Below are 115343 nucleotides of genomic sequence, written 5' to 3' on the forward strand. Positions count from 1 at the left end.
AATCTCTCTAAATCTCTTGTAGGAAATGGCGTTAAATCTTCATAAACCAAATTTACATTTCTGTATTCTGCTCCAATAACAAGGTAACTGCCTTCTTTAACTTTTATAGGTGCATTTATTAATGCCCTAAAACGCCTAAATGAATTGTCTGAATCTGATTGTGGAAAATAGGTATATTCAATTCTGGCTAAGTCTGAAGTTTGGGCTTCTGCTTGATGCATGCCAATACTTAATAAAGCGAATATTACTAAACAGATTCTAGTCATTTGCAAGGTTATTATTTGGGTTATTATTTGGTTGATTAAATATATGCACATCGCGTTGTGGGAACGGTATAGACACATTATTTAATCTAAATTTCTTATCTATATTAAAACGAAGTTCACTTTTAATTTTAGGATCTACAAAAGAATCGCTAACAAAAAAGTAAACGCCAAAAAGCAGAGCAGAGTCTGCAAAGTCTTCAAACAGAACAAAAGGTGCAGGTTTTTTTAGTATGCCACGTTGTTCTGCAGCACAATCTAAAAGAATCTGTTTCACTTTTTCTGTGTCACTTCCGTAAGCCACGCCAACTTTTACGGCTTCACGTGTGGTCTTATGGTTTTGTGTGTAGTTAAAGATCGTATCACTTATAAATTTATGATTTGGTATGATAATTACCTTATCATCTCTTGTTAAGGCTCTTGTGGTGCGTAATTTTATTTCTATTACACGTCCTACTCTACCTTCCATCTCTATGATATCTCCTACGTGTAAAGATTTATCTGTTATTATAAAAACACCACCAATAACATCTTGAAATAACTCTTGTAATGCTAAACCTAAACCAACAAATAATGCTGCAGATGCTGCTAACAATGCTGTAATTTGAACACCTGCTGAGTTTAGTGTTATGATAATTACGAACAGATAAATAACATACTTAAAGAAGCTAAATATGCTTATAAACTTGTTCTTATCTTCAATTTCCATTTTACGTGTGTAAAACTTTCTAAAGAATCTAAGTGCATATGTAGTGATAAGGAACACTAATATTACTAATAGCAACATCCCGACAGTAAGGTGTATTTCCTTATCGGTACCTGCATTCCAACGCGGGCCATAGTTTAAAAATTCTTTAATGGAGCCCCAACCAAGAATGTCTGTCTCTATAGCTTTTTCTACACCTTCTTCAGCTTTCTCTACAGATTCCTTGACCTTGTCTTGAACGTCTTGTAATAATATAATAAATGATATAAGTAACTTCATTAGTATTTAAGCCATTTATACAGTTCTTTAAATGTTGGTTTTTTACCGTATTTTAAAATTCCTACTTTATAAATTTTTGCTGCTAACCAAACCATACCCCAAATAGACAAAGCTAAAATTAACATGGATAAGGCTACTTCCCAAATAGGAACACCAAAAGGAATACGCATAAGCATTACAATTGGCGAAGTGAGTGGTATCATAGAAAATATAACGGAAACTGTACCGTGAGGGTTTTCGATTACTGAAAAGAAACCTACATATATTCCTAACATAAGTGGCAGTATTACTGGCAACATAAATTGTTGGGTATCTGTCTCACTATCTACAGCTGCTCCTATTGCCGCGTAAATTGAACTGTACAGAAAATAGCCTCCTGTAAAATATAAGAAAAAACATACAATAAGTGACAACAGTGGTAATTTAGAGAACGCTATTACAAAATCCTGCATAGTATTGGAGTTGGAAGCGGCTTCTAAAGCTTTTTGTTGTACTATGGTTCCTTCTGAAGTATCTATGCCTAAAATTGTAGTTACAACAGTTAATAAAATGCTTCCTAAAATAACCCAGATTGTAAACTGCGTTATACCAGCTAAGGAAGTACCTAATATCTTTCCTAACATAAGATGAATAGGTTTTACTGAAGAAATTATAATCTCAATAATCCTATTTACCTTTTCTTCGATAACACTACGCATTACCATGTTACCATAAATTATAATGAACATCATTAAGAGATATCCTGCAATACCGCCAAATACCATTTTAGTGATGTTATCTAACTTAGAGCTTTTTTCGCCCTGAAAGTTTTCTATGTCTAAATTAACAGATGCTCTTGCCTTATCTAACGCAGAAGACTCTACACCTTCAGACAACAACCTCATATTAGATAACTTTCTGGATAGCGTATTCTCTATATTAGATATAACAATAAAGCTTGGTGACTCTTTTGAAAAAAACTTGACTTCAGTTTCAAATGTGGGATTATTAATTTGTTTAGGTATTACTAACAATCCATAATAGTCATCTTTCATAGCTTGTTCTTTGGCAAGCTCTACACTTAACGTAGAAACATCTAAATAGTTAATGTCGTTAGTGTTTTCAAAATCTGAGTAAAATGTACGATTAGCATCATGTATGGCTACTACCTTAGTCTCATCATTATTTAACTTAGCGAGATAGGCAATTAGGACTATCATTCCCACAAAGATTAACGGACTTAAAAATGTCATAATGACAAACGTCTTATTTCTAACACGTGCCAAATATTCTCTTTTAATTATAAGTTTTAAGTTACGCATGATCTGTGACGCTTTCTATAAATATATCGTGAATAGAAGGTATTACTTCCTTAAAATGAACTACTTGACCTTTACTCATTAGGTATTGAAGTAAATTATTAGATGTATTATTTGTATCTACCTGTATTGTACATTTTAATATATTTTCTAAGCTCTTAAAATGTGCTGGAGAAATTGTGTATAATTCTTCTAATTCTTTTTGCAGCTCTGTAATGTTTGAGGTTTTAATACCAACCTCATATTGATTTGAGCGGTATGCCTTTTTAACTTCTGTAATTTCTCCATCGAGAAGTTTATTACCGTGATGTATTAATGCCACATAATCGCAAAGTTCTTCTACAGACTCCATTCTGTGAGTTGAAAATACTATTGTAGCACCATTGTCTCTTAGCTTTAAAATCTCATCTTTTATTAGATTAGCATTAACAGGATCAAAACCACTAAAGGGCTCATCAAAAATTAAAAACTTTGGTTCGTGTAATACCGTTACAATAAATTGAATTTTTTGAGCCATTCCTTTAGAGAGCTCTTCAATCTTTTTGTTCCACCAACTTTCTATTCCAAACTTTTCGAACCAATATGTTAGTCTTGTTCTAGCTTGCTGTTTGCTTAGTCCTTTTAGTTGCGCTAAATACAAAGCCTGCTCTCCAACTTTCATACTTTTATAAAGTCCACGTTCTTCTGGCAAGTAACCAATATGAGCAACGTGATGTTGTTGCAATGGCTCTCCGTCTAAAAGTATTTGTCCAGATGTTGGAACACTAATCTGGTTAATAATACGCAGCAATGTTGTCTTGCCTGCACCATTAGGGCCAAGAAGACCAAAAATACTGCCTTTGGGAATAGCCAATGATACCGAGTTTAATGCGGTAAAGTCACCGTAAGTTTTGGTAACGTTTTTAGCTTCCAGAATGTAGTCCATATGCTTCAAAAGTAAGGCTAAATGTACATTTTTTAAGGGTGTTTAAGAAGACTTTAATAATGATTTATTACACAGTGACTTCTATAAAAAACAAAACCCATCCTTAGTAAACCAAGGATGGGAAAAAAATTGCTATGAAAAAGAAAATACCACTAATAAGTTATTAGTGATATTCAAATATATGTAAAATATTGTTAAAGAACCTAAATTATGAAAACATATCTTTTACTTTCTCAAAAAACGACTTATCGCCACCTTCTGGATTTGGTATAAAGTTTTCATCATTCTGCATTCTTTCAAAAAACTCTTTCTGTTCTTTGTTTAATGTCTTAGGAGTCCACACATTTACGTGTACTAAAAGGTCTCCTTTTCCATAGTTATTAATACTAGGAATACCTTTTCCTCTCAATCTTAATATCTTACCACTTTGGGTACCTTCATCTATCTTAATTCTTACTTTACCCGTTACAGTGTCTATTTCTTTTGATGCTCCTAAAGCAGCTTCAGAGAAACTAATATAAAGGTCGTAGTGAAGATTATCTCCTTCACGTTGTAAGTTAGGATGCTCTTTTTCTTCAATAGCTACCAATAAGTCTCCTGCAATACCATTTCCTGGCGCTTCGTTACCTTTTCCAGTAACTTTAAGCTGCATTCCATCTACAACACCTGCTGGTATTTTAATACTTACAGTTTCCTCAACAGTTGTCATACCTTGAGTATCTGCTCCAGAGCCTTTAGACTCAACAATTTGTCCTGCCCCATTACAAACGTTACAAGTAGCTGCAGTTTGCATTCTACCCAAAATTGTATTGGTTACTCTTGTAACTTGTCCAGAACCATTACAGGTTGTACAGGTTTTAAACGTAGTACCTTCTGCTTGTTTCTTTCGTTTTACTTTTATTTTTTTCTCTACACCATTTGCAATTTCCTCAAGTGTAAGTTTTACTCTAATCCTAAGGTTGCTTCCTTTTACACGACGTTGTCCGCCGCCACCAAAGCCGCCTCCAAAACCAGAGAAACCGCCACCGCCGCCGCCAAATGCGCCGCCAAAGATATCACCAAATTGGCTAAAGATATCGTCCATATTCATACCGCCACCGCCAAAGCCGCCAGAACCATCGAAAGCTTGGTGACCATATTGATCGTAACGTGCTCTCTTTTGAGGATCTCTTAAAACTTCATAAGCTTCTGCAGCTTTTTTAAACATTGCCTCTGCCTCTTCATTACCAGGATTTTTATCTGGATGATATTTTATGGCCTTCTTACGGTATGCTTTTTTAATTTCTGCATCACTAGCACCTTTGCTAATTCCTAATATGTCGTAATAATCTTCTTTCATATCTGTGTTTTCTAAATCCTAAAGTGAGGTTTAGATTAAAATCTATGAGTCTACTTTTACATCCAGACTCTGTAAGATGTGACATCTTAATGCCAATATTACATTCCTGTTACCACCTTTGGGTAACGTATTATACGCTCTCCTAACTTGTAGCCTTTTTCAACCACATCAACAATCTTACCTTTAAGCTTGTCTTTTGGAGCAGGAATTTGTGTGATAGCTTCGTGAATTTCTGCATCAAAAGTATCACCTTCTTTTACTTTCATTTCAGTAAGACCTTTGCTTACTAAAGTATCTCTTAACTTATTATGAATAAGCTCTACTCCTTTAGATAGGTTTTTATCTTTTGCTTTGCTTATTTCAGAATGTGCACGATCAAAATCATCTAACACTGGAAGCATAGCACCCATCATTTCTTGGTTTGCTGTCTTATACAACTCCATACGCTCCCTACTTGTGCGCTTCTTAAAGTTTTCAAATTCAGCAAATAATCGTAAGAATTTATCTTTTTCCTTTTGTAAATCTTCTTTTAAAGTTTCAAGTTCAGAAACTTCGGTTGTTTCTTCTTCTGTCTCTCCTTTGTTTTCCTGTTCTTCAGAAACTTTATCTATAGCGTCGTCTAAGACTTCTTCTATATTATCTTTAACTGTAGATTCTTCTTTATTAGTGCTCATTTTCTAAATCAAATTTTATAACTGAATATAAGTTGGCAAAAGTACTGCCAATACTTCTAAAATGTCAAAATGTCATCGCAATAATTTAATAATAATTTAAGAGCATACATTTATATACTATGTAATTTTGCATCATATTAAATTATTTAAAAACTAAGATTATGAAACGATTTTTCTTGAATGCTGCACTTGCTCTTGCTCTTGTAGGTACTGCTGTAGCTTGTAAAGGTGATAAAAAAAATGAAACAGAAGCTGGTGAAGCTCAAACTGAAGTTGCTGCCTCTGAAGCTGCTGCTAAATACAAAGTAGATACTGCTGCTTCTTCTTTAATGTGGATGGGTTCTAAGCCAACAGGTAAACACAATGGTACAGTAGCTATAGAGTCTGGTGTATTAAACGTTGAAAACGGTGCAATACAGAGTGGTACTTTTATTATTGATATGACTACTATTGAATCTACAGATTTAGAAGGTGATATGAAGAATAATTTAGATGCGCACCTTAGAGGAACTGTTGAAGGTAAAGAAGGTGACTTCTTTAATGTTCAAAAATATCCTAATGCTGCATTTTCTGTAACAGGTGTAACTGAAAAAGATGGTAAGACTTACGTACAAGGTAACTTACAAATTAAAGAGAAAAAGAATAATATTGAATTTCCTGTAACTACAACTATGAATGGTGACACTATGACTTTAGAGTCTGAGCCATTTACAATAGATCGTACTAAATGGGATGTAAACTACGGATCTAAATCTGTATTTGACAACTTAGGAGACAAGTGGGTAAGTGACGATATGGAAATTACTGTAAAGCTAGTTGCTAATAAAGCATAAGTTTTAAGTAACAATTTATTAAAGCGAGGCAGAAATGTCTCGCTTTTTTTGTGTTTTAAATTAAAGAACCAGTGTAATTGCTCACAGTTTTAGGCTATTATAAGGGTGAAATTTAATAACCTAAACTTAAAATTTAAAGACTTTTTAAATTTATAACGTATTTATTTTAAAGTTTTTAAGTATAAATAGCTCTAACTAATTTTATTTTAAGTATTTTCGCACTTTATTAATTAATTATTTTATAATGCAAACAGGAACAGTAAAATTCTTCAATGACACTAAAGGATTTGGTTTTATCAAAGAAGAAGGAACAAACGAAGAGCACTTTGTACACGTTACAGGTTTAATCGACGAGATTAGAGAAGACGACAGAGTTGAATTCGAATTGAAACAAGGTAACAAAGGAATGAACGCCGTTAACGTAAGAGTTATCGACTAAGCATATATTTTTTATCAAAGTAAAAGCCCTATCATTTATTTGATAGGGCTTTTTTTATGTTTAAGATTTGTTGTTACTTTTCTATTAGTTGTTACCTAATATAATTGGCAAACCACCATCGCCACCACCTACAACTACAACTTTAGCATTTGGAGATTTAGATAATTGCAAGGTTGCTTCTATACCTTTTTCCTGTAAAATTTTATCTGTTAAAGATGCACTTAAAATACGGTTGGCTGCTGCTTTACCTTCTGCATCAATACGTTGGCGCTCTGCCTCTTTCTCAGCTTTAGTAAGCCTAAACTCATATTCTAAAGATTCCTGTTCTTGTCTTAATTTACGCTCAATGGCGTCTTTAATTGTAGGAGGCAAAGTAACATCTCTTACTAACACTTCATTTAATTGAATAAACTGGTCATTCACAAGATTTCTAGTTTCCTCAAAAATTTCTTGTTGTATAGCATCTCTCTTGCTAGAATATAATTGCTCTGGTGTATAACGTCCCACTACACTTCTTGCTGCAGATCTTATACTAGGCAACAACACGCGTTCTTTATAGTCACGGCCTTTTTGACGGTGAAGCTTTCCTAAATCGTCATATATTGGTTGAAACCAAGCAGATGCATCGATATTAATTTCTAGACCGTTGCTTGATAATACTTTCATCTTTTCAAATACTTCCTGCTGTCTTACTTCGTATACAATTACTTTGTTCCAAGGTGCAATTAAGTGAAAGCCTTCACCTAGTGGAGACTCTTCTGTTACTACACCGCCACCAAAAGTTTTATAAAGTACACCAGCTTCTCCAGATCCTATTGTGATTGCAGATTTTGCTAGAATTATGATGATAATGACTACTCCTATAATAATTGGTAATCCTATCTTAGGTAATTTGTCCATGTTTTGTTTTTATATTTAGTTATATTAATCCGTTATACTTTCTAATAAACCACTCCAAACTAAGAGTTAAGATTATGATGCCTAATAAATAGTACCAATCTATTAAAGGTTTAATTTGCTTTTGTTGTTTTTGTATGGGGTTATAAGTTTCATTTTCTAATAAATTAGTTATAAGCTGAGCTGAATTACCCATACTGAACAGCTCTTTATTAGTATTAGTCGCTATTTGTTGTAACGGTGTTACATTAGCACTTAAAAATTGCTGCTCTACATTAAATTCAATAATCTCAAAATTTCCAGATCTTGAGATTGACTCGCCTGCAACTGTTACCGAAAATTTGTAGGAATCTGGAGTAAGACTACTTAAGTCTACCTCATACCTATTATTTTTTAAAACCATAGGTATCTCTTGCCTTGTATTGTTACGCTCACCAATTACAACCATAGAGAGTTTAGCCCTCGCATCAAACTCGTAGTTCTTATCAAAATACTGAGCGGCTAAAACAATGTTATCTCCACCATTGTAAAAAGAGTTGTAATTTATATTTAACCTATTACGCCTTTCCTTAGATGCTAAATATTGTATTAATTTACCAACAAACTCATCAAAGGGTTCAAAAGATTGGTTATCTAAATAACTTTGAGCTCTCCATCTCCAAATACCTTCTCCAAATAAAACAGCGTGTCGTTGTGCTCCATCTTCAATGGTTGTTAGCAGTGAGCTTCCTGTTGGTAGTCCAGAAATTGTTTGCATTAATAGTGGCGTATGGGCTTTTTTAATAGACACTTCACCAAACTCATCTACTAATGGAGGAAAGTTTGAAAATCCTATATCGTCTACCTGAAATGTTGAAAAATTAGAATTGAATTCTGCTTGATAATCTTCAACTTGAGCACTTAATTCTCTAGTAAACAACTCACCATTATCGTTTAAAAATCTATAATCTGTACGTGTTCCTGTTATTGTAAACGTATTTATGCCTAACGTTTTTATAGTTTCATAATAAGGTTTAAAACTTACATTAGGTTGGTAAAGCAATACTGCTTGATAATCTTTTAAATTAATATCTGGCTCATCACTTTTTTTAATAGTAACGTTGCGTTGCTCATTGCTTACTATTGCTTTTTTTAGTGTCCCTAAATCTGGATGAATTATACTTGTTAAGATTAGAACATTAGTACGCTCATCAATAACTTCTATTCCAAAAGATTTTTTATTATTTACAGTGTTTTTTTCGGCATCTAAAGCTTGTAAACTTACAGTATAAGTCTTAACTCCTATTGAAGTTACCGGTAAGGTTACCTGAACAATTTCTGAAGTTTTCTCTTTAGAAAAAGATAATGGCTTACTATAGATTACTCGACCATTTTGAAACACATTTAATTTGGTTGATACTGCTGAATTTCCATTATAATTTGCAATAATTTCAACAGGAAATTTATTGTTTAAAAACGCATATCTATTAGCATTTAACTGAGAAATCTTTAAATCTTGATAGCTTGTGGTGTCTCCAACTATAACAGGATATACATCTTGCTTATATTTTTTAGCAGCGTATTGGTAAGCTTCTCCGTAAGTTTGATTACCATCTGTAATTATTACGGTTGGCGCAACCTTAGCCTTATAAATATCTTGAAGCTCTTTAAATGCTGAAGTAACATTAGTTTGGTTTTCTGAAAAGCTAAAAGTGTCTTGAGCTTTTAATGTATTACCAAACGTAAATATTGAAATGTTATATTTTTCTTGAATATTTTTATTCTCTCTAATTGAAGCTACAAATGCAGTAACCTCATCTGTAGACTTAAAATAGTTTATAGATTGACTATTATCTACAGCTAAAACAAGGTTGCTTTTTTCGAGTACGTAAGAAGTATTTGTAAATTTTGGGTTTATTAAAAGCAGTAATATCCCGAAAATAGAAACAAACCTTAATAACGCTAACATGAAAGACCGCTTAGTACGCTCTTTCTTAGATTTTAAATATTGAAAGACCGCTATTCCTAAAGCAGAAATAGCGGCTAAAAATATTAATAAGATTGTTTGACTTTCCATAGGTGAAATCACAAGAATCGTATTCTTTTTGAATCTTGATTTAGGTTAACATACCACCATCAACATTTAATACTTGTCCTGTAACATAACCACTCATATCACTTCCTAAGAAAACACAAACATTTGCGATATCTTCTGGAGAACCACCACGTTTTAATGGAATAGCATCTCTCCAACTTTGCACTGTTTTCTCATCTAGTTTACCTGTCATTTCAGTTTCTATGAAACCAGGTGCAATTACGTTTGTTCTAATATTTCTGCTTCCAAGCTCTAATGCCATAGATTTAGAAAAACCTATAATACCAGCTTTAGATGCTGCATAATTACTTTGTCCTGCATTACCTTTTACACCTACAACACTACTCATATTAATAATGCTTCCTTTACGTTGCTTAAGCATAGTACGTTGTACAGCTTTAGTCATATTAAAGACAGATTTTAAGTTAACATCTATAACTTTATCAAAATCTTCTTCTGTCATACGCATTAACAAATTGTCTTTAGTAATACCTGCGTTATTTATAAGAATATCTATACTTTCAAAATCTCTTGCCACATCAGAAACCAAGTCCTGACATTGTTGAAAGCTTGCTGCATTACTTTTATAAGCTTTAGCTTTAACCCCTAAAGCTGAAAGTTCTTTTTCCAATTCTTCTGCAGCTTCAGAAGACGAACTGTATGTAAATGCAACGTTAGCACCGTGTTTTGCAAAAACTTCGGCAATACCTTTACCTATACCTCTACTTGCACCCGTTATAATTGCGTTCTTACCTTCTAATAATTTCATAGTATTAAATCGTGTTTGGTTGTTCAATGGTTGTAAATATAACAAGTTAAATGTATCACGCATAAAAAAACCGCCACAATAGCTGTGACGGTTTATATTAACACTATTAATTAGCTATTACCACCAACCTCTCACATTATAGTTTATTGTTTGTGGTTGATTTTCAAAATAGGTTGTCAATACTTTTTGAGCTGTATCTAAAGACGCTTTTTCTACTTGAGCATCAAGTTTCTGCTGATTTAGAATATACTTCCATTCACGATCTGTAAGGTCTTTTACACGTTTTCCTATATCGTTAGACAGACGTACAGCATCTCTATAACAAGAAGCGTTAGGGTCTATACTAGAAAGTATAATTCCTGCTTTGTCTGCTCCATCTAAATTTTGATCTGTATTCCAAACATTACGTGCATTGTTTAGTTTTAGATTACACTCTGTATCTATCTTCTTTTGATAGTATTCTGGAATTAATGCAGATACTTTGCTATAACAATCTTTACTTACTTGTGGCACTGTGGTTAGGTTAAGTAAAGCCATATCAAAATTGTTTTGTGCAGCCTGGTTTTGAGCTTCAGCTACAATAAAATTACAATTAGTATTATAATACTCTAATATCTTAGGCTTTGCTGCTTCAATTACGCTTTTAAATTCTTTGTTTTCGGGACGTAATTGTTTAAATGCATTTATATATGCCTTTGTTTCATTAGAGCCTACTCCTTTAGCAGTAATAGATCCTGAAGAAAATTTAGTGCCAGAAACACCATCTCCTACAAATAATCCTATATCTAAAACAACTACAACTCTAGGTGGCGCCGTAGCCAACACATTTTTCTCTAGGACAGATACATTTGGTGTAATTATAAATCTTGCATTATTGGTAGAACCTCCTAAACCGTATTTATTAACGGCTCTCGCCAATTTACTTTGTAAGTTATTACGAGCAACTATTGGTAGATTTTCAATTTGGTTAGAGACATAAGAGGTAAGCTGTATTCTACCTAAATCGTCTGAAGTTCCAAAATCATTTTGAGCTTGTAACGGTAGTAGCGCCAATAAAAGGCCTACCACAACACTATATTTTATATATCTTTTCATGATGTATTATTATTTACTTCCCAAAAAGATAGTGGCTTCGCCTAATCCTCTTGTTGTTAATTTGTTTACAATATTATAAGGCGAATTTTTGAGCATATCACTTAGCCCTTTTGCAAATCGTCTTGTATCCATTGCGCGTTCTCTACCATTTCTAGTGTAATACAATGGAATTCTAACTTGGTCAAAAATCATCATATTCTCTGTAGCATCTGTTGTGGAGAATCTTCCCTTTACTGTATTATCTGCTATCCAATCTTCAATAATAAAACTTAACTCTTCATCTTCTGGACCAAAAGAGCTTTCAAGATCTTCATCCCAATCATCCCAACGTTTAATTCTAATTTTAATCTCGCGACCATTTTCAAATAAATCATCAAAATGATTTTGTAGAGAGTTAGTAAAATTATCCATGTGTGATAGTACAGATTCTTCCAAAAGTACAGGCAATTCTGCAGAGAATGATGGCGCTCCTGTTCCTGCTGCTGTTGCTATCTGTTTATTTGAATAAGCATCTAAGCCTTGCAAGTTAAAGGTTACAGAACGTTTTGGTCCTGTTTTGTTTAACGTCCAGGTTAGTTGCATAATAATATCTGCTTTTGCTACAGCTTTAAATCTATCAACAGGACTTTCTTCTACTTCGCCTCCAGATTTGGAAGACCTTAAGGCATCTTCTGCAGAATAACTATTTAGGGACTTAATTACAGACTCCATATTTTGAAGTGGAAAGCCACGATCTGCCATAAGACCATTAATTTTACTTATTACAAGTAAAAGGTCTGGATCATTTTGAAAAGCGGCTTTGTAATCTGGAATAGTCTCTACAGTACCTTGATTTTCAAAATTCATACTGTACCCATTTTGTATACACCAAGCATCACTTGGCACTACCATAAGAGTAGGTTTTTTTGCTTGCCCAATTGCTAGGGTACTTACAGCTAATAATAAAAGTGTTATAATTTTTCTCATAGTACTTAGTCTATTATGTTATCTCTAACAAGGTGGCTTTTAAGCATCGAAACATCTACTGTTAAGGTTAATGCATAGGCTACATTCTTATTAGTTCTTGGGTTAGGATTAAAAGTTCTATCTAATAATGGCTCTCTATGCATAGCCACAAATTTCTTGTAGGTACTTGTAAAGAAGCGATTAAAATACACCTCATTATTTTCTAATGTATTTGGCTTAACAATTAAGGGTCTGCTTCCGCATTCTTCCTTGCCATTTCTTATGCCTTTAAACATGATATCTTTTAAGGCATTTTTTTCAGCATTGGCTTCAGCTTCATTTCTATCTCTTCCTGTTCCCCAACTTTTTACTATGATATTACCATTGTTCTCATTGCCTAAACACTCTACAGAATAATTGTAATATCCTGAGCTCTTCTCTGGCGTTCTGCAACCAGTTAACACCACGAAGGTTGTTAAGGCTGCTATTATAAAGGTGAATTTTAGTTTCATGTGTTTATAGTTTTAAATTAAAATCCAGAAGAAAGTCCTCTTACAATTCCTGCATCTTCTAGCTCCTTTCTTAAGAGTGCCTTATTAACTGAAACTATCACTCCCATTTTGTATTCTTTTCTGCTAATCTTCACCCTATCGCCAGGGCCTATTGCACCATCTGTAGCAAGGTTTACAAACTTCATATACTTTCCACCTTCAGCAAAAAAGTCATTAAAGTAGGCCTGTTTTTCCTGTTCTACGTTAGAGTTTCTTGCTAATGCTGGTTGTGATACACAACCACGTTCTCCTTGAGGAACACCTTTAAAAATAACGCCGTGAACAGCATTTTTCTTTGCTTGCTCCATTGCTACTTGTGGTTTCTTAGAATAAGACCATACTTTTATAAGAGATGTACCGTCTTTTCCTGTTCCTACACAGTCTATCTCATAACGCCAGTTTTTGGTATCTTCATCTGCTCGCTTTTCAAAGCGTTTTTGAGCATTAACTGTTACGCCTGTTATTAAAAACAGTACAGTTACAAAGCATAGTTTTACTTGTTTAATCATAATTATAATAATTAGGGTTATTTAATTTGTCTTATAAGCATTCCTGGATAAAATTTGTTTTTTGCACCTTTAAATACTGTGTAACCAGATTTATTTGCAGTTTGGTCTTCTTCTGCCAAATAGCTGTTGTCCCAAATTTGCTTGTGGTCTACTTTTATTATTCCTACACGCTTGTATTCTGTTACGCCATCATCATTTATGGTTTGTTCTAAAACTTCAAACTTGTCGCCTTTTTCTAAACCTTCTTTTACGCCGATTGCAGCTGTAATAGGTTCTCCACTTAACAATGGAGTTTTAACTCTAAATTGTTCGTATTCTCGTTGAAGTTTTGAGATAGATTTATCTGCTGCGCGAATTGTTGCAATACCTATTAAGTCTTCATTTGTCTTAGAAGAAAATATAGAAGACTGTAAATTTCTACGCGCTACTTGAGTTCCTACAAACTCTAACTGAAACATGTCTGTATTATCAAATGCTTCTTTTTTAGACGGATCGTAATTACTTTCATCTATCCACATCTCATTATAAAAACGTGATGCTATTTCTTCGTCCCATTTAAGTTTGTACAGATAAGCTGTTGTTTTCACAAAATAGCCTTTACCCATAGTGGTTTGCGCAATATTTGCAACATCTGCAACGCTTGATACAACATCTAAACCTGCATAGCTAGAAACTGTACTTATAACATTTAACCAACGACCAGTCTTTTTAGCAGACTCTTGTTTATTAGAATACTTATAGTCGTAAACTACAATGAATGTGTTTTTTATAAGTTCTTCACCTGCATCTGCCAGTAAAGCACTTCCACGTTTGCTTTCTTGAGCAACCATAACATCTAACTCACTTGCGTCATAAGATCCGCGCTCTGCAACAAGATCCATATTAAACGTACCGTCTGCAGATCTGTTAAACCACTTTGCCACAAGTTCTTTTGCAATGTTATTTTGTGCCAAGAAATTATTAATGTTAAGTGTTTGATCTTCTCCTTCTGTCCCTGGAATTAGGTAAGGACCTACGTTATGATCATTAAATTTTTCTGACAATTCAATATCTCCAAAGGAATTTCTGATACGGCCATAATGTTCTCTATTTTTATCATTAATCATTAATGTATATAAAGAACTACGTCTATACTTTAAACCTGTTTCCTCTAAACTTCCTCTATTATCTTTTACTCTTGCATCTTCATCATAATTTTCATTAGACACTGCATTTGACACAGATTTATTTACACTTGTAAACCCGTTTTCAAGCTTCATCTTCTGTATTTCTTTATACATTGCATCACGCTTGTTTAAAGAAACTTCTGAAGTTGTTGCAATAGAAGCAATATCTGTAGCAGCTTCTTCTGTACTAGGTCCAGATGAAGCATCTGCAGCGTCTGGAGATTGCAATACAAAGCCATTTTTCTCAGCTATTATACTTGCTATTCCGGCAGCTTGATCTTCAATGTTTGCAGAGTCAGCATCACCAGACTCCTGCATTCTTTTAAATTTAATATACTTTTCTTCTCCAGATAAGGCTAACTTATCTATTTGCTGAAGATCTGATTCATACTCATCATTAAAACTTGCATTGGTTAAAGAAAATCCTGTCTTTAACTGATCGTTGCTCATTTTTAAAATATCCCACTTTAGATTAGCGTCTATACCTTCTGTCTTTTCTAGAGTATTAATTAATTCTGCTTGAGCTGCTTTATAAAAGTTTATAGTTTCTGTAGGTACTTCTTCTACCTTTACACTTGTGGTAGTAGCAGCAACCGAAGACGTTGGTGCACTACTAGTAGTATTTGCGCTTAACCCTACTATAGAGGTTATTCCTGAAAAAATTGAGTTTTTAGATTTAGATTTACTTTTAGGAGCCTTGCCTTTTCTAGCCCTTATAGCATTAATCTTTTCTTCCTGACTATAAATAGAAGTGATTGGCGCTGAAGACACCTGCATAAGACTTGAGTCTTCATCTTCAATTAATTGTCCTGGATATCTTAATGCTGCTGATACATACATCTGATATTTTTTAGATGCTTTAGATCTGTCCTTTAAGTTTGGAGTTAAGTAATCTAAATCTTTACCTAAATCTTTATGAAAATCTTTATTAGATTTAGCATCACTCCTTGCATCAAACAAAATTTGATCCTCTCCTGGATCTGCATATATATAATACTCTTCACCAGCAACTGCATCTAACTGCAATGTATAGGCGTCTTTAGATACTACTGCTGTTAAATTATGAACGCCTGGCGCTACAAATAGTTTAATAATATTTCTTCCAGCTGGAGCACCCAAATACTCATAATCATGAAAAATATCTACTGTAGATCCGCCACCATTTTTAATAATGTATATAACAGCTTCGTTAGTGATATTAGACTCTAAACCAACCGCTCCATTTGTGTGACCTAAGGTGTTTGAATACCCATTAGGTATTAATAAAGCAGAAAAAATAAATGTGAGTAAAAGGAAATATTTAACCATAACGCATAATTTTAGTTAGAAGGCGTTACAAACTTATTGTTAAACAAAACCAAAAAAAATACCCAAAATTGGGTATTTTTTCAATATCATTTAATCGTAATTAATACATTTTCAGAATATTACTCATTATTTTATTTTAGTTTTTTATAGGAGTTGGGACTTCATAATTAAAAAGATAATCTCTATCTAATTCTATAATTTCACCATACTTGGATAATGCTTCAAAATTGATTTCATTTTTATTGCCTATGACTAATATGTTATAGTTTTCACCTTTTATATTTTCTTCGAAGAAGTCACTTAGATCATCTAAGGTCATTTCCAAAACTGCATTATACATTTCCTGCCTGTTGTCTTTTGAAAGTCCTCTTTTTTTAATGCTTTCATAAGTCCAGAATATATCTGCTTTAGTAATTCTATTAGCTGCAATTTTTTTAAGCGTGGCTTCTTTTGCGGCTTGAAATTGATCTTTAGCTTCTGGCATATTAGACATTAAATCCATCATAGCCTCAACTGCTTCTGGCATTTTATTAGCTTGTGTGCCAATATATGCCATTACATAATTAGGTTCTCCTTTTTCTGACGCATTTTGATATGAGGAAAATGCTGAGTATGCCAATGCTTTACTTTCGCGAATATCCTGAAATACGATTGATGAAAGCCCACTACCAAAATAGGTGTTAAAAAGGTTTGTCGCTGCCATTTTCTTAGCATCAAATTCTTCGCCTTTTGCTATAAATACAATTTCAGTTTGAGTCATATCGTAATTTGTAAAGTAAACACGACCACCTGTATCTTTTTCATTATAATCTTTAGGATCTGGATACTCTTTTAAGGTATCAGCAATTTGTAATTGATTAGATATTGCAGAATTAGCAGTTTCAACATCATTACCGTAATAGAAAATACGATGCTTAAAGTCTTGCAGATCTTTAACTTTTTGTACTAAATCTAAAGGTTTAATGTTTTGTAATTCTTTTATAGAATAAATATCTCTTAGCCTGGAGTCTTCTCCGTATTTACCAAAATTCATTAATCCGTTAAAAAGGATATTACGTTTTTCCATTTTTTTATCCTCTCTATTTTTTGCAATACTTTCAACATATTTATCATATGCTTCCTGATTTGGTATTGCGTTATCCCATAGGTGTTGGATAAGCTCTAATCCTTTTTCTAAGTTTTCTCCTAAACCACTTAAACTTATATAAGTTTTATCATTTTGGGTATAAACACTATAATCTACACCTATTTTATAAAATTCCTTTTTTAGTTCCTTAGGCGTATACTTATCTGTTCCTAAAAAATCAAGATAACCAGCAGCTAACGATAATTCTTTATCGTGATCACTACCCATATCAAATATTATATTTAAGGTAAACAACTCATTATTCTCATTTAATACGAATTGTAAATCTAGACCGTTCGCCGTTTTTTGTGTTTTTATTGCTTTGCTATAGTCTACAAACTGTGGCTTTAACGTAGGAGAATCCATCGTATTAAAGTCTGTTAAGAACTGAGATTGCTTATTTCTATTTACTTGAATTGGTGTAATATTTGGATTCTCAACCTTTACAGTCGTGCTATCCTTACCTTGTTTTTTAAACGCAACTACATAATTGTTTTTGTAGTGTGCGTTTGCAAACTCTACTAATTCTTGTTTTGTAATTGATTTTAATTCATTTAAAAACTTAAGACGCTTTTCCCAATCTTGTTTACCTATAAATGCATCGAGGTATGCATATGCTGTAGCAGAGTTGTTTTCATATTGTTGTATTCTAGATTTTTTTAAATCGTTTACAACTGCATCAATTAACCATTCATCAAACTTGCCTTGCTTAACTTTTTCTAGTTCACCTAATAATAAAGACTTAACTTCATCTAAAGACTGTTCAGCTTTTGGTATACCATACAGGATATGCATACCATAGTCATTATCGAAATTTGTGAACGAAGATGCTCTTTGTACTTTTTGCTGTTGGTTTAAATCTAAATCTATTAATCCTGCAGCTGAATTTGCAAGTATATAATCTATTAATGTTACAATTTGTTCGTCTTTACTACCAACTCCTTTAGTCCTAAATGCTACATACACAGATTCGGTCGTTGGGCCATAAACAACTTTTTCAATAGGCTCACCTATTTCGGGTTGTTCTGGAAAAGTTGGGTGATTAACCTCTTTATATTTAAAAGTGCCAAATGCAGAATTTATTTTCTTAATAGTTTCCTCAAAATCTAAATCGCCAACCATTATTACTGCCATATTATTAGGTACATAATAGGTATCAAAATAATTATTAATAGCAACCATCGATGGGTTTTTAAGGTGCTCACTAGTACCTATTGTAGACTGTGTACCATAAGGATGATTAGGAAATAAACCTTCTAATACTGCTGCATAATGTTTACGCCCATCACTATCTTGACCTCTATTAAACTCTTCATAAACAGCCTCTAACTCTGTATGAAATAATCTTAAAACAAGTTGGCTAAACCTTTCGCTCTCTACCTTTAACCACTTGTCTATTTCGTTTGAAGGAATTTTACTAATATATACCGTTTCTTCTGTTGAAGTAAAAGCATTAGTATTTTCTGCACCTAAAGAGCTTATCATTTTATCATATTCATTTGCAATAGAATATTTTGAAGCTTCTTGAGACACACTATCTATATCTTTATAAATAGCTTGTTTAGTTATAGGATCTTTTTCATTTTTATGTTGCTCATAAAGTTCAGATATTTTTGAAATAAGTTGTTTCTCTTTCTGCCAGTTTTGAGTACCTATTTCATCTGTGCCTTTAAAAACCATATGCTCTAAATAATGAGCCAAACCTGTATTATCTTCTGGATCATATGTTGAGCCAGCTCTTACTGCAATTAAAGTTTGAATTTTAGGCTCATCTTCATTTTTACCTAAATAAACTTTTAGGCCATTATCTAAGGTATAAAGCCTTAATCCTGTAGGATCATTTGTTACAGACTCATAGCTAAACCCGTTGGCATCTTCTTTGGTTTGGGTAACAATATCTGTTGTATTCTCAAGATTGTTTTGCTTACATCCTAGTACAGATGTGATAACAATTAAGGTGACAAGTAATTTAATTGCATTCATAGATTTGGGGATCTTGTATAAAATTAACTTGGGTGTTTTAATAGTCTTCTAAAAATAGAAAAATCCGTTGACATACCTGCCAACGGATTGGAAACGTTATGACTAACGTTTTATCTTATAAGTAAGCTTTAGCCTAATACTTCTGCTACTTTTTTACCAATTTCTGCTGGAGAATCTACAACGTGTATTCCAGATTCTTTAAGAATTTTTTTCTTTGCCTGTGCAGTATCTTCACTACCACCTACAATTGCACCTGCGTGGCCCATAGTACGTCCTGCAGGAGCAGTTTCACCAGCAATAAAACCAACGATAGGTTTTTTACTACCGCTTTCCTTATACCATTTAGCAGCATCTGCCTCTAATTGACCACCTATTTCACCAATCATAACAACGCAGTCTGTTTCGTCATCATTAATTAGCATCTCAACAGCTTCTTTTGTAGTAGTTCCAATAATTGGATCTCCACCAATACCAATAGCTGTTGTAATACCTAGGTTTTGCTTTACAACTTGATCTGCAGCTTCATAAGTTAAAGTACCAGACTTAGATACAATACCTACATTACCTTTCTTAAATACAAATCCTGGCATAATACCAACTTTTGCTTCACCTGGTGTAATAACACCTGGACAGTTAGGTCCTATTAAACGTACATCCTTGTTTTCAATATAATTCTTTACAGTAATCATATCTTTTACAGGAATACCTTCTGTAATACAGATTATTACTTTAATTCCAGCTTCTGCAGCTTCCATTATAGCATCAGCAGCAAATGCTGGTGGTACAAATATGATAGATGTATCTGCCTTTGCTTCTTTTACAGCTTCATCAACTGTATTAAATACTGGCTTATCTAAATGTGTTTGGCCACCTTTTCCTGGTGTAACACCACCAACAACATTAGTACCATATTCAATCATTTGTCCGGCGTGAAATGTACCTTCACTACCTGTAAATCCTTGAACTATTATTTTTGAATCTTTATTTACTAGAACGCTCATTTATTGTTGTTTTGATTGTTTGGCAAAAGTACTTGTTTCGTTTCTAAGTATAAAAGTTATTCCACACTTTTTGGAAGAAACGACTTTAAATTTTCGTGAGTTTCATCTGCTGGTTGACTAATTTGATGTCCTTTATACAATTGACCATCTTTTACTTCGAAAATAGAAATAAAATGTGCTAATGGTGTTATATCGTCTGGATTCTCAATTGTCTTAACATGAAAACTATGCCTTAGTGTAACTGTACCATCTTCTTCCAACAAATGTGTAATATCACATCTTAAGAATTCAAAAGATTTAGACATCTCTAGTAGCATTTGAGTAAAGGTTTCTTTATTTAACTTAAAGTAACCAGAACTGCTGTTCCAATATAACTCAAAATCCTCATGTAGAGTCTTCTCTAAGATTGATGTATCCTTATAGAAATCTGATTCAAAAAAAGTTTTTACTACGTGTTTTGCATTCATAATTAAGATTTTATTTTATCTACAATGCTTGGCAACCTACTTAGTGTTACCATCTCTTTTACTTTAGTTCTAAAATCATCTGCAGGTGAACCTAAATAACGACCATTTTCCTTAAGTGATTTACCTACACCTGCTTGCGCCAGTACAGTTGCTTTTTTTCCTATGGTTATACCGCTAATAACTCCTACTTGCCCCCAAAGTGTAACTTCATCTTCTATAACAACACAGCCTGCTATGCCAGTCTGAGATGCTATTAAACATTTCTTTCCTATTACAGTATCGTGGCCAACGTGTACTTGATTATCTATTTTAGTGCCTTCACCAATTGTGGTATCTCCAGTTACGCCTTTATCTATAGTACAAAGAGCTCCTAAATCTACATTATCTTGTAGCACCACACGACCACCAGATTTTAGTTTATCAAATCCTTCTGGTCTATTCTTATAATAAAAAGCATCTGCTCCCAATATAGATCCAGAATGTATTGTACAGTTGTTTCCTATAACTGTATGATCATAAAGAACAACATTGCTGTGAATTACACAATTATTCCCTATCGCTACGTGGTTACCAACAAATGCACCAGGTTGTATAATTGTACCTTCTCCAATTTGCGCTGTTTCTGATATTTGTGAAACAGACTTCTTAAATGGTTTAAAATACTCTGTTAGTGTATTAAAATCTCTGAAAGGATCTTCTGAAATTAATAACGCTTTTCCTTCTGGACATTCTACTTCTTTATTAATTAAAATAATTGTAGCCGCAGAATTTAATGCTTTGTCATAATATTTTGGATGATCTACAAAAACTATATCACCTTTGGTAACAACATGAATTTCATTCATTCCCTCAACAGGAAATTTTGCATCACCAACAAATTTTGCATTTATAATTGTAGCAATTTGCTTTAGTGTATGTGTTTGAGGAAACTTCATATAAACTTACTTCTTAGTACCATATATTATTACTCTCGCAAATAAAACGTGAAGAAAAGGAATTTTTGAAAAAAAAACATCTAAACGATACCCAATTTTGTTTATCCAGTTATCGTAGTTCTTGTCACCAAAGATTTTTAATGATAAATATCCTGTAATTACTGAGAAAAAATCGAGAAATACGTGCTCGAATGTGAATTTCTCTTTAATAATCTTAAAGTCTTTATTTACTAACGCGTGCTCATCTGGTGTACGCTCCTTTTTATTAAAGTACCTGTATAGCTTATAAAAAGGATTCATATTTAACGGTTCTGTAAACAGGATTATACCATTTGGTTTAAGAACACGATAAATTTCTGAAATAGATCTCTTTACATCTAAATGATGTAAAATAGCTCCTCCATAAACAACATCAAACATTTCATCTTTAAAGGTTAATGTATTAGCATCCATTAAATGAAAGTTAATTTCAAATGGTATGTTTTTAGCATTACTAATTCCTTTTTCTAGTTCAACTTCAGATATATTAATACAATCTAAAGATTTAGGTGTGGCATTTCCTTTAATCCAAGAAACCCATGCATGCGAGCCTATTTCTAAAACATCCTTATCATTAAAGTGTTTTACTTTTTCTTGAAGGAATTTTGACTCTCTTTTATAAGAATAATGAAACGCATGACGACGTAACTTTTTAATTTTACGTCGATCTAATTTATTTTCATTCCAATACTCTGCTTCAGTTTTTGCAATATCATCTATAGAACGCGCTTTCATAAAGCTTAGTCTGTTACACGTTCTTTATAGTTACCTGTTTCTGTATCTATTTTAACTTTGTCTCCTTCGTTTATAAATAAAGGAACGTTTACTTCTGCACCTGTCTCAACAGTTGCTGGTTTAGTAGCATTAGTTGCTGTATTTCCTTTTACACCAGGTTCTGTATGCGCAATCTCTAACACAACATATGCAGGCATCTCAACAGATAACGGCATATTATCTTCTGTATTTATTTGAATAGATACAACCTCACCTTCTTTCATTAAACCTGGAGCATCCAATACAGATTCTACTAGTCTAATCTGAGTATAGTCTTCTTGGTTCATAAAATGATAGAATTCACCATCATTATATAAGAATTGAAATTTATGTGTTTCTACACGAATGTCTTCAATTTTATGACCAGCAGAAAAAGTGTTATCAAGAACTTTTCCAGTTGTAATGCTCTTTAATTTAGTTCTTACAAAAGCAGGCCCTTTTCCAGGCTTTACGTGTAAAAACTCTATAATTTTATAAATATCGTTATTGTAACGAATACATAATCCCTTACGAATATCTGAAGTTGATGCCATAATTAGTTATTGTGTTTAAATTAGTTTGAGAAGTAGCCTTTCATTACACCACGTTGAGAGCTTTTTACAAATTCTAAAATCTCATCTCTCTCCGAAGTAGCTTCCATTTCTGCTTCAATAATGGCTACAGCCTGTGAGTTGTTATAATTTTTTTGATAGAGAATTCTGTATATATTTTGAATCTCTCTAATTTTTTCTGTTGAAAATCCACGTCTTCTTAAACCTATTGAGTTTATACCAACATAGGATAATGGTTCTCTTCCTGCTTTTACATATGGTGGAACATCTTTTCTAACCAATGATCCTCCTGTAACAAATGCGTGGCTTCCTATTGTACAAAATTGCTGTACTGCAGACATACCTGCTAAAACAACATAGTCTCCAACATTTATATGTCCTGCAAGCGTACTGTTATTACTAAAAATACAGTTATCTCCAACAATGCAGTCATGTGCAATGTGGCAATATGCCATTATCCAGCAATTTTTACCAATTTCTGTACGCATTTTATCTGTCGTACCTCTATTTATTGTTACGCACTCTCTAATGGTTGTACCATCTCCAATGATAGTTGTTGTATCTTCATCATCAAACTTCTTGTCTTGTGGAATTGCAGAAATTACTGCACCTGGAAAAATATTACAATTTTTACCAATGCGCGCGCCTTCCATAATGGTGACATTAGATCCTATCCAAGTGCCTTCTCCAATTGTTACATTTCCATGTATGGTTGTAAAAGGCTCTATAACTACATTCTTAGCTATTTTAGCGCTTGGATGTACGTATGCTAGTGGTTGATTCATTACTTTACTTTTGAAATTTGTGCCATAAGTTCGGCTTCACAAGCTAATTTGCCGTTTGCATAGGCGTAACCTTGCATATGACAAATGCCTCGTCTTATAGGTGATATTAAATCACACTTAAAAACTAATGTATCTCCAGGTACGACCATTTGTTTAAACTTAACATTATCTATCTTCATGAAGTAGGTTAAGTAGTTTTCTGGATCTGGAACGGTACTCAATATTAATATGCCTCCGGTTTGTGCCATTGCCTCAACAATTAGTACACCTGGCATTACAGGTGAACCAGGAAAGTGACCTCTAAAAAAGTCTTCATTCATGGTTACATTTTTTGATCCTAATACATGTGTATCAGATAACTCAAAAATCTTATCTATTAATAAAAATGGTTGTCTGTGCGGTAACATTTTCATGATTTGCACAACATCCATCAATGGTTTTTGATTTAAATCTACCTGAGGAACTGCATTACGCTTTTCTATCTTGATAATTTTAGATAGTTTTTTAGCAAATTGGGTATTTACAAAATGTCCTGGTTTATTGGCAATAATTTTACCTTGTATTCTTGTACCTACCAACGCTAAATCTCCTATTACATCTAATAGTTTATGACGTGCTGCTTCATTAGGATAATGTAACGTTAGGTTATCTAATATACCATTAGGTTTAACAGAGATTGTTTCTTTATTAAATGCTTTCTTTAATTTTTCGACAGTATCTGAGCTTATTTCTTTATCTACATAAACAATTGCATTATTTAGATCACCACCTTTTATTAAGCCATGTTCTAAAAGCATTTCTAATTCATGAAGGAAACTAAATGTACGTGCGTCTGATATTTCATCTTTAAATTCTGAAATATTTTTTATTGAAGCATTTTGGGTTCCTAATATCTTAGTACCAAAATCTACCATTGTGGTAATTTGGTAATCGTCTGAAGGCATTAAAAGTATCTCGCTACCAGTTTCCTCATCGATATAAGAGATATTTTCTTTAACAACATAAACTTCTCTATTCTTTTCTTGTTCTTGTATTCCTGCTTTTTCTAAAGCTTCAACAAAGAATTTTGAAGACCCATCCATAATTGGAGGCTCAGATGCATTTAATTCAATTAAAACATTATCTATCTCTAAGCCTACACAAGCAGCAAGTACGTGTTCACTTGTCTGTATGCTAACGCCGTTTTTCTCAAGGTTAGTACCTCGTTGAGTGTTTACCACGTAATTGGCATCTGCCTCTATAACAGGTTCTCCTTCAAGATCAACACGTTTAAAAGCGTATCCAAAATTTTCGGGTGCCGGCTTAAAAGTTAATGTTACTTCTTTACCAGTGTGAAGACCTACTCCTTTAAGAGTAACTTCTTTAGCTATGGTCTGTTGCTTTTGAGCAATGGTTTCAGTCATTACTTTCCAGTTTTTTTTCTAGGTTATGTATTGATTTTACCGTTTGTGGTAAGTTTTTAAAATGCACATAGGACTTATTATAATCTCCATAATTTAATGCTGGAGAGCCTTGCAATGTTTCTTCATCTTTCACATTTCTACCAATACCAGATTGTGCTTGTATACGCACCTTATCTCCTATGGTTAAATGACCTGCAATACCAACTTGTCCTCCAATAAGACAATGCTTACCAATTTTAGTTGATCCTGCAACACCTGTTTGTGCTGCAATTGCAGTATGCGCTCCTATCTCTACGTTATGAGCTATTTGTATTTGATTATCTAGCTTTACACCTTTTCTAATTATAGTAGATCCGAGTGTAGCTCTATCAATAGTTGTACCTGCACCTACATCTACAAAATCTTCAATAATAACATTACCAGTTTGAGGTACTTTTTGATATTCTCCTTTTTCATTTGGTGTAAATCCAAACCCATCTGCTCCAACAATAGCTCCACTATGAATAACACAATGATCACCAATAATAGACTCTGAATAAATCTTTGCACCTGCAAAGATCATAGTGTTATCTCCAATCTTTACATTATCTCCAATATATACATTAGGATAAACTTTTACATTATCTCCTAAAACAACATTCTCACCTATATAGGTAAATGCTCCCAAGTAAATATTTTCACCATACTTAGCAGTTTCTGAGATAAAGTGAGGTTGCTCAATTCCTGTCTTGTTTAACTTTACTTGATTATAATATTCAAGTAATTTTGAAAAACTTTTATAAGCATCTTCAACCTTTATTAATGTGGCAGAAACAGTCTGTTCTGGCTCAAAGGTTGAGTTTACTATGCAAATTGAAGCATTTGTAGAGTATATATATGAATTGTATTTAGGGTTTGCCAAAAACGTCAACGACCCTTTTGTCCCTTCTTCTATCTTGGCTAATTTTGAAACTTCGACGTCGGGATTACCAACAATATCACCTTCTAAAATGCCTGCGATTTGAGCAGCTGTAAATTTCATCGATGCAAAAATAGCAATTTTAGGGTTATTAACGATTGTTAACAAACTTATGCTTTACTTAAGTTATGAACGGATTGTTATTTTAAAGCTATTTGGCTAACAATACTTGCAAAAACTCTGTTTTAATTACCCTTTAATTACTTATACTTTAATTTTAAAATGGAGTGAAAATGATAAACATTATAATTTAGCTCTTAAGGCCTTTACTTAGGATAACACCAAAAATATTTTTTCACCACTTTAGATAATGCCTTTAAATTTAGTTGATCACTAGCTTTTACAACATCTGTTATTTTTCCATTTTTATGAAGAATGTTTATAGGATTGGCTTTAATCTTATATGCCAAATTTTCTACACTACCACTAAACACAAAATAGCTAGCTTCGTGTGCAGAAATATCATAACGAGACATTAATAAGTTAATTTGCTTTTCAATTTTTTCTTTAGAAACTTCTCTTTTCTTTAGCTTAACTTTTAGCAGATCTCTATTAATAATCATTTTACAAAGCTCACTTAAGACAAAATCATCGTGGTGCATCCACTGTTTCATTGCAGAGATAACGTCATAATCATCTAATTCTGCAAAGGTGTTTAGGATATCGTCGTTAAATTTGTCTTCTGTTATTCTGTTTTCAAGAAAATATAAAAGCGGTTTATTACAATTTAAAATTTCGCCTTTGTCTGTTAGCTCCTTTGCTCGTTTTAGTACTCTTATCATTAACTGCTCGGCACCTAAACTTGTTTTATGTAAATATACCTGCCAATACATTAAGCGTCTTGCCACTAAAAATTTTTCAACAGAATAAATTCCCTTATGCTCGACCACTAGTTGATCATCTACAACATTAAGCATAGCAATTAGGCGTTCACTATTTATATTACCTTCAGAAACACCTGTATAAAAACTATCTCGCTTTAAATAGTCTAACCTATCCATGTCTAATTGACTTGAAATAAGCTGATGCATAAAGTGTCTGTCATAATGTCCCTTAAAAATTGAGATGGCCAACGTTAAACTTTGGTTAAAGTCGGCATTCATTTTTTCCATAAATAGCTCAGAAATTCGCTCGTGATTCACACCACTTACAATGCTATGTTCCATCGCATGAGAAAAAGGACCATGACCAATATCGTGTAATAAAATAGCTATCTGTAAGGCTTCCGCCTCTGCATCAGAAATTGCTACACCCTTAAAGCGCAAGACCCTAACAGCTTTTTGCATGAGATGCATACAACCAAGTGCATGATGAAAACGCGTATGATGCGCACCTGGATATACTAAAAATGAAACGCCCATTTGAGAAATGCGGCGTAATCTTTGAAAATATTTATGTTCTATAATATCAAAAAGACGCGCGTTAGGGATAGTAATAAATCCGTAAATTGGGTCGTTAAGTATTTTAAGTTTGTTACGTTGTGACAAGCTGGTCGTATTTAATAATACAAAACTAAACGAAAATATACTATGAACAATATAAATGTACTGTGGGTAGATGATGAAATTGATCTTCTTAAGCCACATATTCTTTTTTTAGAAAACAAAAACTATAGTGTTACTACATGCCAAAGTGGTACAGAAGCCCTTGAGGAGATTGATGGCAACCGTTTTGACATTGTATTCTTAGATGAGAATATGCCTGGACTAACAGGTCTTGAGACTTTATCTGGAATAAAAGAAAAACAAGCTAATTTACCGGTAATAATGATTACCAAGAGTGAAGAAGAGCATATCATGGAAGAAGCTATAGGCTCTAAAATAGCAGATTATTTAATTAAGCCTGTAAACCCAAACCAAATTTTATTAAGCTTAAAAAAGAATTTAGACCATTCTCGATTAGTTTCTGAAACCACGACTTCTCATTACCAACAAGAGTTTAGAAAAATAGCCATGGATATGTCTAGCATAAACTCCTATGAAGGTTGGGCAGAAATGTATCAAAAATTAATCTATTGGGAAATGGAGTTAGAGAATATTGAAGATACTGGAATGATAGGTATCCTAGAATCTCAAAAATCTGAAGCTAATACTCAATTTTGCAAATTTGTTGAAAAAAATTACCGCGACTGGTTTAATGGCGCAGATGATGCTCCAATAATGAGTCACACGTTATTAAGAGAACGTGTAATTCCTGAATTGGGCGAACAACCAACTCTTTTAGTAGTAATAGACAATTTACGCTATGACCAATGGCGCGCATTTGAACCTATATTAAACAACCATTATAAAAAGCAAAAAGAAGAACCATATTACTCCATATTACCAACAGCAACCCAATATGCTCGTAATGCAATTTTCTCAGGACTAATGCCAGCAGATATGGAAAAACTACATCCAGATCTTTGGTTAAACGATACAGATGATGGTGGTAAGAATATGCACGAGGCAGAATTTCTGAGAAGACAATTAAAAAGGCTTGGACAAAGTCATCTTAAAACAGATTATCATAAAATTACCAATGTAAAAGGAGGTAAAAAATTGGTGGAAAATTTTAAATCTCAGAAAGATAATGACTTAACAGTAGTTGTTTACAATTTTGTCGATATGTTGTCCCATAGTAAGACTGAAATGGAGGTTATAAAAGAATTAGCCTCTAATGATAAATCTTACAGAAGCTTAACAGAAAGCTGGTTTAAAAACTCACCATTATTAGAGATTATACAACAAGCTCAACAAATGGGCTTTAAGCTGATAGTAACTACAGATCACGGAACCATTAATGTTAATAACCCTTCTAAAGTTATTGGAGATAAAAACACAAGTCTTAATTTAAGATATAAAACAGGCAAAAGTCTTACATACCAAGACAAAGATGTACTTGCTGCAAAAAATCCTAAGGAAATACATTTACCTAGTATTAATATGAGCAGTAGCTTTATTTTTGCAAAAGGCGATTTGTTTTTTGCATATCCAAACAACTTTAACCATTATGTAAGTTATTATAGAAACACCTATCAACATGGTGGTGTTTCATTAGAGGAAATGGTAATTCCTTTTGCTGTCCTAGAGCCTAGGTAAACATTATATTAACTAATTTTAAAAAACACCTTAACCATAGATAAGTAATGTGATTAAGGTGTTTTTTCATATTCTAATAAGGTTTAAGAACTGTATCATTTTATATACCTTTAAAGATCTAATTGAAAAGACTTTACAATGTCTGAAATTATTACTACTGTACTATTTTTATTTGCTGTTATAGATCCGCTTGGATCAGTACCAGTTTACTTAGAGGCTACTAAGAAATTTGACAAAGCAAAAAAAACAAGAGTAGCTATTAGAGCAACACTTATAGCATTCTCTATCTTATTATTCTTTATAGTAATTGGGCAGCTTATTTTAGAAGGTATGGAAATATCTTTAGATGCATTTCAAATTTCAGGAGGTGTTATATTATTCCTTTTTGCATTAACAATGATTTTTGGAGACGGAAAACCATCCCAAGAAAAAAGTCATATAGATGATTATAAACACGTTGCAGTATTTCCGTTAGCTATACCTTCAATTGCTTCACCAGGTGCTATTATGGCTGTGGTTTTAATGACAAACAACAACCTCTATACTATTAAGGAACAAATCATTACAACTATTCTTGTTTTAGTTGTTATAGGCCTTACTTGCTTACTGCTACTTGCAGCCAATGTCGTACAAAAGCGTATAGGAGAATATGGAATCACTGTAATAAGTAAAGTTATGGGACTCATACTAGCATCTTATGCTGTACAAAGTATACTAACTGGGTTGCGAGATTTTTTCACCGTACTTAATTAATAACAATGAATACAAAGGGAAAATTTGATAGTTGGATAGACACACTTTCTAATGAAGATTTAAAGATTGTCACTCAAATTATTCAAGTTTCTAAAGACGATTTAAGCTCCGATTGGTGGCAACAGCTATATGTCTTACAATTAAACCAGATAAAGAACGGCTTACAACAACTTGAGAACGGTGCGCTAATGAATTCAAAAACCTATTGGACATATTTAGATGACTAAACACCCTATATTCTGGACAGAGCTAGCTGCTAAAGACTCCCTACGTATTTTAAACATGGTTAGGCATGAAGAAACCTTTGAATCTTATTTAGAGCTAAAAAAAACTTTAAAACATGCAGAATGTTTAATTTCGAGATTCCCAAAGCTTTTTCCTAAGTCCTCTAGCTATGGAAAATTACACACCCTAAAACTAAGAGCAGATTTACGATTAATTTACTTGGCAGATATAGAGGCTACAGTAATTATATCTATAATTAAAGAAAGCAAAGAGGAACATTAATCCTTAACCTCTTCATACTCTACATACTCACCTACAGTTTTAGAAGACTTTCTTTTATTTTTTGGCACTTTATCTAAAACAACTTCACCTTCTTTTTCCTGAGGTGCCTGTTGTTTATTCATTGAATTAAATTGGCTGAATTGCTCTTCAAACTTCTTCCCCATTTTCTTCATAGCATACTTCATTAACAATGGGCCAAGTAATCTAAAAAGAAACTTTAGGCCAAAGTAAACAAGAAGAATAATTAATATAACTTTTAAAAACTCCATAGTACAAATTTAATATACTCCAACGCCTTAATAAACGTTGTAATCTTAAATTAATGATAAATTCAATTATATTTGAATCAACCTAAATCAAAATCATGAGATCTACCCTACTAACTCTATTTATTTTTAGTGTTTGTATACCATATACCCACGCACAATTTACTGAAACTATTAATTCTAACAGACCAGGAAACTCTCAAGGTGCCTTTTCTGTAGGTACTAACATATTTCAAGCAGAACTAGGTGCTAAGATTGGAAAAGACGATCATAGCTTACTAAATTATGAATCTGATATTTTTGGCGTAGATGCCTTCCTTAGATATGGAGTGGTGAGAGAGCAACTAGAACTTAGCATAGCTGCAGATTTTCTTTCTGAAACTAGACAATTTACAACTGGAGGACAACAAGAAGTTAAACGAAGTAATTTTGACAGGATTACTATTGGTGGAAAATATTTACTTTATGATCCCTATAAAAGCGGTCCAGAAAAGCCTAATATTTATAGTTGGAAAGCAAACAATAGTTTTAAATGGAAAAGTTTGATTCCAGCAGTATCAGTTTATGCTGGAGCTAATTTAAATTTAAGTGAAGACAATCCTTTTGCTGTACCAGATGAAGGTAAAATAACTCCAAGAATTGAGTTGATAACCCAAAACAACTGGGCTGGCGGTTGGGTCTTTGTCATTAACTTTGTAGCAGACAAAGTAACTACAGATTTTCCAACTTACGCAGGTATCTTTACGCTCACACATTCATTTTCACCTAAAACAGCAGGCTTCTTAGAATACCAAGCTTTTAAAAATGATTTATATAGTGATAATATTATTCGAGGTGGAGGCGCATATCTAATTACTAAAGACTTGCAAATAGATCTTTCTGGTTTATTTAGTTTTAAGGATACACCTTCGCGTTGGCAGATTGGCCTAGGAGCATCTTACCGAATAAATAGCAGAACCGACAAAGATGACATGCTTTTAGAAAATAGTTCTGGAAAAAATAAAGATAAAGATCGAGGCAAGAAGTCTAAGCAAAAGCGAAAAGACACAGATTTTAATGACGGAAAATAATTGTAGCGTAAAAAAAAAGCTTCTCATTTAGAGAAGCTTTTTTTTTAAGTATCTATTAATTATTCTGAAGCCATAGCAGCGTCAGATAATCTTTTATATGTTCCGTTTTCTAATCGCTCTCTTATACTACTAAATGCATCTAATGTTTCATTTACATCTTGTAATGTATGTGAAGCAGTAGGAATTAATCTAAGTAAAATTAATCCTTTAGGTATTACAGGATAAACTACAATACTACAAAATACACCGTGATTTTCTCTAAGATCTTTTACCAAAGCCATAGCTTCTGGAATACTACCTTTTAAATATACTGGCGTTACACAACTTTGTGTTGTACCAATATCAAACCCACGTTCTTTTAAGCCGCCTTGTAAAGCATTTACGTTTTCCCAAAGCTTTTCCTTAAGCTCTGGCATAGTACGTAACATATCTAAACGTTTTAAAGCTCCTACTACTAATTGCATCTGCAAAGATTTTGCAAACATTTGAGATCGTAGGTTATACTTTAGGAATTGTATAATCTCTGCATCTGCAGCGATAAAAGCTCCTGTGCTTGCCATAGATTTTGCAAACGTGGCAAAATACACGTCTATATCATCTTGCACTCCTTGTTCTTCACCTGCACCAGCACCTGTTTTACCTAAGGTACCAAAACCGTGAGCATCATCAACAAATAAACGGAAATTATACTTTTTCTTAAGCTCTACAATTTCCTTAAGTTTACCTTGCTCTCCGCGCATTCCAAAAACACCTTCAGAAATTAGTAAAATTCCACCTCCAGTTTTTTCTGCAATACGTTCTGCACGTTTTAAGTTTTTTTCAATACTCTCTACGTCGTTATGTTTGTAAGTAAAGCGTTGTCCCATATGAAGGCGAACACCATCTATAATACACGCATGTGCATCTACATCATAAACAATAACATCATCTTTACCTACCAAAGCATCAATTGTAGATACCATACCTTGATATCCAAAATTTAAAAGGTAAGCTGCTTCTTTATTTACAAATTCTGCAAGCTCGTTTTGTAATTGCTCGTGTAAATCTGTGTGACCACTCATCATCCTTGCTCCCATAGGGTAAGCAGAACCATATGCTGCTGCAGCTTCTGCATCTGCTTTTCTTACTTCTGGTCTGTTAGCCAACCCTAAATAATCATTTACGCTCCAGGTAATTACTTCTTTACCTTGAAATTTCATTCTGTTAGAGATAGGACCTTCTAACTTTGGAAATATAAAATAACCTTCTGCTTGACTTGCCCATTTACCTAACGGACCTTTATCATCATAGATTTTTTGAAATAAATCTTTCATTCAATAGTTTTTAAACGAAGCGCAAAAGTACTGAATTTTAGATGTAAACCAATACACTTTGCAAATTCTTAAGTGGAGTATAAAATAAAACACCTGCAAATGCAGGTGTTTCTTAATTTGTTTATTATGAAAACTAAGGGTTAATCTATAATTATTCCCTCATTTTCATTATTTCCAGTATCGTCTGGCATATCTGCAACAGGGCAAAGTTCGCCACCATCTTTACTCTCTCCATTAACTACCATAAACAAACCGCTAACTAATCCTGGACCAATAGGATTGTCACAATTTGTATTAATTGTAGTGTTTAACAATCCGTTTATAGAGATTGAAATTTGATCACTTAATGTACCTTCACTATCTTCTCCTACAATAGTAAACCTAGAACCAGGAAATACAAATGAATTATAAGCTACCTCACCTTGCCCTTGAGTAACTTTTACAATTCCTGCCACTAAACCTTCATACTTTAACGTTAAAGATGTTGCCTTCTCATTACAAGATGTACAACCTTCTTCTACTACTTCCTCTTCTTCTGGAGAGCATAACAAACCGTTATTAGTACTTTCTCCACCTACAACTTGGTAATTACCATAAGTTGTACCTACCTCAACTGGCATTGTACAGTCTGTCTTTAAAGCACCTATATAACAACCATTTTGATAGAACTTTAATGTTCTATGAAGTATAGAGTTGCTGCCGATAGGATTTAGTGTAATTGTTTCATTTGGGTATACATAACCACAAAAATAAGTGCCACTATTGTAACTTCCTTTAATCACTAAATATTTCGCACTATTTCCCGTGTACTTAAATGAGATGTTTTTTAAACGACCATCACACTCACCACAGTCTTCATTATTGGTTGAATATGTGCTATTAATAACTAATTCTTCAGTGTTATACTCATCAATATTATCTGAAGTACAACTGTTTAACATGAATAATGCTAAAACAAAAACGACGTAATTGTAATTTTTAAACATGAATGTTTATTTATAGATTGATTAATTGTAGATTAATTGTAGATTAATTGTAGTTTTAAAAACTAGTCGATAATTATTGGATCTTCGTCTTCCTCTTCTTCCTCAGGCATAACATCAACCGGGCACAAAATGCCACCATTTCTGCTTTCTCCAGAGACTACAACGAAATCGCCACTTACTAATCCAGGACCAATTGGAATTGAGCAACTAGTGTGTATCATTGTGTTTAGAGTATTATTTTTATAGAAAAATAACTTAGGACTTAAAGTATTTTTCTTAGCAACTCCATAAACCGTAAATTCACCGTTTGGGAATACTAAGCTGTTTTTTACAACCTCTCCTTTTTGCTGAACCACTTTTACGACAACAGCCATATCTCCTGTATACTTAAGAGTTAGGATAGAGACTTTGCCATCGCAAGAATTACAATCTGAGTTATTTAAAATAGATTGGTTGTACCTGAAGTTTTCAGATAAAGCATCGATAGCTGAATTTTCATTATTATCAATACTAGAGTCAATTTCATTATCTACCGAGCAACTATTTAACATAAATAATGTTAAAACAAGCAGTAGATAGCTTGATTTTTTAAACATAAAAGTCTATTTATAAGATGATTAATTGTTAACGCAAAGTTAATCTTATATAAATAACTATTAAAGCATTTCATAACACATCGATGAAATACACAATTTAACGACATAATACTTTTTAACCTGTTAAGAGTATTATGATTTAGATATTTTATTATTATTAATTATATTTAAATGATAATTTAATATGTTTTTTCCTACAACTATGAGTTTAAGTGAAAATTCACACCCAAATCACTAAAAACCAATATGTTAAATATGTTTTGTGAGTTTTTTATAATAATTTTTTGAGAATAATTAAGTATATAGACAAAAACATTAAACTATAAGACTACAGTATCCAAAAACGCCAACAATCTTTAAATTAAGATTGTTGGCGTTTTACATTAAAACTATAATTTAGAAAAATTAAAACGTCAATTTTTCGAATAAAAACGTCAAACTTATATTTTTTGAGAATTTGGAATTGCTTTTAGGTTTTCCTGAAGTTCGAAACCTTGATCTTCCATCCATTGGTCGTTATAAATTTTGGCCATATAACGAGAGCCGTGATCTGGAAATAACACCACAACCTTGCTGTCTTTTGTAAATTGACCTTGTAAGGCGTATTGTTTTACTCCTTGCATAGCAGCTCCACTTGTGTAACCAACAAACAAACCTTCCTCTTTAGCAATAGTTCTTGCCATTTGAGCAGCAGACTCATCTGTAACCTTTACAAATTCATCAATAGCATCAAAATCTGTTGCAGTAGGAATTAAGTTTTTTCCTAAGCCTTCAATTTTATAGGAGTATATTTCATTTTCATCAAACTGTCTTGTCTCATGATATTTCTTCAATACACTTCCGTAGGCATCTATCCCTAAAATTTTAATTTCAGGATTCATTTCTTTCAAGTATCTAGCTGTTCCAGAAATGGTTCCGCCAGTACCACTGCATGCTACCAGATGTGTAATTTTACCTTCAGTTTGTTTCCAAATTTCTGGACCTGTACTATGGTAATGAGCATCTATATTTAATTCATTAAAATATTGATTAATATAAATGCTGCCAGGTGTTTCTAAGTGTATTCTCTTTGCTACCTCGTAATAGGATCTTGGATCATCTGCAGCCACATTTGCAGGACAAACGTGAACCTCTGCACCCATAGCTCTCAACATATCTATCTTATCTTTTGATGATTTGTCTGAGACTGCTAAAATGCACTTGTAACCTTTTACAGCACTTACCATTGCTATACTAAAGCCCGTATTACCCGAAGTAGTTTCAACAATAGTATCTCCAGGTTGCAATAACCCTTTTTCTTCAGCTTGAGATAATATAAAGTGAGCAACTCTATCTTTAGCAGAATGTCCTGGATTAAATGCTTCTACTTTAGCGTAGAAGGTCCCAGAAATATCTTCTGTCATTTTCTGCAACTGTATAAGTGGTGTGTCTCCTACCAATTGCAATATATTATCGTAAACCTGTAATTCCTTTTTCATAAATAAGGGTACTTATTGTTTCAGCTTGCAAAAATACTATTTTTATATAACTTACTCTGTAATTCCCTCTAAGTCTAATATAAATGCATAATCTTTAGCTATTTCCTTAAGAGCTTCAAAACGACCTGAAGCACCACCATGACCTGCTTCCATATTGGTGTCTAAATACAATACATTGGTATCTGTCTTTAAATCTCTAAGTTTTGCCACCCATTTAGCTGGTTCCCAGTATTGCACTTGACTATCGTGTAATCCTGTTGTAACTAACATATTTGGGTATTCCTGAGATTTCACCTGATCATAAGGTGAATATGACTTCATATACTCATAGTAATCTTTTTCATTAGGATTTCCCCATTCGTCATACTCGCCTGTTGTTANNGGTATTGAGTCGTCTAACATAGTGGTAACCACATCTACAAAAGGAACNGCAGCTACAATACCATTGTATTTCTCTGGAGCCATATTAGCAACTGCTCCCATTAACAATCCTCCTGCAGAACCACCCATAGCATACAAATGATCTGGAGAAGTATATTTCTGATCTATTAAATATGAGCTTGCATCAATGAAGTCTGTGAAGGTGTTTATTTTATTAAAGTATTTTCCGTCTTCATACCATTGACGNCCTAAATATTGACCNCCACGAATGTGCACNATTGCAAAAATAAAACCGCGATCNAGCAAACTTAATCGTGTTGTAGAGAATGTTGGNTCTATTGTATANCCATAAGAACCATATGCATATTGTAAAATAGGGTTTTTACCATCTCTTTTAATACCTTTCTTATATACTATAGATATTGGTATTTCTTTTCCATCTCTTGCTACTGCCCATAGCCGTTCTGACATGTAGTTTTCTTTTGCAAACTTACCACCAAGTACNGCTTGTTCCTTTTTTACTTCTTTCTCTTTGGTTCTCATATTAAAGTCTACCACAGAAGATGGTGTTGTGAGCGAAGTATAGCCGTATCTTAAAATCTCTGTTTCAAAATCTGGATTTGTACTTGCGCCTGCCGCATAGGTTTCGTTATCAAAAGGCAAGTAATAATCTTCTGTTTCATCCCAACGCATCACTCTAATTTGNGATAATCCTAGTTTACGNTCACTTACAACAAGGTAATCTTTAAAAATNTCTATGTCTTCTAAGAGAACATCTTCCCTATGTGGTAAAACATCTACCCAATTTTCTTGNGNAGTTTTACCTATAGGTGTTTTCATGAGTTTAAAATTCTCTGCTTTATCTTTATTAGTAACAATATAAAAGTTGTCTTTAAAATGAGATATACTATATTCTAAACCTCTTTCTCTTGGTGCAAATAATTTAAATTGACCGTCTGGTGTATTGGCATCTAAAATTCTAAATTCATCTGTAAGTGTTGCAGATGATCCTACAATAATATAGTCTTTAGATTTTGTTTTATACACATAGGCATTAAACGTATCATCATCTTCCTGAAATACGAGATTATCGTCTTCTGTTGGCTTACCTAATACATGTTTAAGTATTTGGTAAGAACGTAGTGTTTCTGGNTCTTTNTTTGTGTAAAATAATGTNTGGCTATCATTGGCCCAAACAGAACTGCCTGTAGTATTTGCTACTTTATCTTTTAAAATTTCTCCAGTACTTAAGTTTTTTACGTGAATAGTATATTGTCTTCTACTAACNGTATCTACACCATAAGATACCAACTCATTATTAGGACTAACGCTAAGTGCTGTTAATTTAAAGTAACTGTGGCCTTCTGCCATTNTATTACAATCGAATATAATNTCTTCTTGAGCATCTAATGTTTCTTTCTTNCGAGAATATATTGGGTAATCTTTACCNTTTTCAAAACGAGTTATATACCAATAGCCATTATATTTATAAGGTACAGAGCTATCATCTTCTTTAATCCTTGCCTTCATCTCATCAAACAAGTTAGACTGCAGCTCTTTGGTATGNGCAGTCATTTTCTCATAGTAATCATTCTCACGNTCAAGGTAATCTATCACCTCTTCATTTTCTCTGTCTTTAAGCCAGTAATAATTATCTATTCTAAGATCTCCGTGCTTTTCTAAATTTTCTGGAATTTTCTGAGCTATTGGAGGTTGAATTGTATTTTTCAAGGTATTGTCTTTAGGTTGTTTACAAGCGGATGCAAAAGTAAAGATAACTAGACTGAAAAGTAGGATTTGTTTCATCTTAAATAAGGTTTGAAACTCTAAAATAGTAAATTTGCCTATAACTTAAATTTACAATACTATGTTTGGAGATATGATGGGTATNATGTCTAAATTAAAAGAAGCCCAACAAAAGGTTGAAGACACAAAAAAACGTTTAGACACGGTTTTAATTAATGAACAATCTAGCGACAATTTATTAAAGGTTGAACTTACAGCAAATAGAACTNTAAAAAGCATTGAAATAGNCGATACTCTTTTAGAAGATAAAGAGCAATTAGAAGATTATCTTATTTTAACTTTAAATAAAGCTATAAAAAAAGCTACAGAAATTAATGAAGCAGAAATTGGTGCTGTTGCCAAAGAAGGTATGCCAAATATNCCTGGCTTAGATATGTTTAAATAATCTAAGAATTTTCATTTATAAATGCTCTGTAGTATCGTGGGTCTCCACTATAACCAGAAATATCCTTTAGCACCTTTCCTTTATGGTCTAGCAATAGCATTAATGGGAAGGTGTTTTCTTTATTATACTTTTTAATAAGAGCTTTATTTTTTTCCATTTGCGCTTCAGATATAATATCTAAACGGTAAGGTCTATCTACCATAAGCAGTACAAAATCATTTGTTTTATTTAAAAATTCTGCCGTCTCAAAATAATCTTCCTTTAATTTAATACAAGGTTTACACCAATCACTTCCTGTAAAATACATAAATANTGGCAGCTTTTTTTCCTTGGCTANTTTTTGAGCTTCATNGTAATCTGTTANCCANACANCATCTTGTTGCGCTTGTATTAAAGCTGAAGACAACATAAATACTAAAAGAAAGATTGATTTCATTATATAGAATTTGAAAATCTTATTACAAAAGATATGCCTAAATATAAAAAGGCGCTTTGAATACACAAAACGCCTTTAAGACTAATTTATTGGGGACTATTAGTTTTCTATAACTCTAAATTGTGTTCTTCTGTTTAACGTATGCTCACGTTCTGTACAAGAAACACCATCTGCACAACGATTACGAAGTTTAGACTCTCCGTAGCCGTTAGATGTTATCTTGCTTGAATTAATNCCTTTAGAAATTAAGTAGTTTGTAACAGCTTGAGCTCTTCTTTCAGATAATGCTTGGTTACTTGAAGCTGTACCTCTAGAATCTGTATGAGATGCAATCTCGACAGAAACACCTTGCTGCATTACTGGTAATAACTTAGCATCTATCTCTGCTTTAGCTGCATTAGTTAAAGAAGCACTACCTAAATTCCAAACTATATTAAGGTCTGTATATTCTAATAATTTACAATCTACTTCTGCCCAAGTCGTTAAACCACCTTTTTGCTTAAGCACCTCTTTAGTTACTGTCTTGTATTTAGCAGCTACCGTTTCCTCTGTTGTGCCAGCATCTTTCACTAAAACTGTTTTCGTGATAGTAGCATACTCTGCAGGAACTTCTTCTTCCACAACTCTCGCTGGCTCTGTAACTACACGCTTAGTATAACTACCAGCTTGCTCTGCTACAGGTGANGAACTTGTNGATGCATCATTANCTAAAGTACGAACAGCTACTGTTTGGTACTCTGCAGGATAACCTTTATAACACCAGTAACGACAATCTTCTGGATTGTTCGATTGGCATTCTGCAGGAGGAACATCACTCATTTCCCATTGTGCATAAGCAGGTTTAATCTCGATAGTTTCTGCACTATTACCGAAGGTCGCTGGATTTATACTTAAAACAGANCTACTTTGTTTTTTTACATAGGTAACTGTTTCTGTNCCATAAACTGCNGGTATAATTCGTAATTTTTTACTTGCCTCCTTTACTAAAACACGTTCTGTTTGTGTTTCATATTGTGCAGGAACAACTCTAAGTTTCTTATAAGCTGGCTCTACNTCTATCTGTACAGTTTGATTTTCATAAATGTCTGGTGTTGTACAACGCACATAACATTTACCTGGTTCTGGATTAGTTGGTAAATCTTGCGCAAAACCGAAACCAGCTACGGCAATTGCAAGGATAGAGAATATTAGTTTTTTCATATTTGATAAGGATTAGTTAAATATTATATCCTAAATTTATGAAAACACACAACTATTTGTTAAAGATTTATATGTTTTTANTATTAATTTCGACATAAGGCAATATAAATCGATAAACTACATTTATTATGTAAGAAATGAATTTTAATGTTGTATTAAATGACTAATTTTATAGTAAATAAAAAAATGCAATATGTTTGAATTAAAGAAAAAAGAAGACGNTAACACCTACCATTTTGTACTTAAAGCTAAAAATGGTCAAGTTATTTTAAGCAGTGAAGTTTACAATTCTAAAAGTGCTGCTAGTAATGGTATAGAGTCTGTAAANAAGAATAGCCNAGATGANACAAAATTTGAACGCAAGACTGCTAAAAATGGAAAATTCTATTTTAATCTAAAAGCTTCAAATGGTCAGATTATAGGTAGCAGCCAAATGTATGCTGGTGANGCAGGAATGGAAAACGGCATTTCTTCTGTTTCAGAGAATGCTCCAAACGCTAGTATTAAAGAGCTATAAATTATAAAAACCCGACTTAGCATCGGGTTTTTATTTATTTTTTAAAATCTTGTAGAGTTTTTATAAATGTTTGGTGTTGCTCTTCTGTATAATCTAAATGGGTTACAACACGCCACTTGCCTTCACCCATTGCACTTATAATTATACCTTTATCTGTTAAGTGGTTTAGGAAATTTTCTCCAGAAATTTTAGTGTCTAAATAAAAGATTACAATATTAGTTTCAACAGGCTCAACACTTTTTATATAACTAAGANNTAATAGNACATTTTCNATCTCCTTTGCTCTTTGGTGATCTTCTTCTANTCTTTCTATATGATTATCCAGCGCATAAAGTCCTGCAGCAGCAAGATACCCAACTTGCCTCATACCACCACCAAGAACTTTTCTAACACGCATTGCGTTTTCCATAATATCTTCATCTCCTATTAATACAGAACCAACAGGCGCACCTAACCCTTTAGATAAGCATACAGATATTGTTTGAAACAAGTTTCCATAATCAATAGCATTTTGTTTTTTATGCACCAACGCATTAAACAAACGAGCACCATCTAAGTGGTAACCTAAATTATGCGCTGTAGTTACTTTCTTTATAGCTTGTAATTCACTTAAATCATAACAAGCACCACCACCTTTATTTGTTGTATTTTCAATACATACCAAACTGCTTTTAGGGCTATGATAAAAATCTGGAGCATTAATGTTCTCCTCAACTTGCTTTGCTGTTATTTTGCCTCTATTACCATCTATTAATTTACAAGAAACACCACTGTTAAATGATACACCACCACCTTCGTAATTAAACACATGAGCCCATTTGTCACAAATTAATTGTTCTCCTGGCTGAGTGTGTAATTTAATTGCTGCCTGATTAGCCATACTACCACTAGGAAAAAATAATGCATTCTTCTTTCCAAACATATCAGCTAAGCGGGCTTCTAACTCATTTACCGCAGGATCTTCTTTATATACATCATCTCCAACTTTTGCGCTAAACATAGCTTGAAGCATCCCTTTAGTAGGTTTTGTAATCGTGTCACTTTTTAAATCTATCATCCTTAAATTTTGTATTTCAAATGTAATACGAATCGTAAGAGGAAACCAATTGTTTTAGTAATTTGCAGTAGAATAAATTTTGCCATGCTGCTTATAGCCATTTCATTTATTTACATATTTAGCATCTGTACAGCAATTGGTGTAGGCTTTTACAAACTATTTAAAATTGAAACTTACAAAAGTGTAGAAGTAGCTTTTATTGGCTTATTTTCAATTTCATTATTAGCTTCTATATGGGCTTTTTGGGGACGGATTCATTGGGAGTTTCATCTCTTTATAATATTAACTTCCTGTATTTCAATTTTATTTAACAAAGACAAAGTTGTCCAAACCCTCAAACACTTAAGGTATACTTTTAAGCAATTATCACCATTTTTAAAAGCGTTATTAATTAGTACTGCAGTATTAATTTTAATGCAATGTGCTTCTGCGCCCTATGTAATAGATAATGAGTCTTATTATATACAAACAATTGCAGTACTCAATGACTATGGCTTTATAAAAGGGCTTGCCAATCTTCACTTCTTTTTAGCACAAACCAGTGGCTGGCATATTACACAAAGTGCCTTAAACTTGAACTTTGTTTTTAAGAATTTTAATGATTTAAGCGGATTCTGTCTTTTACTNACCGTTTTATGGTCTTTTNATAAGTTGAATTTTTATTTTAAAAATAGAGTTGATATATGGAATTTAATTTTTGGCCTTTTCCCTTTAGCTAATTTATTTTTCTTTCAATTTATAGGAACACCTTCTCAAGATATTCCTATTTATTGCTTAACATTTATTTNTATTTCAATATTTCAGAAATCCTTTAGATTACCTAAAACAGATGGCTTTATAGTGTTATGTGCTTTAGTTTTATTTTGCATTTTCATAAAACCGACAAGCTTTTTATTAATTGGTTTTCCTATAGTATTATTCATTAACNACTATAAAACTCTAAGNACTAAGGTTATTAAAGTTTTGCCTNTTGCTTTACTAACATTACTAATATTTATAGGCAAGAATAGTATTATCTCNGGCTATCCATTATTTCCTTTATTATATCTTGATGTAATNAANGAAAACTGGAAACTTCCTATAGCGTTAGCTGANTATTATATTGACCTGACTAAAGCATATGGCTTTTTATTGTTACCAGATGACTATACAAACCTAACTACTTTAGAACGTTTATACCAATGGTTAACATTAGGTAAATTACGTGGTATATTTAATTGTATAGCTGTAATATTTATATGTATTACANCTTTCTTTATAAGAAAAACTACTATTAAAAAAACAGCTNCACTAATATTTGTTCTTTATGTACTTCAGTTAATCGTATTGTTTTTCACATCGCCACTTTACAGGTTCTATTTTAACTTGCTTTATATATTACTATGTTTAGTCGTGGCAAGTGTTTTATATAAAAGNTTAACTGTTCTTAAGTGCCTACTTACCATTTGTATCTTAATTTCNGGGTTNCCTTTAATTATAANTACNCCAATTAATTTTTTAGCAAATAATAGTTTCAGTACTAATTTGAGTCATTTCAACATAANAGAAATAGTAATGCCNCACTCAAATTCAAAATTTGAAGATGANTTTAAAACATACAAAAAAGGCAACTTGAATTTTAANCATCCNTTAGAAATTGATTTCTTTTGGGGTACCGGTAATGTACCGTTTCCTGCAGTGAATTATGAACAGCTCAACTATTTTGAACAAAACTTTAAGGTNATACCACAATTAAGGACCACAGAGCTTAAAGATGGTTTTTACAGCAAAACAATATCGAATGACTAAAACGGAATTGAAAGAATTTTTAGATAGCAAAGTCTTACAATACAACCAACCAGAGTTTATTGAAACAGATCCTATTCAAATNCCGCATCACTTCAGTAAAAAAGAAGATATNGAGATTTCGGGNTTTTTAACAGCAACAATTTCTTGGGGTAACAGAAAAAGCATCCTTAAAAATGCAAATAACCTTATGCAACTAATGGACNATGCTCCTTATGANTTTATCTGTAACCATANTGCTAACGACCTGGAAACTCTGCAAANATTTGTTCATAGAACATTTAATGGTAAAGATTTAGCGTATTTCATTTCAGCNTTAANGCATATATATAATACTCATNATGGATTGGAGGCTGTATTTTCAAAATATCAAGACTCAGANTCATTACAAAATTCCATACATCATTTTAAATCTATATTTTTTGAATTACCTCATTTACAGCGCACCGAAAAACATGTTAGTGATCCTCACAAAAACTCTGCTGCAAAACGAATAAATATGTTCTTAAGATGGATGGTAAGACCAAATGATGGTGTAGACTTTGGGTTATGGAACTCCATATTACCCTCTAAACTTTCTTGTCCCTTAGACGTACATTCTGGTAGGGTTGCNAGAAAATTAAACCTNCTTACNAGAAAGCAAAACGACGCAAAAGCAGTTTTAGNATTAGATGANAATTTAAAAAAACTTGACCCTAAAGATCCTGTAAAATATGACTATGCACTATTTGGTTTAGGAGTATTTGAAAGTTTCTAAACAAGAATCACAAATTTTAAGATTTCTTTAAGAAAATAATATTTATTGTATATCTTAGTGTATTATTTGATAATTAACCATTTCCGCTATTAATATCTCTTGCATATGCAGTCACCTAGTTTACCACTAAATGAGAATAAGCGCCAAAAGGCACTGCGTTCATATAGGTTGTTAGATACGCCTCCAGAGATTGATTATGATAACATTACTCAGTTAGCATCTTACATATGTAAAACNCCTATATCCTTAATTTCTCTTTTAGATGGTGAACGTAATTGGTTTAAATCTNCAGTAGGNGTTCCNTTTACAGAATCTCCAAGAAGCCTTTCNTTTTGTGGTCATGCAATACATAANCCTGAAGAAGTGATGATTGTTGAAGATGCTAGGTTAGANAAGCGTTTTTATGACAACCCATTAGTAGAAGAAATGAAGGCNGCTATTTTTTATTTAGGCGTTCCTATTAAATCAGAAGAAGGTTTACCACTAGGCACTCTNTGTGTTTTTGATGATAAGCCTAGACGCNTAGAAGATGAACAGATAACTGCAATGAAGGCTTTAGCCAAACAGGTGGAAAGTCATATTAAATCGAGAAAACATACTATAGAATTACAAAACACTCATAGAAAATTAGAAAAAACAAATAACCTATTAAGCGACTTTGCAGCAGTTGCTTCTCATGACATNAAACTACCAATTGCTAGTATTGTTACAACAGCAGATATCCTCAAAACTAAATACAAATCTGTTTTAGATGAAGATGGTTTAAATAGGTTGAGTTTAATTAAGGAGTGTTCTTTTACAATAAATGAATACATCTCCGGAATGTTGGAAATGTATACAAGTGATAAAGGNCTTAGTGACGATTTTGAATTAATNAACCTCAANCAACTGCTTGAAAGTGTCCAAAAAATTAATATGTGTGAANATAAATGTCAGTTTTGGCTTCCTTCAGAAACACACGTATTAAATAGTAACAAAATTGCACTTACACAGATATTTACAAACCTATTTACAAATGCGGTAAAATACAATGACAAGAATAGTTGTATTGTTAATGTAAATTTCTCTGAAGATGCTTCTCACTATAAATTCACTGTAACAGATAACGGTCCAGGAATACCTGAAGAACATTTAGGAAATATTTTCAAACTATTTAAAACTGCCTTACCTAAAGACAATACAGGAAAAAAAGGAAATGGTATTGGGCTCTCAATAGTTAAAAAGTTAATTAAAAAACTTAACGGTAGGATTTATGTTTCNTCAGAACTTGGNAAGAGCACNACGTTTACCTTTACAATAGGTAAACCAACAACGTTTTCCAATTAACAAAAAAATTTAAATCTTTATTATTACCAGAAACCCTTTTAAATAAAGGGTTTCATTGTTTATACGTAGTATTGAAAATTATTTAATTAACATTTTTTTAAGTTTTTTAAGAAAATATTATGATTTGATACGACTTTAGATTATTTTTGCTAGCTGATTGATTATTAAAGTGTTCCGAGATATTATTCGAAGCTATGCAAGCACCTAGTTATACATTACAAGAAGATTTAAGACAACAAGCTGTTGATTCTTACCACATAGTTGACACTGAGCCTGAAGAGCAATTTGATAATTTAACAGAATTAGCTATTCAAATTTGTGGTGTTCAGCACGCTTTATTAACTATTTTAGATAAGAATAGAAATTGGTACAAATCCAATAACAAGGTACCGTTTACTGAAGCACCTAGATCTCTTTCTTTTTGTGGTCATCTTATTCACAATCCTCACGAAATCATGATTGTTGAAGATGCACGNAAAGATATACGCTTTCATGANAANCCAATNGTTACAGANNTAAAATCTGTAGTGTTTTATTTAGGNGTNCCNNTNNTAAGTNAAGATGGTTTTGCAATTGGCACATTATGTATTTTTGATGACAAACCAAGACAATTAAGTNATTCTCAAATAGCTTCGATGAAGCTNTTGGGCAAACAAGCAGAATATTTACTAAACCATAGAAAACATAAATTAAATCAATCTAATATTCATAAAAAATTAGAGCGAACTAATGATATGCTTAGTGAATTTGCAGCTGTGGCCTCACACGATTTAAAGTTACCAATTGCAAGTATTATTACTACTGCAGACATCATTAAAACTAAATANAANACCAAGTTAGGGAAAGACGGTCAAGANAGGCTTAACCTTATTAAAGATTGTTCATTTACAATAAATGAATACATAACTGGTATGTTAGATATGTATACAAGTGAGCACGGTATACAAAACAGTTTNGAGACCATTAATATTAAAGCNTTTTTTGACAATTTGCTAAAAATNAATCTAACATCTCAAAAATGTCAGTTTTGGTTNCCTACAGAAACTCATGTTATAAATTCAAATAAAATTGCTTTAACTCAGATTTTCACCAACTTATTCTCTAATGCCGTTAAATACAATGATAAAGACAACTGCATTATTAGTGTAAATGTTACTGAAAACAAATCACATTATAAATTTACGGTGACCGATAATGGTCCTGGCATTGAAAAAAGTAATTACAAAGAAATTTTTAAGCTGTTTAAAACAGCAAGTGAAACTGATAATAGAGGAAAAAAAGGAAATGGCATTGGTCTTTCGGTGGTTAAGAAGTTAGTNAAAAAACTAAATGGCGAGATCTCTGTAGCTTCAGAATTAGGAAAATTCACAACCTTTACTTTTACTGTTGAAAAGCCTACAACACTAACTATTAATTAAGTTATACAGAAACCCTGTACAAGTATTATATATTTAGGTATACATCACTATATTTGGCGTATACACTAAATAGGAATGCAGTTTAAATACCCAGAATTACTTTACGCGCTTTTTTTACTGGTAATTCCTATTATCGTACATCTTTTTCAGCTTCGTAAATTTCAGAAAGAAGAGTTNACCAATGTTAAATTTCTCCAACGCGTAATCTTACAAACANGAAAAAGCTCTCAACTTAAAAAATGGCTTACATTACTTTCACGTCTCTTATTAATGGCGTGTTTAATAACTGCCTTTGCTCAACCTTTTTTTACTGCAAATGATAATGCTACTAAACCACAAGAGACTGTAATCTACTTGGATAACAGCTTTAGCATGCAGGCAAAGGGACAAAAGGGTGAACTTTTAAAAAGAGCCATTCAGGAGTTATTAGAAACAATTCCTGAAGATGAAGTTTTTACTCTTCTTACAAATACAGATAGATTAAAAAATACAACGTTGAGAGAGTCTCGAAATGAGATACAAGAAATTACTTATGAAGCTCAAAGCATATCTGTAAACACTGCTTTAATACGTGCTAAAAATGAGTTTTCAAAAACCAAAGNTGTTGTAAAGAATTTTGTTGCTATTTCAGACTTTCAAATTAATGACGATCCATTTCAGCAAACTCCTGAGGAGATCTCTGTAAACTTTGTACAACTTTCACCTGTAAATAAAGANAACCTTTCTGTCGATAGTGTTTACGTTAAAGATCGTGGCATTAATTCTATCACATTAGCTACAAAAATATCAAGTACTGGTTCACTATCAGGAACACTTCCTGTTGCTCTTTATGACGGTAACACACTTTTAGCCAAAACAAGTGTGCANCTTGAGGAAAACAGCACTTCAGAAACAGTTTTCAACATACAAAANCCAGAAAGTATTAACGGCAATATTCGTGTAGAAGATACTGGTTTACAATATGACAACATACTATATTTTAGNATTAACAAACCAGATCCTATTAAGGTAATTGCAATTAGTGATGTAGATGACAGTTATCTAAAAAAACTATATAAATCACCAGAATTTGAACTTATTACTTCTACAACTNCTCAATTAGATTANAACCAATTAAATAATGCTAANTGTATAATTTTAAATGAAGTCTTGCAATTACCAAATGGCCTTGCTACTATTTTAAATAAAGTAACAGCAGCAAACGGTACTGTAATAATTNTACCAGCACNAGAAGCAAATATAAACAGTTACAATTCTTTATTTAACCAATTAGGGTTATCNCCTTTTTCTGAGTTAAAAACTCAGGAAAAACAAATNACCAGTATTGTCTTTGCGCATCCTATATATGAAGGTGTTTTTGACAANCGTATAGATAACTTTCAATACCCTAANGTACAATCGTATTTTACAACAANCGCCANNGCNAACAANGTTTTAGGCTATCAAGATAACTCAAGTTTTTTAGAACAAACTGGCAATGTATACAGATTTACAGCTGCATTAAATTCTCAAAATTCAAATTTCAAAAATGCGCCATTAATTGTTCCTACATTTTATAATATAGCCAAACAAAGCTTAAAAGGCGGAACCTTATATTATACTATAAACAACGCAAATAGTCTTGATGTAAATGTGGCATTACCACAAGATGATATTCTTAAAATTGAAAGTGAAAATGGGTCTTTTATACCATTGCAACAAAACTTTAATTCTAAGGTTCAGATTACNACTAATGAGCTACCANAGTTGGCAAATAATTATGTGGTTAAAAACGAAAATCAANAATTGCTTAAACTAAGTTATAATTATAACCGTGACGAAAGTGAGTTAACTTACCAGAATATTTCTCAACTCGAAAATATTACAATTAACAATCAAGTATCTTCATTTTTTAAGCAAATGCAACAAGATAATAGTATAACCGATTTATGGAAATGGTTTGTTATTTTTGCACTACTATTTCTTTGTATAGAAATACTTCTCTTAAAATTCCTGAAATGACCATATTAATTAAATCTGCAAAAATAATAGATCCTAAGAGCGCGTTTCATAACAAGCAAGTAGATATTCTTGTGGAAAATGGTACCATAAAAACTATTGCAGAAACTATAACAACNTCTGCAGATACTGTGGTAGAGTTAGAAAACCTTCATCTTTCTCAAGGTTGGTTTGACTCCAGTGTGAGTTTTGGAGAACCTGGTTATGAAGAACGCGAAACTATAGCNAATGGTCTTAATGTAGCAGGAAAAAGTGGATTTACAGATATAGTCTTAAATCCTAAAACAAATCCTATTGTAGACACTAGCTCTTTAGTTGTGGCTATTACAAACAAAGCNCAACTTCATGCTGTTGCATTACATATATGTGGAGCACTCACNAAACACTCTAAAGGAGTAGATTTAGCAGAGCTGTATGATATGCATAAACATGGCGCAATAACATTTGGAGACTACAAACACGCTATAACTAATGCCAATTTGTTAAAGATCGCACTGCTTTATGCCCAAAATTTTAATGGGTTAGTACAAAGTTACCCGCAAGACAATCAAATTGCTGGAAAAGGATTAGTTAATGAGCATCATAACAGTACACTTTATGGCCTAAAAGGAATTCCTTCATTAGCTGAAGAATTACAAATTACAAGAGACCTTTTCATANTAGAATATACTGGAGGAANGCTTCANATCCCTACAATAACCACAGCAAAATCTGTTGAGCTTATTAAAGATGCAAAAGCGAAGGGATTGGATATTACCTGTAGTGTAAGTGTAAATCACTTATTACTTACAGATGATAAATTAGAAGAATTTGAGAGTAACTATAAACTACAACCACCATTACGAACTGCCACNGATGTANATGCTTTACGAAAAGGATTAAAAGACGGCACAATAGATATGGTTACTAGTGATCATCAACCAATAGATATTGAGCATAAGAAAACTGAATTTGAAAATGCTTCTTATGGTAGCATAGGCCTAGAAACAGCTTTTGGTGCCTTAAAAACTATATTTACCACAGAAGAAATCGTTAATTTTCTAACACGAGGAAAACAGAGATTTAATATAAAAACTTCAGAAATTAAGGAAGGTAATAAAGCAAACTTCAGCTTATTTAATCCAGAAGGATCTTCAACATTTACAGAAAAAAATGTCTTGTCTACCTCCAAAAATTCAGCTTTACTTGGCACTACTTTAAAAGGTACGGTTTACGGCATAGTTTCTCAAGGAGATATNTTACTTAACTAAATAGATAATTTCNTAGTTTATNATGAATACACAAGAANACATNATACCAGGAAAAACTATTGCAGTGGTCTCCTACTTAACATTTATAGGTGCACTTATAGCATTGTTTATGCATAAAGATAACCCTACTAAATTTGGAGGTTTTCANTTAAGGCAAGCAATAGGTATACATTTACTGCAGTTATCTTTGGCATTTGTTATTGGTTGGTTTGACAGCCTCTTAATCTTTTCTGCATTTTGGGTATTTATTGTAGTACTGTGGGCCTTTGGCTTTATAGGTGCTGCACAAGGCAAGTATCAAGAAATTCCTGTATTAGGTCCTCTATTCCAAAAATGGTTTTCTATTATAGTACCAACAAACTAAAACTATTACAATTTTGACAACAGCACCCTTATCATTACACCACATCATAAAACCTTCATCNTTAACCNAAAAAGCACCTGTTATCTTTATGTTTCACGGTTACGGTAGCGATGAAAATGATTTATTTTCATTTGCTACAGAATTAGATGACAAGTATATGATTATCTCTGTGAGAGCACCGCAACCAATGCAACCNTATGGCAATGCGTGGTACACAATTAATTTTGATGCNGCTGGCGGAAAATTNAGTAATGAAGAAGAGGCAATAGAAAGTAGAGATAAGATTTCTAATTTTATAGATGAAGCCCTTAAAGCATACCCAATAGATGAAGATAATGTAACCCTACTAGGTTTTAGTCAAGGTACAATCTTGAGTTATGCTGTAGCACTATCCTACCCAGAAAAAATTAAGCGTGTAGTAGCATTAAGCGGTTATGTAAATGAAGATATTTTAGTTGAAGGTTACCAAGACAANGATTTTTCTAACCTATCATTTTATTGCTCACACGGTTCTGTAGACCAAGTTATTCCTATTGATTGGGCGCGTAAGGCAAAACCTTTTCTAGATCAATTAAATATTAANTATAANTATTCTGAATTTCCAGTTGGTCATGGTGTTGCACCACAAAATTTTTACGAATTCAAAACCTGGTTAGATTAGGCTTTCAATTAAATTTCAGTAATTTTAAGTAAAACTGAAATTTTGAAAACAGAATCTTCTAAAAAAACCATAGTAGTATTAACTGGTGCTGGAATGAGCGCCGAAAGCGGCCTCAAAACCTTTAGAGATGCAGACGGCCTTTGGGAAGGTCATGACGTGATGGAAGTTGCCACACCGCAAGCTTTTGAACGTAATCCAGAGTTAGTATTAGAGTTTTACAACCAACGCAGAAAACAACTTAAAGAGGTATCTCCTAATGAAGGTCATATTGGTCTCGCTAAATTAGAAGAGCATTTTAATGTACATATCATCACTCAAAATGTAGATAATCTTCACGAACGTGCTGGTAGCAGTAATGTAATTCATCTACATGGCGAGCTTAATAAGGTAAGAAGTACTTTTGATGAAGACTTAGTGCTAGACTGGACAACAGATTTAAACCTAGGAGACTTCTGTGAACACAATCACCAACTTAGGCCTCACATAGTTTGGTTTGGTGAAGCCGTACCAATGCTCGATCACGCAGTATCTATTACCGAGCAGGCAGACATACTTATAATTATAGGTACCTCTATGCAGGTGTATCCAGCAGCTAGTCTAATAAATTTTGTGCACGAGGAAACCCCTATTTATTTTATAGATCCTAAGCCAAACGTAACGGCATCTAAACGCTTAACAATTATAGAAGATACAGCATCTAAAGGTGTAAAGAAAGTTACAGATAAATTATTGAGAAAAGACTAACACTTTATTCTATTTAAAGCTCTAACGATTGCTTATTTTTGCAAGACATTAGCAGACTATGAACAGAATACACAAAACATTAGCTGAAGACAAAACCCTTTTGTCTATTTACTTTACAGCAGGTTATCCAAAACTAAACGATACGGTTACAATCATAAAATCACTCGAAGATAGCGGTGTAGATATGATTGAAATCGGTTTACCTTTTAGTGATCCTTTAGCAGATGGACCTACCATACAAGAAAGTTCAACAAAAGCATTACAAAATGGTATGACTACCAAACTTTTGTTTGAGCAATTAAGAGATATAAGATCTCAAGTTTCTATCCCTTTAATTATTATGGGATACTTTAATCCTATGTTGCAATTTGGGTTTGAAGCATTTTGTAAAGAATGTGAAGCAATAGGTATTGATGGCTTAATTGTCCCAGATTTACCATTAGCAGAATATGAAGAACATTATAAAGGGATTTTCGAAAAACACAACCTTTCCAATGTATTCTTAATTACTCCACAAACATCAGATGAGCGTATAAAGCAAATAGATGAGGCTTCAAACGCTTTTATTTATATGGTGAGTTCTGCAAGTGTTACAGGTAGTACAAGCGGATTTGGAGAAGCGCAGCAATCTTATTTTAAAAGAATTAAAGATTTAAATTTAACAAATCCACAAATTGTTGGATTTGGGATTAAAGATGAGCAAACCTTTAAAGATGCTACTGCAAATGCTAAAGGAGCAATTATAGGATCTGCATTTATAAAACATCTTACTAAAAAAGGTGTTGCAAATATTCCTCAATTTGTTAAAACCATAAGATAGTTTAACAAAGTCTTAGAAGTCATAGTTTTACATTCTTCTGTTTAATATTTAAATTTAGATATCAAACAAAAAAATACAGAATTATGGATAAGAAATTTGAAAGGAAGACGGAACAAAAACATCCAACGAATCCTACAGGAAACAGAAATATAGAAACTAATAAAGTTGATATTGATGAAAAAACAATCAAAGATCAACAGAATAAAAAATAATTTAAACGCTTAAGGCATTTAAATTTTCTCTTACAGATTTGTGAAAAACTTTCTGTATTGCAAGACTCGGAAATCAATTGTATTGAATTTCGGGTTTTGTTTTTTTAAATCTTTATACAACTGTATACTACCTACTGCTCTATTTGCAGATCCTGAAGGTGAGGTTAAAGACACGGTTGTAATCATGCGGTTAGAAGACGGCATTTTAAATTGATGTATTCTAGGCACATCATTATTCACTACTTCTAATTTTAACTGATATTCCTTTAAATGTTTTCTGAAAAAATATTCAGGTCCATTTTTACTGTTACCACCAGTAAACAATAGTGTGTGTATACTCTTATGCTTTTCCAGATAAGCTATAAGGTCTCTTAATTTTATATCCCGCATTCCAGCATCTGAAGCATCAACCTTATCCCTAAATGCTGAATCCACAATATCACAAATACCAATATGATGTTTTTTTAATAACGCTTTTCGTTGTGAAATAGCAACTTCTGTGGTTTCGTAATCTAGAGACACCTGAAATACTTGTTCTAAAACTGGCCAAAGTAGACCATCTATACTTCCGTAAGAAAAGGCCACGTCATTTGGTTTTAAAATACCCGTTGTAAAACGTGGTGGCGGCAATGTACCAACTATCAGTTTTGTTGTATGTTTTGGAATAAAAGGCTGGTATGGATGCGTATGATGAAAGATAGTTTCGGGTTTAGGTAGTTCTAAATTTAATAGTCTTTCAAATTAATCTTTTAGCAGCTATCTAATAAAAACTGGTTCTTGTGCTTTCTCTGTATGTTCTTCACTAAAACGATAGCCTTCGTAGTCAAAACCTTTAACGTCTTCAAGTGTTTTACAATCTTTATCGACAATATAACGTACCATACTTCCTCTCGCTTTTTTAGCGAAGAAAGCTATTATCTTAAGTTTTCCATTTTTAAAATCTTTAAAAACCGGTGAAATCACAGGAACTTTTAGAGCCTTGGTATCAACTGCCTTAAAGTATTCTTGACTTGCTAAATTTAAAAATAACTCATCATCTTCAAGCTCGTTATTTAAGTATGTAGTAACAGGTTCTTTCCATACGTCGTAAAGGTCTTTATTTCCTCGTCCTACAGGTAATTTTGTTCCCATTTCTAAGCGGTATGGTTGTATAAGATCTAAAGGTTTTAAAATTCCATACATACCACTCAAGATTCGTAATCTATCATTTACAGCATCTATCTTTTCTTCTTCTATTGTATAAGCATCTAAACCTGTGTAAACATCTCCTGCAAAAGCATACATTGCTGGCCGTGCATTTTTCTTGTCATGAGTTTCAGTAAAGTCTTTATAACGTTGGTAATTAAGGTCAGCAAGCTTATCACTAATGCTCATTAACTTACCTAGTTTAGCTTTAGAAAAAGTCTCTAGTTTTCTATTTATTTGAGCAGCCTGTTCTAAAAATGTGGGTTGTGTACCACGCGTGGTAGGCATTTTGGTTTCAAAATCTAAACTCTTTGCTGGAGAAACTACTATCTTCATAAACAATTCTTTATACTCGTAACATTAATTATAACCATAGTAATGGCGTGGATATATTGTCAAAAATACAACCTAATTAGCGTTGCTAAAAATGCTTGACAACGAATTTATTTATAGAAATATAGAGAAATAGGATGCTATTAGTCCATAGCGTGTGTGGCATAATTACGCCACTTGTCTACACAGTCACTTATATCCTTTGGTATATCAGAATCAAAACTTAACCACTCGCCAGACACTGGATGTTCAAATCCCAAAGTTTTAGCGTGTAGTGCTTGTCGTGGTAACGTTTTAAAGCAATTGTCCACAAACTGTTTGTACTTACTAAAGTGTGTTCCTTTTAAGATTTTATCACCTCCATAACGTTCATCGTTAAAAAGAGTATGACCAATATGTTTTAAATGAACACGAATTTGGTGCGTGCGTCCTGTTTCTAATTTACAAGATAATAATGTTACGTACCCTAAACGCTCTATCACTTTATAATGTGTAACGGCTGGCTTACCTTTTTCATCGGCATCATCTTCTAAAAATACGGTATTCTGTAATCTATTTTTAGGATGTCTTCCAATATGACCTTCTATAGTACCTTGATCATCTTCAACATTTCCCCATACTAAGGCTAAGTATTCTCTAGAGCTTGTCTTATTAAAAAACTGTTTAGACAAATGCGTCATTGCATGTTCTGTTTTAGCTACAACTAATAAACCACTTGTATCTTTATCTATCCTATGTACTAAACCTGGACGGTTACTGCTATTATTTGGTAAGTTATCAAAGTGAAAAACTAATGCATTTATTAAGGTTCCTGAGTAATTACCATGTCCAGGATGAACAACCATACCGGCAGGCTTATTAACTACCAGTACATCGTCATCTTCGTGAACAATGTTTAAAGGTATATCTTCAGGCGTAAGCAACATTTCATAAGGCGGATGCTCAAATAACACCTTAACCTCATCGCCTGCTTTTACTTTGTAGTTTTGTTTTACAACAACATCATTTACATAAATATTACCTTCTTTGGCTGCTTTCTGTATTTTATTACGTGTTGCATTTTCAATGAAATTCATTAAAAATTTATCTACTCGTAACGGTTCCTGTCCTTTGCTAGCTGTAAAGGCATAGTGTTCATACAAGTCATCATCATTATCTTCTGATGAGTTTGAGGTATCAAACCCTTTAGGGCTAAGTTTACTGTTCTGTGTCATTGGTGTCTTGTGTTCCGTCATTATCATCATCATTATCCAGATTACCATTATATCTTCCAGAACCATCTCCTAAAATTAAATCAATCTTAGACGTTTTCATAAGCATATCACCTGGTTCTATACGTTTGCCTTTATGGCGTAACTCTAGCACAGCATCTTTAGCAATATCTGGTTTAAAAGTAACATCTCCTATCTCAAAACCTAAAGAACGTAATGTAGGTTCTACTTGTCTACGCGTACGTCTTATAAGGTTAGGAATTTCAATAGTTCCATAACCAGACGGATTTAAAGTAAGGTATATTTTCCTATTTTCTTTTACAAACTTACCTGCAGCAGGTACTTGCTCTATCACAGAATATTTAGGGAAGTCTGGATTGTAATTAGCAGAGTCTAATATTTCTCTTCTAAGGTCTAATTCTTCCAATTGAGTATCAACCTGATCTAATGCCATTCTAGAAAGATCTGGAACCTCGATACGCTGGTCGTGATTGGTAGATATATCTAAATACCATAATGCGATATAACAGATTACAAAAACTGCTACAATTGCTAAGACAACTTGAATTAAGAATGTCTTACTAAAAATAAATTTTACAATGCTCATTTGTGAAGGTTAAGACGCAAAGATATAAAATAGCTTGCGTTTTGTTAGTAGCGTATTTCGAGTTACTTTTGAAATTGTTAAGCAAATAACGTTTCCTTTCTAATTTTATTGAAAATGAAAACAATTGTGGCCATCGCAATGGGCGGATATTCAAGTGAATTTCAAATTTCACTTAACAGCGGAAATGTTGTTTACAAACACATTGACCTAGAAAAATACACGCCTTACCGAGTACATATACTAAAAGAAGAATGGCTAGCTTTTGATAATGAAAATCATAGCTATGTTATAAATAAAAATGATTTTTCTTTTATAAAGCAAGGCAAGACAATAAGGTTTGATGTTGTTTTTAATACAATACACGGCACACCAGGCGAAGATGGTAAACTACAAGCCTATTTGGAGCTGTTAAACATACCCCAAACTGCTTGCGATTTTTATAGTGCTGCACTCACTTTTAATAAAAGGGATACTATTAGCGTTCTTAAACCTTATGGCATTAAAACCGCTACAAATGTGTTTATAAATAAAGGAGACACTGTAAATGTAAATCAGATTATCTCTAAAGTTGGCTTACCGTGTTTTGTGAAAGCAAATAAAGCTGGTAGCAGTTTTGGGATTAGTAAGGTTTATAATGCTGAAGAATTTCCAAAGGCATTAGATGTAGCATTTAAAGAAGACGATGAAGTTTTGGTTGAAAGTTTTCTAGATGGCACAGAAGTTTCTGTAGGTGTAATTACCTACAACACTACTATAACCGCTTTACCAATTACTGAAATTGTGTCTGAGAATGATTTCTTTGATTACGAGGCAAAATACAACGGGCAATCTCAAGAAATAACACCTGCCAGAATCTCTGATGCCCAACGTGATGAAGTACAACAAATAGCAATTAAAATTTACAAGACCTTAAAGTTAAAAGGACTTACAAGAGCAGAATTTATCTTTCATAATAATGAGCCTCATTTTCTTGAAGTAAATACTTGTCCTGGCTTAAGTGAAGCTAGCATTATACCACAACAAGCTGCAGAAGCTGGCATTTCATTAAAAGATTTATTTAGTAATGTGATAGCTGCTGCAATGCACTAGTCTATTTTTAATTAAGTATCTTTATCTCACTAACAATTCCTAAGACTCCAACCTTATGAAACGTGCTATTTTTCCTGGTTCTTTTGATCCCATTACATTAGGGCATTACGATATTATTGAACGTGGTCTCACACTTTTTGATGAAGTATTTTTGGCTATAGGTGTAAACGCCGATAAGAAATATATGTTTTCTCTTGAAGAGCGTAAGAATTTTTTAGAGGAAACCTTTAAAGATGAGCCTAAGATAAAAGTAGTAACCTACAAAGGTCTTACTGTTGATTTTGCGAAGAAAAACGATTGCCAATTTATACTGCGTGGTTTACGTAATCCTGGAGATTTTGAATTTGAGAAAGCTATAGCGCATACTAATAGAAAGTTGGCAGAAATAGAAACTGTGTTTTTACTAACCTCTTCCGGCAAGAGCTATATCTCATCTTCAATTGTTAGAGATGTAATTAGAAACAATGGTGATTATACGGGTTTAGTTCCAAAGGCAGTTCGTGTAAAGTAATTCTAGTTATCTTTTTCTGTTGCATTAAAATGCTGTTCTTTCTTTAAATCACTCATTCTTCGTTTCACCAGAATGCTTAAATTAGTTTCTGTACCAAATTTATCAATATAACGCTGGTACATATTTAATACAGCGTTTTTATCTTCATAATAATTATCTGCAGCCACTGCTAATTGATAGTGAGCCATTTTATTCTCAGAATTTTCTTCAATAGCAATTTTTAAAAACTTTATAGCTTCAGCATAGTTTTGTTGCTCAACATAGGTCATTGCAAAATTTAAATAATAATCATCTAAAGGTTGATCTAAAATAAGTAACGCTAAATTTATATGCTTTTGAGCTTCATCTATTTTACCCTCAAAAAAATAAGCGCGTCCTAACCAATAGTGCCAAGAGCCATTTTGGTTGTCGTACGTATTTAATAACTCTTTATAAACACTAATCAATTTATTGTATTGATAGGTTTTTGAGTAGCATACCGCTAAGTTTTTATAGAGTTGTTCTGTATGCTCTCCTAAAGCTTGCAACTCATTATAATGCACTATCGCGTCGTGATAGTTCTCTTGGTGAAAATATTGAAGTGCCTGTAAGTTTAAAAATCTAACATCATCTGGATTGTTAGATAAGTACGACGTAATTAAAGGTTCTGCTTTATTAAACTTTCGTTTAACAACATAAAATTTTGCTAATCTATATTTAGCATTTGTATGCGTGCTATCTATTTTTAATGTCTGCTCAAAATATTGTGTTGCAGAAGAATCTTTCTGAGAATCTTTAGATATTCCTAATTGATAAGGTATATTGGGATTGTCTTTATTAGCATCATATATACTTAATAGTAAGCTGTCTGCAGTTTTAAAGTCATTTTTAGATATTAATAGCTTTGCATAAGCTAAAATAGCAGTTGTTGATTTTGGATTATCTTTTATAAAACTCTTGTAATAATTTAAAGCAGAATTAGTTTGACCTAAAGCTTCATAGGCATTTGCTATTTTAAGTAATCGGTTGTTTTTATAGCTAGAGCTGTTATAAGCTTTTATAGCATTTGTGTAACTGCCAATAGCATAAAGGCTGTCTGCAATAGCTAAAGCCCGATCTTGAGATTGGGCTTTAGTTATTATGCAAATACTTATTAGTATATATGTTATTAGCTTATTCTGCAATTTCAAAAACTATAGGTAAAGAGTATAAAACATTTACAGCCTTACCGCTTTGCAAACCAGGAGACATCTTAGGTAGCTTAGAAATAACACGCGTTGCTTCTTCAGATAATTCTGGATGAGGTGCTCTAGCCTTAATATCTGTTGCTTCTCCTGTTTTATCTATTTTAAATGCAACATAAATTTTCTGTGTACCACTTAACCCTAAACGTTTTGCCAGTTTTACATCAAAATTTTCCTGTACAAACAAAGAAACTTTGTTAGACATACAAGTTTTTAACTCAGTATTTGTACCTGTACATCCTTGAAATGTAGGCACACGCTCAACTATTGAAAAAGGTACATCCGTTGTAGCTAAGCCATCTGTTTCAACAACCTCTATAACTTCTACATTACCATTTTTAAGGTAGGTATCCTCCTTATTTGTTATTGCTTTTAGATTAGTTAAAAGCACTTGCTCTTCTTTTGTGAGTGAGCCTTTATCTTCTAAAGACATTTCTAACTCTACAATTTTGTTTTCAACAGATGTATCATCTTGCACTACAGAGTTGTCGCTTTGACAAGAGGTGTAAAATAAGATTCCGCATACTAATGGAATTGTTAAAAGGTACTTTAGTTTAAACATCGATTTTGATCTGTTTTTGTGTAACATAATGATTCGTTTTTTGATTAAAGATTGATTGAAAAATGTATTTGTGAATGATAAGTTCTGTGTTTGAAAGACCTCTGTAAGTAAGTCTTGATAATAATTAGAATTGGTTTGTTGTGCCGCTACTTTAGTATCTGCTATATACTCGTGTAATACGCGCAATTGTTTTTGAAATAGGTATACTAGTGGATTAAACCATAACACAATTCTCAAAATTTCGAATAGAAAAAGATCTATGGAATGTTTTTCTTTAACGTGAACCAACTCGTGATCTAAGATGCTTTTACGCTTAGGCTCAGAAATATCCTTACCAATATAAATAGTATTGAAAAATGAAAATGCCAAGGTGGACTGCGGAATTATATAGATTTTACATTGCTCTAGTTTTTCTTGAGTTGCCTTTTCTTTCAACTTATAAAGCTGAATTAACTTTATACACATTAACAATAATGCAATACCAGATCCAACTAACCACAAAACCATAGGTAATGACCATACAGATGATTCTGTTTGTTGTACTGTTGAAACATCTCCTATAAAAACAGTTGGTAATTGCTGGAAGAATGGTGTTGTTATTTCTGTCTTAAATACATCTAACGAAATAAAGGGAAGTACCAAACTTAAGATTGGTGTTACCAATAGGTATATTCTGTTTGCATTAAAGAAGGTTTCATTCTTTAAAAACAACTCATACACTGCTAAAAACAGTACTTGAAACACCAGTATTTCTATAATTGTCTGTATCATGAGTTTTCGTTTTTGTTCATTTGGTTTAAGACATCTTCTAATTCAGAAATACTAATATCATTTTCCTTCATAAAAAAAGACACCATACTTTTAAATGAGCCTTGAAAATAGCCATCAACAAACTTATTTAGGGTTTTATGGCTATAGTCTTCCTTTTTTACTTTTGGAAAATAAATATGGCCTCTGCCCTCTTTCCTGTAATCAACAAATTCTTTGTTTTCTAAAATCCTAACAATTGTCGATATGGTATTATAGGCAGGTTTTGGCTCTGGCAACTTCTCTATAATAGAGGCTACATTAGCTTCTTCCAAATCCCAAAGGATTTGCATTACGTCTTCTTCTGCTTTGGTAAGTGTCTTCAAAATTTGAATAAATTCGTTACTGAATATTCAAATATAACTAAATATTTAGTTTAAACTAATTTTTTAGTTAAAAGATTTTATTTTGAAGCTATTGGCTGGATTTTAAGTAAATAGAATAATAAGAATGGCACAGAAAATAAAAAGTAAGAAATATCTATCCAACTGCGCTCTGTATAAGCTTCTGTAAAACCGTAAATATTTACTAGGTTAATAGCATAAAGTAAAATAATGCTAAACAATGTTAAACCACTATAAAAATACAAGTCGTCTTGGGTTTTTGAGAAGAGTGAAAGTACAAATGCAATTACAAAAAATGCTATAATATATGATGTAGGCACAAACAATGTAGAGTGAAATATAAATGGGTTTGCCTCAAAAAACACTGTACCATATATTGCTATTATAATTAAAAAAACAGAAGCAAATGCAGTTGCAGAAAGTACTGTAAATTTAAATAACTGTAAAAATGTTACTTGCTTTTTCACTAATGGAAACATGAAGAATAATATGTAAACAACTGCAAAATTCCCTCTCGTTGCTAATAATAGTCCTAATACTACTGCAAGAGGCCAACTCTTCTTTAAGTTCTTAATATCTGAGTGCTGTAACCAATATAAAGCAATCATAATTAGCACTGTGTTTGTAATTATATTACTTCTTACTGTAAGTTCCCAAACCATAAAAACAGAGGTCATTACATATAACAATATACCTTTACGTGTTTTTAAATCGTTATACCTATATACTAATAGATAAAGTATAGATAAATAGCCAAGACTACTAAAAATACTTAACTCGCCCAACCACCAAAAAGGCAAGGATAGTATAAAGTACATTGGCATAGATCCTGGCGGATTTCCCATATGAGAACTTGCCAAATAAGGGTACTTACCATCAAAATAAAAAGACCAAAATGAATCTATAACACTCCATCTGTCTACATTTAAAGTATCTAGTGGAATTTTTAGATAAGCTATTACAACTAAAGCTATTATACCTAAACCTGATATTATAACAGCACTATTAAACAATTTCTTAGGTATATTAATTTTACTCAAATAAAGAAAACCAAAGAGTTGTATTACAACTAAAATAGCCGTTACAATCCAAGCATTATCAAACTCCCTAGAAAGATATTTATAACTAAAAATGGCATTTATAAATAAAAGCATCAAGATAGAAAGCGCCTTCTTCATAAGTTAAGAATAGAATTAATAAGACTAAACTACGTTTTTGAAATGAAATGCGTCTGCTATCGTCACTTTTTTATATAATCAATATCTTTAGCGTTTAAAATTACAATTATGATCTTACGCTTTTCACTTCTAATGTTGTGCATCTTTAGTTTGAGCAGTTGCGACTTTTCAAAATACAAACTATCTACAGAATTTGATTTTGAAACACGATTTGAAAATTCTAACGGAACTGAAACCGCTACTTATGAAGAGGTTATTACGTATTATCAAAATTTAGCAGAATCTCATCAAGCTATTGCCATTTATGAAATGGATGACACAGATTCTGGTGAACCTCTACATATTGTTACCTACAATGCCAATCGCACATTTGAGTCTGAGTTTAATGATGGTGAAAAACAAAATATAATCTTAATTAATAATGGTATTCATCCAGGAGAAAGTGACGGTATAGATGCCTCTATGATGTTATTAAGGGACTTTGCCGAAAACAGAATTAAAGCTCCAGAAAATACTATAGTCGCAGTAATACCAGTTTATAATATTGGTGGTGCGTTAAATAGAAACAGTACAACAAGAACCAACCAAAACGGTCCTAAAGAATACGGGTTTAGAGGTAACGCAAGAAACTATGACTTAAACAGAGATTTTATAAAGTCTGACACAAAAAATGCAAAGGCATTTGCGAAAATTTACCACACTTTACAGCCAGATGTATTTATTGACAATCATGTGAGCAACGGCGCAGACTACCAATATACTTTAACACATTTATTTACACAGCATAATAAATTAGGCGGCAGTTTGGGTAATTATTTACACAACAGTTTTATGCCAAAATTAGAAGATCAATTAGAAAAGAAGAATTGGCCTATTACTCCTTACGTAAATGTATTTAATCAAGTTCCTGAAACTGGGTTTTCTCAATTTATGGATCATCCAAGATATTCTACAGGGTACACTACTTTATTCAATTCATTGGGAATGATGGTTGAAACGCATATGCTTAAACCTTATAAGCAACGTGTGGAAGGTACTTATGAGTTTATGCGAACCATAATCGATATGCTTGAAGAAGATGGTGAAACAATTAAAAAATTAAGACAAGAAAATGAAGACTATTATAGAGGTTTAACCGAATATCCTCTAGAGTATAAAACAGACAGCACGTCTAAATCTTCATTAAATTTTAAAGGGTATGAGGCAGAACGTATTAAAAGTAAGGTTACAGGATTACAACGTTTAAAGTATGATCGCGACAAACCGTTTACAAAAGAAGTATCTTATTACAATAACATTACACCAACACGTACTGTATCTGTTCCTAAATCTTATATTATACCACAAGGTTGGCAAGAGGTCATCTCGCTACTACGTTTAAATAAAATTAAGCTAGAAAGATTCGATAAAGATACAACGCTAACAGTAACAGCTTACCGAATAGATGATTATAAAACACGTAATAGTGCTTATGAAGGTCATTACCTACATTCAAATACAAAAGTAACTGGTACTGAAAACCAAATTACATTTAGGAAAGGTGATTATAAAATTGATACCGACCAGCCAGGAATTAGGTATGTATTAGAAACCTTAGAACCATCTGCTATCGATTCGTTTTTTAATTGGAATTTCTTTGATAGTATACTTCAACAAAAAGAAGGGTTTTCACCTTATGTTTTTGAAGAGGTAGCTGAAAAACTATTAAAAGATAACCCAAAACTTAAAGAAGAATTTGAAGCCAAAAAAGCATCAGATAAATCATTTAGAGGTAATTGGTATTTGCAGTTAGATTGGTTACACAAACAATCCCCAAATTACGAAAGTGCTCATTTACAGTATCCTGTTTACAGATTAGAATAAATACTACAACAATCCTTTAAATTTTCACAAAAAATAATCTTGTAGAAAATTAAGGGTTTCAATTTGATATATATTTATAACCTAACTTACCATATATCAACATGAAACATTTTTTACTCTCTATTGCATTAATTGCATTTTCCTACGTTGCCATTGCACAGGATGATGTGGAAACACTTACCGAAACTACAATTTTAGACGACACAGAAGTTGAGTCTGATGAACTATCAGATGAAGAATACGAAATTCTTGTAGACAGTATTCACGCATCATTTAACTATGAATACGGATCAATTTCATTAAATGAAGACCTAGCCACATTACAAGTACCTAGTGGTTATAAATTTTTAAATGCAGAGCAATCTAAATACGTTTTAGAAGACCTGTGGGGAAATATGCCTGAAGAAACTTTAGGCTTACTTTTCCCAGAAGATATAGATCCACTTTCAGACAACTTTACATACGCCGTAGAAATTACCTATACAGAAGATGGCTTTATTGAAGATGAAGATGCAGAAGATATAGATTATGATGAGCTTTTAGAAACCATGCAAGAAGAGTCTGAAGCTATGAATGAAGAACGTAAAAAATTAGGCTATGATGGTATTGAACTTATTGGTTGGGCACAACCACCATATTATGACAATACTACCAAAAAATTACATTGGGCTAAAGAACTTCATTTTGAAAATTATGAAACTAACACATTAAACTATAACATTAGAGTTTTAGGCAGAAAAGGGTTTCTAACTATGAATGTTATTGGAGAGATGAATGTTTTACCTATGGTTCAAAATGATTTAGATCCTATACTAAGTAGTGTAGAGTTTAATGAAGGAAACAGATATTCAGATTTTAATCCAGACATAGATACTGTTGCCGCTTACGGTATTGGTGGATTAATTGCTGGTAAAATTTTAGCTAAAGCTGGCTTTTTTGCATTAATACTAAAATTCTGGAAAGTTATAGCCATTGGTGTAGTTGGCGCGTTCGGAATCTTTAAGAAAAAGATTTTCGGTAGCAAGTCAGACTCTACAGAAGCTTAAATACCAACACGGTCATTAGGATGCATTGTAAGATACTCTTTAGGGAACAATAGCTTTATGTTTTCATATGAGCCTTGCAATGCTTTCTGAGACTTTGCAAAGTTTTTCCACTTTACCTTTTCTATACCTTCACTGGGCTGTGGTGTAAGTTCGCCAGTATAAGAGGTGTGCATCTCATACCACCAAGTCTCTTTAAGCTTTAACTTGCCATTACGTTTAAAAACGTGATACGTCTTAGTAATAAGTTTGGTAATCTTTAGGTCTTCTACGCCAGTTTCTTCCCAAACTTCCCTAATAGCGCACTCTTCGATTGTTTCGTTTTTCTCGATCTTACCTTTAGGAAGATCCCACTTATCATTTCGATAAATAAATAAAATTTCTTGATTGTCATTATAAACCAGTCCACCTCCAGCAACAACTACAGGTAGTTTTCGCTTTAAATGCTTAAAGAGTTTCTCCTCTTTTTTATGGTAAAGGTTAACGTAGGTAAGTTTTCCTTTCTTTATTTTTTTAATAATTTTCTTAAGCCTAGCAATCTTTATGGGAATATTGGTATACTCCTTGCCTATTTGCTTTTCAGTAGAAAGCATTATTGGCACATCATTCACAAAAACTTTATACATTTGCAGTATGATTTTAGATAAAGAAACCGCCAAGAAAACGGCTGAGTTATTGTTGCAAATAAACGCAATAAAATTGAAACCACAAGAACCGTTTACTTGGGCTAGCGGATGGAAATCCCCTATTTACTGCGATAACCGCATTGTATTGTCATTCCCAACAATTCGAAATTTTATTCGTGAGCATATGGCTCGACAAGTAGAAGAGCTTTATGGCAAGCCAGATGTTATTGCTGGTGTAGCTACTGGTGCTATTGGTATTGGTATGCTTGTGGCAGATTATTTAAACCTGCCATTTATATATATTCGTCCAGAAGCTAAAAAACACGGTCGCCAAAACAAAATTGAAGGCCAGCTAGAAGAAGGACAAACAGTGGTGGTTATAGAAGACCTTATTAGCACAGGTATGAGTAGTCTTAAAGCTGTAGATGCATTGCATGAGGCAAACGCAAATGTAAAAGGAATGCTTGCCATTTTTTCTTACGGTTTCGATGTTTCAAAAGAAAACTTTAAATCTGCCAATGTAGAGCTACATACACTTAGTGATTATGAACATTTAATTGAGCAAGCAAGCCAAACAAATTACATTTACCAAGATCAGGCAGAAACACTTCAAAATTGGAGAAAAGATCCATCTAACTGGGCACCAACAGTGTCAAAATAAATTACCGCACTTTAATAGCATTTAACCTACACTAAGACCTACAATTATGACTTTAGAATCACCAAAAACACATACTCAAAAATCTCAAGAAGAACTATTTAATTTTTTGAGCAACGTAGACAATTATAAAAGCATTATGCCAGAATCTCTTGAAAACTTCAAGAAGATAGACGATGAAAGCTTCCTCTTTCAATTAAAAGGAATGCCAGAAATTATGCTTGTAATTAAGGAAACAACACCTCACAACCAAGTTGTACTTGGTGCTAAAAGTGACAAACTTCCATTTACATTAACTGCAGATATTGAAGAGGCTCAAGAAGGCAGCGACGTACAGTTACAATTTAACGGTGAGTTTAATGCTATGATGGGTATGATGATAAAAGGACCTATTAAGAAATTTATAGCTACACTTAGCGAAAATATGGGAAAACTATAGTTTCAAAATAAATACATAACTTAAATAACGCCAACCTCATTATTAAAGGGTTGGCGTTTTATTTTAAAATAAAAGCTTCACCTCTTTAAGATCAAAGAGTTTAAGAGCATCATCTGTCTCTACTTTTAAAAGACCACTATCTGTAACGCCTTTAATTACACCATTAAATTTAAAGCCCTCTAAATCTTCAAACACAGAAATTACACCTTTCCTAAATAAAGCTTCTTCATAATTTCTTTTTGTTACTTTAAATGGTAAGGTGTTTAAATACTCAGTCAATTTATCTAACTCATGGAGAATTGTCTGTAAGACTTCATCTAAATTAAATGCTGTGTTGCTACATAGTTTTAATGAACTTGCTTTAGGCAGGCCTTCAAAACTAGTTTGATTTACATTTAAACCTACTCCAATCACACTATGTTTTAAATGTGTTCCTGTTATTGAGTTTTCAATTAAAATACCTCCTATTTTTTTGGAGTCTGACATAATGTCGTTGGGCCATTTTAAAGAAAGCTTCGGGACATTTAATACCTGTAAGCTTTTTAATAAGCCTAATGACAATTGCATATTTAACTGATATTGATTTTCAAGCGGAATTAAAATATCTGGCAATAACACACTAAATGTTAGATTTTGAAAGGGTTCTGTAAGCCAGACATTTCCTTTTTGTCCTCTTCCAGCAGTTTGTTGTTCTGCAATTACACAAACAGATTCTTTAAATGATTGTTCTCTATGAAGCTCCTTTAAAAAAGAGTTTGTTGAAGCTGTTTGACTGACACGTATGATGCGCATTGTTAAATTAAGATTAAAGGCACGTTTATTGTACGGCTAACTACTGAAAAATAAGCATAAAAAGAATAACTTTGTCGAAAGAAAATAATTTAATGGCGAAAAAAGAAATAAAGACAGACGAACTGATTTCATATATTGTTGAAGGTATTGAAAATGTAAAGGGGCAAGATATAGATATTTTGGACCTAAGAGAGATAGAAAACACCGTTTGCGATTATTTTGTCATTTGCAATGGTACATCCAACACACAGGTCAACGCATTAGTTGGCTCTATCCAAAAAACCGTAAGCAAGGCAATTAAAGATAAGCCTTGGCACGTAGAAGGCAGTGAAAACGGTGAATGGGTTCTTATAGACTATGTGAACGTTGTTGTTCACGTATTCCAAAAACATATAAGAGAATACTACGATATAGAAGGACTTTGGGGAGATGCCAAAGTTACATCTATTGAAACTGCCTATTAATTTTTTGATCCTACAACATGGCTAAAGAGCAACCTAATAAAGCAAAACCTGCTGGAAAAAACTCGCAGGAACCTAAAAAACCTAAGTTTAGTCCTTACTGGATTTACGCAGGTATCATATTAATATTTCTAGGCATACAATTCTTTGCTGGTGGTGGTTTTAACGAACCATCTAAAACAAATCCTGCAGAGTTTGAAACCTATCTTGAAAATGGAGATGTAAAGCGTGTGGTTATTGTTAACCGCAAAATGGCTCAAGTGTTTTTAACAGATGAAGCTAAAGCTAAAGACACTCATAAAAAGACAGAAGATTCTAAATTCTTACCAGCTGCTGGTACTCCAGACTACACTTTTGAGTTTGGTGACCTGCAGAATTTTGAGAACATGATTTCCGATGCTAAGAAAAACAACAGTATTTCTACTGTGGTAACTTATAAAACAGAAAGCAATGTTTGGGGAGACATCCTACTCACATTATTACCTTTTGTTTTAATTATCGGTATTTGGATTTTCATTATGCGCCGTATGAGTGGTGCTGGTGGTGGCGGTGGTCCAGGCGGCCAAATCTTTAATATAGGAAAATCTAAAGCAAAACTATTTGACCAAAATACAGATGTAAAAGTTTCTTTTAAAGACGTTGCTGGGTTAGAAGGTGCTAAAGAAGAAGTACAAGAAATTGTAGATTTTCTTAAGAATCCAGATAAGTATACTAACCTTGGTGGTAAAATACCTAAAGGAGCCTTATTGGTAGGACAACCAGGAACAGGTAAAACATTATTAGCAAAAGCTGTTGCAGGTGAAGCTAAAGTTCCGTTCTTCTCCTTAAGTGGATCAGACTTTGTAGAAATGTTTGTTGGTGTTGGTGCATCTCGTGTTAGAGATTTATTTAAACAAGCCAAAGACAAATCTCCAGCTATTATCTTTATTGATGAGATAGATGCTATTGGTCGTGCTCGTGGAAAAAACAATATGTCAGGTTCAAATGATGAACGTGAAAATACACTAAACCAGTTATTAACTGAGATGGATGGTTTTGGCACCAATACAAACGTTATTGTTTTAGCTGCTACAAACCGTGCAGATGTTTTAGATAAGGCATTAATGCGTGCAGGTCGATTTGACCGTCAAATTTATGTAGACTTACCAGATGTAAGAGAGCGTAAAGAAATCTTTGAAGTACACTTACGCCCGCTTAAAAAAGTAGCAGAAGAACTAGATGTAGATTTTCTTGCTAAGCAAACACCAGGTTTCTCTGGAGCAGATATTGCTAATGTTTGTAATGAAGCTGCCTTAATTGCTGCTCGTAAAGGAAATAAAGCTGTCGGAAAACAAGATTTCCTAGATGCTGTAGATAGAATTGTTGGTGGTTTAGAGAAGAAAAATAAAATTATAACTAAAGACGAAAAGAAAGCAATTGCTTTTCACGAGGCTGGACACGCAACTGTAAGTTGGATGTTAGAGCACGCTGCGCCTTTAGTAAAGGTTACTATTGTTCCTAGAGGACAATCTTTAGGTGCCGCTTGGTATTTACCAGAAGAGCGCTTAATTGTAAGGCCAGACCAAATGCTAGACGAAATGTGTGCTACAATGGGTGGTCGTGCTGCAGAGAAAGTAATCTTCAATAAGATTTCTACTGGTGCTTTAAGTGATCTTGAAAAGGTTACTAAGCAAGCACGTGCTATGGTTACCATTTATGGTCTGAGTGAAAAAGTAGGTAACATTACCTATTATGATTCTTCAGGACAAAATGAATACAACTTTAGTAAGCCATACAGTGAAAAGACTTCTGAGCTAATAGATAAAGAAATCTCTGAAATTGTTGAAAAACAATATGAGCGTGCAATAGATCTTTTAAGTCAACATAAAGATAAGCTTACAGAGCTTGCTGAAATACTTCTTGAAAAGGAAGTAATCTTTAAAGATGATCTTGAAAAAATCTTTGGAAAACGTCCTTTCGAAAAAAGTGAAGCAGTACAATTAAAAGGTACCGTTTCTTATGAAAAAGATAATGACGCAGAAGAAGATCTTGTAAGCCAAGAGGTTCCTACGCCTACACAAGCTGAGGATGAATCTGGTGAAGACAAAGCTCTTTAATCCATACTTGAAGAATAGATTCATATTAACTACCTTTGATTTTAAGGTGTTTAATTACCACGTAAATTTTCAAGTTTAATGGGCATTTTTGATGTATTCAAAAAAGGAAAATCTCAAGACAAAGGCGAACAACCTAAGCCTGAAGGCAAATATATGCCTCAGTCTAAGCTACCTGTAGATGAACGCTTCATGAAATACTTCATAGAGAATGGCGGTAAATTTATTTATTGCGAAAATCAAGATGAAGTATTAGATGCTTTTGATAACATACTCTTAGAAAATGATTGGTATGAAAGTGAAGTTTGCTGCCTTAGTAATCATTTCACGCAGAAGTTTGATGGCTTTAATTTAGAGTTCAATACAAATGAAAGTTCTAAATTTTACCTTGGCGGTTGTGAGTATCTTATTGCAAATAATGGTGCTTTACTTGTTACAAGTAATCAAATTAAAGAGAAAAAACTTTCAGAATTACCTTCAAATTTTGTGATCTTAGCGGGTACTAGTCAGCTAGTTGAAGATATTAGTGAAGGTTTACGCCGCATAAAATCTAAAAGCAAAACAGGAATTCCATCTAACATAACTACCATAAAACACTTTGGAGAATCTAAAAGTGATGACTTTATGGCTTATGGAAGTACAACAAAAAACCTATATTTGCTGCTTCTTGAAGATCTTTAAACAACTTATTCCATTTGCTCCTTTTACTAGAACTAATCTTGCACTTGGCTTAATCTATAGTATCTCAAAGAACTAAACTAACTACTAACAGATGAAAGAATTTGGGGTTCGGCTATTATCGGCATTGTTATACGCAATACTTTTAGTTGGAGCCATGTTTCATTCTAAGGAAGCATTCCTAACCTTATTTTTTCTTTTTGGTGTAGTAGTAATTAATGAACTTCAGAAACTATTAATTGTAAAAAGCTATATAGCATACATTGTTTTAATAGGTTGTTTTTTAGCTTTCAGCTATTTTGATATTAATGATAATGCTACCTACGTTTTCTTAATTGCTACACTATTTGTAAACTCTGTACTAATAAAAGACTTACTGGTAATAAATAAGATTCCGTTATTTAATCAGAAGAAATACATTGTAGTTTTCTTTTACCTTATAGGCTCTCTCATCTTTTTAACATTAATACCTAGCACACAAGGCTATTATGCTCCAGATGTTATTTTTGGTTGCTTTGCACTCGTGTGGTTTAATGACTCTTGGGCTTATATTATCGGGAAAAACTTTGGAAAGCATAAACTATATGAACGTATTTCTCCTAAAAAATCTGTTGAAGGTTTTATAGGTGGTCTTGTGTTTTCTATACTAGGTGCTTGGGTTGTTACACTACTTACTAATGAGTTAAGTCTTATGCATTGGTTTGTAATTGCATTAATTATAAGTATTTTTGGTACAATTGGAGATCTTATACAGTCTAAATTTAAACGACAAGCAGAAGTAAAGGATAGCGGAAATTTAATGCCTGGCCACGGTGGTTTGTTTGACAGACTGGACAGCATTCTTTTTGCAAGTCCTTTTATATATACTTATTTAGAATTACTTAACTATGTTCCATAAAGAAGGTTATAAAATCATCCTTATTACACTATTCCTTGCTATTGGTATAGCATTGGCATCTGAGTTTCTTATTGATTCGGTTTGGATTAAACGATTAATACTAATTGCTATAATTATATTTTTTGTGCTTATCCTTCAATTTTTCAGAAACCCAAAACGTACATTTTACTCAGACGACAAGCAAGTTGTATCTCCTGTAGATGGCAAAGTGGTAGTTATTGAAGAGGTTTTTGAAAAGGAATATTTTAAAGATAAGCGTTTACAGGTTTCTGTATTTATGTCTCCTATAAATGTTCACGTAACAAGACATCCTATAAATGGAGTTGTGAAATACAGTAAATACCATCCTGGAAAATACTTAGTAGCTTGGCACCCTAAAGCAAGTGAAGATAATGAGCGCACAACTGTTGTTGTAGAAAATGATACTATAGGCGCTGTACTTTATAGACAAATAGCTGGTGCTTTAGCAAAGCGTATAGTAAACTATGCTCAAGAAGGGCAGACGGTAGTACAAGGTAGTGACAGCGGGTTTATAAAGTTTGGCTCTCGTGTAGATCTTTACTTACCAATAGGAACAAAACTAGACGTAACTCTTAACCAAAAAGTTAAAGGAGGTCTTACAACTATCGCAAAATTATAGGAATGTCTTCTGAAGAACTGGACAAAGAGTTTGAACATGCTGTAGACTGTGTTAACGCACACAAAGATCCTTTTCCTGCAGATACCTTATTAAAACTTTATGCCTATTACAAGCGTGCTAATCACGATTCTCAAAGACCAAGTGGCAGCAAGCCCTTAATTAGTGCTTTTAAAACTAATGCGCTTTTTCAAACTAGAAATATGACTATTGATGAAGCAAAACAAGAATACATAGTTTTAGTTAAGGATTACTTTGGTTCCTTAGACGATTGCTAGCATAAAAAAAAGCTTCAAGTAAACCTTGAAGCTTTTTTTATGTTATTAATTATACCCTTATTGCAAACTTGCTAAACTGGCTTTTATAGTTTCAATCTTAGCTTCTGCCTCACTTTGCTTCTTCTTCTCAACTGCAACTACTTGCTCTGGTGCATTATTTACAAAACGCTCATTAGAAAGTTTTTTCTGTACAGATTTTAAGAATCCTTCTGTATAGTCTAACTCTGCTTTTAGTTTCTCAATTTCTGCATCAACATCTATTGCGCCAGCCATAGGAATAAAATATTCATTAGATTTTACTCTAAATGATAAAGCACCATCAACCGACTCATTTACTGTTTCAATAGAAGATAAATTACCCATTTTAGCAATTATGCTATTGTACTTATCTGAAAGCTTTTCAGTATTAATAACCTTAACTTCAATAGTATCTTTAAAAGAAATGTTCTTTTCTTTTCTAATTGTACGTATACCAGAAATTACTTCGGTTACTTTATTAAAGTCTTCAATTATCGAAGCATTTACATCATATTGTTCTGGCCATTTAGAAATTATTAAAGCCTCATCAGTTGATCGGTCGCTTATATTTTGCCAAATTTCTTCAGAGATAAATGGAACAAATGGATGCAATACCTTTAAGTTATTTTCTAAAATAGAAACTGCACTTTTAAACGTAGTACCATCAATCTTTTCTCCATAAGGCGGTTTTATCATTTCTAAGAACCAAGAGCAGAAATCATCCCAAATAAGTTTGTATGTAGTCATTAAAGCATCGCTCATTCTATATTTAGAATAGTGATCTTCTAACTCTACCAATGCTTTCTGGAATTTTGCCTCATACCAATCTATGGCTGTTTTAGCATAATCTGGCTGATCTTTATTTTCATCTACTTCCCAACCTAATATTAATCTTGAAGCATTAAAGATTTTGTTTACAAAGCCACTACCTTGCTTACATAAATCTTCATCGAACATTAAGTCGTTTCCGGCTGGAGAAGATAAAAGCATACCTACACGTATTCCATCTGCACCATACTTATCTATAAGCATTAATGGGTCTGGAGAGTTTCCTAAAGATTTACTCATTTTTCGGCGTTGCTTATCTCTAACAATTCCTGTAAGGTAAACGTTATTAAATGGCTTTTCTCCACGATACTCATAACCTGCAATAATCATACGTGCCACCCAAAAGAAAAGTATCTCTGGAGCTGTCACTAAATCATTGGTAGGATAATAGTAGTTTATTTCTTTATTGTCTGGTTCTAAAATACCATTAAAGACACTCATAGGCCATAACCAAGAAGAGAACCATGTATCTAATGCATCTGGATCTTGTCTTAAATCCTCTAATTTTAGATCTTGGTTATTAGATTTTTCTTTAGCTAATTTTAAAGCATCTTCCTTTGTTTCTGCAACCACATAATCTTCCTTTGTATCTCCATAATAGTACGCAGGAATTTGGTGTCCCCACCAAAGTTGACGGGAAATATTCCAATCGCGTACATTTTCCATCCAATGACGGTAAGTGTTAATGAACTTCTCTGGAACTAATGCCACCTCTTTTTCCAAGACAGCATCTAAAGCAGGTTGTGCCAATTCTTTCATTTTCAAGAACCATTGGTCACTTAACTTAGGCTCTATAACTGCTCCCGTACGCTCACTAGTACCTACTTTATTTATATGTGTTTCAGTTTTAACTAAAACTTCTAATTCTTCTAATTCTTTTACAATATCGCGACGTGCAACAAAACGATCTTTACCTTCGTAATGTAAGCCGTTACTGTTTAAAGTAGCATCATCATTAAAAATATCAACAACATCTAAGTTATGTTTGTCTCCTAACATTTTGTCATTCTCATCATGCGCAGGCGTTACTTTAAGACAACCTGTACCAAACTCTACATCTACATATTCATCTTCAATAATAGGAATCACTCTATTTGCAATAGGAACAATTGCCTTTTTACCTTTTAAATGTGTAAAACGCTCATCATTAGGATTTATACAAATTGCAGTGTCTCCAAAAATAGTTTCTGGTCGTGTTGTAGCAATTGTTAATACATCTGTTGAGCCTTCTATCTTATAATTTAGATAAAATAGCTTTCCTTCTTTTTCAACATGAATAACCTCTTCATCACTCAATGTTGTTTTTGCTTGAGGATCCCAATTTACCATACGGTAACCTCTATATACGTGTCCTTTATTATGAAGGTCTACAAATACTTTTATTACAGATTTAGATAAATCTTCATCCATAGTAAAAGCAGTACGTTCCCAATCACAAGATGCTCCTAGTTTTTTTAGTTGCTCTAGGATAATGCCGCCGTGTTTATGCGTCCATTCCCACGCATGTTCTAAAAACTGCTCTCTAGTAAGGTCATTTTTATTTATGCCTTCTTCTTTAAGTTTGTTAACAACTTTAGCTTCTGTAGCAATACTTGCGTGATCTGTACCTGGCACCCAACATGCATTAAAGCCTTTTAAACGCGCGCGGCGTATTAAAACATCCTGTATCGTGTTGTTTAACATGTGTCCCATATGCAAAACACCTGTTACATTTGGTGGCGGTATTACTATTGTATAAGGTTCACGGTCATCTACTTCAGAATGAAAATAGTTGTTTTTCATCCAGTAGTCGTACCATTTATCTTCTGTTGCTTTCGAGTCGTATTTAGAGGCTAATGCCATAGTTTGGTATTGTTTTTGGAATAACTACAAAAGTACTTATAACTTGAAGAATTATAAAGGCTAGAATTTGTTAATAATCAGATTTTGCACAATAACAACATAGCCCTTATATTTACCCTTCTTCTAAAAAGAACTATTATGAAAAAAATAATGACTCTTGCATTGTTATTCTTTATTGGATATGCTGTGCAAGCACAAAACGGAGCTAAAATTGAATTTAAAAGCGATGTTATAGATTATGGTGAAATAGCTAAAGGCAGCGATGGTGTTCGCTCTTTTGAGTTTACCAATACTGGTGATGCGCCATTAGTAATAAATCGTGTATATTCTAGTTGTGGCTGTACAATTCCAGAAAAACCAGAAGAACCTATTGGTCCTGGAAAAACTGGCGTAATTAAAGTAAAATATGACACTAAGCGTGTAGGTCCTATTAGAAAGACCATTACAGTTTACTCTAATGATGCAGAAAACCCAACATTACCTTTAAAAATTAAAGGGACTATTTTAGCAGAAGAAAATGGTGGAAAAAGTGTTCTAGAAAAAACAACACCTAGAAAATAACCACCTAATTACATAGACTTGAAAGCCACGATATTTAATCGTGGCTTTTTTTTTAATTACAATCTACTCTTAAGAACCATTGTTCGGTTAAATTTTAAATTAAACCTTGATATTGTAAATTTTATTTTTTTATTTTCCTGAGAGGAAAACATTTCATTTAATTCATTAAGTGTATACTTAAAAGCTGGTTTCCCATTAATGGTTTCAACAATATCACCTACTTTTAAATCTGCATTTTCTGCGGGTGAATCTGGTCTAATACTTTTAATTACAAATTTAGGCTTTAGCTCATAGTGTGTCTTTAAGTTAATTTTTGAATCTTTTTTCTTAGAAAAATTATTATATCTTGCTTGAGAGTTATTAAGTAGATTTATTTCCTTTTTATTATCAGACTCATCTTTAGGACGCAAGACAACTTTATCTTCATATACTGAAAAGCCATCATGAGCTATAACCAATCCACTCATGTCATAAGTAAAATCATCATAAAAATCTTTATTCTTTTTAAGAAGAATACGTTCACGCGGATAATCTATCACAACTTTAAAGCGTCTCAATACTTCAGATCCTAAACTTCCATTTCTGTCATTTGTAATAGCTTGAGCAGATAATGCCAAAGTGTCTGGATAGGCAGCTGTCATATTTTTTAGTTTAAACTTATCTAGTTTTAAGTGTTTTACTTTACTACGGTCTCCAAAAATATCTCCTGTTAGCCCCAAACCTAAATAGTCTCTAAAACTTTTGGTAGGCTTATTTAGATCTTCAGAAGAGTTGTGAAACAACCACAAACCATCACTAGAGCCACTATCAACTAATAATTTGGTGGTAACAACGTTTCCGCCAACTTGCACCTCTGCATTTATATAGGGTTTATTATTTTCAAACTCTACAGAAAGTGCTGTACAACCTCTGCATTTTTTCCTAACATTATAAGCACTTGGCTCATATACTTTAATAACCTTAGAAATATAATTACACTCTACCACAAAATCTTTAAAAAATTCATATCCTATAATTCCGTGAACTTGCACCCCAAGTTGGGTAGAAAAGTTTAATTCTTGATCAAAAACCACATAAATATTATGATTAGTATTTATTGCCTTTCCTAACTTTACGGTGTTTCCTGTAGATTTTACAGCATCAACCACAGTTTTACCATCTAAACCAATAAGTTTAATTTTTTCAGCAGAATTCAACTCTAAAGAATCATTAGCTTTTAAGCTAAATATCATAGTGTTTTTTACACCTGTATCTAACAAAAAAGACAGTTCCTTTCCATTTATAGTAAGTGGTACAATCGTTAGGTTTCTAACAAATTCAAAGTCTATTTTATCTTGATTTGTGCCTTGTAGTACAAAGCCATCCTGAGCCTTTGCAATAGTTGCAAACGTGAGAAACAAGCAAAGTAAGAGATGTTGTTTTAATATCATTCTAGTAATTTACAAAAAAAGCATGGATAATTGCTATTAGGCTTGTGTATTGATACCTTTGCAGAAACAATAAAATACACCATGCCTACTATATCTCAAAAAGGGTTAGCGATGCCACAATCGCCAATTAGAAAGTTAATGCCTTACGCTGATGCTGCTCGTAAAAACGGAAAACATATTTTTCATTTAAATATTGGGCAACCAGATATAAAGACACCTAATGTGGCTTTAGAGGCTATTAAGAATAATAGTATTGAAATTTTAAGTTACAGTGCTTCTGAAGGATTTGAAACGTATAGAAACAAATTAGCAGATTATTACAAGACTAATAATATAAATGTCTCTGCAGAAGATATTATTATTAGCACTGGTGGCTCTGAAGCTTTATTGTTTACTATGGGAAGTATAGCAGATGCTGGTGACGAAGTTATTATTCCTGAACCTTTTTACGCTAACTACAATGGTTTTGCAACAGCCTCTGGAGTTACAGTAGTACCAGTGAAATCATCTATAGATAATGGCTTTGCATTACCTCCTATTGCAGAATTTGAAAAGCTTATTACCCCAAAAACAAAAGCTATTCTTATATGTAATCCAGGAAATCCTACCGGATACTTATACACTAAAGAAGAGATTGAGCAATTAGCTGCAATGGTTAAAAAACATAATTTGTTTATTGTTGCAGACGAAGTTTATCGTGAATTTGCCTATGATGGTAATACGCACCATTCTATTATGAGTGAGCCTGGTTTAGAAGACCATGCTATAATGATAGATTCTGTTTCTAAGCGTTACAGTATGTGTGGTGCAAGAATTGGGTGTATGGTTTCTAAAAACAAAGAACTTATGTCTACAGCATTAAAATTTGCTCAGGCAAGATTAAGTCCACCAACATTTGCACAAGTTGCTGCAGAAGCTGCTCTTGAAACACCTAAATCATATTTTGATGATGTAATTGAAGAATACGTACACCGTCGTAACCTTTTAGTAAATGCATTAGAAGATATTAATGGTGTAAAGGTTGCTAAACCAAAAGGTGCATTTTACTGCATAGCAGAATTACCTGTAAAAGATGCTGAAGATTTTGCAAAATGGTTATTGAGTGATTTTGATGTAGATGGACAAACAGTAATGGTAGCACCTGCATCTGGATTTTACTCTACACCAAACACTGGCTTAAACCAAGTAAGAATTGCATACGTACTGAATGAAGACGATTTATTAAAGTCTGTAAACATCCTTAAAAAAGCACTTGAGGTGTACCCAAACTAAGTATGGACTTACAGCATAATGTTTCTCTTAAATCCTATAATACATTTGGTATAGATGTAAATGCAACATCATTTATATCTGTAACCTCAGAAGATGAGCTAATTTCTGTGTTGAAGAAAAATTATGCTGAAACACTTTTTATCCTTGGTGGCGGCAGCAATATGCTGTTAACTGAAGATATAGAAGATACTGTTGTACATTTAAACCTCTTAGGAAAAACAATAGTAAGTGAGGACAACACTTCTATGACTATTGATGTTTCTGCTGGTGAAAATTGGCATCAGTTTGTGTTATGGACACTTGATAAAAATTTAGGCGGTTTAGAGAATTTATCATTAATACCCGGAAATGTAGGCACATCTCCAATTCAAAATATTGGTGCTTACGGTGTTGAGTTAAAAGATAGTTTTGTGAGTTGCGATGCAATACACAAACAGACTTTAGTTACTAAAACATTCTCTAAAAAAGATTGTGAGTTTGGTTATAGAAGTTCTGTTTTTAAAACGTCACTAAAAGGAGACTATATAATTACCAAAGTAAGGTTTAAACTTAATAAGGCACCTCATCTACTTTCAACAAATTATGGAATAATAGAGCAAGAGCTTGAGCGTAACAAAATTACTGAACCTACAATACAAGATGTATCTAATGCTGTCATAGCCATAAGGTCTTCTAAACTTCCAAATCCTAATGTATTAGGTAATAGTGGTAGTTTCTTTAAAAATCCAATAATACCAATTAACACATTTAAAACGCTAAAAGCCAATCACGAGCATTTACCAAGTTATCCAGTTAGTGAAGAATTTGTAAAGGTGCCTGCAGGTTGGTTAATAGACCAAAGTGGATTAAAAGGATTTAGAGAAGGTGACGCTGGCGTGCATAAAAACCAAGCTTTAGTTTTGGTAAATTATGGCAATGCAAGTGGTCAAGATATTTTAAACTTAGCAAAGAAGGTTCAAGATATTGTTTACCAAAAATTCAGCATTCGTTTAGAACCTGAAGTAAATATTTATAACTAAAAAAAGGTCTGCAATTGCAGACCTTTTTAATGTTTTGAATGTTAGCTAAAACTTAGCTTCTCATCATTACTGTGTTCACTACGTGTACTGTACCGTTAGATGCATCTAAATCTGCAGCAGTAATTGTAGATTTTTTACCTCTACCATCTGTAAGTGTAATGTTACCAGCATTATTAATTTCAGCTCTCAACTCACCGTCGTTAGCAGTCTTAAGCATATAAAAACCATTGTTAGCTTTAATTAACTCTGTAAGTTTAGCAGATGTTACATCTCCTGGAACTACGTGGTAGCTTAATACATCAGTTAATTTTTCTTTGTTTTCTGGTTTTAATAAGGTATCAACAGTTCCTTTTGGTAATCTGTCGAAAGCATCGTTAGAAGGTGCAAATACTGTGTAAGGACCTTCAGTTTTAAGCATCACATCTAATTGTGCTGCTTTAACAGCTGCAACTAAAGTTGTGTGATCTGCAGAATTCATTGCTACTGCAGCAATGCTAGTTTCTTCTGCCTCTTTCTTTTTCATTTCGGCCATTTTAGCTTCTTCAGCCATCTTCATTTCTTCAGCTTCTGCTTTAGCTTCCATTTCCATTTTCTCAGCTTCCTCTTCAGCTTTTTTATCATTTTTACAAGCTGTAAAAGATAAGGTAGCTAAGGCACCAAGAAGTAATAATTTATTGATTTTCATTTTATTATGTTTTAAATTTATAGCACAAATATAGATATAGATTTGACTCTCCTAACAAAACGAAAATTAAAGTTTAGTTAAATAGTGTAAAGGCTTTCACAACTAAAAAAGCCTAATTTGTTTGAGTTACAAGGCTGTATTTTGTAAATTTGCAAAATGAAATTAATTCTTCTCACACTTGTATTATTAGCTTTAGCGGTTGCAGGAATTGCAATAAAAATTTGGGCTAAAAAAGATGGTAAATTTGCTGGTACTTGTGCTAGCCAAAGTCCTTTTTTAAATAAGGAAGGAGATTCTTGTGGATTCTGTGGTAAGACTCCAGATCAATTTGAAAACTGTAACGAACCAGAACACACTAAATAAAGGTGTTTTACACTGCATTACTTATTGCTTTTGCAGTTATAGTTCTCCTNAATAGTATATNCTATATATACCTAGGTCAATTTACTTTTAAGTCGTTTACAGCATTTCGCAAACGAGAACANTACCCTACTAGTATTATTATATGCGCTAAAAATGAAGCTGAAAATNTNAAACGNTTTTTACCCTTTATNTGCAACCAAGTCTTATCCTGTTTTTGAAGTTATTGTAGTNAATGATGGCTCAACAGACAATACTCAAAACGTTCTCNTNGATNTTAANCAAGCNTTCCCAGAACTTCGTATTATTAAAAATACTAACTGNCTTGGAAAAAAAGCTTCAATCTCAAAAGCAATTGAATTAGCGACNTATAATCACCTATTATTTACAGATGCAGATTGTAAGCCAGAATCTAAGTATTGGGTACAGCATATGACTCAAAATTTTTCAGAAAATCATACTATTGTTTTGGGGTATAGTGGTTATAAGAAAGAGAAAGGCATTTTAAATTCAATAATTAGGTATGAAACGGTATTAACTGCACTTCAGTATTTTGGAATGGCGCATCACAATAATGCCTATATGGGTGTTGGCCGAAACTTAGCTTATACTAAAGCTTGCTTTAAAGCCAACAAGGGTTTTAATTCTCATAAGCATATTNCNTCTGGAGATGATGATTTATTTATTGCAGAAGCTTCAACNAAAACAAACACTGCAATAAGTTTAAACAAGGCTTCATTTACAACTAGTTTACCTAAAGCAAGTTTAAAAGCTTGGTTTCACCAAAAGCGCAGGCATATTACTACTGCAAANAGGTATTCTTTTAAGNTTAAAACCATTTTAGCAGGATTTTATATAAGTCAGCTATTATTTTGGTTGTTTTGCATCTCTCTACTAATTATTCAGCCGTATTCAATAGTTGTCATTTCTCTTTTTTTAGTTAGAGAANTTATACAAGGATTCATCTTATATAAAACTTTCAAAACTTTACANGAAAGTGCTCTNTTATTAATATTTCCACTTTTAGAAATCTTATTGTTATCTGTGCAGGCTTGTCTTTTTATCACTAATATTGTTTCAAAACCTAAGNCTTGGGACTAGCACACACAGATATTGAAGCGTTAATTACTCTGGCAAAAACCGGTAAACAATCTGCCTACAAAAAATTATTAGATGAGTATTGGTCTTATATCTATGGGTTTCAGCTAAAACGAACNTCAGATGAATTTTTAGCAGAAGATATNACCATACAAACCTTTGCCAAAGCATTTGATAANTTGAGTACATACAACTCAGACTATAAGTTTAAAACCTGGCTTACTACTATTTCTAAGAATATTCATGTTGATATTATTAGAAAGGAAAATAACGCAGTTGTAACAAATACATCTAAAGCAGAAAACAAAAAGATAAACAGCTTGGCAGACAACACACTTTCTGCAGAAGATGAACTTATTAAAGAGCAAAACCTTAGNTTATTACTACAAAATATAAANAAGCTTAAACCAGACTATCAAAATATTATAATGCTAAGATATTTTCAAGAGTTAAGCTATAAAGAAATTGCTGAAACTATTGATGAACCCATAAATACAATTAAGGTTAAATTACTTAGAGCACGTAAACTTCTAGCAGATATAATTACTTCAGGAACTAACAAAGTCTANACGTATTTACAAGTATAATTTATAGAGAATTTTTCAACTCTACAATCTAAGTTCAAAGCTACACTCTACTCCTATTTCTATACAATAAATTGTATCTTTGCATAATGCAAACGGAAACACTTTCAGTTATAAAACCAAAGCCAAAACCAAAATGGCTTAGAGTTAAATTACCGACAGGAAAAAAGTATAAAGAACTAAGAGGTCTTGTAGATAAATATGANCTTCACACTATCTGTACATCAGGCAGTTGCCCAAATATGGGCGAATGTTGGAGTGAAGGAACAGCTACATTCATGATTCTTGGAAACGTCTGTACACGTTCTTGTGGGTTTTGTGGTGTAAAGACAGGTAGACCAGATACAGTTGAATGGGATGAGCCTGAGAAAGTNGCACGTTCTATTAAGTTAATGGACATTAAGCACGCCGTAGTTACAAGTGTAGATAGAGATGATCTTAAAGATATGGGATCTATCATATGGGCAGAGACTGTAAATGCCATAAGACGTATGAATCCTAATACAACACTTGAAACATTAATTCCAGATTTTCAAGGGATTGAAAAGCATATAGATCGTATAATAGCCGTTAATCCAGAAGTTGTTTCTCATAATATGGAAACTGTAAAACGCTTAACNAGAGAAGTNCGTATACAAGCAAAATACGAACGTAGTTTAGGTGTTTTAAAATACTTAAAAGANCAAGGTATTAANCGTACTAAATCTGGTATTATGTTAGGTTTGGGAGAAACTGAAGACGAGGTTATACAAACCCTTAAAGATTTAAGAGCTGTTAACTTAGATATTGTNACNATAGGACAGTATTTACAACCAAGTAAAAAGCATTTACCTGTAAAACAATTTATCACTCCAGATCAATTTAAGAAATACGAGGAAATTGGTTTAGAAATGGGCTTTCGTCACGTAGAAAGTGGTGCTTTAGTAAGATCTTCATACAAAGCTCAAAAGCACTTAACGTAAACGCTTGTGACTCCAATTAAAATTGCCATAAACGGTTTTGGTCGCATTGGCAGAAGCCTTTTTAGACTTTCGCTTGATAATCCAGAAATAGAAGTTGTTGCAGTAAATGATTTGGCCAACGTAAACACTTTGGCTCATTTATTAAAATACGACAGTATTCATGGAAGGTTAGACAGAACTGTTTCAGTTATAAATGACACNACAGTTGTTGTTGATGGCGTTGAATTTCCTTTTACAAACCAGCCAGATATTTCCTCTATAAATTGGNCACCATNTCAACCAGATGTGGTTATAGAATGTACTGGAAAGTTTAAAACAAAAGAANTTTTACAAAACCACATAANTGGTGGCGCAAAAAAAGTAATACTTTCTGTACCTCCAATTGAAGATGATATTAAAACTATTGTTTTAGGTGTAAATAACCATTTATTAGATGGTACAGAGCAAATTATATCTAATGCATCTTGTACTACTAATAATGCGGCGCCTATGCTTAAGGTTGTACACGATTTATGCCAAGTAGAACAAGCTTACATTACTACGGTTCATTCTTATACAACAGACCAAAGTTTACATGATCAACCCCATAGAGATTTAAGACGAGCNCGAGCTGCAGGACAATCTATTGTTCCTACAACTACTGGTGCTGCAAAAGCGCTTACTAAAATATTTCCAGATCTGGAACATGCTATTGGTGGTTGCGGTATTAGAGTACCTGTTCCTAATGGTTCTCTTACAGATATGACTTTAAATGTGAAGCGAAAGACAACTGTAAAGGAAATTAACGAAGCTTTTAAAAAAGCTTCTGAAACCAATTTGAAAAATATATTAAGTTATACTGAAGATCCAATTGTTTCAATAGATATTATTGGTCTTCCTTATTCTTGTACGTTCGATGCGCAAATGACATCTGTTATAGACGGCACACTTGTAAAGCTAATAGGTTGGTACGATAATGAACGNGGCTATTCCAATCGAATAATTGACTTAATCTATTGCATTTCATCGAAATAAATTATATTTATAACGATGAAGCACCTTTACACCCTAATTTTACTCTTACTTCTTACTTTCTCCCATTCGTTTAGCCAAACTAAAAAGTTGCTAACTAATGAGGAGACTATCAAGATTAAGATAAATACATTGGTGAATAGGTCTAAAAACCAAAGTGTACAAGAAGCTCAAAACAACCTTCAAGAAGCGCTATACCTTTCCAAAGGACTTAATGACAGTTTTCTCATAGCCAATACTAGTGTAGCTGTAGCCAAACTATATAGCATCCAAAAAGATTATGCTGCTGCAGAGGTTAATATGCTTAGAGCAATACAGGAGTACAGAGATCTTAAAAACAAAGAGTATTTAGGTATAGCTTACAGAGAGTATGCACANNTTTTTATCTTACAAGGAAAGTATAGCAGAGCAAAAGATTATCTGGATCTTGCCGAGAGTATTTTCGAAGAAGAANAACTCCCTTTAAACAAAGCNTATGTCCTTAAAGAAAAAGGAAGAATTGCCTATGAAGAAGGTGATTATATNACTGCAATAGAGGTTATAAATCTGGCTATTGAAGATTTAAGTGATTCTCCAGACAANTACCCTTANGCACACGCNCTTTACCTTATAGGGAAATCTCATTTTGCTAATTTTAATTATGAATTTGCAGAGAAAAACGTACAACGTAGTTTTGAGATTTCAAAGCGTTACAANTNCAAGAATTTACAAGCAGATACAGCGTTGCTCCTTAGTCAAGTTTCCTCGCAGTTAAATGACGATAAAAAAGCTGTAAGATACCTTACCATAAGTAATGAAATTAATAAGGAACTAAGCCTAAGCTCCAAAAACATAAGTTTAGATGAGGAAGCCCTAAGAAAATTAGAAGAAAAAGATGAAGTAATTACCAACCTTTCTGAGGTTAACTTACAGCAAGAAAAAGACATAAAACTAAATACACTAATTACCTTATTAAGTATNGCNTTNATTACAATTCTCTCNTTACTAACACTTTCACTTTACAAGAATAATAAAATACGAGATAAGGCNAACGTNTTACTTTTAAAACAAAGAGACGAACTAAAGGAAGCCAAAGAGAAAGCTGAGAAAGCAACACGTGCAAAAGCACAATTCTTATCTACCATTACGCATGAGCTTAGAACGCCACTGTATGCGGTTACAGGATTAACAAATTTATTGTTGGGCGAAAACCCTACAAAAGAGCAAAAGCAACACTTAAATTCGCTTAAATTTTCAGGAGATTATTTGCTTTCTTTAATCAATAACATACTGGACTTAAACAAATTAGAAGCTAANAAAGCTGGCTTACGCGTCGATAAATTTAATCTTAAGAAAAGAATCTTAGAAGTAATTACAGCATTAAACTACTCTGCCAATAAGAGNAATGTAAATGTTCATTTTGAGTTTGATGATCANATTCCTAACCTTTTAAATGGCGACTCAATCAAGCTGTCTCAAGTACTTATAAACCTTATAGGTAATGCTATTAAATTTACCAAGAATGGTGATATNTGGGTTCGCGTTATCAAGAATTCTGAGTCCTCAGAGGCAACTAATTTAAGAATTGAAATAGAAGATAATGGTTTAGGTATTTCAAAAGAACAACAAGAATTAATCTTTGAGAACTTCTCTCAAGGCTCATTGGATATTAATAGAGAGTTTGGAGGAACAGGACTTGGCCTGTCTATCACAAAACAAATTCTCAAGCTTATGGGAAGCAGCATAAANCTAGAAAGTGAAATTGGTAAAGGCTCTAAATTTTATTTTGATATTNTTTTTGAAATTCCTGAAATACAAGAAGGTACGCCAGAAATTATCCCTTTAGAAGATATTAAAAAACTTACCATGCCAAGCGATGGACAAGAAAATCTTAAAAATTCTGAAGCAATTTCTGCCAGCAAGACCATNGAAGATAGCCCAACTAAAATTGAGTCTTTAAGACTAGATAACAGACATATTCTTGTTGTTGAAGATAATAAGATTAACCAAATGATCACACGNAAAATCCTCGAGAAAAATGGTGCTACTTGTGTGGTTGCAGATAATGGAGAAAAAGCAGTTGCTGTTTGTAACGAACTGGANTTCGATTTGGTTTTAATGGACATACATATGCCTGGAATTGGCGGTATTGAAGCCACAAAACAAATTCGTGAATTTAACTCTACTCTTCCAATAATTGCACTTACCGCAGTTACTCTTGAAGATGATGGCAAGGCGTTTTATGATAATGGATTTTCTGCTATAATCCCTAAGCCATTTAAACAAGAAGAGTTTTTTGAAACTATNAAACTNGCNCTTAACGCTGNAGATAAGCCGCTAACTTAGCATTAAAATGCTCTTNATTANAAAATTTAGTTTCTATAGGCAGATAAAATAAATCTGAAGCTTCTAAATCCTTNGATAATCTCACATAATCCTTTTCTGTAGTAAGAATTAATCCTTTTTGCTTCAAACTTTCAATATCTGTACTACTAAAATTGTGATGGTCTGGAAAGTTGATATGATTAAATTTTAAACCGTTAGCTTCTAAGAAATTTACTAATGGTGATGGATTTGCAATTCCTGTTACCAAAGTAAATGTATCTGCATTTAAGGCTTTTAAATAGCGCTCTTCGACAGCATTATATATTTTATCACTATATGCAATAAAAGAAAAGTAAACTGGCTGGTCTTTGCGCACCTGCAACCTATTGGCAAGTGTTGTTCTTTCTGTTACAGATAAATNTTCAGGACATTTGGTTACCACTATACAATCTGCTCTACACGCACCACTTTTAGGTTCTCTTAAATTACCTGTAGGCAGCATAATATCATCTATAAAAAGATCATTATAAGACGTAAGCATAATATTAAAACCTGCTTTTACATACCGATGCTGAAAAGCATCATCTAGTAAAATTAAGTTTGGAGCATCCTTCAGTTTTAAGAGTTCGGTAATACCATTTACTCTTTTTTCATCTACTGCTACCTTAATAGTTTTGTATTTTCGTTTAAATTGTAGTGGTTCATCTCCTACATTTTCTGCNGTATCTGTAACCAAAACTTCTTTAAAGCCACTAGTTTTTCGTTTATAACCTCTACTTAAAGTAGCAACGTTGTAATGGTCCTTAAATAACCTTATGAGATACTCAATCATTGGTGTNTTTCCTGTGCCGCCAACATTAAGATTTCCTACGCAAATTACAGGTATGCTAAATGATTGCGATTTTAAAATGCCCCAATCAAAACACTTATTTCTAATCCAAACAACACCGCCATAAAGCAAAGCAAAAGGATAAAGTAGGTTTCGTAACAGTTTCATAGACTACGAAAGTATAATTTTTATATTTGTGAAAAGGAATTTCATGACTGTAAAAGACGTCATCTCTCATTTAGAAGAGTTAGCACCATTAGCAACCGCAGAAGATTTTGATAACGTAGGACTTCTTGTGGGCCAAAAACAAACAAAAGTTACNGGTGTACTTGTAACTTTAGATACTCTAGAAGCTGTAGTAGATGAGGCAATTAAAAATAAATGCAATCTTATAGTAAGCTTTCACCCTATTATTTTTAAGGGTTTAAAAAGCTTAACCGGCAAAAACTATGTAGAGCGCACTGTTTTAAAAGCTATTAAAAACGATATTGCTATTTACGCCATACATACAGCTTTAGACAATAGCTTTAATGGTGTAAATGCTATGATGTGTGAAAAATTAGGATTAATAAACAGACAAATNTTAATCCCACAGACAAGCAGCATTAAAAAATTAGTTACCTATGTGCCTATTTNCTCTGCAGATACTGTAAGAATGGCATTGTTTAATGCAGGTGCTGGCAGCATAGGAAACTATGATAATTGTAGTTTTAATGTTGAAGGTGTTGGAACATTTAACGGCAATGAAGANAGCAATCCTGTTGTTGGCACTAAAGGAAACACGCATAGTGAAAAAGAAATTCAAATAAATGTCACTTATAATAAGCACGTACAACACGCAATATTACAAGCTTTATTTAGCTCACATCCTTATGAAGAAGTTGCTTATGAAATAACAACTTTAGAGAACCAAAATCAAAACTTAGGAATGGGTATGGTTGGAGAGTTTAAAGATNCNATTACAGAAGATGAATTTTTAAAGACTCTAAAAAGCACNTTTAATTGTGGTGTTGTAAGANATTCCAGCANCATTGGAACACCAATTAAGAAAGTTGCNGTTTTAGGTGGTAGCGGTGCATTTGCAATAGGTGCNGCTAAGAGCAAACAAGCAGATGCATATGTNACTGCAGACNTAAAGTATCACGACTTTTACCANGCAGAAGACAGCATACTTTTGGCAGATATAGGACATTATGAGAGTGAACAGTTTACAAAAGAGCTATTACATTCCTATATCACAAAAAAATTCACTAATTTTGCAACCGTTTTATCAAAGACAAATACCAATCCTATCAAGTATTTATAACTATGGCAAAGAAAACCGAAGTCACTGTAGAAGAGAAGTTGAGAGCACTTTACGATTTGCAGTTAATTGATTCTCGCATAGACGAGATTCGCAGTGTACGTGGAGAGCTTCCATTGGAAGTTGAAGATCTAGAAGATGAAGTCGCTGGACTTAACAAGAGATTAGAAAAGATGACTTCAGATTTGGAGTCTATCGATTTTGAAATCAAAGAGAAGAAAAATAAGATTGAAGAATCTAACTCTTCTATAAAGAAATACTCTGAGCAGCAAAAAAACGTACGTAATAACCGTGAGTTTAATGCATTGAGCAAAGAAGTTGAATTTCAAGAATTAGAAATTGAACTTGCTGAAAAGCACATTAGAGAGTACAAGGCTCAAATAGAGCAAAAGAATGAANTTATAAACCAAACCAAAGAACGTTTGGCAGAGCGTGAATCTCACCTTACTCANAAGAAAAATGAGTTAGATGATATCCTNAAGGAAACTGAAAAGGAAGAGGTTGCTCTAATTAAGAAATCTGAAGAGTACGAGAAAAATATCGAAGACCGTTTAGTAAAAGCTTACAAGCGTATTCGTGAAAATGTAAAAAATGGATTAGCTGTAGTACCTATCGAACGTGGTGCTTCTGGAGGTTCTTTCTTTACAATACCACCACAAGTGCAAATGGAAATTGCAGGTCGTAAGAAAATCATTACAGATGAGCATTCTGGACGTATCTTAGTAGACGAGCAATTGGCTAATGAGCAAAAAGAAAAAATGCACGAATTATTTGATGGTATCTCTGCATAAAACACTTTTTTAAAATTATAAAAAAACGCTTTACATTTCTGTAAAGCGTTTTTTTTATGCAATTACTTCAACGTCTCATATATTAAAGATTAACACCGCTTTCACAACACTTCATTAGCTGTATACTATCTTTAGGTATAATAAACTACAAAATCATGAAAACTATAATAGCCATATTAAGCATACTTTTAATAGTATCCTGCAAGTCGAATACAGAAAAAGAAAACGCAGAAATTAATGCAATGCCAAATGAAAGTACATCTATAACCAGTGAATCTGAAACTGGTGCACAAGGCTCAGAAACATCTGGCAATACTTCAGAAACTACAAGTACTGCTTCAGAAGTAAATGGTGGCACCTATATTAATCTTGAAAATAAAGATGCAGAAATAGGCTGCAATACATTAACCTTAAGTTTTAATGCAACTACGCCACTTTGTATAGATAAAGAAGGTATTACAATTAACGTACGGTATAAAAATGAAAATGGAACAACTAATATGTATTATGACAGCTTAGAAAGTAACACCTCAGACAAAAAGGTGCCATTTAATACTTTTGATACTACGGTACCAATTGCCGTATTAACACAGACATCTAACAATACTTTAACGTTAGATTGGAAAGGTTTTAGTGTAAATGGCGACTTAGCTGTTGACTATGCTATTCTTGGAAAGAAAAACCTTGAAGGTAAGTTTGTAAAACAATAACCTTTATTTATCTATGAAATTTATAACCCTAATACTTGCGTTAAGTTTATCAACGTGTGGAGGACAAACAACAGAACCTTCAGAAGCACAACAAAAAGTAATTAATGCAGATCCTGATACAGTACCAACTAATAATGGCTTAGAGCATGCCTATTTTGCTAGCGGTTGTTTTTGGTGTGTAGAAGCCATTTATGAAAGTGTTAAAGGTGTAGAAGATGTTATCTCTGGATACAGTGGTGGCCATACATCTAACCCAACATACGAAGCTAGTAATACAGGACGTACTGGTCATGCAGAAGCTGTGGAAGTAATATACGATCCTAGCATTGTAAGCTTTTCAACATTAGTCGATGTGTATTTTGGATCTCAAAATGTTACTCAAGTAAACGGACAAGGACCAGATAATGGATCCCAATATAGAAGTATCCTATTTTATCAGAACACTGAAGAAAAGAGAATTTTAGAAGAGAAAAAAGCTGAAGTTGCCGAAACAGTAAGCAAACCAGTAGCTGCAGAAATATATCCTTTTCAAAAATTTTGGGTAGCTGAAAATTACCATCAAAATTATGAGAGACTACATCCAGAACATCCTTATATACAAAATGTATCTAAACCAAGATATCAACGATTTAAGGCTAAATTTCCTGAGCTAATTAAAGAGAATGCTCACTAAGACATTTAATATTTATATCAACAGCCAATCTTTATTAGATTGGCTTTTTTTATATAAAAACTTTAAAAAAAACCTAATTTGAAGCTAAAATGAGTTAAATATTACAGTTTTGCCTCTATTTCTGTTTAAATTGAAGAGAATTAAAAATACAATACAGAACTCATGGAACAAGCAAAATATGATGAAATGCAGGGAATGCTTAATAAACTTGAAGATATTAAGAATAGCCAAGAGAGCATTATAGATAAGATAAATCATGTAATTACAGATTTATTTCAAAATCCAGATAAGGATCTTGAGAAGTCTATGGAAAGTGCACATCAAAAAGCATCAGATAATGTAGATGCTATTAAAGAAGCTATTGAAGCCTATGAAATGAAATTTAATAAGCTTCAAATGCAATAATTTTGTTTAATTTATATTAAATATTATTAAACAATTTATATATTGAGTCAAATTAACTTTTGACTCTTTTTTTATGCCCAATTTTAAATTAAATGAGCTTTTAGAGCTAGACAAAATATATAGAGCTAACCTTATAAACAGCTGTACAGGATTTAAATCTGCCAATCTTATTTCAACAAAGTCTAAAGATGGTATTGAGAATGTTGCTGTTTTTAGTTCGGTTACACATTTAAGTAGTAATCCACCTCTACTTGGTTTTATTTTAAGACCCACAACTGTAGAGCGCAACACGTATGACAATCTTGAAAAAACTGGATACTTTACAGTTAACCATATACACCAATCTATTGTTAAAGATGCACATCATACTTCTGCTAAATATGATGGAGATATTTCAGAATATTCTAAAACAAATCTTGTTTCAGAATACAAGGATAATTTTTGGGCACCCTTTGTAAAAGACTGTCCAATACAAATTGCCTGTAAATTTATTAATGAATATGATATTAAGGAGAATGGTTGCAAGCATATTATAGGTGCAATTGAACATATTTATATTGGCGACCAAATACTAAGTAAAGATGGTTGGCTTAATTTGGAAGCTGCGCAAACTGTGACTGTAAATGGTTTGGATGCCTATGCCAGTCCTAAGATTATTGATCGTTTAAGCTTTTCGAGACCTAATGAAACTGTGACTTCTATTTTATAGTATGGCTCACAAAAAATCTAACCTACCTTATAAAACTTGTCCAGTTTGCAAATTAGATTTTGTGTGGAGAAAAAAATGGGAGAAAAATTGGGAATCTGTAATTTACTGTAGTGAGAAGTGCAGGAAAAACAAATAAAAATGAAACATCTAATTTGGTTTCGGAATAACTTAAGAGTGAATGATAATGCAGTATTGAACCACGCGGTTGCTAATAACAACCCAGTTATTGCAGTATATTGTTTTGACCCTAGTCATTTTACAACTACATCATTCGGATTTAAAAAAACAGGACCATATAGAGCACGGTTTTTAATTGAAACCCTAAAAGATCTAAAAGAGACACTAAAAGAAAAAAATATAACACTAGTTGTTTCTTTAACTAAACCAGAACATTGTATTTCCACACTTGTAAAGAATCATAATATAAGTGCAGTTTATTATCAAAAGGAGTGGACGCAAGAAGAACAAGAAGTAGAACACTTAGTAAAAGAAAGTATTAAGACTTCTGAAGTAACACTTCACTCCTATTATGATCAGTTCTTATTTCATCCTAAAGACATTCCGTTTTCCTCTATTAATGAGATTCCTAAGATTTATACAGCATTTAGAAAAGCTTGCGAAAAGAAAGCTGTTGTAAGACCACTTGTTAACTTAGAAATAAATTTACCAAAAACAAACCTTCTTAATGAAGACTACGCAATTCCAAAGTTAAAAGATTTAGGCCTAAGTGAGTTTACAGTGCATCCCAATACTGCATTTCCATATAAAGGTGGTGAAACTGCAGGACTAAAGCGTATAAACGAATATCATTGGGACACCAACCATATAGCATTCTATAAAGAAACACGTAATGGTATGATTGGTTCAGAATACAGCTCAAAATATTCTGCTTGGCTAGCTAACGGCAGTATTTCTGCAAGGCAAATTTATTGGGATATTAAAGACTATGAAAAGAAAGTCATAAAAAATCAAAGTACCTATTGGATGATTTTCGAGCTTATTTGGAGAGACTATTTTATGTATATCTCTTTAAAGTATGGCAATTCAATTTTTAAGTTGAATGGTATACTATCAAAAGATTATAATTGGAACAAGTCAAAATCTGCCTTAAAACAATGGATAAATGGGACTACTCCATACGATTTTGTAAATGCCAATATGATAGAGCTAAAGGAAACTGGCTGGATGAGTAATAGAGGTAGGCAAAATGTAGCCAGCTATTGGGCTAAAGAATTACAACAAGATTGGCGTATTGGCGCAAGTTATTTTGAGAGTCTTCTAATAGATTATGATGTACATAGTAATTATGGAAACTGGATGTACAATGCAGGTGTTGGAAATGACCCAAGAGACCGAAAGTTTAACATACAACTACAAGCCAAGCGCTACGACCCTAATAGGGAATATAGGAAACTTTGGTTAAATGATGAATTGTTTTAAAACTTAAAAATGAAAACAATACGATTAATATTAGGTGATCAACTTAACTATGAACACTCTTGGTTTACCATTGTAGATGCTAATGTTACTTATGTGATGTTTGAAATGACGCAAGAAACCAATTATGTGAAACATCATATTCAGAAAATTGTAGGGTTCTTTCTAAGTATGCGAGCATTTTCTAATTTTTTAAAGTCTAAAGGTCATAATGTTATTTATTATACATTGGATGACCCAAAAAATACTCAGAGTCTAACAGAAAATCTTCAACAACTTATAAATAAGGAAGAGTTTGAAAATTTAGAATACCTCTTACCAGATGAATATAGGTTAGACAAGCAATTAAAAACCTTTTGCGAATCGCTTAGCATACAATGGGCAGTTAAAGACACAGAGCATTTTTATACTACAAGAAACGAGTTGCAGTCATTTTACAAAGGCAAGAAACAGATTGTGATGGAGTATTTTTATAGAGATATGCGTAAGAAGCATAGCATACTTATGCAAGATTCTAAAAATCCTGAAGGCGGCAGTTGGAATTTTGACAAGAAAAACCGAAAAGCCTGGAAAGGATCACCAGCAATTCCTAAAGCCAAAACTTTTAGTAAAGACGCATCAGCACTTATTAATTTACTTGATAGCTTTAACATAGATTATTTTGGAGCTATAGACTCCAAAAGCTTTAATTGGCCTACAAATAGACAAGAATCTTTAAAAGTGCTAGTATACTTTTGTGAGAATCTATTAATACATTTTGGAGACTATCAAGACGCTATGCATCCTAATGAAATTTATTTATTTCATAGCAGGTTAAGCTTTGCACTAAATACTAAGATGCTTAGCCCTAAAGAAGTTATAAATACAGTTTTGGATTACTATTATGAACATAAAGAGCAAATAGATATAAGCCAAGTAGAAGGTTTTGTTAGACAAATATTAGGTTGGCGCGAGTTTATGAGAGGTATATACTGGAAAGAAATGCCAGGATATGAAAATAAAAACAGCTTAGAGAACACTAACGCATTACCAGAATTTTATTGGACAGGTAATACTAAAATGTCATGCTTAAAGCATAGTATAAAGCAAAGTTTAGATCACGCTTACGCACACCATATACAACGGTTAATGATCACTGGCAATTATGCCTTATTAACCCAAACGCATCCAGATGACGTAGATAATTGGTATTTGGGAGTTTATATTGATGCAATACAATGGGTAGAAATTACCAATACAAGAGGTATGTCTCAATTTGCAGATGGTGGTATCATAGCAACAAAACCATATGTTAGTAGCGGTAATTATATAAATAAAATGAGCCAATATTGTAAAGGATGTGCTTATAAGGTTTCTAAAACAGTTACAGAAGACGCTTGCCCTTTTAATAGCTTATACTGGAATTTCTTAGATGATAAAAGGCCCTTTTTTGAGAACAATAATAGGATGGCTATGATGTTATCACTCTTAGATAAAAAAAGTAAAAAAGACCTTTTAGAAATAAAAGAAAGAGCACAAAATATTATGAAACATCCTGAAAACTACTAAAGTCTAGTTAAACAAATCTTAATTGAAATTTTTGTTTAAGATTTATAATTATCTTTAAGACAGTACTAACTAATACATATTATTATGAAAGATTTAATTTGGCTTATTATCGTAATCCTTTTAGTAGGATGGTTAATAGGTTATTTCGGATTTGGAGACGTTGTTGGTAACCTAATACACATTTTATTAGTGTTGGCTGTAATCGCTATCCTTTATAGGTTAGCAACAGGAAGACGACTTTAATAACTAATACTAATCAATTTTAAATATTTAATTATGAAAATGAATTTCAGAAAAATAGGACTAGGTCTATTTATGTTAGGATTAATGGCATCAGGTTTTACTAGCTGTCGTGAAGAGAAATCTTTAGGAGATGAAGTAGAAGATGTTGCAGATGATGTAGAAGATGCGGTAGATTAATCTTACCTTATATACCTTGAAAAAGCCAGTTGTTTTATACAGCTGGCTTTTTTTATTGTAATATTTTTTATCTCTACGTTTGTAGAATTAAATATTTATTCTACATTTGTAGAGCAAACAAGAATTATGACACCATTATCAAAAGCAGAAGAAGAGGTTATGCAGATCCTTTGGAAAAAGGAAAAAGCCATTATGATGGATATTTTAGAAGCGTACCCAGAACCTAAACCAGCAAACACAACTATTGCTACACTATTAAAACGTATACAAGATAAAGGGTTTGTAAGCTATACGCAGGTTGGCAGATCTCGTGAGTATTTTCCTTTAGTAAAGAAAAACGCTTATTTCTCGAAACAAATGAATGGGATGATAAAGAAGTTCTTTAATAACTCTGCTTCTCAATTTGCTTCATTTTTCACCGAAGAAGCCAACATGAGCAAAGAAGAGTTAGAAGATTTAAAAAAGCTTATAGACAATCAAATAAAAAACAAAGACTAATATGGGACTCTATATTTTAAAATCTGTGTTATGCCTATCTGTTTGCTTATGCTTTTACCATTTGGTTTTAGAGCAAGAAAAAGCTCATAAAACAAAGCGGTATTTTTTATTGGCTAGCTTAGTGTTATCATTTCTTGTACCGCTAATCACATTTACATCTTATGAGTATGTTGAGCCAATCTCAGATCCTACCACACTTTTAACATTGGCAGATGGCGAGGATGCTGCAGTTAATAAAGCTAACACCTCTTTAAATATTATTCTTGGTATTTACTGTTTAGGCGTAGCTGTTTATCTTATCAGATTCTTAATCAATTTAAATAAAATAAGGGTAAGTATTTTACAACATAACACTGTGAAGAATAATATATATACAGCAGTGCTAGTACTTAAGAGAATTGTACCACACAGTTTCTTTAATTACATTTTTATTAATAAAGATGCCTATACTACTAATGCAATACCTGCCGAGGTTTTTCAACATGAAGAGGCACACATAAAACAAAAACATTCTTTAGATCTCCTTTTTATAGAAGTGCTTCAGATTATATTTTGGTTTAACCCACTACTCTATTTCACTAAAAAAGCAATAAAGCTAAATCACGAATTTTTAGCAGATGAAGCTGTTGTAAATCAACATAAAAACATTGAAACCTATCAACATTTACTCGTCAATTTTTCAAGCAACCCTCATCAGGTAGCATTGTCGAGCTCATTTAATTATTCATTAACCAAAAAACGTATCCTTATGTTATCAAAATCATCATCCAAACTAAAATGGCTTAGACTATTTGCTATTTTACCCTTATTAGCTGGACTACTGTTTAGTTTCAGCTCAAGAGAAACAATTTACAAAACGATGCTTGTGCCAACAGAAAATGTAGCCTCTAACGCAACAAAAGTCATTACAAAGAACCTGTCTCAGGAGAAACAGATTGTTTTAAGTGTAAATGAAAACACTATTAAAATTAATAACAAAGTAGTTGCTCTAGAAAACGTTACAGACGAGATAAATAAAATTACTAAAGGTTGGAGCAAGCAAGAATTAATTGATCCTAATATAAAGGTGAGCTTTAACAACGTGCCTAAAAATGGTATTGCAAACATTGAACTTGCATTTAAAGCTTCGCGTCTTGGTAAGGCAAACCCAAAGAAGAGTTTCATTTTACCGCCACCGCCACCGCCGCCAGCACCACCTAAGCAAGCAACTAAAGAACTTGTACCACCACCGCCACCGCCACCATTAAGCCCAACACAAACTTCTGGTCAGGTAGAAATTAATGGCAAGGAGCACTATTTTGTAAAAGATGGTGAAAGCATAAGATATTTTAATCGTTTTGCGGGTGAAGTAGATAAAGAAGGAACACCTCTAGATCCTGAAATGACTGAAGAACGTATAAAAGCCTTAGAAAAATTACACGAGGAACGCCAAAAGCTTTCTAAAGAGGAAAAGCACTTAAAAAAGTCTGAAAAAAGGTTGAAAAAATTTGAGGCTAAGGTTGAAGATCACGAGAAGAAAAGAGCAGAATTACTAAAAGAAAAGTCTGAAAAACAACGTGAAGCTTATGAAAAAGCTATGGTAAAAAGAGCTGAAGCTATAGAAAAACGTAGTAAAAAACTTGAAGAGCGTAAAGAATATATAACTAAGCGTTACAAAGACAATAAGGTTGTAGAGGTTTATGATGTCTCAGAAACCGATGAGATGCCACCTATACCACCTTTACCTCCTACACCACCAACTCCAACACCATCAGAGATTATTAAAAACATGTCTAAAGCTGGTGCTACGTTTTACTTAGAAGAAAAGGAAATTACACCTAAAGAAGCATTAGAGATTGTAGCAAAAGACAAAGACATAAATTTGCTTGCTAACCCTAATGCTAAACATGGTAAGTATGTAAAACTTTCAAAAGCACCTATTTCTATTAGTAATTAATAGAATATTTTTAAAAGCAAACTAAAAAGGTTGTAAGAAGTATTGGGATATTTCGACAACCTTTTTATGATTAAACAGTTTAAAGAAACATCTACAAATGCCATTCTCACAATTGGAGATATAGAAGTTCTCAACAACTTTAACACTTCCAATCAATTAGGGTATTATACGTTCATATGGACAGGAAAAGATGCTATTACAGTTAAGGTAGACAGCGTAAATAAAGTTCTGCAACCACATAGCATTACTGCATTAACACCGCTTCAGTATTTTAAATTAGAAGAAGACAATGCTGCTACAGTATATCAATTCAATAAAGAGTTTTATTGTATTTGGGAACACGATAAGGAAGTGAGCTGTACAGGTATTTTATTTTTTGGAAACCAAGTAATTCCAAGTGTTGTCCTAAAAGACTCAGAAAAGGAAAAATTTGAAACTCTACATCAAATTTTAGTAGACGAAATTGCTACAAAAGATACTATACAAGCTGAAATGCTTAGAGTACTAATGAAACGTTTTATTATTAAAACAACCCAACTCATAAAAGCAGAGCACCCAGATGATATCGCTAAGACGAGTAAAATGGACTTGCTCCGAGAATTTAATAGGTTGGTTGAGCAACATTACAAAGAAGAGCATCAAGTAAGCGCCTATGCAGAAATGATGAATAAATCTGCCAAAACGCTTTCTAACTCTTTTGCTGCATATAATAAAAGTCCCTTAAATATTATTCACGATAGGATTATTCTAGAAGCAAAGCGACAATTGTATTACACTGAAATCTCTTCAAAAGAAATTGCATTTAGCTTAGGGTTTGATGATCCTTCTCACTTTTCAAGACTTTTTAAAAAACACACTGGAGAATCTCCTACCACATTTAAAGCTAAAGTTGAAGCACAGGTTTAATTTTGGGAAGTATTGACATTACCTAAGGAGCTTTTACTATGGTATAGCCTATACATACTCCCGATCTTTGTAGTGTAATTAAAAAGATTCATTAAAAATAAACACTATGAAAACTATAATAGCATTAATAGCACTAACAGCTGTTACTCTAGGAAGTTCAACAACTTCTTATAGCCAAGAACAACTAGACGAAGTAATCTTAAGTAATAAAACAACCCAAGTTTATGTTGATGATTTTTCTACATTCAATAAAACTATTTCAACTTTAAATAATACAAGTTTTAAGGATATATTGAAAAGCACAGATGCGTCTCAAAATCTTGTTTTTAAAACTAATACAATCTCGTTTAAGATTAATGAACGGACTTATGTGAAATCTTTAAGACAAGCAGTTAATAAAAGTGATGATTTTTCTGAGTTCATTTCACTCTTAGAATCAAGGTATCCTAAACTCCACAAACAGATTTCAAAAGATGAAGCTTTAAGAGACGTTTATTATACCACTAGAAAGCACACATTTAATGGTTACATCGCAGATTTACCAAGTGTTCTTTAGTAAAAAAATGAAATGAATGAACGCTTTTAAAACTTTTAGAAATATTTAAGTTTAAATACACATTCTATTAACAATCAACAAAATATAACTTCGTATTTTTAAAGAAAAAAACTAAGACTATGAAAAATCGAATTTCAATTCTCCGGCTGGTTGATTTATTTAAAAGACCAATAAAAAAAGTAAACTCGTTTACAATTTCTAACAACAATTGTGATCAATTTTCTCAACATGATTTTTACTGTGAGGCAGAGCGACCTTATATAATAAAATCCTAAAACACTATATCTATTATGTTTATAAACGTAATTACAATAGTTTAAAACGGCATACTTTTTAAGTTGCCGTTTTTTTTTGCGGTCAAATAAATACCAAAATATAAGGGGTCTAAAACAGACTTTAGATTTTGTACTTTTACACAAACTTTAAAAATTAAAATGAAACACACATTACTTATAATAATTGCAACTGTAACTTTAATTGGTTGCAAAAATAAAGAAGAGCTAAAAGCTACTAAGGCAGATGCATTAGCAACAGAAAACACAGAAGAAGCTATTAACAAAGACAATTTAACAACTGCAGAAGCTATAGCTTACGCAAGTGGTTTAGAACATTGGGATAAAGTTTCAGAATTAAAATTTACTTTTAATGTAGATCGTGGTGGTAATATTTTTTCTAGATCTTGGCAATGGAATCCTAAGACAGATGATGTTACTATGATGACAGCTGAAGATACTGTAGCGTATAACCGTTCCTCTTTAGATAGCATTTCAACAAAAGCAGACCAAGCATTTATTAATGATAAATATTGGTTACACGCTCCATATAATTTAGTTTGGGATGAAGGCACAACCATTACCGAAAAGAAAAATGAAGTAGCTCCTATGTCTAAAGACACGTTAAACATGGTAACCATTACCTATAATGATAGTTTAGGTTACACGCCAGGAGATGCATATGACATTTATTATGATTCAGAATTTATGCCACGTGAATGGGTCTATAGAAAAGGTAATGCAGAAGAGCCAAGTATGGTAACAAGTTGGGAAGACTACAAAACGTTTGAAGGCTTAAAATTCGCAGAAATGCACAAAGACCCTTCAGGAGATTTTAAACTTTTCTTTTCAGACATATCGGTTAAAACAGAATAATGGAAAATAGTTTAGCATACGCAAGAGCTCAAGACCAAGCAGACCCATTAAAAGATTTCAGAACAAAATTTCATCTTCCAGAACAGGAAGATGGCAAAACACTACTCTATTTCTGTGGAAACAGCTTAGGACTGCAGCCTAAAAAAGTATCTGAATTTATAGATTTAGAGCTCAAAGATTGGGCAAATTTAGGTGTTGAAGGTCATACAGACGCCAAACATCCTTGGATGCCATATCACGAGTTTTTAGCAAAGCCAATGGCCAAAATCGTTGGCGCCAAGCCAAGCGAAGTTGTCGTTATGAATACGCTTACGGCAAACCTTCATTTAATGATGGTGTCTTTTTATAAACCAAACAAAACAAAATTTAAAATTGTTATTGAAAGTGATGCTTTTCCTAGTGATAAGTACGCTGTCGAAAGTCAATTAAAATTTCATGGTATAGATCCAGACGAAGGCTTAATACTTTGGTCTCCAAGAGAAGGCGAAGAACTTTGCCGTTTTGAAGATTTAGAAAACATTATGAATGAACAAGGAGATAGCATTGCACTCCTTATGATTGGAAGCACCAATTATTATACAGGTCAATCTTTTCCGTTAAAGAAAATTACACAATTAGGTCATAGTCATAATTGTATGGTAGGTTTTGATTTGGCTCACGGCGCAGGAAATATTCAACCTAATTTACACGATACAGGAGCAGATTTTGCAGTTTGGTGTACGTATAAATACCTTAATTCTGGACCTGGTAGTTTAGCAGGTTGCTTTGTACACGAACGTCATGCAACTAATAATTCTTTAAATAGATTTGCAGGTTGGTGGGGACATAATAAAGACACCCGTTTTAATATGCGTAAAGGATTTGATCCTATTCCAGGAGCCGAAGGTTGGCAATTAAGCAATCCTCCAATCTTATCTATGGCAGCTATAAGAGCATCATTATCTGTATTTGAAGAAGCAGGTTTTGACACTATTAGAGAAAAATCTGTCAAAATCACTAATTACCTAGAGTTTTTATTAAAAGAGATAGACACTGAAAGAATTAGAATTATAACACCTACAAACCCTGAAGAACGTGGATGCCAATTATCTATACAGGTAAAACATGCAGATAAATCCCTTCATACCAAACTAACAGAAGCTGGTGTTATTAGTGACTGGAGAGAACCAGATGTAATTAGAGTAGCACCTGCTCCACTTTATAATTCTTACGAAGATGTGTTTTTATTAGTAGAGAAACTTAAAGCCTTACTATAATTATGAATATTGAAAATGCTCAAAAAGCTGTTGACGACTGGATAAAAGCTCATGGTGTTCGTTATTTTAACGAGCTTACAAATATGGCACAGCTTACCGAAGAAGTTGGTGAGGTTGCACGTATTATTGCAAGACGTTATGGAGAGCAAAGTGAAAAAGAAAGCGATAAAGGTAAAGATCTTGGCGAAGAGCTGGCAGATGTAATGTTTGTTGTACTTTGTCTTGCCAACCAAACTGGTGTAAACCTAGAGGAAAGTTTTAATAAGAAATTAGATATTAAAACTAAGAGAGATCACGACCGCCATCATAACAATGAAAAATTAAAATAGTGTCTACATTTAAAAAAATTATAACCTTAAAATCTTATTGGAAATCTGTATTAGGATTATCTGTAGCATTTATAGTGGTTTACAATCTTATTATGGCAGCTTTTGATGGGTTTAGCTTTACGGCTTTAATTACAAAAGCTACAGAAGAACCCTTAAGGTTTCTTATCGCAAATGTCTTGTCTGGTTTACTATATGGGATGATAATAGCTTATTTTCAATTCAGTAAAAAATTAAAAGAACAGCAAAGATGAATTTAAAATTATCATCTTCTGGACTTAAAAATGCTTCAATAGCGGTAACAGGTTCTAAAAGTGAATCTAACAGACTGCTCATTTTACAAGCCTTATACCCTAACCTTACTATTACCAACGTATCTAATAGTGATGATACAAAAGTGCTTCAAAAAGCATTACAACAAAATCAAGGTATAGTAGATATTCACCATGCAGGAACAGCTATGCGCTTTTTAACTGCTTACTACGCACTAAAAGCAAACACAGATGTTACACTTACTGGTAGTAAACGTATGAAGGAAAGACCAATGTCTATCCTCGTTGATGCTTTAAAAGAACTTGGTGCACAAATAACTTATAAAACCAATGATGGTTTCCCACCTTTATTAATTAAGGGAATAACACCAGAAAAAACCTCAGTATCCTTAAATGCTAATGTAAGTAGCCAATATATTTCTGCGCTTATGTTAGTTGCAGCATCATTAAATAGCGGATTAGACATTCAATTAAAAGGTAGAGTTACTTCTGTGCCATATATTAATATGACATTAAGCTTACTTAATAGAGTTGGAATACGCGGCATCTTTAAAAATAACAGCATCACAATACCACCTTGCCAATCAATCGCAGACCAAACTGTTGTTGTAGAGTCAGACTGGTCTTCGGCTTCATATTACTATAGTTTAGTAGCTCTATCAAAAAATGCTGAAATTTCATTAACGAGTTACAGGCAAGAAAGTCTTCAAGGAGATTCTGCTTTAAAAGAAATTTACACAGCTTTTGGAGTTGAAACATTGTTTTCAGACAACACATTATTATTAAAGAAAACCTCTCATAAGCTTCAAAAGCATGTGGAGTTTGACCTTAGCAACACGCCAGATATAGCCCAAACCATTGCTGTTACTTGCTTAGGCCTAGGAATATCTTGTAAACTTACGGGGTTACATACTTTAAAAATTAAAGAAACAGACCGGCTAACAGCTCTTAAAACAGAGCTTTATAAATTGGGAGGCATTACAATAATTACTAATGATACTTTGGAGCTTAAAGCCACACCATCGGTTAACAGGAATGCAGAAATAGACACCTACAACGATCACAGAATGGCCATGGCATTTGCGCCATTAGCCCTAAAAACAGACCTTACAATAAATGATGCTGGTGTAGTCTCTAAATCCTATCCAACGTTTTGGGAAGACATGAATAGTGTAGGCATTACAACTTTTAATGCAGAAAAAGGGCATTAAAAAAATCTATTTCAATATTTTATGTCAATTTACTTGACAAGGCCTATGCCGAGGTTGTATATTTGCACCTTCAAAAAATGAGCCTGAGAAATAGAAGGTTAACTCTTATTCAAAAGCTCTTTTAATTTTAACACAAAGAAAATTACGTTATATGGGAATGAAACTTTCAAACTTTGGCTTTGACTTACCAGAAAACCTATTGGCAGACCGTCCAGCAGAAAATCGCGACGAGGCTCGTTTAATGGTTTTAAACCGTAAGGAACAAACCATTGAGCACAAACAGTTTAAAGATCTTATTGATTATTTTGAACCAGATGATGTTTTAGTATTAAACAACACAAAGGTTTTTCCTGCACGTTTGTACGGAAATAAAGAAAAAACTGGTGCGCGTATTGAGGTTTTCCTATTAAGAGAACTTAATCCAGAAACTCGTTTATGGGATGTACTTGTAGATCCTGCAAGAAAAATTAGAATAGGTAACAAGCTTTATTTTGGAGATGATGAAAGCCTAGTTGCAGAAGTTATAGACAATACAACCTCTAGAGGACGTACTTTACGTTTCCTTTATGACGGATCTTACGAAGAGTTTCGTAAAAAATTAAAAGATTTAGGTGAGACTCCACTTCCTAAATATATTAAGCGTGAAGTTGAGCCAGATGATGCTGAGCGTTACCAAACTATCTTTGCTAAAGAAGAAGGTGCTGTTGCAGCGCCAACTGCAGGTCTTCACTTCTCTAAGCACCTATTAAAGCGCTTAGAAATTAAAGGAATTAACTTTGCAGAAGTAACACTACACGTTGGTCTTGGTACATTTAACCCAGTAGAGGTTGAAGATTTATCTAAACACAAAATGGATAGCGAAGAGGCATATATTGCAAAACCAGCTACAGAAGTAGTTAATAAAGCAATTTCTGAAAAACGTCGTATTTGTGCAGTAGGAACTACTGTTATGAGAACGTTAGAGAGTGCAGTATCTTCTAGCGGTACATTAAATGAGTTTGGTGGATGGACAAATAAGTTCATTTTCCCTCCATACGATTTTAGCATCGCTAACTGTATGATTACAAACTTTCACACGCCTAAGTCTACATTATTAATGATGACAGCTGCGTTTGCAGGACATGAATTTACACAAAGAGCTTATGCAGAAGCTGTAAAGGAGAAATACAATTTCTACACTTACGGAGATGCAATGCTTATCATATAATTAACTATTTGGTTAGTTTATTTAAAAGCCTTGCTATTGCAAGGCTTTTTCAATTTCAAGAAAGTAAAACTTTTACTTACAACAACTTTAGATTCTTTAAATTTGCATTGTGAAAAATAGCAAGAAAGACATACGCGCATTAAGTAAAGAGCAACTAAGAGAATTTTTTGTTTCTGAAGGTGATAAAGCATTTAGAGGCAATCAAGTTTATGAATGGCTTTGGAACAAAGGTGCCCATACCTTTGAGGAAATGACAAATATCTCTAAAGAAACTAGAGATATGCTTGAAGCAAATTTTGTTATAAACCATATTCTAGTTGATCAAATGCAACGCAGTAGTGATGGCACTATTAAAAATGCAGTAAAACTACATGATGGATTAACGGTTGAGTCTGTTCTTATTCCTACGGCAAGCAGAACCACAGCTTGCGTGTCTTCTCAAGTAGGTTGTAGTTTAGACTGTAAGTTTTGTGCTACATCTAGGCTAAAACGTATGCGTAACCTAAATCCAGATGAAATATATGATCAAGTTGTTGCCATAGATAGAGAAAGTAGACTGTATCACGACAGGCCTTTATCTAATATTGTATTTATGGGTATGGGAGAACCGCTTATGAATTATAATAACGTTCTTAAATCTATAGAAAAAATAACTTCTGAAGATGGTTTAGGAATGTCTCCACGTCGTATTACAGTTTCCACATCTGGTGTTCCTAAAATCATAAAGAAAATGGCAGATGAAGAGGTGAAGTTTAACCTTGCGGTATCTTTACACTCTGCAATAGATGAAGTGAGGACTAAGATTATGCCTTTTAACGAGCATTTCCCATTAAAAGACTTAAGAGAATCTTTAGAATACTGGTATGCAAAAACTGGCAAACAGATCACTTATGAATACGTAGTATGGAAAGATATTAATGATAGAACTGAAGACATTGATGCATTAGTGAAATTTTGCAAATATGTACCAAGTAAGGTTAACTTAATCGAGTACAACCCTATTGATGATGGTGAATTTCAGCAAGCACCAGATGCAGCAATTAATGCTTATGTAAATGCTTTAGAAAGAAACAATATTACTGTAACTGTAAGACGTTCTAGAGGAAAAGATATTGATGCTGCCTGTGGTCAATTAGCAAATAAAAGTTAGTTACAACCCTTTTAGCTGTGCTTCTCTTACTTTTTTAAACAAGTCTGAAGAGTATACAAAATCTGTAACATCATCGTTTTCTGTTTTAAAGATTTCGTCTTTATTACCTTGCCACACTAAGTTTCCTTTTTTTAGAAAAACGATATTTTCTCCAATTTCCAGAACAGAATTCATGTCGTGTGTATTAATTACTGTTGTAATATCATACTCACGAGTTATTTCTTGAATAAGGTTATCAATTACAATTGCAGTTTTAGGATCTAAGCCTGAGTTAGGCTCATCACAAAACAAATATTTTGGGTTGTTTACAATTGCTCTTGCAATAGCAACACGTTTTTGCATACCACCACTAATTTCTGATGGGTATTTATTTTCTGCACCATCTAAATTAACCCTTTCTAATACCTTATCTACTTTTTCATAACGTACATTACGCTTTTCCTTGGTAAACATTCGTAATGGAAAGTCTACATTTTCTCTTACTGTCATACTATCAAACAGCGCACTACCCTGAAAAACCATTCCTATTTTCTTTCTAAGCTCTCGTTGCTTTTCATCAGAAAATTCAGAATAGGCTTGCCCATCATAAACAATATTACCTTTTGTAGGTTTAAATAAGCCTAATAGACATTTTAAAAACACTGTCTTACCAGATCCAGATTGGCCAATTATTAAATTGGTTTTTCCTTTCTCAAATTTGGTATTGAGACCTTTTAAAATTTCTTCTTCACCAAAACTTTTATGTAGATTTTTAACTTCAATCATTAGCTTAAAAGTACTTGGGTTAATACATAGTTTGTAATTATAATAACTACAGAAGTCCACACGAAAGATTGCGTACTTGCTTGTCCTACTTCTAATGCTCCACCTTTCATATAGTAACCGTGATATGCTGGAACTGTTGCTAAAATAAATGCAAACAAGAAGGTTTTAAGAAAGGCATATACAAGGTGAAACGAAATAAAGTCGTCTTGCAAGCCAGATAAAAACTCACTAGACCCTAAGAATCCTCCATAAACACCAGCCATATATGCTCCTAAAATCCCTATAAACATTGCTATACCTATAAGGAATGGATAAATCATCATTGCAACAATCTTGGGTAATACTAAATAGTTGAGAGAATTTATTCCCATAACCTCTAAAGCATCTATTTGCTCGGTAACACGCATAGTACCAATACTTGACGTTATGTATGAACCTACTTTACCTGCCATAATAACAGATATAAATGTAGGTGCAAACTCAAGGATTATAGATTGTCGTGCTGCAAACCCGATAAGTTCTTTTGGTATTAATGGATTGTTTAAATTTAAAGCCGTCTGTATAGACACTACTGCACCAATAAAAAATGATATAAACGTAACAATACCTAAGGAGCTCATGATTAAATCATCTATCTCTTTAAGTATAAGTCCTCTTAATACAGATTGTTTGGTCATACGCCCAAACACACCTTTAATCATTAAGAAATATTCTCCTATAGAATGTAAATACAGCAATCGTGTAGATTTTTATGTAAATCTAAAGTATCAATTTTTCTTACCAAAGTATTTAACGAAGAATTAAAACCAATGCTCTTTTAATATGTTATTTTTGAACTCAAAATTAAAATCATGCGCCAAGTCTTAGTTCTCATAATTTCGTTTTTAGTTTTAGCCTGCACAGCTCCCAAATCAACTAGCGAAACGACAGAAAACATTGAAATTAAAAACACACAAATATCTGCATCTCCAAAATTAGTAGTTGGTATTGTTGTGGACCAAATGCGCTATGATTACCTCACAAGATTTAGTGACAGATATGGAGATGGTGGTTTTAAACGCCTTATTACTGAAGGCTACAATTTTAAAAACAATCATTTTAACTACGTTCCTACTTACACTGGTCCTGGTCACGCATCTGTATATACAGGTACAACACCACAAAACCACGGTATTATTTCAAACAATTGGTATGATAAGTTTGAAAGTACAGAAGTTTACTGTGTACAAGATGATTCTCAAACCACTGTAGGTTCTACAACAACTGCAGGACAAATGTCTCCACATAGGTTACAAACTACAACTTGGGCAGACCAGAATAAACTGCATACCCAAATGCGCGGTAAAACTATAGGTATTTCTCTAAAAGATAGAGGTGCAATTTTACCTGCAGGTCATACAGCAGATGGTGCGTATTGGTTTGAAGGAGGTAACACTGGCCGATGGATTACAAGTTCATACTACATGAGTGCATTACCAAACTGGGTAGAGCAGTTTAACAGCTCTGGAAAAGTAGATAGCTATTTTAAAGTTTGGAACACTCTTTATGACATATCAAGCTATACCGCAAGTGGCACAGACTTGAACACTTTTGAAGGTAGCCTAGGAAACACTAAAACAACTAGCTTCCCTTACACTATTAACAAAGAAACAGATAGTTACAGCATTCTTAAAGCTATACCGTACGGAAATTCTTTAACCACAGATTTTGCAATTGCTGCATTAGATGGTGAGCAACTAGGAAAAGATACTATTACAGATGTTCTTACAGTAAGTTATTCAAGCACAGATTATGTAGGACATAATTTTGGAGTAAATTCTGTAGAAGTAGAAGACACGTATTTAAGGTTAGATAAAGACATTGAGCGTTTACTAAATACATTAGATAGTAAAGTTGGAAAAGGAAATTACACGGTCTTTTTAACTTCAGACCATGGTGCTGTACACGTACCTGCATACCTTTCTTCTGTAAAGATTCCATCCGGCTATTTTAATAGCAGAGAATTTTCTGAAACTTTAAAAAAGTATTTGGCAAGTGAATATGCAATTACAGATCTTATTAAAGACATATCTAACTATCAAATCTTCTTTAATTATGAGGCTTTAATTTCTAATAATATTTCTGCAGAAGCACTTCAAAAGCAGATCAAGCAATTTTTATTACAGCAAGAACATATTAATAAAGTCTTTACAAGACAACAATTAGAAAGCACAGATTACACAGAAGGCATTGCTCATCTTATACAACAAGGATATCATCAAAAACGAAGTGGCGATGTGGTTTTTGTATTAGAACCATCTTACATAACATATCCCGAAACAGGTTCAACTCACGGAAGTGGTTTACAGTACGATACTCATGTTCCTCTAATTTTTTACGGAAAGGGCATTAACAAAGGTGAAAGTTATAAGAGAACAGAAATTATAGATATAGCACCAACAATATCAGCTTTTTTAGGGATCTCCTTTCCTAACGGAAACTCAGGTGATGTATTAGGAGAAGTTATAAAGCAATCAAAATAATTTCTGCTTTATACCTTGCCATCTGTATGCTCTAATAAACTTACCTTCTGCTTGCGTAACTAACTTAGGTAGTTTTTTATTTTTAGCATTAAAATAGCCTTTTAGGTATTCAACGAAAACTGAAAGTTTAGATCTTTTAATAGCTATTTTTAAAGATGCTATACACGTAATTACAAAGCCGTAGTCCATTTTATACATGGCTTCACCTTGCTTTTCGTAACCTTTATTTGAGTATGTAGCACCTGTTGGTTTAAGGTGTTTTACTTTTAAGGAAGTATCTGTTATTGTTTTCCAATTATGATATTTTGCTAATAGTACATCTACAGTATCCCAACCTATTGATGTTTTTAAACCACCAATATCTTTAAAGCAATTTTTTCTATAAGCCTTAATCGGGCCTCGTATATGATCTTTATCTGCAATTGCTTCATATACCCAACTATCGGCTTCTTTAACGTATAGATTTCCGCTAGCCATACCAATACGAGTATCTGAAATAAATAAATTATTTAGAGTTTCAAGATATGTTGAAGGAAAAATTAAGTCTGCATCAAATTTACAGATTATGTCTGCATCATTTGGCACCAACTTTAAACCTTCATTAAAGGCAGAAATAACCTTACTTCCTGGTAAATGTTCTGCTGAAGATTTTCGAGAAACAACAGTTATAAATGAATAATCTTTAGAAAATGTTTCAGCTACAGACAACGTTTGGTCTGTAGAGTTATCATTTACAATAACTAATTGCTTTGGCTTATGAGTTTGTGAAACTAAAGAAGAAAGAGTTTCTCCTAAAAACTGTGCTTCATTATGAGCTGGTATTACAATATGAAAGTTTAATTCTTGCACAGCACAAATGTAATTATATAAGTGGCTTTAACTTGTTAATAGAAGTACCTACTATTCACGCTCTGCATAAACAATATAGTAACGCGGTGTAAAAAGTCTTAATAACGGTCTTAACCCAATTTTTTTTACAGGGTTTGTCCATTTGTGGCGTTCTTTAATAGTCCAACCTGCTTTTTCTAAAAGCCAATCAAACTGCCAGTCTTCAAATTCATGATAATGCCTATCCCAAGCATCTGTTTTACTTCTATATGCTGGAGAAAACCATAACCTTAATGGAATACTAGCAACCAATTTATCTGCATTTATATCTTTAATTACATTAAATGGAGATACCAAATGTTCAAATATTTCAAAAGCAGTAACCACGTTTACAGCATCTGTTTTAACAGCTGATGTATCTATATCTAAATCTTCACCAGTAGTATTTGCAACAGCATAGCCTTCTTCAATTAAAATTTTTGAAAAAGGATTTGAGACACCCAAATCTAAAATCTTATCATCTTTAGAGATAACTTTTGATAAAAATTGAAGTGTTTCTTTATATCGTTTTGAGGGAAAGTTTCCTTCGTACATAAGTACGTGATTTTTAGAATTTGTAAACTATGGCATTTATATTCATTCCTGCGCCAACGCTTGCAAATATAACGACATCTCCTTCATTTATTTGGTGCCCTTCAACTTTATCGTTTAAAATCATATCTAATAATGTAGGTACGGTTGCTACAGAGCTATTTCCTAATTTATGTATTGTCATTGGCATTACATCTTTAGGCATATCTTGGTTGTATAGCTTATAAAAACGCTCGACAATAGCCTCATCCATCTTTTCGTTAGCTTGATGAATAAGAATTTTTTTTATGTCTTGTATGTTATAACCACTTTCATCCAAACATGCTTTCATTGCATCTGGAACATGGGTTAATGCAAAATTGTAAATCTTGCGCCCATACATTTTTATATATTGTGTTTTTGAAGGTGACTCAGAATCATACGTGCCTCCAAAAAATAAGTATTTAACCTCATCATAAGTAAAAGAAGCAGACTTATGAGCTATTATACCTTTATCATTTTCTTCTGAAGCCTCTACAATACAAGCACCAGCACCATCGCTATAAATCATACTATCCCTATCATGAGGATCTACCACTCTAGACAATGTTTCTGCTCCAATAACCAAACACTTTTTAGCCATTGAAGATTTTATAAATGCATGAGCTTGTATAATGCTTTCTATCCAACCAGGACATCCAAACATCATGTCATAAGCTACGCAGTATGGGTTTTCAATTTTTAAAAGATGTTTAACTCTAGATGCTAAACTAGGTACAGTATCACTTTGTATAGTACCGTGTTTAATATCTCCATAATTATGAGCTACTATAATATAATCTAAAGTTTCAGCATCTATTCCTGATGCTTTTACAGCTTGTTTTGCAGCTTCATAAGCAATTTGAGAGGTTACCTTATTTTCTTCAACATAACGGCGTTCTTCAATACCTGTAATTGCAACAAATTTATCTATTACAATTTTACTATCGCCTACAATTTCTGAACCGTCTGAATTATGGAACTTATGATCTAGAAAATCATTATTTGTCTGTATAACTTTAGGGATATAACAGCCTGTACCGGTAATCTTAGTATGCATTAAGGGTCTTTTTTTGATAAAAGTATATAATAAAAAGAAAAAGCGCATATAAATGCGCTTTTTACATAATGATTTACAGAATAATCAAATAGATTACTAAAAAATAGATAATCTTTAATTTAATACCCTTAAAATGAGAATTTAGAAATCATTAAAGGGTATAAATTGTTACTCCATATAACTTTCAATAGGCTCACAAGTACAAATTAAGTTTCTATCTCCATAAGCATCATCTACTCGACGTACTGTTGGCCAAAATTTATTATCTGAAATGTACTCTAATGGAAATGCTGCTTGTTGTCTTGTATAAGGCATTTCCCAAACATCTGCTGTAAGCATTTGCAATGTGTGCGGTGCATTTTTAAGTAGGTTTTGCTCATCATCTTTGCTAGATGCATCTATTTCATTTTTAATAGAAATCATAGCATCACAAAAACGATCAAGTTCTTCTTTACTTTCGCTTTCCGTAGGCTCAATCATCATAGTTCCCGCAACTGGAAATGATACAGTTGGTGCGTGAAAACCGTAATCCATTAAACGCTTTGCAATATCTACAACTTCAATACCATTAGCTTTAAAAGGACGGCAGTCTATAATCATCTCGTGAGCTGCTCTACCGCGTTCTCCAGAATAGAGAGTTTCGTAATGTCCTTTTAAACGTTGCTTTATATAGTTTGCATTTAAAATAGCGTGCTCTGTAGCACTTCTTAAGCCTTTAGGACCTAACATTGTAATGTAGGCATAACTTATTAAGCAAGCTAAAGAAGAACCAAAAGGTGCTGCAGAAATTGCTGTAATAGCTTGTTCTCCACCTGATTTTATAACAGGATTACCTGGTAAAAAAGGAGCTAACTGTGAAGCAACACAAATAGGACCTACGCCAGGACCACCACCACCATGTGGTATGGCAAATGTTTTATGTAAATTAAGGTGACATACATCTGCTCCAATATTTCCAGGACTTGTTAATCCTACTTGAGCATTCATATTTGCACCATCCATATACACTTGACCTCCATTATTATGAATGATTGATGTAATCTCCTTAATGGCAGATTCATAAACACCATGCGTAGAAGGATATGTTACCATTAAAGCTGCAAGGTTATCCTTATGTTTCTCTGCTTTTTCTCTTAAATCCTCAACATCTATATTCCCTTTATCATTGGCTTTAGTAACTACTACTTTCATACCAGCCATTACTGCACTTGCAGGATTAGTACCGTGTGCAGATGAAGGAATTAAGCAAATATTTCTGTTTGAGTCACCACGAGATTCGTGATATGCTCTAATTACCATTAACCCTGCAAACTCACCTTGTGCACCAGAATTTGGTTGTAAAGACGTAGCAGCAAAACCAGTAATTTCTGTTAATTGATCTTCTAATTTCTTTAAAACTTCTTGATAACCTTCTGCCTGGTTTATAGGTACAAATGGATGAATATTACCCCATTGTGGGTAACTTAAAGGTAGCATTTCTGCTGCTGCATTAAGTTTCATTGTACAAGATCCTAATGCAATCATAGAGTGATTAAGAGATAGATCTTTGCGTTCTAACTTCTTAATATAACGCATTAACTCTGTTTCAGAATGATAGCTGTTAAACACATCATTTTCTAAAAATGGTGTATCTCGTTTTACAGTATTAGATAAAGATGTATTATCTAATAAAGCTTCAACCATAACAACATCCTTAGCATTAACCTCTGCAAATATTCTTATGATGCAGTTTAAATCATCTAAATTGGTAGCTTCATTTAAAGAGATTGATACTGTTTCTGCATCTGGATAATAAAAATTAACGCCATGTGCTTCAGCATTATTTTTAACTTTAGAAGCATCTGCCTTTACTTGTATGGTATCAAAGTAAGACGCGTTGGTTTGGTAATAACCTAATTTCTCTAAACTATCTACCAATGTAGCAGTTTTATTAGAAACATCATCTGCAATAAATTGTAATCCCTTAGGACCATGATAAACAGCATACATTCCTGCCATAACAGCTAAAAGCACTTGAGCTGTACAAATATTAGATGTTGCTTTATCGCGTTTTATATGTTGTTCTCTGGTTTGTAATGCCATACGTAATGCACGACCACCATCTGTATCTTTAGTTACACCTATAATTCTTCCAGGAATGTTTCTCTTATACGCTTCTTTTGTTGCAAAATAAGCAGCGTGTGGTCCTCCATAACCTAAAGGTATACCAAAGCGTTGTGTTGTACCTACAACTACATCTACCCCAAACTCACCTGGAGCACGTAAATTTACTAGGCTTAAAATATCTGCAGCAACAGCTACTTTAATATCTGCACTTTTGGCTTGTTCAACAAAGCCTGCATAATCATAAACTTGACCAGATTTTCCTGGATATTGTAGCAATGCTCCAAAGAAATCTTTTGAGAAATTGAACTCTTCGTGGTTTCCTATAACTAACTCAATATCTAAAGGAATTGCTCTTGTTTTAAGCAAAGAAATAGTTTGTGGCAATACCTCTTCTGAAACAAAGAATTTAGATACATTGTTTTTCTTTTGCTCTCGTTCTCTAACTGCAAAAAGTAAACCCATTGCTTCTGCAGCAGCTGTAGACTCGTCTAACAAAGATGCATTAGCTAGCTCCATACCTGTTAGGTCTGTAACCATAGTTTGGAAGTTAAGCAATGCCTCTAACCTACCTTGAGCAATTTCTGCTTGGTAAGGTGTGTAAGCAGTATACCAACCCGGATTTTCTAAAACATTTCTCTGTATTACAGCTGGCGTGATACTTTGGTGGTATCCTAAGCCAATGTAAGTGCTAAACACCTTATTCTTAGCAGCAAGATTTGTAATATGGTGTAAATATTCAGACTCGCTCATAGCGACATCTAAGTCTAATTCAGACTTAAGTCTTATACCGTCTGGAATAGTTTCATAGATAAGTTCATCTAAAGATGAAGCGCCTACCTTGTCTAACATATCCTTAAGATCGCTTTCACGAGGACCAATATGGCGAAGTGCAAATGATTTGGTGTTCATAGGTCTATAAAATTTGAGTGCAAAATTACGAATATTTAATAGTAATAATGAAGGATTAACGCTTGTTGAAGCCTTAAGTTTTTAACCATTTTAAAAGGTTATAAACACTTTCCTTAATTTTGATTCCTTTACCTTTAGTTTGAAATGAAATCTATATTCAATTTTTATATAAACAGTAGCATTCATGTTGCCCTTGCAGTATGCTCTTTGTGCGCTCTAACCTTTTTGAATTTAGATGAAGTACTGCAATTCAATTTTTTAGGTTTTGCGTTCTTTGCAACTGTTACCGGATATAATTTTGTGAAATATGCTGGAATTGCAAAATTGCACCATATGAGCTTGACAGAATCATTAAGAACAATTCAAATATTCTCACTTGTAAGTTTTGTTGTACTAATGTACTTCACATTTATTATGCCTAGAGAAGTATTATTAGGTATTGGCTGTTTAGGATTGCTAACCTTATTATATGCACTACCTATTTTTCCTAAAGCAAATAGCTTAA

Annotated in this window: 117 protein-coding genes (2 of these 117 cut by a window edge); 64 read left to right on the forward strand and 53 right to left on the reverse strand. The window is 33.0% G+C overall.

What is annotated here, in order from left to right; all coding sequences use genetic code 11:
- The 6 genes from CL818_RS10030 to CL818_RS10055 form a co-directional block, all read right to left on the reverse strand.
- A protein-coding gene (locus tag CL818_RS10030) for a DUF6268 family outer membrane beta-barrel protein (RefSeq protein WP_272974355.1) crosses the window boundary here: on the reverse strand, nucleotides 1-266 show its 5' portion. Its footprint begins 631 nt before the window's first position; the window shows 266 of its 897 coding nt (coding positions 1-266); the start codon lies at nucleotides 264-266; its stop codon lies off the left edge, out of view.
- Nucleotides 259-1248: a mechanosensitive ion channel family protein gene (locus CL818_RS10035; protein ID WP_013187399.1), complete on the reverse strand. Its 990-nt coding sequence runs from the start codon at nucleotides 1246-1248 to the stop codon at nucleotides 259-261. The genes CL818_RS10030 and CL818_RS10035 overlap by 8 nt, the downstream gene beginning before the upstream one ends.
- Nucleotides 1248-2549, reverse strand: coding sequence for an ABC transporter permease (locus tag CL818_RS10040; protein WP_272974356.1), 1302 nt, complete (start codon nucleotides 2547-2549; stop codon nucleotides 1248-1250). The genes CL818_RS10035 and CL818_RS10040 overlap by 1 nt, the downstream gene beginning before the upstream one ends.
- Nucleotides 2542-3471, reverse strand: a complete 930-nt coding sequence (locus CL818_RS10045) for an ABC transporter ATP-binding protein (RefSeq protein WP_013187397.1) — start codon at nucleotides 3469-3471, stop codon at nucleotides 2542-2544. Before CL818_RS10045 ends, CL818_RS10040 begins: the two co-directional genes overlap by 8 nt.
- Nucleotides 3472-3679: 208 nt before the next feature.
- Nucleotides 3680-4810, reverse strand: coding sequence for a molecular chaperone DnaJ (dnaJ, locus tag CL818_RS10050; RefSeq protein ID WP_272974357.1), 1131 nt, complete (start codon nucleotides 4808-4810; stop codon nucleotides 3680-3682).
- Between the two features lie 98 nt (nucleotides 4811-4908).
- Entirely contained in the window at nucleotides 4909-5484 is a 576-nt protein-coding gene (locus CL818_RS10055) for a nucleotide exchange factor GrpE (protein WP_013187395.1), read from the reverse strand.
- A gap of 161 nt (nucleotides 5485-5645) precedes the next feature.
- Between CL818_RS10055 and CL818_RS10060 the strand changes: the two genes are divergently transcribed.
- Both CL818_RS10060 and CL818_RS10065 read left to right on the forward strand, forming a co-directional pair.
- A complete protein-coding gene (locus CL818_RS10060) occupies nucleotides 5646-6317 on the forward strand; it encodes a YceI family protein (RefSeq protein WP_272974358.1) in 672 nt (223 codons plus the stop codon).
- Nucleotides 6318-6561: 244 nt separating this feature from the next.
- A complete protein-coding gene (locus tag CL818_RS10065) occupies nucleotides 6562-6756 on the forward strand; it encodes a cold-shock protein (RefSeq protein WP_013187393.1) in 195 nt (64 codons plus the stop codon).
- An 84-nt stretch (nucleotides 6757-6840) separates the two neighbouring features.
- Here the strand turns inward: CL818_RS10065 and CL818_RS10070 are convergent, their stop codons facing one another.
- From CL818_RS10070 to CL818_RS10155, 18 genes are all read right to left on the reverse strand, one after another.
- Entirely contained in the window at nucleotides 6841-7656 is an 816-nt protein-coding gene (locus CL818_RS10070; protein WP_013187392.1) for a prohibitin family protein, read from the reverse strand.
- A gap of 19 nt (nucleotides 7657-7675) precedes the next feature.
- On the reverse strand, nucleotides 7676-9709 hold the full coding sequence (locus CL818_RS10075) for a vWA domain-containing protein (RefSeq protein ID WP_272974359.1): 2034 nt from the start codon (nucleotides 9707-9709) through the stop codon (nucleotides 7676-7678).
- Between the two features lie 40 nt (nucleotides 9710-9749).
- Nucleotides 9750-10496, reverse strand: coding sequence for a 3-oxoacyl-[acyl-carrier-protein] reductase (fabG, locus tag CL818_RS10080; protein ID WP_272974360.1), 747 nt, complete (start codon nucleotides 10494-10496; stop codon nucleotides 9750-9752).
- Between the two features lie 117 nt (nucleotides 10497-10613).
- On the reverse strand, nucleotides 10614-11591 hold the full coding sequence (locus tag CL818_RS10085; RefSeq protein ID WP_272974361.1) for a hypothetical protein: 978 nt from the start codon (nucleotides 11589-11591) through the stop codon (nucleotides 10614-10616).
- Nucleotides 11592-11600: 9 nt separating this feature from the next.
- Entirely contained in the window at nucleotides 11601-12557 is a 957-nt protein-coding gene (locus tag CL818_RS10090; protein ID WP_219359611.1) for a DUF6175 family protein, read from the reverse strand.
- Between the two features lie 5 nt (nucleotides 12558-12562).
- Nucleotides 12563-13048: a hypothetical protein gene (locus tag CL818_RS10095; protein ID WP_272974362.1), complete on the reverse strand. Its 486-nt coding sequence runs from the start codon at nucleotides 13046-13048 to the stop codon at nucleotides 12563-12565.
- 17 nt (nucleotides 13049-13065) lie between these two features.
- The gene (locus tag CL818_RS10100; RefSeq protein WP_272974363.1) at nucleotides 13066-13596 is read right to left on the reverse strand and encodes a hypothetical protein; all 531 of its coding nucleotides are present in this window, start codon (nucleotides 13594-13596) and stop codon (nucleotides 13066-13068) included.
- A 17-nt stretch (nucleotides 13597-13613) separates the two neighbouring features.
- Entirely contained in the window at nucleotides 13614-16070 is a 2457-nt protein-coding gene (locus tag CL818_RS10105) for a hypothetical protein (protein WP_272974364.1), read from the reverse strand.
- A gap of 136 nt (nucleotides 16071-16206) precedes the next feature.
- On the reverse strand, nucleotides 16207-19179 hold the full coding sequence (locus tag CL818_RS10110; RefSeq protein ID WP_286972908.1) for a M16 family metallopeptidase: 2973 nt from the start codon (nucleotides 19177-19179) through the stop codon (nucleotides 16207-16209).
- A 128-nt stretch (nucleotides 19180-19307) separates the two neighbouring features.
- The gene (sucD, locus tag CL818_RS10115) at nucleotides 19308-20180 is read right to left on the reverse strand and encodes a succinate--CoA ligase subunit alpha (RefSeq protein WP_272974366.1); all 873 of its coding nucleotides are present in this window, start codon (nucleotides 20178-20180) and stop codon (nucleotides 19308-19310) included.
- Nucleotides 20181-20236: 56 nt separating this feature from the next.
- Nucleotides 20237-20647 carry a nuclear transport factor 2 family protein gene (locus CL818_RS10120; protein WP_013187383.1) on the reverse strand — a complete coding sequence of 137 codons (411 nt, stop codon included), beginning with the start codon at nucleotides 20645-20647 and terminating at the stop codon, nucleotides 20237-20239.
- A gap of 2 nt (nucleotides 20648-20649) precedes the next feature.
- Nucleotides 20650-21582, reverse strand: a complete 933-nt coding sequence (locus CL818_RS10125; protein WP_286972911.1) for a UDP-3-O-(3-hydroxymyristoyl)glucosamine N-acyltransferase — start codon at nucleotides 21580-21582, stop codon at nucleotides 20650-20652.
- A gap of 6 nt (nucleotides 21583-21588) precedes the next feature.
- Nucleotides 21589-22356 carry a class I SAM-dependent methyltransferase gene (locus CL818_RS10130; RefSeq protein ID WP_286972913.1) on the reverse strand — a complete coding sequence of 256 codons (768 nt, stop codon included), beginning with the start codon at nucleotides 22354-22356 and terminating at the stop codon, nucleotides 21589-21591.
- Nucleotides 22357-22361: 5 nt separating this feature from the next.
- On the reverse strand, nucleotides 22362-22928 hold the full coding sequence (gene efp / locus CL818_RS10135) for an elongation factor P (protein WP_013187380.1): 567 nt from the start codon (nucleotides 22926-22928) through the stop codon (nucleotides 22362-22364).
- 20 nt (nucleotides 22929-22948) lie between these two features.
- Nucleotides 22949-23731 carry an acyl-ACP--UDP-N-acetylglucosamine O-acyltransferase gene (lpxA, locus tag CL818_RS10140; RefSeq protein WP_013187379.1) on the reverse strand — a complete coding sequence of 261 codons (783 nt, stop codon included), beginning with the start codon at nucleotides 23729-23731 and terminating at the stop codon, nucleotides 22949-22951.
- Complete coding sequence (locus CL818_RS10145) at nucleotides 23731-25134, reverse strand: bifunctional UDP-3-O-[3-hydroxymyristoyl] N-acetylglucosamine deacetylase/3-hydroxyacyl-ACP dehydratase (RefSeq protein ID WP_272973705.1); 1404 nt, start codon at nucleotides 25132-25134, stop codon at nucleotides 23731-23733. Before CL818_RS10145 ends, lpxA begins: the two co-directional genes overlap by 1 nt.
- A complete protein-coding gene (gene lpxD / locus CL818_RS10150) occupies nucleotides 25127-26155 on the reverse strand; it encodes a UDP-3-O-(3-hydroxymyristoyl)glucosamine N-acyltransferase (RefSeq protein ID WP_013187377.1) in 1029 nt (342 codons plus the stop codon). Before lpxD ends, CL818_RS10145 begins: the two co-directional genes overlap by 8 nt.
- A 203-nt stretch (nucleotides 26156-26358) precedes the next feature.
- Nucleotides 26359-27579, reverse strand: a complete 1221-nt coding sequence (locus CL818_RS10155) for an HD domain-containing protein (RefSeq protein WP_272973704.1) — start codon at nucleotides 27577-27579, stop codon at nucleotides 26359-26361.
- 42 nt (nucleotides 27580-27621) lie between these two features.
- Between CL818_RS10155 and porX the strand changes: the two genes are divergently transcribed.
- From porX to CL818_RS10175, 4 genes are all read left to right on the forward strand, one after another.
- Nucleotides 27622-29172 (forward strand): T9SS response regulator signal transducer PorX, encoded by a 1551-nt coding sequence (porX, locus tag CL818_RS10160; protein ID WP_283642321.1) that lies wholly within the window; start codon nucleotides 27622-27624, stop codon nucleotides 29170-29172.
- Between the two features lie 138 nt (nucleotides 29173-29310).
- On the forward strand, nucleotides 29311-29925 hold the full coding sequence (locus CL818_RS10165) for a MarC family protein (RefSeq protein WP_013187374.1): 615 nt from the start codon (nucleotides 29311-29313) through the stop codon (nucleotides 29923-29925).
- A 5-nt stretch (nucleotides 29926-29930) separates the two neighbouring features.
- Nucleotides 29931-30152 carry a hypothetical protein gene (locus CL818_RS10170; protein WP_272973702.1) on the forward strand — a complete coding sequence of 74 codons (222 nt, stop codon included), beginning with the start codon at nucleotides 29931-29933 and terminating at the stop codon, nucleotides 30150-30152.
- Entirely contained in the window at nucleotides 30145-30432 is a 288-nt protein-coding gene (locus CL818_RS10175) for a hypothetical protein (RefSeq protein ID WP_272973701.1), read from the forward strand. Before CL818_RS10170 ends, CL818_RS10175 begins: the two co-directional genes overlap by 8 nt.
- On the opposite strand, the gene CL818_RS10180 is transcribed toward CL818_RS10175, so the two are convergent.
- Nucleotides 30429-30701, reverse strand: a complete 273-nt coding sequence (locus CL818_RS10180) for a DUF4834 family protein (RefSeq protein WP_272973700.1) — start codon at nucleotides 30699-30701, stop codon at nucleotides 30429-30431. The genes CL818_RS10175 and CL818_RS10180 overlap by 4 nt on opposite strands.
- A 95-nt stretch (nucleotides 30702-30796) precedes the next feature.
- Between CL818_RS10180 and CL818_RS10185 the strand changes: the two genes are divergently transcribed.
- Nucleotides 30797-31768 carry a transporter gene (locus CL818_RS10185; protein ID WP_272973699.1) on the forward strand — a complete coding sequence of 324 codons (972 nt, stop codon included), beginning with the start codon at nucleotides 30797-30799 and terminating at the stop codon, nucleotides 31766-31768.
- Between the two features lie 59 nt (nucleotides 31769-31827).
- On the opposite strand, the gene capB is transcribed toward CL818_RS10185, so the two are convergent.
- The 5 genes from capB to CL818_RS10210 all read right to left on the reverse strand — a co-directional run bounded on the left by capB (nucleotide 31828) and on the right by CL818_RS10210 (nucleotide 38328).
- Complete coding sequence (gene capB / locus CL818_RS10190) at nucleotides 31828-33081, reverse strand: cysteate-C-fatty acyltransferase (RefSeq protein ID WP_272973698.1); 1254 nt, start codon at nucleotides 33079-33081, stop codon at nucleotides 31828-31830.
- A 140-nt stretch (nucleotides 33082-33221) separates the two neighbouring features.
- Entirely contained in the window at nucleotides 33222-34067 is an 846-nt protein-coding gene (locus CL818_RS10195) for a DUF7467 domain-containing protein (protein WP_272973697.1), read from the reverse strand.
- 62 nt (nucleotides 34068-34129) lie between these two features.
- Nucleotides 34130-34663 carry a DUF7467 domain-containing protein gene (locus CL818_RS10200; protein WP_272973696.1) on the reverse strand — a complete coding sequence of 178 codons (534 nt, stop codon included), beginning with the start codon at nucleotides 34661-34663 and terminating at the stop codon, nucleotides 34130-34132.
- 440 nt (nucleotides 34664-35103) lie between these two features.
- Complete coding sequence (capA, locus tag CL818_RS10205) at nucleotides 35104-36141, reverse strand: cysteate synthase (protein ID WP_272973695.1); 1038 nt, start codon at nucleotides 36139-36141, stop codon at nucleotides 35104-35106.
- A gap of 51 nt (nucleotides 36142-36192) precedes the next feature.
- The gene (locus CL818_RS10210; RefSeq protein WP_286972921.1) at nucleotides 36193-38328 is read right to left on the reverse strand and encodes a S9 family peptidase; all 2136 of its coding nucleotides are present in this window, start codon (nucleotides 38326-38328) and stop codon (nucleotides 36193-36195) included.
- A 61-nt stretch (nucleotides 38329-38389) separates the two neighbouring features.
- On the opposite strand from CL818_RS10210, the gene CL818_RS10215 reads away from it, so the two are divergent.
- Nucleotides 38390-38713, forward strand: coding sequence for a YbaB/EbfC family nucleoid-associated protein (locus CL818_RS10215; protein WP_286972924.1), 324 nt, complete (start codon nucleotides 38390-38392; stop codon nucleotides 38711-38713).
- A 1-nt stretch (nucleotide 38714) separates the two neighbouring features.
- Here CL818_RS10215 and CL818_RS10220 read toward each other — a convergent pair whose 3' ends face one another.
- Nucleotides 38715-39149 carry a thioredoxin family protein gene (locus tag CL818_RS10220; RefSeq protein WP_286972926.1) on the reverse strand — a complete coding sequence of 145 codons (435 nt, stop codon included), beginning with the start codon at nucleotides 39147-39149 and terminating at the stop codon, nucleotides 38715-38717.
- A 99-nt stretch (nucleotides 39150-39248) separates the two neighbouring features.
- Nucleotides 39249-40349 (reverse strand): OmpA family protein, encoded by a 1101-nt coding sequence (locus CL818_RS10225; protein ID WP_286972928.1) that lies wholly within the window; start codon nucleotides 40347-40349, stop codon nucleotides 39249-39251.
- A 193-nt stretch (nucleotides 40350-40542) separates the two neighbouring features.
- On the opposite strand from CL818_RS10225, the gene CL818_RS10230 reads away from it, so the two are divergent.
- Nucleotides 40543-40866 carry a YegP family protein gene (locus CL818_RS10230; RefSeq protein ID WP_286972930.1) on the forward strand — a complete coding sequence of 108 codons (324 nt, stop codon included), beginning with the start codon at nucleotides 40543-40545 and terminating at the stop codon, nucleotides 40864-40866.
- A gap of 34 nt (nucleotides 40867-40900) precedes the next feature.
- On the opposite strand, the gene CL818_RS10235 is transcribed toward CL818_RS10230, so the two are convergent.
- The gene (locus CL818_RS10235) at nucleotides 40901-41923 is read right to left on the reverse strand and encodes a threonine aldolase family protein (protein ID WP_286972931.1); all 1023 of its coding nucleotides are present in this window, start codon (nucleotides 41921-41923) and stop codon (nucleotides 40901-40903) included.
- Nucleotides 41924-42007: 84 nt separating this feature from the next.
- Between CL818_RS10235 and CL818_RS13605 the strand changes: the two genes are divergently transcribed.
- The 10 genes from CL818_RS13605 to CL818_RS10285 all read left to right on the forward strand — a co-directional run bounded on the left by CL818_RS13605 (nucleotide 42008) and on the right by CL818_RS10285 (nucleotide 53258).
- Entirely contained in the window at nucleotides 42008-43711 is a 1704-nt protein-coding gene (locus tag CL818_RS13605; protein WP_502692245.1) for a DUF8201 family protein, read from the forward strand.
- Nucleotides 43704-44465, forward strand: a complete 762-nt coding sequence (locus CL818_RS10240; RefSeq protein ID WP_286972932.1) for a TIGR02757 family protein — start codon at nucleotides 43704-43706, stop codon at nucleotides 44463-44465. Before CL818_RS13605 ends, CL818_RS10240 begins: the two co-directional genes overlap by 8 nt.
- Nucleotides 44466-44570: 105 nt before the next feature.
- Nucleotides 44571-45791 carry a sensor histidine kinase gene (locus CL818_RS10245; RefSeq protein WP_286972933.1) on the forward strand — a complete coding sequence of 407 codons (1221 nt, stop codon included), beginning with the start codon at nucleotides 44571-44573 and terminating at the stop codon, nucleotides 45789-45791.
- A gap of 194 nt (nucleotides 45792-45985) precedes the next feature.
- Nucleotides 45986-47209: a GAF domain-containing sensor histidine kinase gene (locus tag CL818_RS10250; RefSeq protein ID WP_286972934.1), complete on the forward strand. Its 1224-nt coding sequence runs from the start codon at nucleotides 45986-45988 to the stop codon at nucleotides 47207-47209.
- A 75-nt stretch (nucleotides 47210-47284) separates the two neighbouring features.
- The gene (locus CL818_RS10255) at nucleotides 47285-49210 is read left to right on the forward strand and encodes a BatA domain-containing protein (RefSeq protein ID WP_286972935.1); all 1926 of its coding nucleotides are present in this window, start codon (nucleotides 47285-47287) and stop codon (nucleotides 49208-49210) included.
- A complete protein-coding gene (locus CL818_RS10260) occupies nucleotides 49207-50457 on the forward strand; it encodes a dihydroorotase (RefSeq protein ID WP_286972936.1) in 1251 nt (416 codons plus the stop codon). Before CL818_RS10255 ends, CL818_RS10260 begins: the two co-directional genes overlap by 4 nt.
- Before the next feature lie 377 nt (nucleotides 50458-50834).
- On the forward strand, nucleotides 50835-51482 hold the full coding sequence (locus CL818_RS10270; RefSeq protein WP_286972939.1) for an alpha/beta hydrolase: 648 nt from the start codon (nucleotides 50835-50837) through the stop codon (nucleotides 51480-51482).
- A gap of 93 nt (nucleotides 51483-51575) precedes the next feature.
- Nucleotides 51576-52226, forward strand: a complete 651-nt coding sequence (locus CL818_RS10275; RefSeq protein ID WP_272973721.1) for an SIR2 family NAD-dependent protein deacylase — start codon at nucleotides 51576-51578, stop codon at nucleotides 52224-52226.
- 58 nt (nucleotides 52227-52284) lie between these two features.
- Nucleotides 52285-53046 (forward strand): tryptophan synthase subunit alpha, encoded by a 762-nt coding sequence (trpA, locus tag CL818_RS10280; RefSeq protein ID WP_272973682.1) that lies wholly within the window; start codon nucleotides 52285-52287, stop codon nucleotides 53044-53046.
- Nucleotides 53047-53129: 83 nt separating this feature from the next.
- The gene (locus CL818_RS10285) at nucleotides 53130-53258 is read left to right on the forward strand and encodes a hypothetical protein (RefSeq protein WP_013187349.1); all 129 of its coding nucleotides are present in this window, start codon (nucleotides 53130-53132) and stop codon (nucleotides 53256-53258) included.
- 30 nt (nucleotides 53259-53288) lie between these two features.
- Here the strand turns inward: CL818_RS10285 and CL818_RS10290 are convergent, their stop codons facing one another.
- The 4 genes from CL818_RS10290 to CL818_RS10305 form a co-directional block, all read right to left on the reverse strand.
- Entirely contained in the window at nucleotides 53289-53957 is a 669-nt protein-coding gene (locus tag CL818_RS10290; RefSeq protein ID WP_272973720.1) for a uracil-DNA glycosylase family protein, read from the reverse strand.
- A 57-nt stretch (nucleotides 53958-54014) separates the two neighbouring features.
- The gene (gene yaaA / locus CL818_RS10295; protein WP_272973681.1) at nucleotides 54015-54779 is read right to left on the reverse strand and encodes a peroxide stress protein YaaA; all 765 of its coding nucleotides are present in this window, start codon (nucleotides 54777-54779) and stop codon (nucleotides 54015-54017) included.
- Nucleotides 54780-54919: 140 nt separating this feature from the next.
- A complete protein-coding gene (locus CL818_RS10300; RefSeq protein ID WP_272973680.1) occupies nucleotides 54920-55990 on the reverse strand; it encodes an RluA family pseudouridine synthase in 1071 nt (356 codons plus the stop codon).
- Nucleotides 55974-56594 (reverse strand): PASTA domain-containing protein, encoded by a 621-nt coding sequence (locus tag CL818_RS10305; RefSeq protein ID WP_013187345.1) that lies wholly within the window; start codon nucleotides 56592-56594, stop codon nucleotides 55974-55976. The genes CL818_RS10300 and CL818_RS10305 overlap by 17 nt, the downstream gene beginning before the upstream one ends.
- 114 nt (nucleotides 56595-56708) lie before the next feature.
- Here CL818_RS10305 and CL818_RS10310 point away from each other — a divergent pair, with 114 nt between their 5' ends.
- Both CL818_RS10310 and coaD read left to right on the forward strand, forming a co-directional pair.
- Nucleotides 56709-57683, forward strand: a complete 975-nt coding sequence (locus CL818_RS10310; RefSeq protein ID WP_272973679.1) for a D-alanine--D-alanine ligase — start codon at nucleotides 56709-56711, stop codon at nucleotides 57681-57683.
- 55 nt (nucleotides 57684-57738) lie between these two features.
- Complete coding sequence (gene coaD / locus CL818_RS10315; protein ID WP_013187343.1) at nucleotides 57739-58194, forward strand: pantetheine-phosphate adenylyltransferase; 456 nt, start codon at nucleotides 57739-57741, stop codon at nucleotides 58192-58194.
- A 2-nt stretch (nucleotides 58195-58196) separates the two neighbouring features.
- Here the strand turns inward: coaD and CL818_RS10320 are convergent, their stop codons facing one another.
- The 4 genes from CL818_RS10320 to CL818_RS10335 all read right to left on the reverse strand — a co-directional run bounded on the left by CL818_RS10320 (nucleotide 58197) and on the right by CL818_RS10335 (nucleotide 62308).
- Nucleotides 58197-59363, reverse strand: a complete 1167-nt coding sequence (locus tag CL818_RS10320) for a tetratricopeptide repeat protein (protein WP_272973678.1) — start codon at nucleotides 59361-59363, stop codon at nucleotides 58197-58199.
- On the reverse strand, nucleotides 59347-60750 hold the full coding sequence (locus tag CL818_RS10325) for a M56 family metallopeptidase (RefSeq protein ID WP_272973677.1): 1404 nt from the start codon (nucleotides 60748-60750) through the stop codon (nucleotides 59347-59349). The genes CL818_RS10320 and CL818_RS10325 overlap by 17 nt, the downstream gene beginning before the upstream one ends.
- Nucleotides 60747-61112 (reverse strand): BlaI/MecI/CopY family transcriptional regulator, encoded by a 366-nt coding sequence (locus tag CL818_RS10330; RefSeq protein WP_013187340.1) that lies wholly within the window; start codon nucleotides 61110-61112, stop codon nucleotides 60747-60749. The genes CL818_RS10325 and CL818_RS10330 overlap by 4 nt, the downstream gene beginning before the upstream one ends.
- 77 nt (nucleotides 61113-61189) lie before the next feature.
- The gene (locus CL818_RS10335; protein ID WP_272973675.1) at nucleotides 61190-62308 is read right to left on the reverse strand and encodes a hypothetical protein; all 1119 of its coding nucleotides are present in this window, start codon (nucleotides 62306-62308) and stop codon (nucleotides 61190-61192) included.
- A 108-nt stretch (nucleotides 62309-62416) separates the two neighbouring features.
- On the opposite strand from CL818_RS10335, the gene CL818_RS10340 reads away from it, so the two are divergent.
- Together CL818_RS10340 and CL818_RS10345 are read left to right on the forward strand one after the other, a co-directional pair.
- On the forward strand, nucleotides 62417-64171 hold the full coding sequence (locus CL818_RS10340) for a M14 family metallopeptidase (RefSeq protein WP_286972945.1): 1755 nt from the start codon (nucleotides 62417-62419) through the stop codon (nucleotides 64169-64171).
- Nucleotides 64172-64272: 101 nt separating this feature from the next.
- Entirely contained in the window at nucleotides 64273-65217 is a 945-nt protein-coding gene (locus CL818_RS10345) for a DUF2167 domain-containing protein (RefSeq protein WP_272973673.1), read from the forward strand.
- Here CL818_RS10345 and CL818_RS10350 read toward each other — a convergent pair.
- Nucleotides 65214-65840 carry an NUDIX hydrolase gene (locus tag CL818_RS10350; RefSeq protein ID WP_272973672.1) on the reverse strand — a complete coding sequence of 209 codons (627 nt, stop codon included), beginning with the start codon at nucleotides 65838-65840 and terminating at the stop codon, nucleotides 65214-65216. The genes CL818_RS10345 and CL818_RS10350 overlap by 4 nt on opposite strands.
- Before the next feature lie 7 nt (nucleotides 65841-65847).
- Between CL818_RS10350 and pyrE the strand changes: the two genes are divergently transcribed.
- Nucleotides 65848-66501 (forward strand): orotate phosphoribosyltransferase, encoded by a 654-nt coding sequence (gene pyrE, locus CL818_RS10355; protein WP_013187335.1) that lies wholly within the window; start codon nucleotides 65848-65850, stop codon nucleotides 66499-66501.
- Between the two features lie 46 nt (nucleotides 66502-66547).
- Nucleotides 66548-66937 (forward strand): SRPBCC family protein, encoded by a 390-nt coding sequence (locus CL818_RS10360; RefSeq protein WP_013187334.1) that lies wholly within the window; start codon nucleotides 66548-66550, stop codon nucleotides 66935-66937.
- A 63-nt stretch (nucleotides 66938-67000) separates the two neighbouring features.
- Here the strand turns inward: CL818_RS10360 and CL818_RS10365 are convergent, their stop codons facing one another.
- Complete coding sequence (locus tag CL818_RS10365) at nucleotides 67001-67729, reverse strand: biotin--[acetyl-CoA-carboxylase] ligase (protein ID WP_013187333.1); 729 nt, start codon at nucleotides 67727-67729, stop codon at nucleotides 67001-67003.
- Between the two features lie 92 nt (nucleotides 67730-67821).
- Between CL818_RS10365 and rsfS the strand changes: the two genes are divergently transcribed.
- The 6 genes from rsfS to CL818_RS10395 all read left to right on the forward strand — a co-directional run bounded on the left by rsfS (nucleotide 67822) and on the right by CL818_RS10395 (nucleotide 72774).
- On the forward strand, nucleotides 67822-68193 hold the full coding sequence (gene rsfS / locus CL818_RS10370) for a ribosome silencing factor (RefSeq protein ID WP_013187332.1): 372 nt from the start codon (nucleotides 67822-67824) through the stop codon (nucleotides 68191-68193).
- A gap of 17 nt (nucleotides 68194-68210) precedes the next feature.
- Nucleotides 68211-70286 carry an ATP-dependent zinc metalloprotease FtsH gene (ftsH, locus tag CL818_RS10375; protein WP_013187331.1) on the forward strand — a complete coding sequence of 692 codons (2076 nt, stop codon included), beginning with the start codon at nucleotides 68211-68213 and terminating at the stop codon, nucleotides 70284-70286.
- Between the two features lie 78 nt (nucleotides 70287-70364).
- On the forward strand, nucleotides 70365-70964 hold the full coding sequence (locus CL818_RS10380; RefSeq protein WP_219359626.1) for an LUD domain-containing protein: 600 nt from the start codon (nucleotides 70365-70367) through the stop codon (nucleotides 70962-70964).
- Nucleotides 70965-71055: 91 nt separating this feature from the next.
- Nucleotides 71056-71859, forward strand: coding sequence for a phosphatidate cytidylyltransferase (locus tag CL818_RS10385; RefSeq protein WP_219359627.1), 804 nt, complete (start codon nucleotides 71056-71058; stop codon nucleotides 71857-71859).
- Nucleotides 71849-72499 carry a phosphatidylserine decarboxylase family protein gene (locus CL818_RS10390; RefSeq protein WP_013187328.1) on the forward strand — a complete coding sequence of 217 codons (651 nt, stop codon included), beginning with the start codon at nucleotides 71849-71851 and terminating at the stop codon, nucleotides 72497-72499. Before CL818_RS10385 ends, CL818_RS10390 begins: the two co-directional genes overlap by 11 nt.
- Nucleotides 72500-72501: 2 nt before the next feature.
- A complete protein-coding gene (locus CL818_RS10395) occupies nucleotides 72502-72774 on the forward strand; it encodes an acyl-CoA-binding protein (RefSeq protein WP_219359628.1) in 273 nt (90 codons plus the stop codon).
- 57 nt (nucleotides 72775-72831) lie between these two features.
- Here the strand turns inward: CL818_RS10395 and CL818_RS10400 are convergent, their stop codons facing one another.
- Complete coding sequence (locus CL818_RS10400; protein ID WP_219359629.1) at nucleotides 72832-75462, reverse strand: valine--tRNA ligase; 2631 nt, start codon at nucleotides 75460-75462, stop codon at nucleotides 72832-72834.
- 138 nt (nucleotides 75463-75600) lie between these two features.
- Between CL818_RS10400 and CL818_RS10405 the strand changes: the two genes are divergently transcribed.
- Nucleotides 75601-76023 carry a DUF1573 domain-containing protein gene (locus tag CL818_RS10405; protein ID WP_219359630.1) on the forward strand — a complete coding sequence of 141 codons (423 nt, stop codon included), beginning with the start codon at nucleotides 75601-75603 and terminating at the stop codon, nucleotides 76021-76023.
- 56 nt (nucleotides 76024-76079) lie between these two features.
- On the opposite strand, the gene CL818_RS10410 is transcribed toward CL818_RS10405, so the two are convergent.
- Nucleotides 76080-77453 (reverse strand): pepsin/retropepsin-like aspartic protease family protein, encoded by a 1374-nt coding sequence (locus CL818_RS10410; RefSeq protein ID WP_272973670.1) that lies wholly within the window; start codon nucleotides 77451-77453, stop codon nucleotides 76080-76082.
- 81 nt (nucleotides 77454-77534) lie between these two features.
- On the opposite strand from CL818_RS10410, the gene CL818_RS10415 reads away from it, so the two are divergent.
- Both CL818_RS10415 and murB read left to right on the forward strand, forming a co-directional pair.
- A complete protein-coding gene (locus tag CL818_RS10415) occupies nucleotides 77535-78725 on the forward strand; it encodes a pyridoxal phosphate-dependent aminotransferase (protein ID WP_272973669.1) in 1191 nt (396 codons plus the stop codon).
- A gap of 2 nt (nucleotides 78726-78727) precedes the next feature.
- Nucleotides 78728-79744: a UDP-N-acetylmuramate dehydrogenase gene (gene murB, locus CL818_RS10420; protein ID WP_013187322.1), complete on the forward strand. Its 1017-nt coding sequence runs from the start codon at nucleotides 78728-78730 to the stop codon at nucleotides 79742-79744.
- 52 nt (nucleotides 79745-79796) lie between these two features.
- Here the strand turns inward: murB and CL818_RS10425 are convergent, their stop codons facing one another.
- Complete coding sequence (locus CL818_RS10425) at nucleotides 79797-80429, reverse strand: fasciclin domain-containing protein (protein WP_013187321.1); 633 nt, start codon at nucleotides 80427-80429, stop codon at nucleotides 79797-79799.
- Nucleotides 80430-80585: 156 nt separating this feature from the next.
- Between CL818_RS10425 and CL818_RS10430 the strand changes: the two genes are divergently transcribed.
- The 6 genes from CL818_RS10430 (at nucleotide 80586) to CL818_RS10455 (ending at nucleotide 86769) form a co-directional block, all read left to right on the forward strand.
- Complete coding sequence (locus CL818_RS10430) at nucleotides 80586-80792, forward strand: hypothetical protein (protein ID WP_013187320.1); 207 nt, start codon at nucleotides 80586-80588, stop codon at nucleotides 80790-80792.
- 153 nt (nucleotides 80793-80945) lie between these two features.
- Nucleotides 80946-81890 carry a glycosyltransferase gene (locus tag CL818_RS10435; protein WP_353743988.1) on the forward strand — a complete coding sequence of 315 codons (945 nt, stop codon included), beginning with the start codon at nucleotides 80946-80948 and terminating at the stop codon, nucleotides 81888-81890.
- A complete protein-coding gene (locus CL818_RS10440; RefSeq protein WP_286972953.1) occupies nucleotides 81881-82474 on the forward strand; it encodes an RNA polymerase sigma factor in 594 nt (197 codons plus the stop codon). The genes CL818_RS10435 and CL818_RS10440 overlap by 10 nt, the downstream gene beginning before the upstream one ends.
- An 86-nt stretch (nucleotides 82475-82560) precedes the next feature.
- Complete coding sequence (gene lipA, locus CL818_RS10445; protein WP_286972955.1) at nucleotides 82561-83433, forward strand: lipoyl synthase; 873 nt, start codon at nucleotides 82561-82563, stop codon at nucleotides 83431-83433.
- A gap of 6 nt (nucleotides 83434-83439) precedes the next feature.
- Nucleotides 83440-84447, forward strand: coding sequence for a type I glyceraldehyde-3-phosphate dehydrogenase (gap, locus tag CL818_RS10450; RefSeq protein ID WP_286972957.1), 1008 nt, complete (start codon nucleotides 83440-83442; stop codon nucleotides 84445-84447).
- Between the two features lie 297 nt (nucleotides 84448-84744).
- Nucleotides 84745-86769 carry a hybrid sensor histidine kinase/response regulator gene (locus tag CL818_RS10455; RefSeq protein ID WP_502692249.1) on the forward strand — a complete coding sequence of 675 codons (2025 nt, stop codon included), beginning with the start codon at nucleotides 84745-84747 and terminating at the stop codon, nucleotides 86767-86769.
- Here the strand turns inward: CL818_RS10455 and lpxK are convergent.
- Complete coding sequence (gene lpxK / locus CL818_RS10460) at nucleotides 86741-87745, reverse strand: tetraacyldisaccharide 4'-kinase (RefSeq protein ID WP_286972962.1); 1005 nt, start codon at nucleotides 87743-87745, stop codon at nucleotides 86741-86743. The genes CL818_RS10455 and lpxK overlap by 29 nt on opposite strands.
- A gap of 43 nt (nucleotides 87746-87788) precedes the next feature.
- Between lpxK and CL818_RS10465 the strand changes: the two genes are divergently transcribed.
- The 22 genes from CL818_RS10465 (at nucleotide 87789) to rlmN (ending at nucleotide 106039) form a co-directional block, all read left to right on the forward strand.
- Entirely contained in the window at nucleotides 87789-88883 is a 1095-nt protein-coding gene (locus CL818_RS10465) for a Nif3-like dinuclear metal center hexameric protein (RefSeq protein WP_286973218.1), read from the forward strand.
- 2 nt (nucleotides 88884-88885) lie between these two features.
- Nucleotides 88886-89671 (forward strand): zinc ribbon domain-containing protein, encoded by a 786-nt coding sequence (locus CL818_RS10470; protein WP_286972964.1) that lies wholly within the window; start codon nucleotides 88886-88888, stop codon nucleotides 89669-89671.
- Nucleotides 89672-89826: 155 nt separating this feature from the next.
- Nucleotides 89827-90381, forward strand: coding sequence for a hypothetical protein (locus CL818_RS10475; protein ID WP_272973663.1), 555 nt, complete (start codon nucleotides 89827-89829; stop codon nucleotides 90379-90381).
- A gap of 13 nt (nucleotides 90382-90394) precedes the next feature.
- Nucleotides 90395-91054: a peptide-methionine (S)-S-oxide reductase MsrA gene (msrA, locus tag CL818_RS10480; RefSeq protein WP_286972966.1), complete on the forward strand. Its 660-nt coding sequence runs from the start codon at nucleotides 90395-90397 to the stop codon at nucleotides 91052-91054.
- A gap of 162 nt (nucleotides 91055-91216) precedes the next feature.
- Nucleotides 91217-91459: a hypothetical protein gene (locus tag CL818_RS10485; RefSeq protein WP_013187309.1), complete on the forward strand. Its 243-nt coding sequence runs from the start codon at nucleotides 91217-91219 to the stop codon at nucleotides 91457-91459.
- A 73-nt stretch (nucleotides 91460-91532) separates the two neighbouring features.
- Nucleotides 91533-92168, forward strand: coding sequence for a flavin reductase family protein (locus CL818_RS10490; RefSeq protein ID WP_013187308.1), 636 nt, complete (start codon nucleotides 91533-91535; stop codon nucleotides 92166-92168).
- A gap of 1 nt (nucleotide 92169) precedes the next feature.
- Nucleotides 92170-92304, forward strand: coding sequence for a DUF2256 domain-containing protein (locus tag CL818_RS10495; protein ID WP_013187307.1), 135 nt, complete (start codon nucleotides 92170-92172; stop codon nucleotides 92302-92304).
- A gap of 2 nt (nucleotides 92305-92306) precedes the next feature.
- The gene (locus tag CL818_RS10500; protein WP_272973660.1) at nucleotides 92307-93608 is read left to right on the forward strand and encodes a DASH family cryptochrome; all 1302 of its coding nucleotides are present in this window, start codon (nucleotides 92307-92309) and stop codon (nucleotides 93606-93608) included.
- Nucleotides 93609-93617: 9 nt separating this feature from the next.
- Nucleotides 93618-95153 carry a cryptochrome/photolyase family protein gene (locus CL818_RS10505; RefSeq protein WP_272973659.1) on the forward strand — a complete coding sequence of 512 codons (1536 nt, stop codon included), beginning with the start codon at nucleotides 93618-93620 and terminating at the stop codon, nucleotides 95151-95153.
- Between the two features lie 84 nt (nucleotides 95154-95237).
- The gene (locus tag CL818_RS10510) at nucleotides 95238-95396 is read left to right on the forward strand and encodes a lmo0937 family membrane protein (protein ID WP_013187304.1); all 159 of its coding nucleotides are present in this window, start codon (nucleotides 95238-95240) and stop codon (nucleotides 95394-95396) included.
- 33 nt (nucleotides 95397-95429) lie between these two features.
- A complete protein-coding gene (locus CL818_RS10515; RefSeq protein WP_013187303.1) occupies nucleotides 95430-95573 on the forward strand; it encodes a hypothetical protein in 144 nt (47 codons plus the stop codon).
- 126 nt (nucleotides 95574-95699) lie between these two features.
- The gene (locus CL818_RS10520) at nucleotides 95700-96071 is read left to right on the forward strand and encodes a BlaI/MecI/CopY family transcriptional regulator (protein WP_041241157.1); all 372 of its coding nucleotides are present in this window, start codon (nucleotides 95700-95702) and stop codon (nucleotides 96069-96071) included.
- Between the two features lies 1 nt (nucleotide 96072).
- Nucleotides 96073-98007, forward strand: a complete 1935-nt coding sequence (locus tag CL818_RS10525; protein WP_286972971.1) for a M56 family metallopeptidase — start codon at nucleotides 96073-96075, stop codon at nucleotides 98005-98007.
- Nucleotides 98008-98073: 66 nt separating this feature from the next.
- Entirely contained in the window at nucleotides 98074-98913 is an 840-nt protein-coding gene (locus CL818_RS10530) for a helix-turn-helix domain-containing protein (RefSeq protein WP_272973657.1), read from the forward strand.
- Between the two features lie 106 nt (nucleotides 98914-99019).
- Nucleotides 99020-99469 (forward strand): hypothetical protein, encoded by a 450-nt coding sequence (locus CL818_RS10535; protein ID WP_272973656.1) that lies wholly within the window; start codon nucleotides 99020-99022, stop codon nucleotides 99467-99469.
- Nucleotides 99470-99903: 434 nt separating this feature from the next.
- Complete coding sequence (locus CL818_RS10540; RefSeq protein ID WP_272973655.1) at nucleotides 99904-100617, forward strand: hypothetical protein; 714 nt, start codon at nucleotides 99904-99906, stop codon at nucleotides 100615-100617.
- Nucleotides 100617-101873, forward strand: coding sequence for a kynureninase (kynU, locus tag CL818_RS10545; RefSeq protein WP_272973654.1), 1257 nt, complete (start codon nucleotides 100617-100619; stop codon nucleotides 101871-101873). Before CL818_RS10540 ends, kynU begins: the two co-directional genes overlap by 1 nt.
- 2 nt (nucleotides 101874-101875) lie before the next feature.
- Nucleotides 101876-102202 carry a nucleotide pyrophosphohydrolase gene (locus tag CL818_RS10550; RefSeq protein ID WP_013187296.1) on the forward strand — a complete coding sequence of 109 codons (327 nt, stop codon included), beginning with the start codon at nucleotides 101876-101878 and terminating at the stop codon, nucleotides 102200-102202.
- Nucleotides 102202-102453, forward strand: a complete 252-nt coding sequence (locus CL818_RS10555; protein WP_013187295.1) for a hypothetical protein — start codon at nucleotides 102202-102204, stop codon at nucleotides 102451-102453. Before CL818_RS10550 ends, CL818_RS10555 begins: the two co-directional genes overlap by 1 nt.
- Complete coding sequence (locus CL818_RS10560; RefSeq protein ID WP_272973653.1) at nucleotides 102450-103682, forward strand: 3-phosphoshikimate 1-carboxyvinyltransferase; 1233 nt, start codon at nucleotides 102450-102452, stop codon at nucleotides 103680-103682. The genes CL818_RS10555 and CL818_RS10560 overlap by 4 nt, the downstream gene beginning before the upstream one ends.
- A gap of 157 nt (nucleotides 103683-103839) precedes the next feature.
- Nucleotides 103840-104889, forward strand: a complete 1050-nt coding sequence (queA, locus tag CL818_RS10565) for a tRNA preQ1(34) S-adenosylmethionine ribosyltransferase-isomerase QueA (RefSeq protein ID WP_272973717.1) — start codon at nucleotides 103840-103842, stop codon at nucleotides 104887-104889.
- Between the two features lie 109 nt (nucleotides 104890-104998).
- The gene (gene rlmN / locus CL818_RS10570) at nucleotides 104999-106039 is read left to right on the forward strand and encodes a dual-specificity RNA methyltransferase RlmN (RefSeq protein ID WP_283642271.1); all 1041 of its coding nucleotides are present in this window, start codon (nucleotides 104999-105001) and stop codon (nucleotides 106037-106039) included.
- On the opposite strand, the gene CL818_RS10575 is transcribed toward rlmN, so the two are convergent.
- Both CL818_RS10575 and CL818_RS10580 read right to left on the reverse strand, forming a co-directional pair.
- On the reverse strand, nucleotides 106040-106804 hold the full coding sequence (locus CL818_RS10575; RefSeq protein ID WP_272973651.1) for an ABC transporter ATP-binding protein: 765 nt from the start codon (nucleotides 106802-106804) through the stop codon (nucleotides 106040-106042).
- Nucleotides 106804-107541, reverse strand: coding sequence for an MlaE family ABC transporter permease (locus tag CL818_RS10580; RefSeq protein WP_041240955.1), 738 nt, complete (start codon nucleotides 107539-107541; stop codon nucleotides 106804-106806). The genes CL818_RS10575 and CL818_RS10580 overlap by 1 nt, the downstream gene beginning before the upstream one ends.
- 114 nt (nucleotides 107542-107655) lie before the next feature.
- On the opposite strand from CL818_RS10580, the gene pafA reads away from it, so the two are divergent.
- The gene (pafA, locus tag CL818_RS10585; RefSeq protein WP_272973650.1) at nucleotides 107656-109326 is read left to right on the forward strand and encodes an alkaline phosphatase PafA; all 1671 of its coding nucleotides are present in this window, start codon (nucleotides 107656-107658) and stop codon (nucleotides 109324-109326) included.
- Here the strand turns inward: pafA and CL818_RS10590 are convergent.
- The 4 genes from CL818_RS10590 to gcvP form a co-directional block, all read right to left on the reverse strand.
- Complete coding sequence (locus CL818_RS10590) at nucleotides 109318-110175, reverse strand: glycosyltransferase family 2 protein (protein WP_272973649.1); 858 nt, start codon at nucleotides 110173-110175, stop codon at nucleotides 109318-109320. The genes pafA and CL818_RS10590 overlap by 9 nt on opposite strands.
- Before the next feature lie 51 nt (nucleotides 110176-110226).
- Complete coding sequence (locus CL818_RS10595) at nucleotides 110227-110748, reverse strand: class I SAM-dependent methyltransferase (RefSeq protein WP_272973648.1); 522 nt, start codon at nucleotides 110746-110748, stop codon at nucleotides 110227-110229.
- A gap of 13 nt (nucleotides 110749-110761) precedes the next feature.
- Complete coding sequence (locus CL818_RS10600) at nucleotides 110762-111823, reverse strand: 3-oxoacyl-ACP synthase III family protein (RefSeq protein ID WP_272973647.1); 1062 nt, start codon at nucleotides 111821-111823, stop codon at nucleotides 110762-110764.
- Nucleotides 111824-111991: 168 nt separating this feature from the next.
- On the reverse strand, nucleotides 111992-114838 hold the full coding sequence (gcvP, locus tag CL818_RS10605) for an aminomethyl-transferring glycine dehydrogenase (RefSeq protein WP_286972981.1): 2847 nt from the start codon (nucleotides 114836-114838) through the stop codon (nucleotides 111992-111994).
- A 333-nt stretch (nucleotides 114839-115171) separates the two neighbouring features.
- On the opposite strand from gcvP, the gene CL818_RS10610 reads away from it, so the two are divergent.
- Nucleotides 115172-115343 carry the 5' portion of a UbiA prenyltransferase family protein gene (locus tag CL818_RS10610; protein WP_272973645.1) on the forward strand. The gene runs 455 nt beyond the window's last position, so only the first 172 of its 627 coding nucleotides appear in the window; the start codon lies at nucleotides 115172-115174; its stop codon lies off the right edge, out of view.

Origin of the sequence: Croceibacter sp. (genome assembly GCF_002716225.1) — a bacterium.
Taxonomy (GTDB): domain Bacteria; phylum Bacteroidota; class Bacteroidia; order Flavobacteriales; family Flavobacteriaceae; genus Croceibacter; species Croceibacter atlanticus.

Bases quoted from the DNA above. Each gene is read 5' to 3' on its own strand.
- CL818_RS10035 (WP_013187399.1), bottom strand. From the start codon at position 1,248: ATGAAGTTACTTATATCATTTATTATATTATTACAAGACGTTCAAGAC.
- CL818_RS10040 (WP_272974356.1), bottom strand. From the start codon at position 2,549: ATGCGTAACTTAAAACTTATAATTAAAAGAGAATATTTGGCACGTGTT.
- CL818_RS10045 (WP_013187397.1), bottom strand. From the start codon at position 3,471: ATGGACTACATTCTGGAAGCTAAAAACGTTACCAAAACTTACGGTGAC.
- dnaJ (WP_272974357.1), bottom strand. From the start codon at position 4,810: ATGAAAGAAGATTATTACGACATATTAGGAATTAGCAAAGGTGCTAGT.
- CL818_RS10055 (WP_013187395.1), bottom strand. From the start codon at position 5,484: ATGAGCACTAATAAAGAAGAATCTACAGTTAAAGATAATATAGAAGAA.
- CL818_RS10060 (WP_272974358.1), top strand. From the start codon at position 5,646: ATGAAACGATTTTTCTTGAATGCTGCACTTGCTCTTGCTCTTGTAGGT.
- CL818_RS10065 (WP_013187393.1), top strand. From the start codon at position 6,562: ATGCAAACAGGAACAGTAAAATTCTTCAATGACACTAAAGGATTTGGT.
- CL818_RS10070 (WP_013187392.1), bottom strand. From the start codon at position 7,656: ATGGACAAATTACCTAAGATAGGATTACCAATTATTATAGGAGTAGTC.
- CL818_RS10075 (WP_272974359.1), bottom strand. From the start codon at position 9,709: ATGGAAAGTCAAACAATCTTATTAATATTTTTAGCCGCTATTTCTGCT.
- fabG (WP_272974360.1), bottom strand. From the start codon at position 10,496: ATGAAATTATTAGAAGGTAAGAACGCAATTATAACGGGTGCAAGTAGA.
- CL818_RS10085 (WP_272974361.1), bottom strand. From the start codon at position 11,591: ATGAAAAGATATATAAAATATAGTGTTGTGGTAGGCCTTTTATTGGCG.
- CL818_RS10090 (WP_219359611.1), bottom strand. From the start codon at position 12,557: ATGAGAAAAATTATAACACTTTTATTATTAGCTGTAAGTACCCTAGCA.
- CL818_RS10095 (WP_272974362.1), bottom strand. From the start codon at position 13,048: ATGAAACTAAAATTCACCTTTATAATAGCAGCCTTAACAACCTTCGTG.
- CL818_RS10100 (WP_272974363.1), bottom strand. From the start codon at position 13,596: ATGATTAAACAAGTAAAACTATGCTTTGTAACTGTACTGTTTTTAATA.
- CL818_RS10105 (WP_272974364.1), bottom strand. From the start codon at position 16,070: ATGGTTAAATATTTCCTTTTACTCACATTTATTTTTTCTGCTTTATTA.
- CL818_RS10110 (WP_286972908.1), bottom strand. From the start codon at position 19,179: ATGAATGCAATTAAATTACTTGTCACCTTAATTGTTATCACATCTGTA.
- sucD (WP_272974366.1), bottom strand. From the start codon at position 20,180: ATGAGCGTTCTAGTAAATAAAGATTCAAAAATAATAGTTCAAGGATTT.
- CL818_RS10120 (WP_013187383.1), bottom strand. From the start codon at position 20,647: ATGAATGCAAAACACGTAGTAAAAACTTTTTTTGAATCAGATTTCTAT.
- CL818_RS10125 (WP_286972911.1), bottom strand. From the start codon at position 21,582: ATGAAGTTTCCTCAAACACATACACTAAAGCAAATTGCTACAATTATA.
- CL818_RS10130 (WP_286972913.1), bottom strand. From the start codon at position 22,356: ATGAAAGCGCGTTCTATAGATGATATTGCAAAAACTGAAGCAGAGTAT.
- efp (WP_013187380.1), bottom strand. From the start codon at position 22,928: ATGGCATCAACTTCAGATATTCGTAAGGGATTATGTATTCGTTACAAT.
- lpxA (WP_013187379.1), bottom strand. From the start codon at position 23,731: ATGAATCAACCACTAGCATACGTACATCCAAGCGCTAAAATAGCTAAG.
- CL818_RS10145 (WP_272973705.1), bottom strand. From the start codon at position 25,134: ATGACTGAAACCATTGCTCAAAAGCAACAGACCATAGCTAAAGAAGTT.
- lpxD (WP_013187377.1), bottom strand. From the start codon at position 26,155: ATGAAATTTACAGCTGCTCAAATCGCAGGCATTTTAGAAGGTGATATT.
- porX (WP_283642321.1), top strand. From the start codon at position 27,622: ATGAACAATATAAATGTACTGTGGGTAGATGATGAAATTGATCTTCTT.
- CL818_RS10165 (WP_013187374.1), top strand. From the start codon at position 29,311: ATGTCTGAAATTATTACTACTGTACTATTTTTATTTGCTGTTATAGAT.
- CL818_RS10170 (WP_272973702.1), top strand. From the start codon at position 29,931: ATGAATACAAAGGGAAAATTTGATAGTTGGATAGACACACTTTCTAAT.
- CL818_RS10175 (WP_272973701.1), top strand. From the start codon at position 30,145: ATGACTAAACACCCTATATTCTGGACAGAGCTAGCTGCTAAAGACTCC.
- CL818_RS10180 (WP_272973700.1), bottom strand. From the start codon at position 30,701: ATGGAGTTTTTAAAAGTTATATTAATTATTCTTCTTGTTTACTTTGGC.
- CL818_RS10185 (WP_272973699.1), top strand. From the start codon at position 30,797: ATGAGATCTACCCTACTAACTCTATTTATTTTTAGTGTTTGTATACCA.
- capB (WP_272973698.1), bottom strand. From the start codon at position 33,081: ATGAAAGATTTATTTCAAAAAATCTATGATGATAAAGGTCCGTTAGGT.
- CL818_RS10195 (WP_272973697.1), bottom strand. From the start codon at position 34,067: ATGTTTAAAAATTACAATTACGTCGTTTTTGTTTTAGCATTATTCATG.
- CL818_RS10200 (WP_272973696.1), bottom strand. From the start codon at position 34,663: ATGTTTAAAAAATCAAGCTATCTACTGCTTGTTTTAACATTATTTATG.
- capA (WP_272973695.1), bottom strand. From the start codon at position 36,141: ATGAAAAAGGAATTACAGGTTTACGATAATATATTGCAATTGGTAGGA.
- CL818_RS10275 (WP_272973721.1), top strand. From the start codon at position 51,576: ATGAGCGCCGAAAGCGGCCTCAAAACCTTTAGAGATGCAGACGGCCTT.
- trpA (WP_272973682.1), top strand. From the start codon at position 52,285: ATGAACAGAATACACAAAACATTAGCTGAAGACAAAACCCTTTTGTCT.
- CL818_RS10285 (WP_013187349.1), top strand. From the start codon at position 53,130: ATGGATAAGAAATTTGAAAGGAAGACGGAACAAAAACATCCAACGAAT.
- yaaA (WP_272973681.1), bottom strand. From the start codon at position 54,779: ATGAAGATAGTAGTTTCTCCAGCAAAGAGTTTAGATTTTGAAACCAAA.
- CL818_RS10300 (WP_272973680.1), bottom strand. From the start codon at position 55,990: ATGACACAGAACAGTAAACTTAGCCCTAAAGGGTTTGATACCTCAAAC.
- CL818_RS10305 (WP_013187345.1), bottom strand. From the start codon at position 56,594: ATGAGCATTGTAAAATTTATTTTTAGTAAGACATTCTTAATTCAAGTT.
- CL818_RS10310 (WP_272973679.1), top strand. From the start codon at position 56,709: ATGAAAACAATTGTGGCCATCGCAATGGGCGGATATTCAAGTGAATTT.
- coaD (WP_013187343.1), top strand. From the start codon at position 57,739: ATGAAACGTGCTATTTTTCCTGGTTCTTTTGATCCCATTACATTAGGG.
- CL818_RS10325 (WP_272973677.1), bottom strand. From the start codon at position 60,750: ATGATACAGACAATTATAGAAATACTGGTGTTTCAAGTACTGTTTTTA.
- CL818_RS10335 (WP_272973675.1), bottom strand. From the start codon at position 62,308: ATGAAGAAGGCGCTTTCTATCTTGATGCTTTTATTTATAAATGCCATT.
- CL818_RS10340 (WP_286972945.1), top strand. From the start codon at position 62,417: ATGATCTTACGCTTTTCACTTCTAATGTTGTGCATCTTTAGTTTGAGC.
- CL818_RS10345 (WP_272973673.1), top strand. From the start codon at position 64,273: ATGAAACATTTTTTACTCTCTATTGCATTAATTGCATTTTCCTACGTT.
- CL818_RS10350 (WP_272973672.1), bottom strand. From the start codon at position 65,840: ATGTATAAAGTTTTTGTGAATGATGTGCCAATAATGCTTTCTACTGAA.
- pyrE (WP_013187335.1), top strand. From the start codon at position 65,848: ATGATTTTAGATAAAGAAACCGCCAAGAAAACGGCTGAGTTATTGTTG.
- CL818_RS10360 (WP_013187334.1), top strand. From the start codon at position 66,548: ATGACTTTAGAATCACCAAAAACACATACTCAAAAATCTCAAGAAGAA.
- CL818_RS10365 (WP_013187333.1), bottom strand. From the start codon at position 67,729: ATGCGCATCATACGTGTCAGTCAAACAGCTTCAACAAACTCTTTTTTA.
- rsfS (WP_013187332.1), top strand. From the start codon at position 67,822: ATGGCGAAAAAAGAAATAAAGACAGACGAACTGATTTCATATATTGTT.
- ftsH (WP_013187331.1), top strand. From the start codon at position 68,211: ATGGCTAAAGAGCAACCTAATAAAGCAAAACCTGCTGGAAAAAACTCG.
- CL818_RS10380 (WP_219359626.1), top strand. From the start codon at position 70,365: ATGGGCATTTTTGATGTATTCAAAAAAGGAAAATCTCAAGACAAAGGC.
- CL818_RS10385 (WP_219359627.1), top strand. From the start codon at position 71,056: ATGAAAGAATTTGGGGTTCGGCTATTATCGGCATTGTTATACGCAATA.
- CL818_RS10390 (WP_013187328.1), top strand. From the start codon at position 71,849: ATGTTCCATAAAGAAGGTTATAAAATCATCCTTATTACACTATTCCTT.
- CL818_RS10395 (WP_219359628.1), top strand. From the start codon at position 72,502: ATGTCTTCTGAAGAACTGGACAAAGAGTTTGAACATGCTGTAGACTGT.
- CL818_RS10400 (WP_219359629.1), bottom strand. From the start codon at position 75,462: ATGGCATTAGCCTCTAAATACGACTCGAAAGCAACAGAAGATAAATGG.
- CL818_RS10405 (WP_219359630.1), top strand. From the start codon at position 75,601: ATGAAAAAAATAATGACTCTTGCATTGTTATTCTTTATTGGATATGCT.
- CL818_RS10410 (WP_272973670.1), bottom strand. From the start codon at position 77,453: ATGATATTAAAACAACATCTCTTACTTTGCTTGTTTCTCACGTTTGCA.
- CL818_RS10415 (WP_272973669.1), top strand. From the start codon at position 77,535: ATGCCTACTATATCTCAAAAAGGGTTAGCGATGCCACAATCGCCAATT.
- murB (WP_013187322.1), top strand. From the start codon at position 78,728: ATGGACTTACAGCATAATGTTTCTCTTAAATCCTATAATACATTTGGT.
- CL818_RS10425 (WP_013187321.1), bottom strand. From the start codon at position 80,429: ATGAAAATCAATAAATTATTACTTCTTGGTGCCTTAGCTACCTTATCT.
- CL818_RS10430 (WP_013187320.1), top strand. From the start codon at position 80,586: ATGAAATTAATTCTTCTCACACTTGTATTATTAGCTTTAGCGGTTGCA.
- CL818_RS10475 (WP_272973663.1), top strand. From the start codon at position 89,827: ATGAAAACTATAATAGCCATATTAAGCATACTTTTAATAGTATCCTGC.
- msrA (WP_286972966.1), top strand. From the start codon at position 90,395: ATGAAATTTATAACCCTAATACTTGCGTTAAGTTTATCAACGTGTGGA.
- CL818_RS10485 (WP_013187309.1), top strand. From the start codon at position 91,217: ATGGAACAAGCAAAATATGATGAAATGCAGGGAATGCTTAATAAACTT.
- CL818_RS10490 (WP_013187308.1), top strand. From the start codon at position 91,533: ATGCCCAATTTTAAATTAAATGAGCTTTTAGAGCTAGACAAAATATAT.
- CL818_RS10495 (WP_013187307.1), top strand. From the start codon at position 92,170: ATGGCTCACAAAAAATCTAACCTACCTTATAAAACTTGTCCAGTTTGC.
- CL818_RS10500 (WP_272973660.1), top strand. From the start codon at position 92,307: ATGAAACATCTAATTTGGTTTCGGAATAACTTAAGAGTGAATGATAAT.
- CL818_RS10505 (WP_272973659.1), top strand. From the start codon at position 93,618: ATGAAAACAATACGATTAATATTAGGTGATCAACTTAACTATGAACAC.
- CL818_RS10510 (WP_013187304.1), top strand. From the start codon at position 95,238: ATGAAAGATTTAATTTGGCTTATTATCGTAATCCTTTTAGTAGGATGG.
- CL818_RS10515 (WP_013187303.1), top strand. From the start codon at position 95,430: ATGAAAATGAATTTCAGAAAAATAGGACTAGGTCTATTTATGTTAGGA.
- CL818_RS10520 (WP_041241157.1), top strand. From the start codon at position 95,700: ATGACACCATTATCAAAAGCAGAAGAAGAGGTTATGCAGATCCTTTGG.
- CL818_RS10525 (WP_286972971.1), top strand. From the start codon at position 96,073: ATGGGACTCTATATTTTAAAATCTGTGTTATGCCTATCTGTTTGCTTA.
- CL818_RS10530 (WP_272973657.1), top strand. From the start codon at position 98,074: ATGATTAAACAGTTTAAAGAAACATCTACAAATGCCATTCTCACAATT.
- CL818_RS10535 (WP_272973656.1), top strand. From the start codon at position 99,020: ATGAAAACTATAATAGCATTAATAGCACTAACAGCTGTTACTCTAGGA.
- CL818_RS10540 (WP_272973655.1), top strand. From the start codon at position 99,904: ATGAAACACACATTACTTATAATAATTGCAACTGTAACTTTAATTGGT.
- kynU (WP_272973654.1), top strand. From the start codon at position 100,617: ATGGAAAATAGTTTAGCATACGCAAGAGCTCAAGACCAAGCAGACCCA.
- CL818_RS10550 (WP_013187296.1), top strand. From the start codon at position 101,876: ATGAATATTGAAAATGCTCAAAAAGCTGTTGACGACTGGATAAAAGCT.
- CL818_RS10560 (WP_272973653.1), top strand. From the start codon at position 102,450: ATGAATTTAAAATTATCATCTTCTGGACTTAAAAATGCTTCAATAGCG.
- queA (WP_272973717.1), top strand. From the start codon at position 103,840: ATGAAACTTTCAAACTTTGGCTTTGACTTACCAGAAAACCTATTGGCA.
- CL818_RS10575 (WP_272973651.1), bottom strand. From the start codon at position 106,804: ATGATTGAAGTTAAAAATCTACATAAAAGTTTTGGTGAAGAAGAAATT.
- pafA (WP_272973650.1), top strand. From the start codon at position 107,656: ATGCGCCAAGTCTTAGTTCTCATAATTTCGTTTTTAGTTTTAGCCTGC.
- CL818_RS10595 (WP_272973648.1), bottom strand. From the start codon at position 110,748: ATGTACGAAGGAAACTTTCCCTCAAAACGATATAAAGAAACACTTCAA.
- CL818_RS10600 (WP_272973647.1), bottom strand. From the start codon at position 111,823: ATGCATACTAAGATTACCGGTACAGGCTGTTATATCCCTAAAGTTATA.
- gcvP (WP_286972981.1), bottom strand. From the start codon at position 114,838: ATGAACACCAAATCATTTGCACTTCGCCATATTGGTCCTCGTGAAAGC.